Annotated in this window: 99 protein-coding genes, 3 tRNA genes and 1 pseudogene (1 of these 103 cut by a window edge); 57 read left to right on the forward strand and 46 right to left on the reverse strand. The window is 64.3% G+C overall.

Annotation, left to right across the window (positions count from 1 at the left end):
- Positions 1 to 152 precede the first annotated feature (152 nt).
- From G568_RS0102315 to gph, 5 genes are all read left to right on the forward strand, one after another.
- Positions 153 to 1,538 carry a ribulose-bisphosphate carboxylase gene (locus tag G568_RS0102315; RefSeq protein ID WP_026756535.1) on the forward strand — a complete coding sequence of 462 codons (1,386 nt, stop codon included), beginning with the start codon at positions 153 to 155 and terminating at the stop codon, positions 1,536 to 1,538.
- A 61-nt stretch (positions 1,539 to 1,599) separates the two neighbouring features.
- On the forward strand, positions 1,600 to 2,289 hold the full coding sequence (gene rpe, locus G568_RS0102320) for a ribulose-phosphate 3-epimerase (RefSeq protein WP_026756536.1): 690 nt from the start codon (positions 1,600 to 1,602) through the stop codon (positions 2,287 to 2,289).
- On the forward strand, positions 2,289 to 3,026 hold the full coding sequence (locus tag G568_RS18015; protein WP_051202600.1) for an HAD family hydrolase: 738 nt from the start codon (positions 2,289 to 2,291) through the stop codon (positions 3,024 to 3,026). Before rpe ends, G568_RS18015 begins: the two co-directional genes overlap by 1 nt.
- Entirely contained in the window at positions 3,017 to 3,571 is a 555-nt protein-coding gene (locus G568_RS0102330) for a thioredoxin family protein (protein WP_026756537.1), read from the forward strand. Before G568_RS18015 ends, G568_RS0102330 begins: the two co-directional genes overlap by 10 nt.
- A complete protein-coding gene (gene gph, locus G568_RS0102335) occupies positions 3,568 to 4,239 on the forward strand; it encodes a phosphoglycolate phosphatase (protein ID WP_037373540.1) in 672 nt (223 codons plus the stop codon). The genes G568_RS0102330 and gph overlap by 4 nt, the downstream gene beginning before the upstream one ends.
- A gap of 52 nt (positions 4,240 to 4,291) precedes the next feature.
- On the opposite strand, the gene G568_RS0102340 is transcribed toward gph, so the two are convergent.
- From G568_RS0102340 to G568_RS0102370, 7 genes are all read right to left on the reverse strand, one after another.
- Positions 4,292 to 5,080, reverse strand: a complete 789-nt coding sequence (locus G568_RS0102340) for an FAD binding domain-containing protein (RefSeq protein ID WP_026756539.1) — start codon at positions 5,078 to 5,080, stop codon at positions 4,292 to 4,294.
- Positions 5,081 to 5,092: 12 nt separating this feature from the next.
- Complete coding sequence (locus tag G568_RS0102345) at positions 5,093 to 7,456, reverse strand: xanthine dehydrogenase family protein molybdopterin-binding subunit (protein ID WP_026756540.1); 2,364 nt, start codon at positions 7,454 to 7,456, stop codon at positions 5,093 to 5,095.
- Positions 7,457 to 7,571: 115 nt separating this feature from the next.
- Positions 7,572 to 8,057 (reverse strand): (2Fe-2S)-binding protein, encoded by a 486-nt coding sequence (locus tag G568_RS0102350; protein ID WP_026756541.1) that lies wholly within the window; start codon positions 8,055 to 8,057, stop codon positions 7,572 to 7,574.
- A gap of 126 nt (positions 8,058 to 8,183) precedes the next feature.
- Positions 8,184 to 9,215: a molybdopterin-binding protein gene (locus tag G568_RS0102355; RefSeq protein WP_026756542.1), complete on the reverse strand. Its 1,032-nt coding sequence runs from the start codon at positions 9,213 to 9,215 to the stop codon at positions 8,184 to 8,186.
- Positions 9,212 to 10,168: an XdhC family protein gene (locus tag G568_RS0102360; RefSeq protein WP_026756543.1), complete on the reverse strand. Its 957-nt coding sequence runs from the start codon at positions 10,166 to 10,168 to the stop codon at positions 9,212 to 9,214. Before G568_RS0102360 ends, G568_RS0102355 begins: the two co-directional genes overlap by 4 nt.
- A gap of 359 nt (positions 10,169 to 10,527) precedes the next feature.
- Positions 10,528 to 11,781, reverse strand: coding sequence for a vWA domain-containing protein (locus tag G568_RS0102365; protein ID WP_026756544.1), 1,254 nt, complete (start codon positions 11,779 to 11,781; stop codon positions 10,528 to 10,530).
- A 71-nt stretch (positions 11,782 to 11,852) separates the two neighbouring features.
- On the reverse strand, positions 11,853 to 12,446 hold the full coding sequence (locus tag G568_RS0102370; protein WP_026756545.1) for a lytic transglycosylase domain-containing protein: 594 nt from the start codon (positions 12,444 to 12,446) through the stop codon (positions 11,853 to 11,855).
- Between the two features lie 180 nt (positions 12,447 to 12,626).
- Here G568_RS0102370 and ssb point away from each other — a divergent pair, with 180 nt between their 5' ends.
- The 3 genes from ssb to G568_RS0102385 all read left to right on the forward strand — a co-directional run bounded on the left by ssb (position 12,627) and on the right by G568_RS0102385 (position 15,935).
- Positions 12,627 to 13,106 (forward strand): single-stranded DNA-binding protein, encoded by a 480-nt coding sequence (gene ssb, locus G568_RS0102375; RefSeq protein WP_026756546.1) that lies wholly within the window; start codon positions 12,627 to 12,629, stop codon positions 13,104 to 13,106.
- 157 nt (positions 13,107 to 13,263) lie between these two features.
- Entirely contained in the window at positions 13,264 to 15,084 is a 1,821-nt protein-coding gene (typA, locus tag G568_RS0102380; RefSeq protein ID WP_026756547.1) for a translational GTPase TypA, read from the forward strand.
- A 284-nt stretch (positions 15,085 to 15,368) separates the two neighbouring features.
- Complete coding sequence (locus G568_RS0102385; protein ID WP_026756548.1) at positions 15,369 to 15,935, forward strand: hypothetical protein; 567 nt, start codon at positions 15,369 to 15,371, stop codon at positions 15,933 to 15,935.
- Positions 15,936 to 15,945: 10 nt separating this feature from the next.
- Here G568_RS0102385 and G568_RS0102390 read toward each other — a convergent pair whose 3' ends face one another.
- From G568_RS0102390 to recA, 3 genes are all read right to left on the reverse strand, one after another.
- Positions 15,946 to 16,233, reverse strand: a complete 288-nt coding sequence (locus tag G568_RS0102390; protein ID WP_026756549.1) for a DUF1330 domain-containing protein — start codon at positions 16,231 to 16,233, stop codon at positions 15,946 to 15,948.
- A 3-nt stretch (positions 16,234 to 16,236) separates the two neighbouring features.
- Positions 16,237 to 18,903: an alanine--tRNA ligase gene (alaS, locus tag G568_RS0102395; protein ID WP_026756550.1), complete on the reverse strand. Its 2,667-nt coding sequence runs from the start codon at positions 18,901 to 18,903 to the stop codon at positions 16,237 to 16,239.
- A 108-nt stretch (positions 18,904 to 19,011) separates the two neighbouring features.
- Positions 19,012 to 20,085, reverse strand: coding sequence for a recombinase RecA (gene recA, locus G568_RS0102400; protein ID WP_026756551.1), 1,074 nt, complete (start codon positions 20,083 to 20,085; stop codon positions 19,012 to 19,014).
- A gap of 192 nt (positions 20,086 to 20,277) precedes the next feature.
- On the opposite strand from recA, the gene G568_RS0102405 reads away from it, so the two are divergent.
- On the forward strand, positions 20,278 to 20,880 hold the full coding sequence (locus tag G568_RS0102405; protein WP_026756552.1) for a sulfotransferase family 2 domain-containing protein: 603 nt from the start codon (positions 20,278 to 20,280) through the stop codon (positions 20,878 to 20,880).
- Positions 20,881 to 20,902: 22 nt separating this feature from the next.
- Here G568_RS0102405 and G568_RS0102410 read toward each other — a convergent pair whose 3' ends face one another.
- The 3 genes from G568_RS0102410 to guaB all read right to left on the reverse strand — a co-directional run bounded on the left by G568_RS0102410 (position 20,903) and on the right by guaB (position 25,989).
- Positions 20,903 to 23,179 (reverse strand): ATP-binding response regulator, encoded by a 2,277-nt coding sequence (locus G568_RS0102410; protein WP_157084241.1) that lies wholly within the window; start codon positions 23,177 to 23,179, stop codon positions 20,903 to 20,905.
- A 140-nt stretch (positions 23,180 to 23,319) separates the two neighbouring features.
- Positions 23,320 to 24,492 (reverse strand): RsmB/NOP family class I SAM-dependent RNA methyltransferase, encoded by a 1,173-nt coding sequence (locus G568_RS0102415; protein ID WP_026756554.1) that lies wholly within the window; start codon positions 24,490 to 24,492, stop codon positions 23,320 to 23,322.
- Between the two features lie 48 nt (positions 24,493 to 24,540).
- Positions 24,541 to 25,989: an IMP dehydrogenase gene (gene guaB, locus G568_RS0102420; protein WP_026756555.1), complete on the reverse strand. Its 1,449-nt coding sequence runs from the start codon at positions 25,987 to 25,989 to the stop codon at positions 24,541 to 24,543.
- Between the two features lie 220 nt (positions 25,990 to 26,209).
- On the opposite strand from guaB, the gene G568_RS0102425 reads away from it, so the two are divergent.
- Together G568_RS0102425 and G568_RS0102430 are read left to right on the forward strand one after the other, a co-directional pair.
- Entirely contained in the window at positions 26,210 to 28,255 is a 2,046-nt protein-coding gene (locus tag G568_RS0102425; protein ID WP_026756556.1) for an ASKHA domain-containing protein, read from the forward strand.
- A 40-nt stretch (positions 28,256 to 28,295) separates the two neighbouring features.
- Positions 28,296 to 28,369, forward strand: a tRNA-Gly gene (locus G568_RS0102430).
- Positions 28,370 to 28,960: 591 nt separating this feature from the next.
- Here the strand turns inward: G568_RS0102430 and G568_RS0102435 are convergent.
- Positions 28,961 to 30,943 (reverse strand): oxidoreductase, encoded by a 1,983-nt coding sequence (locus G568_RS0102435; protein ID WP_026756557.1) that lies wholly within the window; start codon positions 30,941 to 30,943, stop codon positions 28,961 to 28,963.
- Between the two features lie 154 nt (positions 30,944 to 31,097).
- Here G568_RS0102435 and G568_RS0102440 point away from each other — a divergent pair, with 154 nt between their 5' ends.
- A complete protein-coding gene (locus G568_RS0102440) occupies positions 31,098 to 32,165 on the forward strand; it encodes an AbrB family transcriptional regulator (RefSeq protein ID WP_026756558.1) in 1,068 nt (355 codons plus the stop codon).
- Positions 32,166 to 32,224: 59 nt separating this feature from the next.
- The gene (locus tag G568_RS0102445) at positions 32,225 to 32,980 is read left to right on the forward strand and encodes an SDR family NAD(P)-dependent oxidoreductase (protein WP_026756559.1); all 756 of its coding nucleotides are present in this window, start codon (positions 32,225 to 32,227) and stop codon (positions 32,978 to 32,980) included.
- Between the two features lie 42 nt (positions 32,981 to 33,022).
- Here the strand turns inward: G568_RS0102445 and G568_RS0102450 are convergent, their stop codons facing one another.
- The 4 genes from G568_RS0102450 to G568_RS0102465 form a co-directional block, all read right to left on the reverse strand.
- Entirely contained in the window at positions 33,023 to 33,790 is a 768-nt protein-coding gene (locus G568_RS0102450) for a potassium channel family protein (RefSeq protein ID WP_037373541.1), read from the reverse strand.
- Positions 33,791 to 33,825: 35 nt separating this feature from the next.
- On the reverse strand, positions 33,826 to 35,658 hold the full coding sequence (locus G568_RS0102455; RefSeq protein WP_026756561.1) for an ABC-F family ATP-binding cassette domain-containing protein: 1,833 nt from the start codon (positions 35,656 to 35,658) through the stop codon (positions 33,826 to 33,828).
- Positions 35,659 to 35,728: 70 nt separating this feature from the next.
- Positions 35,729 to 36,463 (reverse strand): GNAT family N-acetyltransferase, encoded by a 735-nt coding sequence (locus tag G568_RS0102460; protein ID WP_026756562.1) that lies wholly within the window; start codon positions 36,461 to 36,463, stop codon positions 35,729 to 35,731.
- A gap of 92 nt (positions 36,464 to 36,555) precedes the next feature.
- Positions 36,556 to 37,014: an outer membrane protein assembly factor BamE gene (locus tag G568_RS0102465; RefSeq protein WP_026756563.1), complete on the reverse strand. Its 459-nt coding sequence runs from the start codon at positions 37,012 to 37,014 to the stop codon at positions 36,556 to 36,558.
- A gap of 88 nt (positions 37,015 to 37,102) precedes the next feature.
- Here G568_RS0102465 and G568_RS0102470 point away from each other — a divergent pair, with 88 nt between their 5' ends.
- The 8 genes from G568_RS0102470 (at position 37,103) to G568_RS0102505 (ending at position 42,682) form a co-directional block, all read left to right on the forward strand.
- Entirely contained in the window at positions 37,103 to 37,678 is a 576-nt protein-coding gene (locus tag G568_RS0102470; protein ID WP_026756564.1) for a YceD family protein, read from the forward strand.
- A 151-nt stretch (positions 37,679 to 37,829) separates the two neighbouring features.
- Positions 37,830 to 38,036 carry a 50S ribosomal protein L32 gene (rpmF, locus tag G568_RS0102475; RefSeq protein WP_026756565.1) on the forward strand — a complete coding sequence of 69 codons (207 nt, stop codon included), beginning with the start codon at positions 37,830 to 37,832 and terminating at the stop codon, positions 38,034 to 38,036.
- Positions 38,037 to 38,059: 23 nt separating this feature from the next.
- Positions 38,060 to 39,166, forward strand: coding sequence for a phosphate acyltransferase PlsX (gene plsX, locus G568_RS0102480; protein ID WP_026756566.1), 1,107 nt, complete (start codon positions 38,060 to 38,062; stop codon positions 39,164 to 39,166).
- Entirely contained in the window at positions 39,163 to 40,134 is a 972-nt protein-coding gene (locus G568_RS0102485; protein ID WP_026756567.1) for a beta-ketoacyl-ACP synthase III, read from the forward strand. Before plsX ends, G568_RS0102485 begins: the two co-directional genes overlap by 4 nt.
- Positions 40,135 to 40,241: 107 nt before the next feature.
- Positions 40,242 to 40,544: an integration host factor subunit alpha gene (gene ihfA, locus G568_RS0102490; RefSeq protein ID WP_026756568.1), complete on the forward strand. Its 303-nt coding sequence runs from the start codon at positions 40,242 to 40,244 to the stop codon at positions 40,542 to 40,544.
- 23 nt (positions 40,545 to 40,567) lie between these two features.
- Positions 40,568 to 41,395: a MerR family transcriptional regulator gene (locus tag G568_RS19875; protein ID WP_026756569.1), complete on the forward strand. Its 828-nt coding sequence runs from the start codon at positions 40,568 to 40,570 to the stop codon at positions 41,393 to 41,395.
- 60 nt (positions 41,396 to 41,455) lie between these two features.
- Positions 41,456 to 41,532: transfer RNA gene (locus G568_RS0102500), tRNA-Pro, on the forward strand.
- 73 nt (positions 41,533 to 41,605) lie between these two features.
- Positions 41,606 to 42,682: a 2'-deoxycytidine 5'-triphosphate deaminase gene (locus G568_RS0102505; protein ID WP_026756570.1), complete on the forward strand. Its 1,077-nt coding sequence runs from the start codon at positions 41,606 to 41,608 to the stop codon at positions 42,680 to 42,682.
- Between the two features lie 5 nt (positions 42,683 to 42,687).
- Here G568_RS0102505 and G568_RS18020 read toward each other — a convergent pair whose 3' ends face one another.
- Positions 42,688 to 42,936, reverse strand: a complete 249-nt coding sequence (locus G568_RS18020) for a hypothetical protein (RefSeq protein WP_157084243.1) — start codon at positions 42,934 to 42,936, stop codon at positions 42,688 to 42,690.
- Positions 42,937 to 43,008: 72 nt separating this feature from the next.
- Positions 43,009 to 43,983, reverse strand: coding sequence for a DUF808 domain-containing protein (locus G568_RS0102515; RefSeq protein WP_026756571.1), 975 nt, complete (start codon positions 43,981 to 43,983; stop codon positions 43,009 to 43,011).
- A 224-nt stretch (positions 43,984 to 44,207) separates the two neighbouring features.
- On the opposite strand from G568_RS0102515, the gene gap reads away from it, so the two are divergent.
- Positions 44,208 to 45,209 (forward strand): type I glyceraldehyde-3-phosphate dehydrogenase, encoded by a 1,002-nt coding sequence (gap, locus tag G568_RS0102520; RefSeq protein ID WP_026756572.1) that lies wholly within the window; start codon positions 44,208 to 44,210, stop codon positions 45,207 to 45,209.
- A 79-nt stretch (positions 45,210 to 45,288) separates the two neighbouring features.
- Positions 45,289 to 45,432: a hypothetical protein gene (locus G568_RS20465; protein ID WP_026756573.1), complete on the forward strand. Its 144-nt coding sequence runs from the start codon at positions 45,289 to 45,291 to the stop codon at positions 45,430 to 45,432.
- A gap of 20 nt (positions 45,433 to 45,452) precedes the next feature.
- On the opposite strand, the gene coaD is transcribed toward G568_RS20465, so the two are convergent.
- From coaD to G568_RS0102540, 3 genes are all read right to left on the reverse strand, one after another.
- Positions 45,453 to 45,953: a pantetheine-phosphate adenylyltransferase gene (coaD, locus tag G568_RS0102530; RefSeq protein WP_026756574.1), complete on the reverse strand. Its 501-nt coding sequence runs from the start codon at positions 45,951 to 45,953 to the stop codon at positions 45,453 to 45,455.
- Between the two features lie 80 nt (positions 45,954 to 46,033).
- Positions 46,034 to 46,468, reverse strand: coding sequence for a CBS domain-containing protein (locus G568_RS0102535; RefSeq protein ID WP_026756575.1), 435 nt, complete (start codon positions 46,466 to 46,468; stop codon positions 46,034 to 46,036).
- A gap of 59 nt (positions 46,469 to 46,527) precedes the next feature.
- Positions 46,528 to 47,418 carry a LysR family transcriptional regulator gene (locus G568_RS0102540; RefSeq protein WP_026756576.1) on the reverse strand — a complete coding sequence of 297 codons (891 nt, stop codon included), beginning with the start codon at positions 47,416 to 47,418 and terminating at the stop codon, positions 46,528 to 46,530.
- Positions 47,419 to 47,602: 184 nt separating this feature from the next.
- Between G568_RS0102540 and G568_RS0102545 the strand changes: the two genes are divergently transcribed.
- The 5 genes from G568_RS0102545 (at position 47,603) to G568_RS0102565 (ending at position 52,755) form a co-directional block, all read left to right on the forward strand.
- Entirely contained in the window at positions 47,603 to 49,102 is a 1,500-nt protein-coding gene (locus tag G568_RS0102545) for a CoA-acylating methylmalonate-semialdehyde dehydrogenase (protein WP_026756577.1), read from the forward strand.
- Positions 49,103 to 49,369: 267 nt separating this feature from the next.
- Positions 49,370 to 50,515, forward strand: a complete 1,146-nt coding sequence (locus G568_RS0102550) for an acyl-CoA dehydrogenase family protein (RefSeq protein WP_026756578.1) — start codon at positions 49,370 to 49,372, stop codon at positions 50,513 to 50,515.
- Between the two features lie 2 nt (positions 50,516 to 50,517).
- Complete coding sequence (locus G568_RS0102555; protein ID WP_026756579.1) at positions 50,518 to 51,579, forward strand: enoyl-CoA hydratase/isomerase family protein; 1,062 nt, start codon at positions 50,518 to 50,520, stop codon at positions 51,577 to 51,579.
- On the forward strand, positions 51,576 to 52,448 hold the full coding sequence (gene mmsB, locus G568_RS0102560; RefSeq protein WP_026756580.1) for a 3-hydroxyisobutyrate dehydrogenase: 873 nt from the start codon (positions 51,576 to 51,578) through the stop codon (positions 52,446 to 52,448). Before G568_RS0102555 ends, mmsB begins: the two co-directional genes overlap by 4 nt.
- A 109-nt stretch (positions 52,449 to 52,557) precedes the next feature.
- Positions 52,558 to 52,755, forward strand: coding sequence for a YgaP family membrane protein (locus tag G568_RS0102565; protein WP_026756581.1), 198 nt, complete (start codon positions 52,558 to 52,560; stop codon positions 52,753 to 52,755).
- A gap of 59 nt (positions 52,756 to 52,814) precedes the next feature.
- Here the strand turns inward: G568_RS0102565 and uvrA are convergent, their stop codons facing one another.
- On the reverse strand, positions 52,815 to 55,673 hold the full coding sequence (gene uvrA, locus G568_RS0102570; protein WP_026756582.1) for an excinuclease ABC subunit UvrA: 2,859 nt from the start codon (positions 55,671 to 55,673) through the stop codon (positions 52,815 to 52,817).
- Between the two features lie 229 nt (positions 55,674 to 55,902).
- Here uvrA and G568_RS0102575 point away from each other — a divergent pair, with 229 nt between their 5' ends.
- The gene (locus tag G568_RS0102575) at positions 55,903 to 56,259 is read left to right on the forward strand and encodes a rhodanese-like domain-containing protein (RefSeq protein ID WP_026756583.1); all 357 of its coding nucleotides are present in this window, start codon (positions 55,903 to 55,905) and stop codon (positions 56,257 to 56,259) included.
- Between the two features lie 97 nt (positions 56,260 to 56,356).
- On the opposite strand, the gene lpdA is transcribed toward G568_RS0102575, so the two are convergent.
- The 5 genes from lpdA to G568_RS18025 all read right to left on the reverse strand — a co-directional run bounded on the left by lpdA (position 56,357) and on the right by G568_RS18025 (position 64,349).
- The gene (lpdA, locus tag G568_RS0102580; RefSeq protein ID WP_026756584.1) at positions 56,357 to 57,751 is read right to left on the reverse strand and encodes a dihydrolipoyl dehydrogenase; all 1,395 of its coding nucleotides are present in this window, start codon (positions 57,749 to 57,751) and stop codon (positions 56,357 to 56,359) included.
- Positions 57,752 to 57,854: 103 nt separating this feature from the next.
- Positions 57,855 to 58,433 carry a DUF924 family protein gene (locus G568_RS0102585; protein ID WP_026756585.1) on the reverse strand — a complete coding sequence of 193 codons (579 nt, stop codon included), beginning with the start codon at positions 58,431 to 58,433 and terminating at the stop codon, positions 57,855 to 57,857.
- Positions 58,434 to 58,529: 96 nt separating this feature from the next.
- Entirely contained in the window at positions 58,530 to 59,789 is a 1,260-nt protein-coding gene (locus tag G568_RS0102590) for an MFS transporter (protein WP_026756586.1), read from the reverse strand.
- A gap of 112 nt (positions 59,790 to 59,901) precedes the next feature.
- Entirely contained in the window at positions 59,902 to 60,978 is a 1,077-nt protein-coding gene (gene queA, locus G568_RS0102595; RefSeq protein WP_026756587.1) for a tRNA preQ1(34) S-adenosylmethionine ribosyltransferase-isomerase QueA, read from the reverse strand.
- 8 nt (positions 60,979 to 60,986) lie between these two features.
- Positions 60,987 to 64,349, reverse strand: coding sequence for an AsmA-like C-terminal region-containing protein (locus tag G568_RS18025; protein WP_051202627.1), 3,363 nt, complete (start codon positions 64,347 to 64,349; stop codon positions 60,987 to 60,989).
- Between the two features lie 109 nt (positions 64,350 to 64,458).
- On the opposite strand from G568_RS18025, the gene G568_RS0102605 reads away from it, so the two are divergent.
- The 3 genes from G568_RS0102605 to G568_RS18030 all read left to right on the forward strand — a co-directional run bounded on the left by G568_RS0102605 (position 64,459) and on the right by G568_RS18030 (position 67,047).
- A complete protein-coding gene (locus G568_RS0102605; RefSeq protein WP_026756588.1) occupies positions 64,459 to 64,920 on the forward strand; it encodes a peroxiredoxin in 462 nt (153 codons plus the stop codon).
- A gap of 200 nt (positions 64,921 to 65,120) precedes the next feature.
- The gene (locus G568_RS0102610) at positions 65,121 to 66,446 is read left to right on the forward strand and encodes a M23 family metallopeptidase (RefSeq protein ID WP_026756589.1); all 1,326 of its coding nucleotides are present in this window, start codon (positions 65,121 to 65,123) and stop codon (positions 66,444 to 66,446) included.
- Positions 66,436 to 67,047, forward strand: coding sequence for a bactofilin family protein (locus G568_RS18030; RefSeq protein ID WP_084627311.1), 612 nt, complete (start codon positions 66,436 to 66,438; stop codon positions 67,045 to 67,047). Before G568_RS0102610 ends, G568_RS18030 begins: the two co-directional genes overlap by 11 nt.
- 275 nt (positions 67,048 to 67,322) lie before the next feature.
- On the opposite strand, the gene G568_RS0102620 is transcribed toward G568_RS18030, so the two are convergent.
- Together G568_RS0102620 and G568_RS0102625 are read right to left on the reverse strand one after the other, a co-directional pair.
- Positions 67,323 to 67,907: an HNH endonuclease gene (locus G568_RS0102620; protein WP_026756590.1), complete on the reverse strand. Its 585-nt coding sequence runs from the start codon at positions 67,905 to 67,907 to the stop codon at positions 67,323 to 67,325.
- Positions 67,908 to 68,079: 172 nt separating this feature from the next.
- Positions 68,080 to 69,324, reverse strand: a complete 1,245-nt coding sequence (locus tag G568_RS0102625; RefSeq protein ID WP_026756591.1) for an aminopeptidase — start codon at positions 69,322 to 69,324, stop codon at positions 68,080 to 68,082.
- 280 nt (positions 69,325 to 69,604) lie between these two features.
- Between G568_RS0102625 and G568_RS0102630 the strand changes: the two genes are divergently transcribed.
- Positions 69,605 to 70,987, forward strand: a complete 1,383-nt coding sequence (locus tag G568_RS0102630) for an aspartate aminotransferase family protein (RefSeq protein WP_026756592.1) — start codon at positions 69,605 to 69,607, stop codon at positions 70,985 to 70,987.
- Between the two features lie 142 nt (positions 70,988 to 71,129).
- Here G568_RS0102630 and G568_RS0102635 read toward each other — a convergent pair whose 3' ends face one another.
- From G568_RS0102635 to G568_RS0102650, 4 genes are read right to left on the reverse strand one after another with little or no spacing between them, the layout of a single operon-like run.
- Positions 71,130 to 72,437 carry an ArgE/DapE family deacylase gene (locus G568_RS0102635; protein ID WP_245582864.1) on the reverse strand — a complete coding sequence of 436 codons (1,308 nt, stop codon included), beginning with the start codon at positions 72,435 to 72,437 and terminating at the stop codon, positions 71,130 to 71,132.
- Positions 72,438 to 72,462: 25 nt separating this feature from the next.
- Positions 72,463 to 73,095 carry a 3-oxoacid CoA-transferase subunit B gene (locus tag G568_RS0102640; protein ID WP_084627312.1) on the reverse strand — a complete coding sequence of 211 codons (633 nt, stop codon included), beginning with the start codon at positions 73,093 to 73,095 and terminating at the stop codon, positions 72,463 to 72,465.
- Between the two features lie 7 nt (positions 73,096 to 73,102).
- Complete coding sequence (locus G568_RS0102645) at positions 73,103 to 73,795, reverse strand: CoA transferase subunit A (protein ID WP_026756595.1); 693 nt, start codon at positions 73,793 to 73,795, stop codon at positions 73,103 to 73,105.
- Positions 73,792 to 75,144 (reverse strand): aminotransferase family protein, encoded by a 1,353-nt coding sequence (locus G568_RS0102650; protein ID WP_026756596.1) that lies wholly within the window; start codon positions 75,142 to 75,144, stop codon positions 73,792 to 73,794. Before G568_RS0102650 ends, G568_RS0102645 begins: the two co-directional genes overlap by 4 nt.
- Before the next feature lie 229 nt (positions 75,145 to 75,373).
- On the opposite strand from G568_RS0102650, the gene G568_RS0102655 reads away from it, so the two are divergent.
- Positions 75,374 to 76,984: a GMC family oxidoreductase gene (locus G568_RS0102655; RefSeq protein WP_026756597.1), complete on the forward strand. Its 1,611-nt coding sequence runs from the start codon at positions 75,374 to 75,376 to the stop codon at positions 76,982 to 76,984.
- 59 nt (positions 76,985 to 77,043) lie between these two features.
- Positions 77,044 to 77,391 (forward strand): RidA family protein, encoded by a 348-nt coding sequence (locus G568_RS0102660; protein WP_026756598.1) that lies wholly within the window; start codon positions 77,044 to 77,046, stop codon positions 77,389 to 77,391.
- 74 nt (positions 77,392 to 77,465) lie between these two features.
- Here G568_RS0102660 and ppk2 read toward each other — a convergent pair whose 3' ends face one another.
- Together ppk2 and ndk are read right to left on the reverse strand one after the other, a co-directional pair.
- On the reverse strand, positions 77,466 to 78,413 hold the full coding sequence (gene ppk2 / locus G568_RS18035) for a polyphosphate kinase 2 (protein WP_169576932.1): 948 nt from the start codon (positions 78,411 to 78,413) through the stop codon (positions 77,466 to 77,468).
- A 134-nt stretch (positions 78,414 to 78,547) separates the two neighbouring features.
- Positions 78,548 to 78,970 carry a nucleoside-diphosphate kinase gene (gene ndk, locus G568_RS0102670; protein ID WP_026756599.1) on the reverse strand — a complete coding sequence of 141 codons (423 nt, stop codon included), beginning with the start codon at positions 78,968 to 78,970 and terminating at the stop codon, positions 78,548 to 78,550.
- A gap of 198 nt (positions 78,971 to 79,168) precedes the next feature.
- Between ndk and G568_RS0102675 the strand changes: the two genes are divergently transcribed.
- From G568_RS0102675 to G568_RS0102690, 4 genes are all read left to right on the forward strand, one after another.
- Positions 79,169 to 79,456: a hypothetical protein gene (locus tag G568_RS0102675; protein WP_026756600.1), complete on the forward strand. Its 288-nt coding sequence runs from the start codon at positions 79,169 to 79,171 to the stop codon at positions 79,454 to 79,456.
- A gap of 45 nt (positions 79,457 to 79,501) precedes the next feature.
- Positions 79,502 to 81,364 carry an ABC-F family ATP-binding cassette domain-containing protein gene (locus tag G568_RS0102680; RefSeq protein WP_026756601.1) on the forward strand — a complete coding sequence of 621 codons (1,863 nt, stop codon included), beginning with the start codon at positions 79,502 to 79,504 and terminating at the stop codon, positions 81,362 to 81,364.
- Between the two features lie 73 nt (positions 81,365 to 81,437).
- Complete coding sequence (locus G568_RS0102685) at positions 81,438 to 82,052, forward strand: MarC family protein (protein ID WP_026756602.1); 615 nt, start codon at positions 81,438 to 81,440, stop codon at positions 82,050 to 82,052.
- Positions 82,053 to 82,108: 56 nt separating this feature from the next.
- Positions 82,109 to 82,684: a retropepsin-like aspartic protease family protein gene (locus tag G568_RS0102690; RefSeq protein ID WP_026756603.1), complete on the forward strand. Its 576-nt coding sequence runs from the start codon at positions 82,109 to 82,111 to the stop codon at positions 82,682 to 82,684.
- A 206-nt stretch (positions 82,685 to 82,890) separates the two neighbouring features.
- Here the strand turns inward: G568_RS0102690 and G568_RS0102695 are convergent, their stop codons facing one another.
- The gene (locus G568_RS0102695) at positions 82,891 to 83,355 is read right to left on the reverse strand and encodes a DNA polymerase III subunit chi (RefSeq protein WP_026756604.1); all 465 of its coding nucleotides are present in this window, start codon (positions 83,353 to 83,355) and stop codon (positions 82,891 to 82,893) included.
- Positions 83,356 to 83,480: 125 nt separating this feature from the next.
- Here G568_RS0102695 and lptF point away from each other — a divergent pair, with 125 nt between their 5' ends.
- Genes lptF through rsmA form a run of 6 tightly spaced genes read left to right on the forward strand, consistent with a single transcriptional unit; the run spans position 83,481 to position 90,936 of the window.
- Positions 83,481 to 84,611, forward strand: coding sequence for an LPS export ABC transporter permease LptF (gene lptF / locus G568_RS0102700; RefSeq protein WP_026756605.1), 1,131 nt, complete (start codon positions 83,481 to 83,483; stop codon positions 84,609 to 84,611).
- Entirely contained in the window at positions 84,608 to 85,705 is a 1,098-nt protein-coding gene (gene lptG / locus G568_RS0102705; protein WP_026756606.1) for an LPS export ABC transporter permease LptG, read from the forward strand. Before lptF ends, lptG begins: the two co-directional genes overlap by 4 nt.
- Positions 85,705 to 87,870, forward strand: coding sequence for an LPS-assembly protein LptD (locus tag G568_RS0102710; protein ID WP_051202721.1), 2,166 nt, complete (start codon positions 85,705 to 85,707; stop codon positions 87,868 to 87,870). Before lptG ends, G568_RS0102710 begins: the two co-directional genes overlap by 1 nt.
- 5 nt (positions 87,871 to 87,875) lie before the next feature.
- Positions 87,876 to 89,108, forward strand: a complete 1,233-nt coding sequence (locus G568_RS0102715) for a peptidylprolyl isomerase (RefSeq protein WP_026756608.1) — start codon at positions 87,876 to 87,878, stop codon at positions 89,106 to 89,108.
- A complete protein-coding gene (gene pdxA / locus G568_RS0102720) occupies positions 89,105 to 90,097 on the forward strand; it encodes a 4-hydroxythreonine-4-phosphate dehydrogenase PdxA (protein WP_026756609.1) in 993 nt (330 codons plus the stop codon). The genes G568_RS0102715 and pdxA overlap by 4 nt, the downstream gene beginning before the upstream one ends.
- Positions 90,094 to 90,936, forward strand: a complete 843-nt coding sequence (gene rsmA, locus G568_RS0102725) for a 16S rRNA (adenine(1518)-N(6)/adenine(1519)-N(6))-dimethyltransferase RsmA (RefSeq protein ID WP_026756610.1) — start codon at positions 90,094 to 90,096, stop codon at positions 90,934 to 90,936. The genes pdxA and rsmA overlap by 4 nt, the downstream gene beginning before the upstream one ends.
- A 112-nt stretch (positions 90,937 to 91,048) precedes the next feature.
- On the opposite strand, the gene G568_RS0102730 is transcribed toward rsmA, so the two are convergent.
- On the reverse strand, positions 91,049 to 91,960 hold the full coding sequence (locus G568_RS0102730) for an AAA family ATPase (protein WP_026756611.1): 912 nt from the start codon (positions 91,958 to 91,960) through the stop codon (positions 91,049 to 91,051).
- 241 nt (positions 91,961 to 92,201) lie between these two features.
- On the opposite strand from G568_RS0102730, the gene G568_RS18040 reads away from it, so the two are divergent.
- Together G568_RS18040 and pyrC are read left to right on the forward strand one after the other, a co-directional pair.
- Complete coding sequence (locus tag G568_RS18040; protein ID WP_051202631.1) at positions 92,202 to 93,188, forward strand: hypothetical protein; 987 nt, start codon at positions 92,202 to 92,204, stop codon at positions 93,186 to 93,188.
- 51 nt (positions 93,189 to 93,239) lie between these two features.
- A complete protein-coding gene (gene pyrC, locus G568_RS0102745) occupies positions 93,240 to 94,280 on the forward strand; it encodes a dihydroorotase (protein ID WP_026756612.1) in 1,041 nt (346 codons plus the stop codon).
- Positions 94,281 to 94,351: 71 nt separating this feature from the next.
- Here the strand turns inward: pyrC and G568_RS0102750 are convergent.
- A tRNA-Leu gene (locus G568_RS0102750) sits at positions 94,352 to 94,438 on the reverse strand.
- A 234-nt stretch (positions 94,439 to 94,672) separates the two neighbouring features.
- Here G568_RS0102750 and G568_RS0102755 point away from each other — a divergent pair.
- A complete protein-coding gene (locus G568_RS0102755) occupies positions 94,673 to 95,317 on the forward strand; it encodes a DsbA family oxidoreductase (RefSeq protein ID WP_026756613.1) in 645 nt (214 codons plus the stop codon).
- 59 nt (positions 95,318 to 95,376) lie between these two features.
- Here G568_RS0102755 and G568_RS0102760 read toward each other — a convergent pair whose 3' ends face one another.
- Positions 95,377 to 96,984: a peptidoglycan-binding domain-containing protein gene (locus G568_RS0102760; RefSeq protein ID WP_026756614.1), complete on the reverse strand. Its 1,608-nt coding sequence runs from the start codon at positions 96,982 to 96,984 to the stop codon at positions 95,377 to 95,379.
- Positions 96,985 to 97,118: 134 nt separating this feature from the next.
- Between G568_RS0102760 and lipB the strand changes: the two are divergent.
- The 3 genes and pseudogenes from lipB to ctaD form a co-directional block, all read left to right on the forward strand.
- Positions 97,119 to 97,811: pseudogene (lipB, locus tag G568_RS0102765) on the forward strand (lipoyl(octanoyl) transferase LipB); the annotation flags it as partial.
- Between the two features lie 80 nt (positions 97,812 to 97,891).
- A complete protein-coding gene (locus G568_RS0102770) occupies positions 97,892 to 98,308 on the forward strand; it encodes a c-type cytochrome (protein WP_026756616.1) in 417 nt (138 codons plus the stop codon).
- A 177-nt stretch (positions 98,309 to 98,485) separates the two neighbouring features.
- Positions 98,486 to 100,156: a cytochrome c oxidase subunit I gene (gene ctaD, locus G568_RS0102775; protein WP_026756617.1), complete on the forward strand. Its 1,671-nt coding sequence runs from the start codon at positions 98,486 to 98,488 to the stop codon at positions 100,154 to 100,156.
- Positions 100,157 to 100,264: 108 nt separating this feature from the next.
- Here ctaD and aroB read toward each other — a convergent pair whose 3' ends face one another.
- Entirely contained in the window at positions 100,265 to 101,380 is a 1,116-nt protein-coding gene (gene aroB / locus G568_RS0102780; RefSeq protein WP_026756618.1) for a 3-dehydroquinate synthase, read from the reverse strand.
- Entirely contained in the window at positions 101,377 to 101,961 is a 585-nt protein-coding gene (locus tag G568_RS18045; protein WP_310701684.1) for a shikimate kinase, read from the reverse strand. Before G568_RS18045 ends, aroB begins: the two co-directional genes overlap by 4 nt.
- Before the next feature lie 98 nt (positions 101,962 to 102,059).
- On the opposite strand from G568_RS18045, the gene G568_RS18050 reads away from it, so the two are divergent.
- Genes G568_RS18050 through G568_RS0102800 form a run of 3 tightly spaced genes read left to right on the forward strand, consistent with a single transcriptional unit; the run spans position 102,060 to position 104,724 of the window.
- On the forward strand, positions 102,060 to 102,239 hold the full coding sequence (locus tag G568_RS18050) for a hypothetical protein (protein WP_037373552.1): 180 nt from the start codon (positions 102,060 to 102,062) through the stop codon (positions 102,237 to 102,239).
- Positions 102,236 to 103,786: a hypothetical protein gene (locus G568_RS0102795; RefSeq protein WP_051202632.1), complete on the forward strand. Its 1,551-nt coding sequence runs from the start codon at positions 102,236 to 102,238 to the stop codon at positions 103,784 to 103,786. Before G568_RS18050 ends, G568_RS0102795 begins: the two co-directional genes overlap by 4 nt.
- Positions 103,787 to 103,788: 2 nt before the next feature.
- Complete coding sequence (locus tag G568_RS0102800) at positions 103,789 to 104,724, forward strand: site-specific tyrosine recombinase XerD (protein WP_026756620.1); 936 nt, start codon at positions 103,789 to 103,791, stop codon at positions 104,722 to 104,724.
- On the opposite strand, the gene G568_RS0102805 is transcribed toward G568_RS0102800, so the two are convergent.
- On the reverse strand, positions 104,691 to 105,506 hold the full coding sequence (locus G568_RS0102805; RefSeq protein WP_026756621.1) for a metallophosphoesterase family protein: 816 nt from the start codon (positions 105,504 to 105,506) through the stop codon (positions 104,691 to 104,693). The genes G568_RS0102800 and G568_RS0102805 overlap by 34 nt on opposite strands.
- A 70-nt stretch (positions 105,507 to 105,576) precedes the next feature.
- On the opposite strand from G568_RS0102805, the gene G568_RS0102810 reads away from it, so the two are divergent.
- The 3 genes from G568_RS0102810 (at position 105,577) to G568_RS0102820 (ending at position 110,293) form a co-directional block, all read left to right on the forward strand.
- Entirely contained in the window at positions 105,577 to 106,896 is a 1,320-nt protein-coding gene (locus tag G568_RS0102810) for an HlyC/CorC family transporter (protein WP_026756622.1), read from the forward strand.
- Between the two features lie 315 nt (positions 106,897 to 107,211).
- Positions 107,212 to 109,629, forward strand: coding sequence for a GcvT family protein (locus tag G568_RS0102815; RefSeq protein ID WP_026756623.1), 2,418 nt, complete (start codon positions 107,212 to 107,214; stop codon positions 109,627 to 109,629).
- A gap of 58 nt (positions 109,630 to 109,687) precedes the next feature.
- The gene (locus G568_RS0102820) at positions 109,688 to 110,293 is read left to right on the forward strand and encodes a nucleotidyltransferase family protein (RefSeq protein WP_026756624.1); all 606 of its coding nucleotides are present in this window, start codon (positions 109,688 to 109,690) and stop codon (positions 110,291 to 110,293) included.
- A gap of 83 nt (positions 110,294 to 110,376) precedes the next feature.
- On the opposite strand, the gene G568_RS0102825 is transcribed toward G568_RS0102820, so the two are convergent.
- On the reverse strand, positions 110,377 to 113,373 hold the full coding sequence (locus G568_RS0102825) for a Hint domain-containing protein (RefSeq protein WP_084627314.1): 2,997 nt from the start codon (positions 113,371 to 113,373) through the stop codon (positions 110,377 to 110,379).
- 711 nt (positions 113,374 to 114,084) lie between these two features.
- Positions 114,085 to 114,838: the 3' portion of a sigma-70 family RNA polymerase sigma factor gene (locus G568_RS0102830; protein WP_169576933.1), read on the reverse strand. 122 nt of this gene lie beyond the right edge of the window; only the last 754 of its 876 coding nucleotides appear in the window; the start codon falls outside the window, past its right edge; its stop codon occupies positions 114,085 to 114,087.

Below are 114,838 nucleotides of genomic sequence, written 5' to 3' on the forward strand. Positions count from 1 at the left end.
ACCGGTTCGAACGCTTCGGCGCCGCCGGCCAGGCCAGCCGCATCAAACCCATCCCCCTCGACGACATGGCCGAGCGATACGCAAAGGGCACGTTGGCCCCGCGCATCCCCGCATCCAAAGCCGCCTGAAACCACCCCAAGGAGGAATTAGAAATGGACCAGTCAAACCGCTACGCCGACCTGACCCTGAGCGAGGCCGATCTTATGTCGGCAGGCAATCATGTACTTGTCGCCTATCACATGCGCCCGAAAACCGGATACGGATACCTGGCAACCGCCGCGCATTTCGCCGCCGAAAGCTCGACCGGGACGAATGTCGATGTCTCGACCACCGATGATTTCACGCGCGGGGTCGATGCGCTTGTCTACGAGATCGACGAGGCGAACGAGCTGATGAAGATCGCCTATCCGGTCGATCTGTTCGATCGCAACATCACCGACGGGCGGGCGATGATCTGCTCGTTTCTGACCCTTGCCATTGGCAACAACCAGGGCATGGGTGACGTGGAATATGCCAAGATGCACGATTTCTGGGTGCCGCCCGCGTTCTTGCGTCTGTTCGATGGGCCCTCGACCACGATCAGCGATCTGTGGCGCGTTCTGGGCCGGCCCCACGTCGATGGCGGCTTCATCGTCGGCACCATCATCAAGCCAAAGCTGGGCCTGCGTCCCAAACCCTTTGCCGATGCGTGCCATGACTTCTGGCTGGGCGGCGATTTCATCAAGAATGATGAGCCGCAGGGCAATCAGACATTTGCGCCGCTCAAGCAGACGATCCCGCTGGTTGCGGACGCGATGCGCCGGGCACAGGATGCCACCGGCGAGGCCAAGCTGTTCTCGGCCAATATCACCGCCGATGACCACCACGAGATGCTGGCACGCGCGGAGTTCATCCTTGAGACCTTTGCCGAGAACGCCGATCACGTTGCGTTCCTGGTTGATGGCTACGTTACCGGCCCGGCGGCGATCACCACCGCGCGGCGCAGTTTCCCGCGCCAGTACCTGCATTATCACCGGGCCGGGCACGGAGCCGTGACCTCGCCCCAATCCATGCGCGGCTACACCGCGTTCGTTCTGTCGAAAATGGCCCGGATGCAGGGCGCAAGCGGCATTCACACCGGCACCATGGGCTTTGGCAAGATGGAAGGCGAAGCCGCCGACAAGCTGATGGCCTACATGATCACCGATGACAGCGCCGATGGCCCCTATTTCCATCAGGAATGGGCCGGAATGGGGCCGACCACGCCGATCATCTCCGGCGGCATGAACGCGCTGCGCATGCCCGGCTTCTTCGGTAACCTGGGGCATTCCAACCTGATCCTGACCGCCGGCGGCGGCGCGTTCGGGCATATCGACGGGGCCGCGGCGGGGGCCACCTCGCTCAGGCAGGCCGAGGAATGCTGGAAGCAAAGCGCCGACCCGCTGGAGTTTGCCAAGGATCACAAGGAGTTCGCCCGCGCCTTTGAAAGCTTCCCGCAGGACGCCGACGCGCTCTACCCCGAATGGCGCAAGGCATTGCGGCTCAACTCCGCCGCCTGACCTCCCCCCGGCGCGGGGCGGCTTGCCGGGTCGCCCCGCGCCAAAAACAAGGACAATCCCCATGCCCAAACGACAAGACATCAAGATCGCACCGTCGATCCTTTCGGCCGACTTCGCGGATTTCGGGGCCGAGATCCGGGCGATCGAATCGCAGGGCGCCGACTGGGTGCATGTGGACGTGATGGACGGCCACTTCGTGCCCAACCTCACCTTCGGCCCGCCCGCGGTGGCGGCGTTCCGGCGGCATGTGACCACGGTGATGGACGTGCACCTGATGATCGCGCCGGTGGACCCGTATATCGAGGCGTTCGCGCAGGCCGGCGCCGATATCCTGACCGCGCATCTGGAGGCGGGTCCGCACATTCACCGCACGTTGCAGGCGATCCGCGCGGCGGGGTGCAAGGCGGGCCTTGCGCTCAATCCCGGCACCCCGGCCGAGGCGGTGGCGCCGCTTCTGGACATGGTCGATCTGGTCTGCGTGATGACGGTGAACCCCGGCTTTGGCGGGCAATCGTTTCTGGACCTGACGGACAAGGTGCGCACCCTGCGCGCCCTGATCGGCGATCGTCCCGTGCATATCGAGATCGACGGCGGCGTCACCCCCGACACCGCACCGCTGGTCGCGGCCGCCGGAGCGGACGTTCTGGTCGCCGGATCGGCGGTGTTCAAGGGCGGCTCCGTCTCGGACCCGGACCCCTATGGCACCAATATCCGCGCCATCCGAAAGGCGGCACAGGGCGCGATCGGGTGATGAACACGGTGGAATTGAATCCGCTAACGGCGCTGATCTTCGACGTTGACGGCACCCTTTCCGAGACGGAAGAGCTGCACCGCCACGCCTTCAACGCCGCCTTCAAGGCGTCGGGCCTTGATTGGCATTGGACGATACCGCTCTATCGTGCGCTGTTGATGACGACGGGCGGCAAGGAACGCATCCGCGCATATATCCAGAATCACGCGCCCGGCGATGCGCTGAGCCCCGACCAGATTGCACAGCTTCACGCCGACAAGACCCGGCGCTATGGCACCATGGTCGCGCAGGGACACATCGCCCTGCGCCCCGGGATCGCGGGGCTGATTGCGCAGGCGCGCGCGGAAGGGCTGCATATCGCAATCGCGACAACTACCAGTAGGAGCAACGTTGATGCCTTGATCCGCGCCACGTTCAAGCAGCCAGCCGCGCATGTTTTCGACGTGATCGCCGCCGGGGACGAGGTGGCCAACAAGAAACCTGCACCGGACGTCTATAACCTTGCGCTGCGCCGGCTGGGCCTCCTGCCCACGCAGGCCCTGGCGCTTGAGGATAGTCGCAACGGCCTGTTGTCGGCGCACCGGGCCGGGATCGCTTGCGTCGTATCGCCGGGGCCCTATACGCTAGGGCAGGACTTCGCGCTTGCACGCGCGGTGTTGGACTCGTTTGCCGATCTACGGCTGTCCGACTGGCAGCAGCCGGGCACAAAACACACAAGGAGGATGGAATGGCCGTGACGCCCCCTGTTTGCGATTTCGACTGGCCCGCGCCGGACTTCACCCTGCCCGGCACGGACGGGCGCAGCTATGGCTTGGCGGACATAGCGGGCAAAAACGGCACGCTGATCATGTTCATTTGCAACCACTGCCCTTACGTCCTGGCGGTCCTCGACAGGATCATCCGCGATGCGCGGGAGTTGCAGGACCATGACATCGGCGTGGCGGCGATCTGTGCCAATGATGCAAACACACATCACGACGATAGCTTTGACAATATGAAGGCGCTTGCCGAAGCGCGCGGGCTCCCCTTTCCCTACCTTCATGACGAGAACCAGGCAGTGGCGCGGGCCTATGGTGCGGCCTGCACGCCCGATTTTTTCGGGTTCAACGCGGATCTTGGCCTGCAATACCGGGGACGGCTGGATGCATCGGGGCGCAACCCGGCGCCGGCGGACGCGCCGCGCGAATTGTACGAGGCAATGGTACAAGTTGCACAAACCGGGCGTGGCCCGGCCGAGCAAACGCCCTCGATGGGCTGCTCAATCAAATGGAAAGCAGCATGAGCGCAATCGTCTTCGACCTTGACGGCACCCTGATCGACAGCGCGCCGGATATCCGCATCATCGCCAATACCGTGCTGGGCAAGCGGGATTTGCCACCCCTGACCATGACACAAACGCGCAGTTTCATTGGCCACGGCGCTGGCCACTTCGTCGCGCAGATGATGGCCGCGAACGGGTTTGATCGCGCATCGACCGGATTTGACGCCACGCACGCAATCCTGCTGGCAGAGTTCACATCGCTCTACGAGACGACGTTCGAGGCAACAACGCTCTATCCAGGCGTTGCAGACACGCTCGACATACTGGCGGGGCTTGGCTACCGTCTTGGCCTGTGCACCAACAAGCCCGCGCTGGCGACACAGGCCGTGCTAAAGCACTTCGGCCTGCAAGACATGTTCGCGGCGGTTGTGGGCGGTGACACGCTGCCGGAGAAAAAGCCCGATCCCGCGCCGCTCAAGCTGGCCTTCGACAAGCTGGGCGCAGGGGCGCACGCCTATGTCGGCGACAGCGAAGTGGATGCCGACACCGCGCAAGCGGCCGGCATCCCCTTTGCCCTCTTTACCGAAGGGTATCGAAAATCGCCCGTCGACGCGCTACCGCACATGGTGCGCTTTGACGATTTCAGCGCCCTGCCCGGCCTGATGCAACGTCTCAAGGGCGCCGCTTAGCCCCCCCGGGGGGGGGCCGCCGACCCGTCGCCGGCGCCCCCTGAGCGCGGCGTTACCCTGCCGCAGCCACCGCGCGCTTGGTCAGCACACCGACCAGATGCGCCCGATACGCGGCAGACCCGTGCAGGTCCGCGATCATCCCGTCCGCACTGACGCTCAGCCCTTCCACCGCGGAGGGCGAGAAATCCGACGACAGCGCTTTCTCGGCTTCGCCCCAACGGAACACCCCCTCTTCCGAGGCGCCGGTGACCGCAACGCGCACGCCATCTTTGAGCTTCGCCACGAACACCCCCACAAGGGCAAATCGCGAGGCGGGTTGCTCGAACTTCTGGTAGTTCGCGGCCTGCGGAATGGGGAACCGCACCTCGGTGATGATCTCACCATCTTCAAGGGCGTTGGTGAACATCCCCTCAAAGAAGTCGTCGGCGGCAATCTCGCGGTTGCTGGTCACAACCGTCGCGCCCGATCCCAGCACGGCGGCGGGGTAGCAGGCCGATGGGTCGTTATTCGCCAGGCTACCGCCGATCGTGCCGCGGTTGCGCACGGCCGGGTCACCGATATGGCGCGCCAATTCGGCCAGTGCGGGATAATCGCCAGCCTCGCGTTCCACCGTGGCATGCGGTGTCGCGCCCCCGACGACAAGCTCGCCCGCGGCGTTCTTACCTACGCCCTTCATTTCCGCAATGCCGCTCAGACTGACCAGCTTGGCCGGCATCGCCAGGCGTTGTTTCATCGTCGGGATCAACGTCTGCCCGCCGCCAAGTGCCTGCGCCTCTTCGGTGCCAAGGGCCTCGACCGCCTCCTTGATGCTGGAGGGCTTCACGAAGTCGAAATTATACATGGGAATGCCTCCTCAAGCGTTCATGGCCTGCCACACGCGCGACGGCGAGAGCGGCATATCGATATGGGTGAGGTCGTGTCCGCCGCTACGCAACGCGTTAACCACCGCGTTGACAACAGCCGGCGGGCTGCCGATGGCTCCTGCCTCGCCGCAGCCCTTCACCCCCAACGGGTTGTGCGTGCACGGTGTCTGGCACGAATGATCCACCTGGTAGAACGGCACATCATCGGCGCGCGGCATGGCATAGTCCATGTAAGAGCCGGTAATAAGCTGTCCGTTCTCGTCGTAAGCGCATCCTTCAAGAAGCGCCTGACCGATACCCTGACCAATCCCGCCATGCACCTGCCCGTCAACGATCATCGGGTTGATTATGTTGCCGAAATCGTCTGCAGCGGCGAACCGTTCGATCGTGACCTTGCCGGTCTCCGGGTCCACCTCGACCTCGCAGGCATACGCGCCCGAGGGATAGGTGAAGTTGCTGGGGTCATAGAACGCGGTCTCTTCCAGCCCGGGTTCGATATCCTCCAGCGGGTAGTTGTGCGGCACATAGGCGGCCAGGGTCACGTCGCCCCAAGCGACCGACTTGTCGGTGCCCGCAACGGTGAACTGACCATCCTTCAGCTCGATATCGGCCTCGCTTGCCTCCATCAGGTGCGCGGCGATCTTCTTGGCCTTGTTGATTACCTTCTCGGTGGCGCGCACCATCGCGCTGCCCCCGACCGCAAGGCTCCGCGAGCCATAGGTGCCCATCCCCATCGGCACCCGGGCGGTATCGCCGTGCACGATGTCGATCATCGACTCGTCAATGCCCAGCATATCGGCAACCACCTGGGGAAAGGCGGTCTCATGCCCCTGCCCGTGGCTGTGACTGCCGGTCATCACGCTGATCGATCCGGTCGCGTTGACACGAACCGTGGCGCTTTCATAAAGGCCCGCGCGTGCGCCAAGCTGTCCCACAAGGTTGCTGGGTGCGATGCCGCACGCTTCGATATAGGTATTCACACCCAAGCCCCGCAGACGTCCGCGCGCCGCGGACTCCTTGCGCCGCGCCTCGAACCCGGACAGATCGGCGATCTCTTCCAGCTTGTCCATCGTGGCGTGATAATCACCCGTGTCATAGGCCACGGCCACCGGCGTTTCATACGGGAACTCGGTGATGAAATTCTTGCGCCGCAACTCGATCGGGTCCACGCCCAATTCGATCGCGGCCTTGTCGATCACCCGCTCAAGCTGAAAGGTCGCCTCGGGACGGCCCGCGCCGCGATAGGCATCGACCGGCACCGTGTTGGTGAACACCGCTTTCACGTTCACGTAAATCAGCGGCGTCTTGTAGTTGCCCGCCATCAATGTCCCATGCAGCCATGTCGGAACCGACGGCGCAAAGGTACTCAGGTATGCGCCCATGTTGGCATAGGTGTCCGTCCGCAACGCGGTGAAATTGTTGTCCGCATCCAGGGCAAGCTCGATCTTGGTCACGTGGTCGCGGCCATGTGCATCCGACATGAACGCCTCGGACCGTGACGCCGTCCATTTGACCGGCCGCGCCAGTGCCCGCGCCGCAAAGGTACAGAACGCCTCTTCAGCATAATGAAAGATCTTGGTGCCAAAGCCGCCGCCGACATCCGGCGCCACGACGCGCAGCTTATGCTCGGGTATACCCAGCACGAACGCCCCCATCAGCAGCCGGATTACGTGCGGGTTCTGGCTGGTGGTATAGAGCGTGCTTTCATCGGTGGCGCGGGCATAGTCGCCCACGGCCACGCGCGGCTCCATCGGGTTGGCGATCAGGCGGTTGTTGACCAGCTCCAGCGTGGTCACATGCGCAGCCTTCTCAAACGCCTCGTCGACCGCTGGCTTGTTTTCCTCGACAAACCCCCAGTCGTAGCAAAGGTTGCTCTCCAGGTCGTCATGTACCTTGGGCGCGTCGGGCTGGACCGCCTTTTTCATGTCGATCACGGCCGGTAACTCGTCTATATCATACTCGATTGCTTCCGCCGCGTCGCGGGCCTTCGCGGCCGTCTCGGCCACTACCGCCGCGATGGGATCACCAACATGACGCACCTTGCCTTGGGCCAGCACCGGATGCGCTGGTTCCTGCATGGGCTGGCCATGCTTGTCGGTCACCTGCCACCCGCAAGGCAGACCGCCGACGCCGTCGAAATCCGCGCCGGTAAAGATGCGCACGACCCCGGGCATCGCCTCGGCCGCCGATGTGTCCACCTTGTTGATTTTCCCATGCGCCACGTCCGAGCGCAGGAAATGCACATAAGCCTGACCGCGTAGATTGATGTCGTCGGTGTAATTCCCGACCCCGGTCAAAAACCGTTCGTCCTCGCGCCGCTTGCTGCTGGCGCCGATTCCATGATCCTTTGGCATTTCAATTCCTCCCTGAATAAACGGCGGGCCTTATTGTGTCGCCCTGCCCTTCATCTTGCCAAAAATACTCAACCGCCTCGCCCGCCTTTTCGCGCACGGCTGGCGGTATTGCGTGCTACTCGGCCGCGAGCGCGCTCACCTCCTGGCCACTGGCGGCCATGATCGCCTTGACGATGTTGTGATAGCCGGTGCAGCGGCAAATGTTTCCCTCAAGGTACTCGCGCACCTCGGCCTCGGTCGGCTTGGGCGTATCGCGCAGCAAGGCCGCGGCCGACATCACCATGCCAGGCGTGCAGAACCCGCATTGCAGGCCGTGGTGTTCCTTGAACGCCTCCTGCACCCGGTCCAGCGTACCATCGGGCGCCGCCATACCTTCGATCGTGGTCACCTCGGCGCCGTCGGCTTCAGCCGCCAGCATCGTGCAGGCCTTGACCGCCTGTCCGTCCACATGGACAACGCAGGCCCCGCACTGGCTGGTATCACAGCCGACATGGGTGCCGGTCAGGTTCAAATCTTCGCGCAAAAATTGAACTAGCAGCGTGCGCCCCTCGACCTCGCCGGACGCGGGTTTGCCGTTCACGGTCATCGTGACCTCTGGCATGGTCTTCCTCCCTGGATTTATATTTGGAACAATAATCTAGAGTTAAGCATGCAGGTGTCCACTTGAGAAGGGGGCAATTGGTACATTGATAAACAATCGCCGACCACGCCGCGCCGCCGGGCGGGCCTAGGTGTCGGTGTTTCCTGATCCTTTTCGCGGCATCGGGCGCGTGGGCATTTCCTTGAGAAGACCGCCCACACCCATTTCCGCGATCTCTCTGGAATTGGGAGGCAGGCCGCAGGCGACGCGGGCCAGCATCCAGTCCGCGCCGTGCAGCACCGAGGACCGCGCACTGCCGGGCAGACCGATCACCGGGCGGGCGCCAAGCGCGCCCAGAAACAGCAGATTTCCGGGGTCCACGGGAATGCCGAACCGCTCAAGCTGCCCCCCGGCGGCGCGCAGGGCTGCGGGTGCGACATCGCGCGCATCCGAGGTCGCGGTGGCGGTCAGGATCAGGATCATATCACCCCGGGCCTGCGTGATCGCATCGGCCAGCGCCCGCGTCTCGTGGGGCACTCGAAGGGTTTCCCGCAAGGTCATGCCCAGCATGTCCAGCCGCCCGCGCACGGCCCGGCGCCCCTTGTCCGCCAGCTTGGCCGCCGGCCCCTCATCGACGGCCCCGGGCGCGTCGGTCAGGATCAGGGTCGCGTCGCGGTGGACCGGGGGCTGCACCCGCAAGGCGCCTGCCGCGGCGGTGCAGGCTTTCTCCAAACGGTCCATCGCAACCGCGTAGGAGATGATCTTGACCGTGGCGACCATCCCGTCGGGGCGGACCTGCCGCCACGGCGGGACGGTGGCAAGGGTGATCCCGGGATCGACCTGGTTCACGGCGACGATCGCGGCGGGGGTCATCACCACGATGCCGGCGGAATCAGCCATCAGGTTGACGCGGCCGGTGGCGGCGCCGCTCAGGCGCAAGTGGGCCTGCTCGGGGTCCGGCACGAGGGCACGTCCCAGGCGAAGGGCCGCCTCATCCTCGTGGACATCACCGGGGTCGAGGCGGGCGACGGTGACACCGTCATACCCGGCATGAGAAAGCGCGGCGAGGTGATCGGCCTCTAGGGTCAACCCCTTTCGCAGCCGACCGCCGGGGAGCGAGACGGAATGCGCAAGGATCGCGTCCTGAGCGTCCCACAGTGAAACGCGACCAAACTTCATTTCATTCTCAATATCTTAACTGCCTCGCCAAGGATTGATAAACCAATTTCCGCAGGGCCAGCCGCGCCAATATCGAGGCCGACAGGGCCGTGAATACGCGCGATGGCGTCATCATCGTGACCTGCCGCGCGCAACCGCTCGACCCGCGCCGCGTGGGTGCGGGTGGAGCCGAGCGCGCCGATATAGAACACCTCGGACGAAAGCGCCCGCTCCAGCGCGGGATCGTCCAGCTTGGGATCGTGGGTGAGCAGAACCAGCGCGGTGCGCGCGTCGAGGCCAAGCGCATCCAGCGCCTCGTCGGGCCAGTCGCGCACGATCCGTTCGCCGGGAAAGCGGGCCTCGGTGGCGAAGCTGTCGCGCGGGTCGATGATGATCGGATCAAAGCCCACGATCCGCGCCATCGGCACCAGCGCCTGCGCGATATGCACCGCGCCGATGACGATCATCCGCAAGGGCGGGTTATGAATGGCGATGAACTGCCGCTCGCCATCCTCGAACCCGGAGCGGTCGAGGCGGAAGCGGTCGGGGTATCCCCGATCGGTCAGGCTTCGGGCGCCGGTTTGCATGTCCACCACGTAGGCGACAGCGCGGCGCACGGCGCGAGCGGCAACCAGATCCTCAAGCAGATCAGCGGGCATAACGCTGCCAACGGGTTCCACCAGGACGCGAATCGTGCCGCCGCAGGCCAGACCCACGGCAAAGGCGTCGCCATCGCTAACGCCGAACTCCAGCAGCCGCTGCTCGCCCTCTTCGAGGGCCTCGAGCGCCTCGACCACGACCGCGCCTTCGACGCAGCCGCCGGAAACGGAGCCTTCGATCTCGCCCTCGCCGGAAATGGCCAGTTGGCTGCCGACGCGGCGCGGGGCGCTGCCCCATGTTTCCACCACGGTGGCCAGCGCGGCGCCCTTGCCCGCCTTGTGCCAATCCAACGCAATCTCGGGTGTGTTGTCCATTGATGGCTCTCCCCTGGCTGCGCCCTCGCGCGTATCATCCGCCGGATGGCCGTCAATTGCAAACGGCCACTCCAGAGGGTGGAGCGCCTTGTGTGGAGGGCAAGGGGGTTGGGGGCTTTGCCCCCGCCGCGCCGGTGGCGCGTCTCCCCCAGGATATTTGGGGCCAGAAGAAACCGGGTAAAGCAGGGGCGTGGGGGGTGTTCCGCTGGCGCGGCGGCTGTTGATCCGCGTCCCGTCACCCTATCGAGTCGCGCGAAGGCCAGTGCGACGAAGCCAAGCCCGCGCCGAGGAGCAGACCTCTGCCGAACATCAGGACCGAGCATGTTCCGATGGCCAGCAGTATGGGTACGTGTCGGTGATCAGATCATGGCCATCAGGCGGGCCTTTTCGCCGCTGTCGCGGCTATCGGAAATAGCGCGGGCCAGGTCTTCGAGGCTAGCGATGGAATGGCCGGCGCGGAACGCGTCGACATGGGGCAGCATGGCAGAGATGCCGCGCGCCTTGGGTGCGAAGCCATCCCAGCGGAGCAATGGGTTGAGCCAGATCAGGCGGCGCGCGCTGAGGTGCAGGCGCTCCATCTCGCGGGCGAGATCGGCGCTATCGTCGCGGTCGAGGCCGTCGGTAATAAGCAGCACCACCGCCCCCTGCCCCATCACCCGGCGCGACCAGTCGCGGTTGAACTCGTGCAGGCAGGAGCCGATGCGGGTGCCCCCCTCCCAATCCTGCGCCTCGGCGCCGGCGGCGGTGAGCGCCTGATCGACATCGCGCGCGGCTAGATGGCGGGTGATATTGGTCAGCCGGGTGCCGAAGGTGAAGGCGTGTACCTTGGCCCAGCCGGCGCCTTTTTCATTGGCGACGGCATGGAGAAAATGCAGGACCATGCGGCTATACTGCGACATCGAGCCGGAGATATCGCAAAGCACCACAAGGTTGGGCCAACGCAGACGGGGCCGTTTGAGCGCGATCTTCTGCACCTCGCCGCCACGCCGCATGGCCAAGCGCATCGTGCGGCGCTGATCAACCAGGGCGCCACGCGTACTGGCCATCGCGCGGCGGGAGGGCAGCGGCTTGACCGGCAGCGACAGACGGGCGAGCATGCGCTTGGCCTGCGCGATTTCATCGGTGCTCATTTGCTCAAAGTCCAGCGTCTTGAGGCGTTCCTCGGCCGAGATGGTCATCGAGGCGTCGACCTCAATCTTGGTTTCTTCCTCGGGGGTGTCCTCGGGGGCGGGCATGTCGCGGTCGGCATCCCCCAACAGCGCTTGCGCGGCGCGCTTCTCGGCGGCTTGCGCGCTGCGTTCTTCCTGTACACCGCGGATGGCGGGCAGCATCATCGACATCATGTGTTCCATGAACCGCGGATCGCGCCAGTAGAGGCGGAAGACCTGATCGTAGATCTGGCGGTGCTCGGGGCGGTTGACGAAACAGGCGTGCAGCGTCCAGTAGAAATCGCGCCGGTTGGTGAACCCGGCCACTTGCAGCGCGCGCACCGCGTCCATCACGCGGCCCGGCCCGATAGGCAGCCCGGCCTTGCGCAGTGCGCGGGCGAAATGCGCGACGTTTTCAATCAGGCGCGGGTTGTCCGGCAATTCAAGCGGCAGGTATTCCGGCATCGGGTGTCCTGTTCAGCGGTTCTGCGCCAGCCTGCACCCGCACGCGGATTTGTCCAGCCCTGACGCTGCAATCAGCCACTGGCGCCCCAGATCACACGCACGTAATTGCGCGTCTCGTTGTAGGGGGGTACGCCGTTGTGGCGCTGCACCGCCTCGGGGCCGGCGTTGTAGGCGGCAAGCGCCAGCCGCCACGAGGCGAACCGTTTGTATTGCTGCGCAAGGTAGCGGGCACCGCCATCGAGGTTCTGATAAGGGTCTTCGGGATCTACGCCAAGGCGCCGTGCGGTATCTGGCATAAGCTGCGCCAGGCCAAGCGCCCCCTTGTGCGAAACCGCACGCGGATTGAACCCCGATTCCTGCTGCACCAAGCGCAGGAACAGATCGGCGGGAACGCCGTGGCGCATCGCGGCGCTGCGCGCCATGTCAAGGTACGGGCCATCATAGCGACCCTTGTAGGGCTTTGCGCTTCCCCATTTTGTCGGCGTGACAACGCGTGGCGCGGCAAGGCGAACCTTGTCCGCCTTCTTGGTCGCGTTGCGCTTGTCCAGAACGCTGGTTTGCCCCTGGAAAAGGGCCATGCGGGAACTGGACGCCGTGTCAGCGCCGCCTGCGCCGACAGAGGCCAAGACAAACAGACCCGCGAAAACAGAAACCCCGATACGCATGTGTCCCCCAATCATGCATCCGAGCGCGTAGTATAGGCCAAAGCACAGGGATTTTCCAGCCCCGACAGACACCCGCGCGGAAGGCCGAAAAAATTCCGCCGTAGTGAAGAAAGATTAACCTTTCCTTCAGATCGCTGCGGTGGTGTAACCTGTGCACAAAGGATTCGACGGGAGAATGGCATGGCCGGTTCGGTAAACAAGGTAATACTCATCGGCAACCTGGGCCGCGACCCCGAGGTGCGCACGTTCCAGAACGGCGGCAAGGTGTGCAATCTGCGCATCGCCACCTCGGAAAACTGGAAGGATCGCAATACCGGGGAACGGCGCGAGAAAACCGAATGGCATAGCGTTGCCATCTTCTCGGAGCCGCTGGCCCGCGTGGCCGAACAGTATCTGCGCAAGGGTTCCAAGGTCTATCTCGAAGGTCAGCTTGAGACCCGCAAATGGCAGGATCAGAACGGGCAGGATCGGTATAGCACCGAGGTGGTGCTGCGCCCCTACCGCTCGGAATTGACGATGCTGGACGGTCGCGGCGAAGGCGGCGACAGTAGCGGCGGCGCATATGGTGGCGGCCAGAGCGGCGGCGACTATGGCGATCCCGGCCCGCAATCGGGCGGTGGCGCCCCTTCGCGCGATCTGGACGACGAAATTCCGTTCTGATCGGGGGCTGATCTCAGCCCCCGCGCCGGCCTGTGCATGGCCATGGCGCAGCTTTTCACCTTGCGCGGCCCGGTTGGGCCGTGCCTTTGCGCCTTTGCCTCTGGTATTCCGCTGCGATGCGGTATAGGTGGCCGCAAACACCCCCAAAGGACGCACCATGGATCTGCGAAATATCGCCATTATCGCGCATGTTGACCACGGCAAGACAACGCTCGTGGACGAGTTGCTCAAGCAATCGGGCACATACCGCGAGAATCAAGCCACCACCGAACGCGCAATGGACAGCAACGACTTGGAACGTGAGCGCGGCATCACGATCCTGGCCAAGGCCACGTCGGTCGAGTGGAAAGACACCCGCATCAACATCGTCGACACCCCCGGCCACGCCGATTTCGGCGGCGAGGTCGAGCGCATCCTTTCGATGGTCGATGGCGTGTGCCTGCTGGTCGATGCCGCCGAGGGCCCGATGCCGCAGACCAAGTTCGTCACCTCCAAGGCATTGGCCCTGGGCCTGCGCCCGATCGTAGTGCTCAACAAGGTGGACAAGCCCGCCGCAGAGCCCGACCGCGTGTTGAACGAGGTGTTCGACCTGTTCGCCAACCTGGACGCCGACGAGGACCAGCTTGATTTTCCGCATATCTATGCCTCGGCCATCAACGGCTGGGCCGATGCGGATCTGGACGGCCCGCGCAAGGACATGTCGGCGCTATTCAACCTGATCGTCAACCACGTCGCGCAACCCCGCCAGATCAACCACCAGAACGAACCGTTTCGCATGCTGGCAACCACGCTGGGGGCCGATCCGTTCCTGGGCCGGATCCTGACGGGGCGCGTCGAATCGGGCCGGATCAAGGCCGGCGCCACGGTTCAGGCACTCAGCCGCATAGGCCAGAAGATCGAGCAGTTCCGCGTGTCCAAGATCATGGCGTTCCGCGGGTTGGGGCAGCAGGAAATTCCCGAGGCCGTCGCCGGCGACATCGTTAGCCTGGCAGGCATGTCCAAGGCCACGGTTTCCGACACGATCTGCGCACTGGCGGTGGAAGAGCCGATTGAGGCGCAACCGATCGACCCGCCCACCATCACCGTGACCTTCGGCATCAACGACAGCCCGTTGGCCGGCCGCGACGGCAAGAAGGTGCAAAGCCGCGTCATCCGCGAGCGCCTGATGAAAGAGGCGGAATCAAACGTCGCGATCAAGGTGACGGACACCCCCGGCGGCGAGGCGTTCGAGGTGGCCGGGCGCGGCGAATTGCAGATGGGCGTCCTGGTCGAGAACATGCGGCGCGAGGGCTTTGAGCTGTCGATTTCGCGGCCGCAGGTTCTGTTTCGCGAAGACGAGAATGGCAACCGCCTGGAGCCGATCGAAGAAGTCACCATCGACGTGGACGACGAATATTCCGGCGCCGTGATCGAGAAACTGACCGGCCCGCGCAAGGGCGAGCTGGTCGAGATGAAGCCGGCCGGCGCCGGAAAGACGCGGATCGTGGCGCATGTGCCCGCGCGCGGCCTGATCGGGTATCACGGCGAATTCCTGACCGACACGCGCGGCACGGGCGTTCTCAACCGCGTTTTCCATGGCTGGGCGCCGCACAAGGGCTCGATCCCCGGACGGCGGGCCGGCGTTCTGATCTCGATGGAAAACGGTGTGTCGGTGGCCTATGCCCTGTGGAACCTGGAAGAGCGTGGCCGCCTGTTCATCGGCGCGCAAGAGCAGGTTTACCAAGGCATGATCATCGGCGAGCACAGCCGCGAGAACGACCTTGAAGTGAACCCGCTGAAGGGCAAGAAACTGACCAACGTGCGCGCCAGCGGAAGCGACGATGCCGTGCGCCTGACCACGCCCGTCACCTTGTCGCTGGAAGAGGCGATTGCCTATATCAACGACGACGAGCTGGTCGAAGTGACGCCCAATGCCGTTAGACTGCGCAAGCGGTTCCTCGATCCGCACGAGCGCAAGCGCATGTCCAAAACGAGCTGAGCGCGCCACTACCCGGCCCCGCGCGGGCCGGGCTCCCTTCCTGCATCCATATAACTTGTATCTCTGAAACCGACGCCTCGGTTTCAGTGGTAGTGAATGGTCGCCAAATTTTCACCATTTCTGCGCCACAAGTCTGCCGCAATTTTAAACATCCATCTTAGATGTACTATACTAGGGTAGTAATACTAAAGAATAGTATGGTGCACCCTCTGGATGCCTTTGACGCAAGCGATTTCTCTTAAGGCTGACCAGAGCGGAGCGTGGGGTATTAGGAAGGAGTAACCATGATTTTTGTACAAACAGTCAAGACCATCGCACTCGCGGCGGGGCTATCGCTCATGACGACGGCGGCGCCCGCAATTGCCCAAACCGACGGGGACATGGCCGTGGCGATGCCGACGATAGAACGCGTCCGTGGCCAGGGCTACGTTGTATCGCGCATGATCAAGAACCCGCGCGAGGGTCATCTCAAATTGGTCGCGTACAACGAAACGTATGAGCGGCAGCTCACGCTGAACAATTCAGGCAACCTGATGCTTGATCAGAAGCGTCCGTTGGATATCCAGCCGCTTCTTGATCGCAATGGCCGGGTTGTTGTTGATCAGAACGGGCTTCCGGTTCCGGCTTCGGAAGGCGTCCAGGTCAGCAGCAGCAGCGGAAGCAACAGTTCGTCTGGCTCCGGCGGTGGCAGTACTGGCGGTGGCGACACCGGCAGTGGTGGCTCCGGCGGTGGTGGTTCCGGAGGCGATAACGGCAGCGGCGATGGCGACGCCGACGGTGGTGGCATCGGCGTCGGCGCAGGCGTTAGCGTTGGTGGCATCGGCGTCGGCGTTGGTGTCGGCATCGACTGACGACAGGCCGCTATTCCGACGTTTCAACGATCAGTAATTCGCGTTCCGACGCGTCCCGCGCATGGCTTAGCGCCTCTTGGTACGCGTCGGAGCGATAACATTCCTCGGCCGCCTCAACGGAGGGGAATTTCGCGACCACGTTGCGCGGGCGATCCTTGCCTTCCAGCTGTACATAGCGACCGCCGCGGGCGATGAAGTGCCCCCCGTGCGCGGCAATCGCCGGACCGGCCAGCTTGGCATATTTCCCGTAGGCGTCTTCGTCCGTTACCGTGACATGCGCTATCCAAAGTGCGGGCATTGCTTATCCTCCTAGTACGGCCTCGGCGGCCTTGATTGCGGCGTCGGCATTGGCGGCATCGCGCCCCCCGCCCTGCGCCATATCTGGGCGACCGCCGCCGCCCTTGCCTCCCAGTTCGGGCACGGCGGCGCGTACGAGATCCACCGCCGATATCTTGCCGGTCAAATCATCGGTCACGCCTGCCGCCACTGCAGCCTTTCCGCCTGCATCGGCGATTAACAACACAGCGCCCGAGCCAAGCCTTTGTTTGTGCTCGTCAATAAGCGCCGGCAAGTCCTTGCCCGAGATGCCCGACAGCACCTGCGCGACGAATGAAACGCCGTTGACCTGGCGCTGATCAGACACATCGTTCCCCTGCTGACTGCCGCCAGCCATAGCCAATTCGCGACGCATCTGTGCCACTTCGTTGCTCAGCGATTTGCGCTCGCTTTGCAACTGGCGGACCCGCGCCGCCAGGTCATCGGGCACCGCATGCAGTAACCCGGCCAGCTCATCGATGATCGCATAGTGCTTTTGCACATCGACCAGCGCGTCCTGCCCGGTGATGGCCTCGATCCGGCGCACCCCGGCCGAAGAGGCCCCCTCGGACACGATCTTGAACGCACCGATATCGCCGGTCTGGTTTACATGGGTACCACCGCACAGCTCGATCGAATAGGTCTCGCCGTCCAAACCCTTGCCCGTGCCTTCGAGCCGCCCCATCGAGACAACGCGCACCTCGTCGCCGTATTTCTCGCCAAACAGGGCCTGCGCGCCGATGTCGCGCGCGTCATCGGGGCCCATGATCCGGGTCGTGACCGGCGTATTTTGGCGAATGAACGCACTGACTTCCTGCTCCACGCGGGCGCGTTCCTCGGCGTCCAACGGCTTGCTATGGCTGAAATCAAACCGCAAGCGATCGGGCGCATTGAGCGAGCCGCGCTGCGCGACATGTGGCCCGAGTGCCCGGCGCAATGCCTCGTGCAGCAGGTGGGTCGCGGAATGGTTGGCGCGGATCGCGGTGCGCCGATCATGGTCCACCTCCAACTCGGCAAAGCCGCCGACGGCAATCTCGCCTTGCTGCACCTCGGCGAAGTGAATGAAAACACCGGCGGTTTTGCGCGTGTCGGTGATCCGCGCGATGCCGTCCTTGGCGCGCACCTCGCCGCTATCGCCGACCTGCCCGCCGCTTTCGGCATAAAACGGCGTCTGGTTCAGGACGATCTGCACCGTTTCCCCGGACTTCGCCGACTGCACCTCGGCGCCGTCGCGCACGATGGCCAGGATCTGCCCCTCGGCCGTTTCGGTATCGTAGCCCAGGAAATCGGTTGCGCCGTGCTGCTCGGATATGTCGTACCAGATCGCCGCATCGGCCGCCTCGCCCGAGCCGGCCCAGGCGGCGCGCGCCTGCGCCTTTTGTTCGGCCATGGCGGCATCGAACCCTTCAACATCCACGCTGCGCCCCTGCTCGCGCAGCGCGTCCTGCGTCAAATCCAGCGGAAAGCCGTACGTATCATAAAGCTTGAACGCCGCCTTGCCAGGCAGAGCAGCCTCTTGCGGCAGACCCGACAGCTCTTCATCCAGAAGCTTGAGGCCGCGATCCAGCGTTTGCTTGAACCGCGTTTCCTCCAGTTTGAGCGTCTCTTCGATCAAGGGTTGCGCGCGGCCCAGCTCGGGATAGGCGGCGCCCATCTTTTGCACGAGCGCCGGAACGAGCCTGTGCATCAGCGGGTCGCGTTCCCCCAACAGGTGCGCGTGGCGCATCGCGCGCCGCATAATTCGGCGCAGGACATAGCCGCGGCCATCATTGCTGGGCATCACGCCGTCCGCGATCAGGAACGAGGTCGACCGCAGGTGATCGGCGATGACGCGGTGATGCGTCTTGCCGGGGCCGTCGGGATCGGTGTTGGACGCGTCGGCGCTTGCCTCAATCAGGGCGCGCATCATGTCGGTGGCGTAGTTGTCGTTGGTGCCCTGCAACAGGGCCGCGACCCGCTCGATTCCCATGCCGGTATCGATCGATTGATTGGGAAGGTCGCGCCGGGTGCCGTCTTCGAATTGCTCGTACTGCATGAACACCAGGTTCCAGATTTCGACGAACCGGTCGCCGTCCTCTTCGGGGCTGCCCGGAGGTCCGCCCCAATACTGTTCGCCATGATCGAAAAATATCTCCGAGCAAGGGCCGCAGGGGCCGGTCGGCCCCATCATCCAGAAATTGTCATCCGTGGGGATGCGCAGGATTCGATCGTCCGGCAGGCCCGCAACCTTTTTCCACATATCCGCCGCCTCGTCATCGGTATGATAGACGGTGACCAGCAGGCGATCCTTGGGGATTTCCAGTTCCTTGGTGATCAGCTCCCACGCGAAGGGGATCGCTTCGGCCTTGAAGTAGTCGCCGAAGCTGAAATTGCCCAGCATCTCGAAAAACGTGTGATGCCGCGCGGTGTACCCGACATTGTCCAGGTCGTTATGCTTGCCGCCCGCCCGCACGCATTTTTGTGCCGTGGTGGCGCGGGTGTAATCGCGATGCTCGACGCCGGTGAACAGGTTCTTGAACTGAACCATGCCCGAATTGGCGAACATCAGCGTGGGATCGTTGCGCGGGACAAGCGGGCTGGACGGCACGACCTCGTGCCCCTGGCGGTTGAAATACGACAAAAAGGTCGATCGGATATCGTTGAGCGTTGGCATCGCGGGCTCTTTCCGGGCTGATCGGGATTTCCCGTTCGTTTATATCCGCTTGCCCCCGCTGTCCACCGCAACTCGACGCCCCGGCCGGTAGGCCGGGGCGCGAGGGGATCATGCCTCGACGATATCGTCGTCTCCGTCATCGCGCGGCGCGTCGAATTCCAGCCCGTGCGCGGCGCGGATCTGGTCCTCAATCTCGAACGAGATCTTGGTGTTATCCTTGAGGAACTGCTTGGCGTTCTCGCGCCCCTGCCCGATACGCTCGTCTCCATAGCTGAACCAAGAGCCGGACTTGTCCACCACGCCGGCCTTGACCCCGAGATCCAGAAGCTCACCTGTCTTCGAGATCCCCTCGCCATACATGATGTCGAACTCGACCTGCTTGAACGGCGGCGCGACCTTGTTCTTGACGACCTTGACGCGCGTTGCGTTGCCCACGACCTCGTCGCGATCCTTGACCGCGCCGATGCGCCGGATGTCCAGCCGCACGGAGCTGTAGAACTTGAGCGCGTTGCCGCCCGTCGTCGTTTCCGGGCTGCCGAACATGACGCCGATTTTCATCCTGATCTGGTTGATGAAGATAACCATGCAGTTGCTGCGCGCCATCGAGCCGGTAAGCTTGCGCATCGCCTGGCTCATCAATCGCGCCTGTACGCCGACGCTGCTATCGCCCATATCGCCCTCCAGCTCGCTCTTGGGCGTGAGGGCGGCGACCGAATCCACCACGACCATACTGACCGCCCCGGACCGCACCAAGGTATCGGTGATTTCCAATGCTTGCTCGCCGGTGTCGGGCTGCGAAATCAGCAATTCATCAAGGTCCACCCCAAGCTTGCGGGCATATTGCGGGTCCAGCGCGTGTTCGGCATCGACGAAGGCGCATACGCCGCCCTTCTTCTGCTCCTCGGCGACGCAATGTAGCGTCAGCGTCGTCTTGCCCGAGCTTTCCGGCCCGTAAACCTCGACAATCCGTCCCTTCGGCAAACCGCCGATCCCGAGCGCGATATCGAGGCCGAGCGAGCCGGTCGAGGTCGATTCGATGTCGCGCATGGCGTTGTCGCCACCCATCTTCATGATCGAGCCCTTGCCGAACTGGCGCTCAATCTGCGCCAAGGCGCTATCGAGCGCCTTTTGCTTGTCTGCGTTTTTCTTGCTGTCCATTGAAAGAAGATCTGCCGTTGCCATTGGATTTGGTTCCTTATTTCACAGAGACCGCGATGCAGCAATCGCTGGATTGTTCTACCTATGTTCCATCCCAACTTATGAGCACAAAATGAGAACATTGCAAATAAAATCTATACCATCGACTGTTGCCCAAGTTGGTTAAAGAGTGGTTTATTCTGGAAACTTCTCATAAAATCAGGGACAAGAGGCGTCATGCTGGTATTTTGGAAACAACGACTCGTGTTCCTGTCAGTGCCCAAGACGGGCACCACGGCCTTTGAGGCTGTGCTCGCGCCGATGGCCTCGATGGCGATTCTCGAGCCGCCGGAACTGAAACATGCGCCGGTCTATCGCTACAACCGCTTCTTTCGGCCCATGTTCGAGAAGGCCTGCAAGACCGACGACATGGAAACCCTGGCGGTGATGCGCGAGCCGATCAGTTGGCTGGGAAGCTGGTACCGGTTTCGGCGGCGCCCGTTCATGCGTGGGCGCCCCAATGCCACCTTCGACATCACTTTCGATGAGTTCGTCGAGGGGTACATGGACAATCCACGCCCCGGTTTTGCCAATGTCGGCAGCCAGGCCAAGTTCCTTGAGCCGCGCCCGAACGGGACCAGGGTGACGCACCTGTTCCGCTATGAGGATCAGCCATCGCTGATCGCGTTTTTGCAGGAGCGGCTTGACGCGACATTGGACTTGCCACGCCTGAACGTGTCACCCGATATCGAATTGACGCTGTCGCATGACGTGGAAAAGAAACTTCGGCGCAAATGCGCGGCCGAGTTTGACCTGTGGGAATCCATCGGCCCGCGATAGGCGCTAATAGGCCCGCGCCCCCTCATTGCAATTGGTGAGAAACCGTTTCCGTCAGTTGGGACAATGAGAACGGTTTGGGCAGAAACACGGAGTTCAGGATATGGGCCCGCACGTTTCCAAATGCTTCCTCCGCGTATCCGGACACGAATATCACCCGTACGTTGGGCCGACTCTTGAGCGCCTCGACCACCCAGCTGGGACCATCCATGCCCGGCATCACGACATCGGTGACGAATACGTCAACCGCAAGATCGCTGTCTTGCAATGTCTCGAGCGCGCCCTCGGCGGATTCCGCTTCGAGGACAGTATAGCCACGTAGCCGCAACGCGCGCGCCGCGAAGGCCCGCACCGGCGCCTCGTCCTCGACCAGCAGGATAACCCCCTCTTCGGGTTCCTTGAGCATTTTCGCGCTCTGCGGTTCGGGTGCCTCGATCCGGTCGGCCGGGGATAGCTCGTGCAACGGAAAGATAAGTGAAAAGCTGCTGCCGCTGCCCGGCACGCTATCGGCAAAAATGTATCCGCCACTTTGCTTGATAATCCCATAGGCCGTCGACAGGCCAAGCCCTGTCCCCTCGCCGGTCCGCTTGGTGGTGAAGAACGGCTCGAACACCTTCGGTAGCTTTTCGGGATCAATTCCCACACCATCATCGGACGCCATGATGCGGACGTATTTCCCGGGCGGCACAATCGCGCGATCCCGTTCGAGCGGCGATTTCAGGGTGATGCAATCGGTCTCGATGCGTATTTCACCCCCCTCGGGCATCGCGTCGCGCGCGTTAACGACGAGGTTCATCATCACCTGCTCAAGCTGGCGCTTGTCTGCGCGGATCATCGGGTTCTCCGGATCATGCGTCAGGTTCAGGCGCACCCGCTCGCCGACCAATCGGTTGAGCAGATGGGTCAGGTCGGACAGCGTATTCCGCAAATCGAGCACTTCTGGGCATAGCGTCTGCTTGCGCGAAAACGCCAGTAGCTGCCCGACCAAGGACGCCGCGCGGTTGGCATTCTGGTTGATCTGGACCAGGTCGGCATAGGCCGGATCACCCTGGTCATGGCGCAGCAGCAACAGATCGCAATGACCTGAAATCGCCGTCAGCAAGTTGTTGAAATCATGCGCAACCCCGCCGGCCAATTCCCCTATTGCTTGCATCTTCTGGCTTTGGACAAATTGCGCCTCAAGCGTCTTGAGCTTCGTCGCGTCATTGATAACGGCAATCAGCGAGGGCGCGCCGTCCGTGTCGACACGCGTCAGTGTCACCTGAACGAACACCTCGCGGTCCGTACGGCTGAGCCGCAGAAATTCGGAATTGCGCGCGGGCCGTCCGTCGATCGCTTCGGCCAGCCAATCGGCTACGGAGCGCCCCAACCCCTCCATCAGGTTCGGAAGGCTCTGGCCTTCGCAATTTCCCTTTCCAAAAAGATCCCGGGCAAGTCGATTCGACAAGATAATAGACGCGTCGGCATCAAGACGCAGAAGCGGCACTGGCAGGTCCTCGAAAAACCGCCAACCGCCGGCAACTTCGGGCGATTTGGCCGGCACCAGCACGATCTCGCGGCGTCCTCCGGTGGCGGGTCCGTCCGAGACCAGGCAGGCGCGCTGCCCCTCCACCGTGTTAATCATGTTGATCTCGCCCATGCGGGGCGCGGCGCCGCCAAACAGCGCCTCGATCGATTTGACTCGGTGACCGATAAAGACGCGAGCCGCCTCGTTCATGAACAGGATCGTGCCCCCGCGGCCCGCCGTGATCATCGGCAACCGCTGCGCCAACCCAAAGCGCCCGGGCGCTGGCCTGTCGGCGATATCCTCGAACCGCCACAGGAACGCGCCATGGTTCAAACGGTGCACAGCGATGCGCAGATGCCCCTGGCGCATCACCGCATCCTCGCGCGCTGCGCCGTTGGTCTGCGCGCGCAATTGCAGCCGGTGCAACACCGCCGAGGGATTGGCGAAGACGTCCGGCAAGAGGCTGGCGACAGTAGCGTTTTCGGATACGCCGAATCGCGCCCGCGCGGAGGCGTTGGCGTGGCAAATGCCACCGTCTGCATCGGCGAGGACGCTGGGGGCGGCGTCATGCGCGACAAACTCCGTAACTGCGCGCACCGACTGGCGGTTGCGGCGGCGGGCCAGGCGGCCAACGACCCACGCCATTGCCATCACCGCCAACAGTGCCCCCGCGACCGAAAATAGCGCAGATGCAAACAATGCATCGCGCACCAGCACCGCAGCCACCGCCGCGGACGCCCCCAGGCCAAGCATCGCGCCTCCGTGGCGCAGCACCCGTTTGGATACGCGCGTCATCGGCCCATCTGAGATCGCCGCAAATGGCACTGCTTCCCCTCCCGCACTTGGTTGCAGATTCGGCATCGCCCATCATTGAGCGCACAAAGCCTTAACCGGTTCTTAATTCAGATCATTTTGCAGCTTTGGGTTGCGCGCCATCAGTCTCGACGGCGCAATAGCTGCGCGACAAAAAAGCCGTCGCCGGATGGCCCCGGGTCCCAATGCCGCCGGGCCTGCGTGGTCCAGGTTTCATGACGCGCCAGGAACGCATCGACCCGCGCGTCGTTCTCGGACCCGAGGATCGAGCAGGTCGCGTAGGCAAGCGTGCCGTCCTGCGCGACAAGCGTGGCGGCCTGATCAAGGATCTGATCCTGGAGAGCCTGCAATCGCGCCAATGCGTCCGGGTCCAGCCGCCACTTGGCATCAGGCGCGCGGCGCCACGCGCCGCTGCCAGAGCAGGGGGCGTCACACAGCACCAGATCGAAGGGCGCCAGGGCCCGCGCGTCGTGCAACGTGACCTGCCGAACCGTTGCCCCCGCCCGCAAGGCGCGCTGCGGCAGGTCGCGCATACGGCCCGGGTCGGCGTCATGCGCGAACAGCTCGATATCCGCGCGCGCGGCCATGGCCAGTGCCTTGCCGCCGCCACCGGCGCAAAAATCAAGCACTTTCATGCCACTTACAAGGCGAAGCTCATCCACAATGGATTGACTCGCGCCGTCCTGAAGCTCTACCAATCCGTTGGTATATGCGCGCGCGGCCCGAATACGTCGCCCCCCCGCATTCACCTTGAGCGCAGTCGGGGAAATGCTATCGGGAGCGGCGTCGACCCCGTCTTCGGCCAGCATGTCGATGGCATCGGCGCGCGCCCCCTTGCGCAGGTTCACGCGAAGCATCACCGGCGCCCGTTTACGCAGTTGCAAGGCCAGATCAGCCGCCCTTTCATCGCCCTCGGCCTCGCGCAGCAGGGTCCAGAGCCAATCAGGCAGGTCCATCGCCTCGGCGCCTTCCGGAGAGCGGCCCGCGCGCGCCTCCTCATCGCTGAGCGGTGCGGGCGCGTGCCCCTGCCCGGTGAAATACGCGCCCGGCTCTTCGCCGCGCTCGCGCAGCAGGCCGATCATAACGGCGCGGCCCGTCATTCCCCCACCCCGCGCGGCGGCGGATCGCAAGCGGCGCAGGGCATCAAACACATGATCGCGCACCGCGGCCCTGTCTCCAGAGCCCGCATACCGCGCGCTGCGCGCCCAGCCTGTGAGCGCCTGTTCGGCCGCGGCACCGGCAAGCACCTTGTCCAGCACCTCGGACGCGGCGGCAATTCGGGCGGCGGGCGTCATGCCTTGATCACATGAATTATGTCGCCCAATGCGCTGATATGAAACAAGTTATCCAATGCGGTAATTGGGGCTTTCGCGGGTTATCTGAACATCGTGCACATGGCTCTCGCGCAGGCCCGCGTTGCTGATCCGGACGAAATTGCAGTCGCGGCGCATCTGGTCCACGGTCGAGCAGCCGGTATAGCCCATGGCCGCGCGCAAGCCCCCTATCAACTGATGGATGACGGCGCCTGCCGCGCCCTTGTAGGGCACCTGCCCCTCGATCCCTTCGGGCACCAGCTTATCGCTGGCGGCGTCCTTTTGGAAATACCGATCGGCCGAGCCGCGCGCCATCGCGCCAAGGCTACCCATTCCGCGGTAGCTCTTGAAGCTGCGGCCTTGATAAAGAATGACTTCTCCGGGGCTTTCGTCCGTCCCCGCGATCATCGAGCCAACCATCGCGCAAGACGCACCAGCCGCGATCGCCTTGGCGAAATCGCCCGAATACTTGATCCCGCCATCGGCGATTATGGGCACATCCCCGGCGGCGGCGACGCAATCCATCACCGCCGTCAACTGCGGCACGCCAACGCCGGCAACCATGCGCGTGGTGCAGATCGAGCCGGGCCCGATCCCCACCTTGATCGCGTCGGCGCCAACACCGATCAGCGCGCGCGTGGCTTCAGCGGTGGCGACGTTGCCGGCGACCACCTGCACGGTGCTCGACAGCGCCTTGGCGCGCGCGACCGCCTCGGAAACGCCGGACGAGTGGCCATGCGCGGTGTCAATCACCACCATATCCACGCCCGCGTCGATCAAGGCCTCTGTCCGCTCGAACCCGGCATCGCCGACGGTTGACGCGGCCGCCACGCGCAGCCGACCCAGATCATCCTTACAGGCCGAAGGGTTGAGAACCGCCTGCTCGGTATCCTTGAGCGTCAGCAACCCGGTCAACCGTCCGTCCTTGTCGGTAACCAGAAGCTTCTCGATCCGGCGTGCCTTCATCAGGGCCTTGGCCTCTTCGCGGTCGGCCGGCTCGACAAGGATGGCCAGGTTGTCGCTGGTCATCATCACCCGTACAGGCGTCGCGTCATCCTCGGCAAAGCGCATGTCGCGGTTGGTCACGATGCCGACAACGTGCCCCTTGTCGTCCACCACCGGAAAGCCGGTCACGCGATAGCGCGCCTGCAACTCCTTGGCGTCGGCCAGGGTCTGATCGGGCGACAGGGTGATCGGGTTGTAGACGATCCCGGATTCGAAACGCTTTACGCGCCGCACCTGGCGGGCCTGCTCTTCGATATCGAGGTTGCGATGTATCACGCCCATGCCGCCGAACTGCGCCATGGTGATGGCCATGCGCGATTCCGTCACCGTGTCCATGGCCGAGCTGAGCAAGGGAATGTTCAGGGCAATTTCGCGCGTCACCCGGGTGCGGGTATCGGCGGTGGATGGTATCACGTCCGACGCGGCGGGTACCAAAAGAACATCATCGAAGGTCAGAGCCTCACGAATCTCCATTTCTCATCTCCATGGACAGATCGTTTGGCACGTCCCTATTACACGTCTCGGACAAGGATGAAAGGGCCATTTCCCCGCATGACCAGCCACGCGCCGGACATCACGACAAGATCGGCCGGACAAAAATGACGCTGGCGCGCGATTATCTGACGTTCCTCACCCTTTCGCGTCCTATATGGGGAATAAGGTAGCCCCGAGCGCAACGAACAGGACGAGTCACATGAGCACTGACCCCCTCGTGGTCTTTACCCCTTCGGGCAAACGGGGCCGCTTTCCCAAGGGCACCCCCGTCCTGACTGCGGCCCGGCAACTTGGCGTGGACTTGGATTCGGTCTGCGGCGGGCGCGGGATTTGCTCCAAATGCCAGGTGACGCCGTCCTTTGGCGAGTTTTCCAAGCACGGCGTCACATCGTCGCCCGGCGCGCTATCCGAATGGAACGCGGTCGAAGAACGTTATGACAGCAAACTAGGGCTGAAACCGGGGCGCAGGCTGGGCTGTCAGGCTACGGTTCAGGGGGACGTGGTGATCGACGTGCCCGCCGAAAGCCAGGTGCACAAACAGGTCGTGCGCAAGGCCGCCACCGCCCGCGACATCGTGATGGACCCGGCGACGCGGCTGTACCTCGTCGAGGTGGAAGAGCCCGACATGCACGAGCCGACCGGCGACCTTGAACGCCTGGCGCGGGCGCTTGCGGCGCAATGGGACATCCCACGCATCGCCGCCGATCCCGGGCTTCTGGGTCGGTTGCAGCCCACCCTGCGCAAGGGCGGTTGGCAGGTGACAGTGGCGGTGCACCACGATCACACCGGCGCCAAGCCGCGCGTGCTTGAGGTATGGCCCGGCCTGCACGAGGGGGGCATATACGGCCTTGCCATCGATCTGGGATCAACCACCATCGCCGCGCACCTGGTCGACCTGGTGGACGGTCAGGTGCTGACCTCGGCGGGCGTGATGAACCCGCAAATCCGCTTTGGCGAAGACCTTATGAGCCGCGTGTCCTACGCCATGATGAACCCCGGCGGCGACAAGGAGATGACCCGCGCCGTGCGCGAGGCGATCGACACCCTGATCGCCGAGTTGGCGGGCGAGGCCGGCATCGCGCCGCAGTTGATCCTCGAGGCGGTGATCGTGTGCAACCCGGTGATGCACCACCTGCTCTTGGGTATCGACCCGGTGGAGCTGGGCCAGGCGCCGTTCGCGCTGGCCACTTCGGACAGTATCTCGATTGGCTGCGCGGCGCTGGACCTGACGGCGCCCAACCCGCGCGCGCGATGCTACATGCTGCCGTGCATCGCCGGGCATGTCGGCGCCGACGCCGCCGCCGTGGCCCTGTCGGAAGAGCCGCACAAATCCGACGACCTGGTGCTGGTGGTCGATGTAGGGACCAACGCCGAAATACAGCTTGGCGACAAATCGCGGGTTCTGGCCTGTTCCTCGCCTACCGGCCCCGCGTTCGAGGGCGCACAGATCAGCGCCGGACAGCGCGCTGCCCCCGGCGCGATCGAACGGGTCGAGATCGACACCAAGACCCGCGAGCCGCGCTTTCGCGTGATCGGGGTCGAGCCTTGGTCGGACGAGGAGGGCTTTGCCGAGGCCGCCGCGGTCACCGGCATCACCGGCATCTGCGGCTCGGGCATCATCGAAGCAGTGGCCGAGATGCGCATGAGCGGTGTGCTGGACCCCTCCGGCCTGATCGGGTCGGCAGAACAGGTGGGGACGCCGCGCTGCATCACCGAGGGGCGCACGCATGCCTACGTGATCCACGATGGCCGCGATCAGGGCGGCCCGCTGGTGGCCGTCACACAAGGCGATATCCGCGCCATTCAACTTGCCAAGTCGGCGCTTTATGCGGGGGCGCGACTGTTGATGGATGAAATGGGCGTGGACAAGGTCGATCGCGTGGTGCTGGCCGGTGCCTTTGGCGCGCATATCAGCCCCAAGCATGCCATGGTTCTGGGCATGATCCCCGACGTGCCGCTGGACAAGGTCACCAGCGCCGGCAACGCCGCCGGAACCGGCGCGCGCATCGCGCTCAGCAACGTCGCCGCCCGCGCCGAGATCGAGGAAGTCGTGCACCGCATCACCAAGGTGGAAACCGCGATCGAACCGCGCTTCCAAGAGCATTTCATCGCCGCCAACGCGATCCCCCACGCGACCGACCCGTTCCCTGAACTATCGGCAATCGTGCCCCTCCCCGATGTCAGCTACAACACCAAGGGACAGGACACCGACGGTGGCGGACGGAGGCGGCGCCGAAGGGCTTGACCTCTGCGCGCCGCTGGCATACCAGTCAGCGGCGCCTCAGGCGGGTGTAGCTCAATGGTAGAGCAGCAGCTTCCCAAGCTGACGACGAGGGTTCGATTCCCTTCACCCGCTCCAGCGCCCAGCCCTTTGTATTTTGTGGTGCAGGTGAGCGATACCAAGGCTCGGGGCGCTATGACTGCTCCGAACCCTTTGTGCCGGATCAGGCCGGCACGGTATTGGCGGCGTATGGCCTTGAGCGCACATTGCACAACCGGCTGAGAAGCCGCGCATCGTCGGGCCGCGGTGCGGCGATCCTTCGCTGGTGCGGGGCACTTTATTCCAGCCAAATCCGAACAACATCAGAGCGTTGCGCGGACGTCAGCCCAATCGCCGTGCCGTCACGCCAGAGGCGTGCCGATTATAGGCGGCGCCCCTTTGGGGCGACGGGCGGCCCGGCGATGCGCGGCGCCCTTCGGGCGCTATTTCGCGCGAGGCGTTATATGAGATGCCCCCTCCAGGCCAGCTTTCCCATGTCCCGAACCGACCCGAACGCCCGCTTTGTCCGCTTAACCGACATTTAGCTCAGACACCTCGCGACGGATCTTTCGAGAGCTCATGTTCGACAGGGCGTCGTTGTCCACAAGGCGCTCGGCGGGTAGGTGCGCCACGGAATGCAAGGCGCTGGCTCCAACACCCCTCCCTTGATTGATCGCTTCGGTCTGCCGCTCAGAGCGTCAGCGCGCATTTGCGGCCCTCGTGGATTGCCGCCGCTGCGTTGCGTGGGGCCAGGGCATCGCCAATCAGGATCGGCACACGTCCAATGGTACGAAGCACGGCGGCAAGTTCGGTGTCTGCCCGCACGCCAGCGGCCAAGACCAGCGTATCGGCTGCGATCTCCTCGGCCTTTCCGGTCAATAGCGACACGACCTCGGCCCCCTGCCCCGCGTGCCAGCGGGTGATCGCGCTTTCGACGACAAACCGCACGCCCAGATCGGCCAGCGTGCGTCGTGCCGGGCCATCCGTGGCAGAGCGCTGCAAATCCTGCGCCACCATCGCGTCGGGCGTCACGATGGTGACCACGTGCCCGTCTTGCGCCAATTTCCACGCGGTCCCGATGGCGCGCCATGCGCCGCCTTCGTCCAGCACGATAACCCGCGATCCGGGGCGGGCAGCGCGCGCCATCACGTCCTCGGCGGTGCAGACGCCGCCACCTCCCACGCCGGGCAGCGCGGGCACATGCGGCATCGCTTTTTGAAAGCCGCTCTCGTCCGGCAAAGCCCCGGTGGCAAGGATCACGTGATCGGCGGCAAACTCCGCGATTTCGTCCGCATCGAGGTAGCAATTCAGCCGCGTTTTGACGCCTAGCCCGTCAAGCTGCCGCTCGTACCACGCGATCAGCTCGGTGATCTGGCCGCGCCGGGGTTGCCACCCCGCCAGCATGAACCGCCCGCCAAGCGCCGGACCGGCCTCGGCCAAACTCACCTGGTGCCCGCGCTCGGCGGCGACGCGCACCGCCTCCAGCCCCGCGGGGCCGCCCCCCACCACCAGCACGCGCGCGGGGCTGCGCGCCGCTGTAAAGCGATCGCCGCCCCACTCGGCCTCGTGCCCCGCAGACGGGTTCACGACGCACGAAATCCAGTAATCCCGGCCCCGCCGGCCCCAGCATTGCTGATTGCACGACAGGCAGCCGCGAATATCCTCGTCCCGACCACCTTGTGCCTTGGCCACAAGATGCGGATCGGCAATCTGTCCGCGCACGATCGACACCATGTCGGCCTGCCCCGCGCCCAGAACGGTATTGGCGTTCTCGGGCGTGCGAAGCTGTGCCTCGCTGATCACCAGCGCGGTCTTCAATTCCGCCTTCAGTCGCGTGCACAGGTCCACCGACAGCATCTCGCCATACTGGAAGCTCGGGATGATCTTGTAAAAATCGAGGTAGCTGCCCATGCCCACGGTGACGTAATCCATCAACCCTTCGGCATCGTGCAGCGCGATGATCTGCACCATTTCGTCGTGATCAAGCATCACCGCGCTGTCCGGCTCGTCGTTCACGGCCAGACCGACGATGAAATCCTCGCCACAGGCCGCCCTGATCCTGCGCAGGATCTCGCGCGAGAATCGCGTACGGTTTTCCAGGCTGCCGCCCCATCGATCGTCGCGCTGATTGGAGAACGGCACCCAGAACTGATCGAGCAGGCAGTGATAGGCCGCCCAAACCTCGACCCCGTCGAAGCCGGCCTGCTGGCACCGCCGTGCCGCCGCAACGAAACCCGCGATCGTCTCTTCGATCTCGTCCTCGGTCATTTCGTGGCTGCCATCGTTGTCGTGATAGCTGGGCCCGCCCGAGGGCGACCAATGCGCGTGCCAGCTGTTGTCCCAGTCGCCATGCGCGCCGACGTGATAAAGCTGTTGGATCATCACCGCGCCTTCGGCTTGGCAGGCTTCGACCATCTGGCGAAACGGCGTGATCACCTCATCGGAGCACGGGCGAAAATTGCCGCGCGTCAGCACCGCGGCGGGGTGCACCGGTATCGGCTCGACCACGATCATCGCCGCGCCGCCCATGGCCCGTTCGCGGTAATAGGCCGTGTGGCGCGCGCCGGGCAGGCCATCCTCGGCCATGTTGGTGGTGTGCGCGCCGAACACGATACGATTGCGCAATTCCTTGTGGCGCAGGCGCAGCGGCTTGAAGATGTGAGGATATCCCATAGCAGACCTCATCGCGTTGCCTCCGCCCGGTGCAGAGCCAGAGCATGACACTTGTGTCGCTGGTACCGACACGTATGTCAATTCCGATCTTGCACGCACCCGCTTCCAACCCGGCGCGCATCGCGCTAAGCATGGCGCAACCACGCAGGCCGCCATGTTCGCATCGACCCACCTTGCCACGCTCATCCTGATTTGCCTCGGCGCCATCGGCGGCACGGTGGCGACGCTGACGCCGCTGCCCCTGCCGTTCATGCTGGGCAGTTTGATCGTGTCTGCAGCGGTGGCGATCATGGCCGCGCACCGCTTGCCCGCGGGGTATCTTTTCCCGCAGCCGCTACGCCTTGTGTTCATTGCGGCGATCGGCGTGATGATCGGCGCGCAGGTGACGCCGGATCTGGCCGCGCTCATCCCCTCGATGGCGATCAGCCTGGCGGCGCTGACGCTGTTTGTCGGTCTGGCCCATGCCGGGAACTTCGCGATTTTTCACCACCTCGGCGGTTATGATCGCAGCACCGCCTTCTATAGCGGCACACCCGGCGGGTTGATGGAATCCATCGCCATGGGCGAAGATGCCGGTGCCGATGTCGCGGTGATCGGCCTGCAACAGTTCTTGCGTATCATCCTTGTCATCACCTTCGTGCCTGTGGGCCTGTCGCTGTGGTACGGCGCGCCGGTGGGCAGCGCCGGCGGCGCCAGCCTTGCGCCCGCGCAAACCGGCCTTTCGGAGCTGCCGCTGGTTGCCGTCGCAGGGGGTGCCGGGCTGTGGCTTGGCCTGAAGTTCCGGCTGCCGGCGGGGCAGTTGACCGGGCCGCTGTTTGTCGCGGCGGTCATGTCGCTGTCTGGAATCGGCGCGCCGGCCCTGCCCGATTGGCTGATCCACGCGGCACAGGTAGTCATCGGCACATCGCTGGGTCTGCGGTTCACCGGGCTGGCCCGGTCGGACATGATGCGGGCGCTATGGCTGGGGCTTATTTCGGTCACGGCGATGCTGGCCCTGGGCACGGTGCTTGCATTGGCCGTGCACCAGATCACCGAGACCGCCTTTGACGTTGCATTGATCAGCCTTGCCCCCGGCGGCGTGACGGAGATGGCGCTTGTCGCGCTCAGCCTCAACGCCAACCCCGCGATCGTCAGCGCGAACCACATCTATCGCATCATCCTGACAGTGATCGAAATCTCGATCCTGGCCCGCATTCGGCGCTACCGCGACAACTCGCTTTGACAGGGCGCGCGTCGCCACGTTATCTGAACGCATGTTCAGTTTGAAAGGACGACCAGCACATGCGTATTGAAGACACTGCCGCGATCGTCACCGGCGGCGCCTCGGGCCTGGGCGAGGCGACGGCCCGCGCCCTTACCGCCGCGGGGGGCAAGGTGACGATCCTTGACCGCGACGCTGCGCGCGGCACCGAAGTCGCACAAGAGATCGGCGCCACCTTCCACAGTTGCGACGTCACCGACGAGGCATCGGTCCAGACCGCCATTGATGCCGCGCGCGCAACGATGGGGCGGCTGACCGCTGCGGTGAACTGCGCCGGGATCGCCACCGCCGAGAAAACGCTGGGCCGCGAGGGGCCTCACCGGTTGGAGAGCTTCCGCCGCACCATCGACGTCAACCTCGTGGGTACGTTCAACGTGGCGCGGCTGGCGGCCAGCGCGATGTCGGAAAACACCGCCTCGCCCGACGGACTGCGCGGGGTGATCGTCAACACCGCCTCGATCGCCGCGTTCGACGGGCAAAAGGGCCAGGCCGCCTATGCCGCCTCAAAGGCGGGGATCGCGGGGCTGTCCCTGCCGATGGCGCGCGATTTGTCCCGCGATGGCATCCGTGTCATGGCAATCGCACCGGGTATCTTCCGCACGCCGATGCTGATCGGGCTTGGCGAAGAGGTGATGCAGGGGCTTGCGGCCGATGTCACCTGCCCCAAGCGGTTGGGCGATCCGGCCGAGTTTGCCGATCTGGCGCGATTCATCATCGCCTCGGATTACCTGAACGGTGAAACCATCCGCCTTGACGGAGCATTGCGCATGCGCTGAGCCCGCCGCAAGGCCGCCGCCCGCCGATCCGCGCGGGCGGCGCTATTGTTCGGCACCTTCGGTTTCGATCTTCAACTCGCGGCCGCAATGCTTGCAATGGATCGCGTCCGGGTCGTGCCGCGACAGGCCGCACCCGGCGCATTTGTGCCTGATCTTGGCCGGCACGAAAATCGCCCGCGCCAGCCGCACGAACAGCGCCACGCCGAAAATCATGATAAGCACCGACAGAATTTTGCCGGTGGTCGTGCTAAGCACGATATCGCCAAACCCCGTCGTGGTTAGCGCCGCAACGGTAAAATACAGAGCGTCAATATAGCTGCTCAACTCCGAGCTGTCGCCGCCGCGCAGGAAAAACACCACGGCCGTCATCAGGAAGACAAACACGAACAGGTTTACGGCGGCGATGATCGCATCCTCGTGCAGCCGGAAAAAGCGGTTGTCGCGGCGCAAGTCACGCAGCACGTGATAGGAATGCAGAAGGCGCAGCGCCCGCACCACGCGGAACAGGCCCAGTGTCTGCCCCATCAGCGGCGCCGCCAGTAGCGAGGCAAGAACGACAATATCCGCGATCACGTAGATCTGCCGCAAGAACCGAAGCCTGTTTTCCGTGATCCACAGCCGTGCGCACAGATCAGCAAAGATCAGCACCCCCAGGACGCCATCGACAAGCAATAGCACCGGCGTAATCGGTAGCGGCGCCGTGCCGATGAAAAACAGGATTGTCACCGCGTCGAACACCAGCAACGCATAGCGAAACTGGGTCGCCCGCTTGGACCGCCCCGTATAAAGTAGCCTGATCCGGTCTTTCACTGCGCCATGCCTCCGCCTCGGGTGCCTCACCGGCACTATAGCGCTGCTTCGGCCTTTTCTTCCAGAGCGAGCCACTCCTCCTCGGCGGCGGCAAGGGTCTTTTGCCGCTCGGCCAAGGCCTTTGTCGCCTTTTCGAACTTCACCGGCTCGCGTGTGTACAGGTCGGGCGCCGACAGGAACTCTTCCAGTTTGGCGATCTCGGCCTCAAGGCGCTCAATCTCGCCGGGCAGTTCCTGGCGCCTGTGTTCCTCGGTGAACGACAGGGTCGAGGCGGCCGTGCCTTGGTCCTTCTTGGGGGCCTTGGACGCCCCGGTACTTGGCTTTTGCTTTTTCTGCGCGGCCTCTTGTTCGGCCTCCGCCTCGGCCTTTTGCGCGCGGTAGTCGCTCCAGCCGCCGGCATAGACGGTGGCGCGGCCGTTGCCCTCCATCGCGACGGTCGCTGTTGCCACGCGATCAAGGAAATCGCGGTCGTGGCTAACCAGCAGGACCGTGCCGTCGTAATCGTCTAGCAATTCCTGCAACAGGTCCAGCGTTTCAACGTCCAGATCGTTGGTCGGCTCGTCCAGCACCAGGATGTTACTTTCGCGCGCCATCAGTTTCGCCAACAAAAGGCGCGCCTTCTCGCCGCCCGACAGGGCCCGCACCGGCGCGCGAGCCTGACGCTCGTCGAACAGGAAATCCTTCAGATAGCCCACCACGTGGCGCGGCTCGCCCCGCACCATCACCTGATCAGCCTTGCCGGACACGCGCATTTCGGCATCGCCAGTCAGGCTGTCCCAAAGGGTCATGTCCGGGTCAAGCTGGGCGCGCGCCTGGTCGAACACCGCCGGCATCAGGTTGGTGCCGCGGCTGACGCTGCCGCTGTCTGGCTCAATCTCGCCCATCAGCATCTTAAGCAACGTCGTCTTGCCCGCTCCGTTGGGTCCGACAAAGGCCACGCGATCGCCGCGCTGTATCCGGATCGAGAAGTCGCGCAGAATGACATCGTCGCCATACGCCTTGGAAATCCCTGTGGCCTCGATCACCTTGCGGCCCGATTTCGGCCCTGATTCCAGGGCCATTGCCGCCGTACCCTGCCGCTTGATCTGGCCGGCGCGCTGATCCCTGAGGTCGCGCAGCGCACGCACCCGGCCCTGGTTGCGCTTGCGCCGGGCGCTGATGCCTTCCACGGCCCACCGGGCCTCGGACTTGATCTTGCGGTCAAGCTTGTGGCGCTGCTGATCCTCTTCTTCCCAGACCTTGTCGCGCCACGCCTCGAACCCTTCGAACCCGATCTCCTGTCGGCGCACGGCGCCCCGGTCGATCCACAGGGTCGCCCGCGTCAACGCCCGCAGGAACGCGCGGTCGTGGCTGATCAGGACATAGCCCGCGCGCGTAGCCTTCAGCTCCTGCTCAAGCCACGCGATCGCCTCGATATCGAGGTGGTTGGTCGGCTCGTCCAGCAGCATCAGCTCGGGCGCCTCGGCCATCAGGCGCGCCAGCGCGGCGCGCCGCCGCTCACCGCCCGACGCAGTGGCAACCCGGCGGTCCGGGTCGAACTTCAGGCCCTCGGCGGCCATTTCAACGCGGTACATCTCGCCCGGCTCAAGGGTTTCCGAGGCAAATTCGCCGAGCGTTTCAAACCCTTCCATGCGCGGCTCTTGTTCCATGTAGCCCACGGTGACACCCGGTGCAGTCGTACAGGTGCCGGTGTCCGGCTCGACAAGGCCCGCCATCACCTTCATCAGGGTTGATTTTCCGGACCCGTTGCGCCCCACCAGTGCGACCCGGTCACGCTGATGCACCACAAGGGACATGTTGGCGAACAAGGGCGCGCCGCCAAAGGTCAACGAAACATCGGAAAGTTGCAAAAGTGGTGTGCGTGCCATGGCGCGCAGCTATCCCGCTACGCGGGGGGCCGTCAAGGCGCCTTGCACACGCCCGCACGCCCAAGGCCCATCACGAAGCGACTGCGCGCAGCAGGCGCTGCCGTCCCGGCGGGATCGCCCCGATCTCAAGCCCGGTGAACACGTGCAGCGTATTCAGTGCGTCATCGACAACCGCATGGTCACTGACCCAGCCGCCCATCACCAGGTAAGTCTTGAGCAAAGGCGGCATCCGGCGCATCGCGCGGCGCATGTCGGTATCCTTGCCCGCGCCGTCGCCGAAGCGCACCACGCGCGGCGCCTTGATCCGCGGCCACCACCGCCGCGGCGCCAGGTGCCGCGCATTCAACAGGGCAAACGCATCGTCGTAGGCGCCGGCATCCGTGCCCCGGAAGGACGAGCAGCCAAACAGCATCTCGATGCCGCATTGATCGACATACTGCGTCAAGATCCCCCATCCGAGGCGCAGGATGTCCGCGTCGCTCCAGTCGGGATCGATGCAGAAGCGGCCCATTTCCGCCATCGGGCCACCGAACCCTTCAAGCGCGGACAGATCGTAGAACTGCGCCGAATAGCTTTGCCCAATCCGCGCGCCGCTCTCTATGGGCAGGACACGAAAGCAGCACACCAATTGCCCGCTATCCCGGTCCTCGATCAGGAAATGCCGGCAAAGTTGGTCGAACCCGTCGCTGTCCAACCCCGTCGCGGACCCTCGAAAACACCGCTGCCTGAGGCGCTGCGCGCGCTCAATATCGGCATGCGTCTCGGCAATCCTGCCCCGGTAGCGCCCTTTTTCAAGAATCGGCATCCACTTCGCTCCGCATACCCGCACTATCTGTCCCGACGCAGGCGCGTAGCACGCCGGTCATGTCACCGCGGTGACACCGGCCGCAGCGTGGATCAGTTTCCAAGCATGCTGTCGGCACTGAAGCGCCCGAGCTTGCTCATCAACTGCCGCAGGATGTTCGTATCCACCACCGACGAATCCGTCACCCGGCGCGAGATCGGCACGACATTGCCATCCTCCAGCGTGAACCGCTCGATATTGCGAACGACGCCGCCCCTGTCAAAGCTGATGGCCACCACCTCGCGCTTGACCACTTGGGGCCGCTGATAGGCGAAATGGCGCATCCGGCTCTGGACGTAATAGAACGCACTGTCATCCAGAACGCCGCCGGTGGTCGGCGCGCCAACGGTTTCCTCGACACTGGCGCGGGTGTCCACGCCGACGGTGATCTTCTGCAGATCCTCCTCCAGCGGAATGTAGCCGTGATTGCGGTAGGTGGCCGAGCAGCCCGCCAGCGCCAAAAGGCACAAGCCGATGACGATATTACGAAGTCCCGTGCGTTTCGCAGACATGGTTGCCCTCTTGAAATGGCCGATCGCGCCTTTTATCGACGCTTATAGAAGGATCATCTTCGGTTCAAGAAAGGAAACGGGTCAACGCATGTCCGAATCTTCGGTGCACACCCAGGCCGCCTTGCGCGTGGCCAAGCTGTCAACGCAGTCCCCGACCGAATTCAACCTGCGCCCCGGCGCCGAGGAATTGGCCGCGATCGCCGAGGAGCTGGACCTGAGCGGGCTACGCAAGCTGTCGTTTTCGGGCACTGTGCGCGCCGACGGCCCGCGCGACTGGCGTCTCGACGGGCAGCTTGGCGCAACTGTCACGCAGCCCTGCGCGGTCACGCTTGCCCCCGTGACCACCCGCATAGACGAGGCCGTGACCCGGCGCTATCTGGCCGATCCCACCCCCATCGAGCCCGACAGCGAAGAGGCCGAGATGCCCGAGGACGACACCGCCGAGCCCCTGCGCAGCGTGATCGACCCCGGCGCCGTCATGATCGAGGCGCTCAGCCTCGCGCTGCCGATGCACCCTCGCGCCCCCGGTGTCGAGCTGGGAGAGGCGGTGCATACCGAGCCGGGCGCAACCCCCATGCGCGACGAGGACACGCGCCCCTTCGCCGGCCTGGCGGACCTGATGGCCGAGAAGCCCACGGACAACGATGATGACAATGACCGCTGAGCATTGAAAAAACCGCTTGCGACTCTGGGCAATGTCGGTATTTTCCGCCCCTCATCCGAATTTTGGGTTGGACATGTCGGCATTGACCGAATATGAGCCGTGAACCCACGCGAAACCGGGCGATGTGCCCACAGGAAATCGAGGTTGTGACATGGCTGTCCAGCAGAACAAAGTCTCCAAATCGCGGCGCAACAACCGTCGCGCACACGATGCGCTGGTTGCGGCAAATCCCAACGAATGCGTCAACTGCGGCGAACTGAAGCGCCCGCACCACGTTTGCGCATCCTGCGGTCACTATGCCGACCGCGAAGTCGTCGCCATGGCCGACGAAGTCGATCTGGACGAAGACGCAGCCTGATCCAGCAACAAGCGGGCGTTCAGATGACTGCGGAGCAGGATCACTCCAACGCCAAGGCCGGGCGCATCACCATTTCAGTTGACGCCATGGGCGGCGACCTTGGGCCGGCGACTGTTGTCGCCGGTATTGCCCGTTCCGCCAAGAAAAACCGCAACATCGCTTTTATCCTGCACGGCCCCCGGGCCGAACTGGAGCGGCTGGTGGCCAAGCGCAAGCCGCTGATCGGCCGCTGCCAGATCCGCGATGCCGAAGGTGTCGTGCGGATGGAAGACAAGCCAAGCCAGGTCATGCGCCACGGCAAGGGCACGTCGATGTGGTCGGCGCTTGAATCGGTACGCGAAGGCGAGGCCGAGGTTTCCGTCTCCTGCGGCAACACCGGGGCGCTGATGGCGCTGTCGATGGTGCGCCTGCGCAAGCTGCCCGGCGTCGACCGCCCCGCCATCGCGATTCACTGGCCCTCGCGCAATCCGCAGCAATTCAACGTCATGCTTGATGTCGGCGCCGATATCCGTGCCGATGCGCGCGATCTGCTACAATATGCGCTGATGGGCGCCTCCTATGCCCGCAACGGCCTCGATCTGAGCTATCCTCGCATCGGCCTGCTCAATGTTGGCACCGAAGAGCACAAGGGCCGGCCCGAGCTGCACGACGCCAACGACCTGATCGCGGAGTTCGCCCCGCGCGCCAATTTCGACTATGTCGGCTTTGTCGAAGGCAAGGACATCCCCGGCGATGCCTGCGACGTGATCGTGACCGACGGCTTTACCGGCAATGTTGCCATCAAGACGGGCGAAGGCACCGCCAGCCTGATCTCGGACTTGCTGCGCGAGGCGTTCCGGTACACCCCCCTGTCGCGGCTGGCGTCGATCCTGGCGTACACGTCGATGCAGCGGCTCAAGAAACGCATCGACCCGCGCCGCGCCAATGGCGGCGTTTTCCTGGGCCTTAACGGAACCGTGGTCAAATCCCACGGTGCGGCAGATGCCACCGGGGTTTCCTCGGCGGTCAAGCTGGCCTTTCACCTCGCGCATTCGGGCTTTTCCGAAAAGCTTGCTGCAAGGGTTGCATCAGCCCCCGCACTGGCCGAAGATGATGTAAATGATCAACCCTCAGATGGTGATAAGAAATGACCCGACGCGCCGTTGTCAAAGGCGTCGGGCACTACCTGCCCAGCCGCGTGGTGCCCAACAGCGAATTCGAGAAATCGCTCGACACAAGTGACGAGTGGATTCGCTCCCGCTCGGGGATCGAACGCCGTCATTTCGCCGCCGAGGGCGAGACGACATCAACGCTTGCCACCCACGCGGCGCGCGCCGCGCTTGAGGATGCCGACCTTGCGGTTGACGATCTCGATGCGATCATCCTCGCCACCTCGACCGCGGACCTGACATTCCCGTCAGCCGCCACGATGGTGCAGGCCAACCTAGGTATGACCAGCGGCTTTGCCTTCGACGTGCAGGCCGTCTGCGCCGGGTTCGTCTACGCCATGGCCAATGCCAGCGCCCTGATCGCCTCGGGGCAGGCAAACCGCGTGATGGTGATTGGGTCCGAGACGTTCAGCCGGATCATGGATTGGACGGACCGTTCGACCTGCGTGCTGTTCGGCGACGGTGCCGGCGCGCTGATCCTTGAGGGGCAAGAGGCCGCGGGCACCTCGCAGGATCGCGGCATTCTGTCGACCGACCTGCACTCGGATGGCCGATATCGCGATATCCTCTATGTCGATGGCGGTGTCTCCACGCAAAGCACCGGCCACCTGCGCATGCAGGGCCGCGAAGTGTTCCGCCACGCCATAGACAAGCTGGCCGCAACTGCGCACGCCGCTTTGGACAAGGCCGACCTTGACGGGGGCGACGTGGATTGGATCGTGCCGCACCAGGCAAATATCCGCATCATCCAGGGCACCGCCAAGAAAATGAACCTTCCGATGGATCATGTCATCGTCACGGTTCAGGATCACGGCAATACCTCCGCCGCGTCGATCCCGCTTGCGCTGTCGGTCGGGCGCGATCGCGGCCAGATAAAAGAGGGCGATCTGCTGGTGACCGAGGCCATCGGCGGCGGCCTTGCGTGGGGCTCTGTCGTCCTGCGCTGGTAGCCGCGCAACACCCTGCCAAACTGTGGATAAACGGCGCTTCCCAAGTCATTGATATTGACTCGGAAATTCTCTTCACCCTATTGTCGCTCAAAACGGGGGACTCCGGCATGAGCGAAAAGACACTGACCCGAATGGATCTGAGCGAAGCCATCTTTCGCGAAGTGGGGTTGTCACGCAACGACTCGGCCCAGATCGTCGAAAGCGTCCTGACCCGCATGTCCGATGCACTGGTTGCGGGGGAGCAGGTCAAGATCTCCTCTTTCGGCACGTTCTCGGTCCGGGACAAGGCCGCACGCATCGGCCGCAACCCGAAAACCGGCGAAGAGGTGCCGATCAATCCGCGCCGTGTTTTGACGTTCCGGCCATCGCACCTGATGAAGGATCGCGTGGCGGACGGTAACAAACGCTGAGGCGGGGATAAAAGGGGGCGCTTATGGGCAAATCACCCGACGCCTTTCGCACGATCAGCGAAGTGGCGGAATGGCTGGATCGTCCCGCCCATGTGCTGCGCTTTTGGGAAAGCAAATTCTCACAGATCAAGCCCGTCAAGCGCGCGGGCGGGCGCCGTTATTACCGGCCGCAGGACATGCTGTTGCTCGGCGGTATCAAGAAACTTCTGCATGACGAGGGCATGACCATCAAGGGCGTGCAGAAAGTCCTGCGGGAAAATGGCGTCAAACACGTCTCGGACCTTTCCGATCCGCTTGATGATACCTTTGCCGACGATGCGCCCGCCTATCAGGCGCATAGCGAGGCAAGCGCCCAAGGCAGCATCGACGTGCCCGAGGACGCCCCGCAAAGCGCGCGCGTGCTGACTTTCCCGCGCGAAGGGCAGCCGCAACAGCCCGCCGCCAAGGCAGAGCCTGAAACCCAAGCGGTGGAGGCCGACCTTGAGGCGCCCGACACCCCCGCGCCGCAGGCCCCCGACGCCACACAAGACGCGCCGCACCCCGAGCCCGCGCCGGAGGAAGAGCAAGCCGCACCCCCTGCCGAGGCCATGCCCGCGCATACCGCCGCGCCGGATGATACCGCGCCCGAGCCGGAGTCAGAGGCCCCCGCGGACACGCAGCCTGAGCCGGCACCCAAGCCAAGCGCCCCTGTCCCGACTGTCCCGGCCAATGATGCCCCCGCCGCGTCGCTCTGCGCCACCATCGCCGCGCTGAGGGGGCCCATCGACGCAGACAACAGCGCCCGGGTGCGCGCCCTGCTTGAGCAGTTGACCGCCCTTTACGCCCCCACCGAAGACGCTCGCAAAGAGTAGCGGAAAATTGGTAATTTCCCCTTGCCCTGCCAGCCAGAAACGGTATGAAAGCGACATCGTCGGGCTATGGCGCAGCCTGGTAGCGCGTCCGTCTGGGGGACGGAAGGTCGCAGGTTCGAGTCCTGCTAGCCCGACCATTTCAAAACAACGCTACCAAACACCCCTCCGAGGGGCGCGGCGTGCGGCGTTCATCCATCCACGAGGGCCACAATGACCGGCGTCATCCCGTCCCAGACATTGCGCAAAATGATCGATGACGGCCAGATAGGCGCCGATCCCGCCATTCCCGCCGATCAGGTCCAACCCGCCAGCCTCGATCTCAGATTGGGCACCACCGCGTACCGCGTGCGGGCCTCGTTCCTGGCCGGTGAAGGCGCCAGCGTCGCCGAGCGGCTGTCGCGGTTCGAGATGCACCGCGTGGACCTCAGCGCCGGCGCGGTTCTGGAAAAGGGCTGCGTTTATGTGGTCCCTCTGATGGAACATCTGGACCTGCCCGCAGGCATCCACGCGGTCGCCAACGCCAAAAGCTCGACTGGGCGCCTCGATATCCTAACCCGCCTGATCACCGATGGCGGCGTGGAGTTCGACAGGATACAGCCGGGCTACTCTGGCCCGCTATATGCCGAGATTTGCCCGCTGTCTTTCTCGGTGCTGGTGCGATCGGGCATGCGCCTCAATCAAATCCGCTTTCGCGAGGGGCACGCCACCCTGCCCGACCGCGACCTGCGCGCGTTGCACACCGCCACGCCGCTGGTCGATGGCCCCGCCGTGATCGACGCGGGGCTGGGATTTTCCGTCGATCTGGCGCCGCGCGCGGGCACGCTGGTGGGCTACCGCGCCAAGCCGCATACCGGCGTTATCGACCTGGACCTGATCGATCACTACCGCCCCGCCGATTTCTGGGAGGAACTGCATAGCAGCGATGGCCGGATCATCCTTGATCCCGGCGCCTTCTACATCCTTGTCAGCCGCGAGGCGGTGCATATCCCGCCCGCCTATGCCGCCGAAATGGCGCCCTACCTGGCCATGGTCGGGGAATTTCGGGTGCATTACGCGGGGTTCTTCGACCCCGGTTTCGGCCATGACGGCGCCGGCGGACGCGGCTCACGCGGGGTGCTTGAGGTGCGCTGCCACGAGACGCCCTTTGTCCTGGAACACGGGCAGGTCGTCGGTCGCCTTGTGTACGAGCATATGGTCACCGTCCCCGATCAGCTCTATGGCGCGGGGATTGCCTCGAATTACCAAGGGCAAGGCCTCAAGCTCAGCAAGCATTTCGCGGCACCCTGACCGGGTCAGAACTTGCCCATGCGTCGCCCGATGCGCAGGCTCTGGCGCGTGCGCTTGTTCGTGCCGGGATCGTTGTAGTCACTGTTTTTCCCGCTCTCGGCCTTGCTGCTCTTGGCTTGTGCGTCGCCGCTGCCGTCCTGCCCCGACTTGCCCTTGCGGTTCGCGAACTTGTTGATGCCCGCGCTCATGCCCTTTTGCATGACTGTACGCATCACCATGCGCACCACCATGTTGACGATCTGGTTGACGTTCATCTCGCACTCCTGTTTGCGGCACACACAAGGTAGCATCAAATTATGCTGATTTCAGGGCGTGTTAGCCAAAAATTACTGCTCCTCGCCCCGCAAGCGCGCCAACCGGCCCCACAGGGGCGCAATGCCATGCGTCACAACCGGGACCAGCAGCAGCCCAAGCGCCAGCCCTGCCAACCCATTCAGGGCCGCGCCAACAAACCATTCCACCGCGCCCTGCGCCGCACGCGGCACCGCATGGGCGGCCCCCACAGCCAGATCATGTACCAGATGCGCTGGCCAGACCTGGCCAAGCTGCTCAAGCCCGTGGGTAATGATTGCGCCGCCGACCCATAGCATCGCCGCGGTACCCACGATCGTCAGCGCCTTCAGGACGCCCGGCATCGCCCTGACGATGCCGCGCCCTGCCCCGCGTGTCAGGTTCAGGCGCCCACCCTTGGCCATATGCAGCCCCAGATCGTCCGCCTTCACGATCAGGGCCACGCCGCCATATACCACGGCCGTGATCGCAACCCCCACCACCGCGAGCGTGGCCGCCTCGACCCACAAGGTCGATTTCGGAATTTCCGCCAGCGCGATGGTCATGATCTCGGCCGACAGGATGAAATCGGTCTTGATCGCACCCGCCGCCTTGCTTTCCTCAAGGTGGGCGGGGTCCTGAACATTGAAATCGGCCTCGACGGCGTGGTCGGCGTGCGGAAACAGCGCGTGCACGATCTTCTCGGCCCCTTCGAAACACAAATATGCCCCGCCCAGCATCAACAAAGGCGCAATCGCCCAAGGCGCAAACGCCGACAGGGCCAGCCCCACGGGCAGCAGGTACAGCAGCTTGTTTTTCAGCGATCCCTTGGCAATCCGCCACACGATCGGCAATTCGCGGGACGCCTCGAACCCATGAAGGTATTTTGGCGTCACCGCCGCATCGTCGATCACCGCGCCCGCCGCCTTGGACCCGGCCTTGGTGGCCTGCCCAACCACGTCATCGACCGACGCCGCCGCCACCTTGGCAATCGCCGCGACATCGTCCAGAAGGGCCAGCAATCCGCTCATGTCCGCTCTCCGTCATTCATTGCCCGCCCTGCGGCGGTTTTGTCCACCCTATCGCGCCCCCGGCTGGCGACAAGGGCTGTTGGCGCGGCGCGACAGCCCGGCACACGTTAGCGCAACCATCCCTGTTTTGCGCTAACATGTTCGGAAATCTGCATTTTCCACCTTTCGGCACGGGGCGCTGCGGGATATATCGCGGCCACAGCACCTGATCAGGAGTCTATCGCATGACCATCACCGTCGGTATCAACGGGTTTGGCCGCATCGGCCGCTGCACCCTGTCCCACATCGCACAGAGCACCCGCGAGGACATCAAGGTGGTCAAGCTTAACGCCACCGGCCCGCTGGAAACCGCGGCGCACCTGATCCGCTATGATTCGGTGCACGGGCGCTTCCCCGGCACGATCACCACCGGCGAGGGGTGGATGGATCTGGGCCGCGGCGCGATCGAGGTTTCCTCGACCTATGACATGGATGCGCTGGACTGGTCCGGCGTTGACGTGGTGATGGAATGCACCGGCAAGTTCAACGATGGCAAAAAGGCCGCCAAACACCTCGAGCGCGGCGCGCGCAAGGTCCTGCTGTCAGCCCCCGGCAAGAACGTGGATCGCACCGTTGTCTTTGGCGTCAACCACGACAAGCTGCGCGCCAGCGACAAGATGATTTCGAATGGCTCGTGCACCACCAACTGCCTCGCGCCGCTGGCCAAGGTGCTGGACGAGGCGATCGGCATCGAGTCCGGCATCATGACCACAATCCACAGCTACACGGGCGATCAGCCGACGCTGGACCGGCGCCATGACGATCTATACCGCGCCCGCGCCGCCGCGATGGCGATGATCCCCACCTCAACCGGCGCCGCCAAGGCCCTGGGCGAGGTGCTGCCCGGTCTCAAGGGCAAGCTTGACGGATCGGCCATACGCGTGCCCACGCCCAACGTGTCGGCGGTGGACCTGACCTTCGTGGCCAAGCGCGACGTGACTGAGACCGAGGTGAACGAGGCCGTCGCCCGCGCCGCCACCGGCGCAATGCGCGGGGTTCTGGCCTATGACCCCGAGCCCAAGGTGTCGATCGATTTCAACCATACCGAGGAAAGCTCGATCTTCGCGCCGGACCAGACCAAGGTCACCGGCAAGCGCCTTGTGCGGGTGCTGGCGTGGTACGACAACGAATGGGGCTTTTCGTGCCGCATGGCCGATGTCGCCGTCGCCATGGGCCAGACCAACTAAGGCGCCCACCGATCCATCGCTTGCACCTGCGGGGGCCCTGCGGCATACCAATGTCCAGTGCCGCCCGCAGGAGCCTTTGATGACCGATAGGATCGCCCTCTACATTGGCGTTTTGATCGCCCTGTGTCTCGCACTGGATTGGTATCTTTGGGATTGGGCCAACACCCTTTTCCTGGCCCGCAAATTCGCGGCGCTGATCGAATGGACCGCGTTCTGGCGCTGAGCGGCTGAGCGCCCGCGCGCTTAACCGGGCTTGCCCATGCGATCGAGCAGGTGACGGCGCACCGCGGGAGTGACGAATTTCGACACATCCCCATCCAGCCGCGCGATTTCCTTGACCAGCTTCGACGCGATCGCCTGGTACTCGGCATCCGCCATCAGGAACACCGTCTCGACCGAACTGTCCAGCGCCCGGTTCATCCCGACCATCTGATATTCGTATTCGAAATCGGTCACCGCCCGCAGGCCCCGCACGATCAGTTGCGCGCCCACGTCATGCGCGCAGTTGATCAGCAGGTTCTCGAACGGATGCACCAGGATCTCCATCCCTGTCTCTTTCGACAGGGTGGCGGTTTCCTCCTCGATCATCGCGACCCGCTCTTCCAACTCAAACAAAGGTCCCTTGTCGCGGTTGATGGCCACCCCGATGACCAGACGGTCAACCAGGGACGCCGAGCGCCTGATGATATCGATATGCCCCAGCGTGATGGGATCGAAGGTGCCGGGATAAAGGCCGATGCGCATTGGGTGGCTCCACTGCCGGAATAGTTGCCGCGCACGCAATATTATTGCGCCGGGAAATGCAAGCGGGAAAAATGCCGCCCCTACCAGCCCTTGACCATCCCCTCGAGTGCATCCTTCTCCATCGCCAGCTCCTGAAGCCGCGCCTTGACCACGTCGCCGATGGTCACGATCCCGACAAGGGTCTGATTCTCGACCACGGGCATGTGGCGAAACCGGCCATCGGTCATCCGCTGCAGTACCGCGTCCGAGGTATCCTCGCGCCGGCAGCAGGTCGGGTTGCGGGTCATCATGTCCTGCGCCTTTTCCTGCAGGCACACCGCCCCGCGCAGCGCAAGCGACCGCACGATATCGCGCTCCGAGAGGATACCGACGATGTCGTCCCCGTTTCTGGACACGATCACGCCGCCGATCCGGCGCTCGGCCATGACCTGCGCCACGTCCGAGATCGCATCGTCCGGTTTCACGGTTATCACCGCGCTATCGCCTTTGGATGACAGGATGTTCTGGACGTGCATGATGGACCTCCGCCATTGTCGCTATGTGAAATCAAGCGTCCTCCACCCGCGACACTCTGTCAAGTCAGCGCTTCGAGGCGCTGCACCTCGTTGCGAAGGCCCGCCGTCAACGCATCGGCAAACCGGTTGAGCCGCTCAAGCCGCTGATCGTCGGCGTGGCGGATCAGGTAGAAGGCCCGCGTCAGGCTGATATGATCGGGTAGCACCTTGCGCAGCGGCCGCGACATCGGCAGCGAAAAGTCGTGCACCACGCCCAGCCCCGCGCCATGGCGCAACCAGTTCACCTGCACCGAGACCGAGTTGCTGGCCAACGGGACGCGCTCGACCCCGAGATCGGACAGATAATCCAGCTCCTTGTCGAAAATCATGTCGGGGATATAGCCCACCATCCGGTGCCCGCGCAGGTCTTCGGGCGTGGTGATCGGCGGCTTGTCCTTCAGGTACCCCCGCGCCGCCGCGAGGTGCAGCTTATACTCGGTGATCTTCTGCACCGTCAGGCGCCCGGCCTCGGGCGGGCTGACGCCGATGGCCATGTCCGCCTCACGCTTGGACAGGTTGAACACCCGCGGCAGCGCGATGATCTGGATATCCAGGTCGGGATTGTCGCGCACGATTTCGGCACAGACCTGCGGCAGCAGGAAATTGGCGCAACCATCCGGCGCCCCGATGCGGATCTGCCCCGACAGCCCCCCCTCCTGCCCGGCCAGCTCTTCCTGGGCGGCGCCCATGGCCTGCTCGGCGCGCTCGGCATGGGCCATCAGGCGCATGCCCGCGTCCGTCGGCGCATAGCCCTGTGGGCTCTTGGCGAACAGCGGCGCACCCAGATTCTGCTCGAGCCGCGCGATGCGCCGGCCCACCGTCGCCGGATCGACCCGCAGCACCTTGCCCGCGCCTGACAGGCTCTCGGCCCGGGCCACGGCCAGAAAAACCCGCATGTCATCCCAGTGCAATGTCATGGCCTCCCTCATCACGTCGGTATTTCGTCGGTATTTCGTCCGTAAACCGACTGTATGAAACCAAAATCCTTAAAGGACTTCGGACCTCTATTTTTGCAAAACCCTTTTGGAACCTTGCCTCTTTTCATCGGAAATTTGCAAGCCTATCCTTCGCGCAATCATTGCGGAGGAGATACCCATGCAAGAACTGACCCACTACATCAACGGCGCCCACGTTAAAGGCACATCGGGGCGCTTTTCCGATGTCTACAACCCCGCCACCGGCGAGGTGCAGGCCAAGACCCCGCTGGCCAGCGCGGCCGAGATGGACGCCGCCGTGCAGGCCGCCATGGCCGCACAGCCCGCCTGGGCGGCAACCAACCCACAGCGCCGCGCGCGCGTCCTGATGGCCTTTGTCGGGCTGCTCAACCGCGACATGGACAAGCTGGCCGAGGCTCTGAGCCGCGAGCACGGCAAAACCTTCCCCGACGCCAAGGGCGACGTGCAGCGCGGCCTGGAAGTGGTCGAATACTGCATCGGCGCGCCCGAGCTTCTGAAGGGCGAGTTCACCGATGGCGCCGGCCCCGGCATCGACATCTACTCGATGCGCCAGCCGCTTGGCGTCACCGCCGGCATCACGCCGTTCAACTTCCCGGCGATGATCCCGATGTGGATGTTCGCGCCCGCCATCGCCTGCGGCAATGCCTTCATCCTCAAGCCGTCCGAGCGCGACCCTTCGGTGCCGCTGATGCTGGCCGAGCTGATGGAAGAGGCCGGTTTGCCCAAGGGCATCTTGCAGGTCGTCAACGGCGACAAGGAAGCGGTCGATGCGATCATCGATCATGACGTGATCCAGTCGATCGGTTTTGTCGGCTCAACCCCGATCGCCGAATACATCTACGGGCGCGGCTGCTCCAACGGCAAGCGCGTGCAGTGCTTCGGCGGTGCCAAGAACCACATGATCGTGATGCCCGACGCCGACATGGATCAGGCCGCCGACGCCCTTGTTGGTGCCGGATACGGCGCCGCGGGCGAGCGGTGCATGGCGATCTCGGTCGCCGTGCCGGTGGGGGACGAAACCGCCGATCGCCTGATTGAAAAGCTGGTTCCGCGGATTGAGAAGCTCAAGGTCGGCCCCTACACCGCCGGCGATGATGTGGATTACGGCCCCGTCGTGACCGCCGCCGCCAAGGAGAAGATCCACGGGCTGGTGCAATCGGGCATCGATCAAGGCGCCGAGCTCGTCGTCGATGGCCGCGACTTCTCGCTTCAGGGGTACGAGGATGGCTTCTTTGTCGGCCCGCACCTTTTCGACAAGGTCACGCCCGACATGGACATCTACCAGCAGGAGATCTTCGGCCCGGTCCTTAGCACCGTGCGCGCCGGCTCCTACGAGGAGGCGCTCAAGCTGGCGATGGATCACGAGATGGGCAACGGCACCGCGATCTTTACCCGCGACGGCGACGCCGCCCGCGATTTCGCGAACCGTGTCAACGTGGGCATGATCGGCGTCAACGTGCCGATCCCGGTGCCGCTGGCCTATCACACCTTCGGCGGCTGGAAGAAATCCGCCTTTGGCGATCTCAACCAGCACGGCCCCGACGCGTTCAAGTTCTACACGCGCACCAAGACGATCACCTCGCGCTGGCCGAGCGGCATCAAGGAAGGCGGCGAATTCCACTTCAAGCAAATGGAATGACCCCGCACCGCCCCTAACCAACCGGTTGCGCGCCTGTCCTAGTGGCGGGCGCGCAGTCCCCCCCCAACATGCTTGCGCCTAAGCGCCCTGCGCTTGACAATTGAACGCCGCGTTCCAAGGATGGCGGATGGCACCCCGGCGCCGCGCCCGGGCCGCCCAGGCAGGCACGGCACACCGATGCTTGCAGGCTTGAAAAACTCCTGAAAGAATCAAGAATTAAACATACGTTCATTTAGCGGCCAAGCGCCGCCCACGCGGAGGAAAGCCATGGATTTCGCCCTGACCGAAGAACAAACCGCCATTTTCGACATGGCCCATGCCTTTGGGCAGGACCGCATCGCACCCAATGCCCGCGATTGGGAAGCCCAAGGTACCATCCCCAAGGAGTTGTGGCCGGAAATCGCGCAGCTTGGCTTTGGCGGGCTCTACGTGTCCGAGGAAACCGGCGGCGCCGGGCTGGGCCGCCTTGACGCCACGCTGGTGTTCGAGGCGCTGTCGATGGCCTGCCCCTCGGTCGCGGCGTTCCTGTCAATCCACAACATGTGCGCCAAGATGATCGACACCTTCGGCAGTGATGACATCAAGTCCCGCTACATGCCCGGCGTTCTGTCGATGGATACCGTGCTCAGCTATTGCCTGACCGAGCCGGGATCGGGCAGCGATGCCGCCGCCCTGAAGACCCGTGCCGCCCGTTCCAACGCGGGCTATACCCTCAACGGCACCAAGGCGTTCATCTCGGGTGGTGGCTATTCCGACGCTTATGTCGTCATGTGCCGCACCGGCGATGCGGCCGGGCCCAAGGGCATCTCGACGGTGATCGTGGATGCGGGCACTGACGGGCTGAGTTATGGCGCGCTCGAGGACAAGATGGGCTGGAGGAGCCAACCCACCCGGCAGGTGCAGTTCGACGATTGCACCATCCCCGCCGACAACCTGATCGGCGACGAGGGCAAGGGCTTTGGCTATGCCATGGCCGGGCTGGACGGCGGCCGCCTCAACATCGCGGCCTGTAGCCTTGGAGCCGCGCAAACCGCCTTGAACATGACGCTGGATTACATGGGCGAGCGCAAGGCCTTCGGCCAGTCGATAGATCAGTTCCAGGCCCTGCAATTCCGCCTCGCAGAGATGGAGATCGAGATGCAAGCCGCCCGCACATTCCTGCGGCAAGCGGCATGGAAGCTGGACCAGAACGCGCCGGACGCCACCAAGTTCTGCGCCATGGCCAAGAAATTCGTGACCGAGGCGGGTTCGAAAACCGTCAACCAGTGCCTGCAATTGCATGGCGGCTACGGCTACCTGGCCGATTACGGAATCGAGAAACTGGTGCGCGATTTGCGCGTGCACGAAATCCTTGAGGGCACGAACGAGATCATGCGCCTGATCGTGGCGCGGCAATTGCTGGCGGAGCGCTAACCATGACCGAAGAAAGCGCCGAGATAGATATCCGCACCCAGGGGCGCGCCGGGCGTATCACGCTCAACCGGCCCAAGGCGCTCAATGCGCTGACCTACGATATGTGCCTCAGGATCGAGGCCGCGCTGGACGCGTGGCGCGATGACGCGGCGGTTGATCTGCTGATCATCGACGCGGCGGGCGACAAGGCGTTCTGTGCCGGCGGCGACATCGCCGAGCTGTATCGCACCGGAAAGGCCGGCGACTACGTCCATGGCCGCCGCTTCTGGGCCGATGAATACCGCATGAACGCCAAGCTGTTCGAGTTTCCCAAACCCGTGGTCAGCCTCATGCAGGGCTTTGTCATGGGCGGCGGCGTTGGCGTCGGGTGCCACGGCAGCCACCGCATCGTGGACACCAACGCGCAGATCGCAATGCCCGAATGCGGCATCGGGTTGGTGCCCGATGTCGGCGGCTCACTTCTCTTGGCCAGGGCGCCGGGGCGCGTGGGTGAATACCTGGGGCTGACCGCGGCGCGCATGTCCGCGGGCGACGCCATATTCGCGGGCTTCGCCGATGCCTGCCTGCCCCGGGATGCGTGGCCTGACCTGATTGCCGATCTGTGCGCAGCCGGCGACATCGACGCCGCCGAGCGCCCCTGCGCCGAGGCGCCGCCCGCCTCCGATCTCAGCACCCAGATGGACAATATCACCGCCCATTTCGGTGGGGAGCGACTGGATGATATCCTGCGCAGCCTGCAAGCGCAGGAGAATGAATTCACCGCCGCCGCCCTCAAGCAGATGGGCCGCAACTCGCCCCTGTCGATGGGCTGCACCGTGGAAATGATCCACCGCCTGCGCGGCCCCTCGGCCGAGATCCGCCGCGCGCTGGATCTTGAATACCGCTTTACCTTCCGGTCCATGGACCAGGGCGATTTCCTCGAAGGGGTGCGCGCCGCCATCATCGACAAGGACCGCAATCCACACTGGAAGCATACCCTGCATGCCCTGCCCGACGTGGCGGTGTCGCAGATGCTTCTGCCATTGGGCGATGACGCCCTAACCCTTGAGGAGAAGACGACATGAAAATCGGATTTATCGGGCTGGGCAACATGGGCGGTCCGATGGCCGCCAACCTCGCCGCGGCCGGGCATGACGTGACGGGCTTTGACATGGCCGACGTCTCTATCGAGGGCGTCAGCAACGCCGCCACCGTCGAAGAGGCGGCCAATGGCGCCGACGTGGTGATCACCATGCTGCCCAACGGCGCCATCATGCACGCCGTCGCCGACCAGATCCTGCCGGTGATGCAGGCGGGGGCGGCCCTTGTCGACAGCTCGACCAGCGACGTGGACAACACCCGCGCCGTCGCCGCCATCGCCGAAAAGGCCGGCATCCATTTCCTCGACGCGCCCGTCTCGGGCGGCATCGGGGGGGCCTCGGGCGGCACCCTGACTTTCATGGTCGGCGGCACGCAAGAGGGTTTTGACAAGGTCGCGCCACTGTTCGACGTGATGGGTCAGAAGGCCGTTCTGTGCGGCGAGGCGGGCGCCGGTCAATCGGCCAAGGTGTGCAACAACATGATCCTTGCCGGCACCATGATCGTCACCTGCGAGGCCTTCGCGCTGGCTGACAAGCTGGGCCTCGATCGGCAGAAGATGTTCGATGTGGTGTCCACCTCCTCGGGGCAGTCGTGGTCGATGAACACCTATTGCCCGGCCCCCGGCGTTGGCCCGAAATCGCCCGCCGACAATGACTATACCCCCGGTTTCGCGGCCGAGCTGATGCTCAAGGATCTCCGCCTGAGCCAGCAAGCCGCCGAAACCGCCGACGCCGACACCCCGGTGGGAAAACTCGCCACCGCGCTATACGAGCAGTTCGTCGAGCAAGAAGACGGCGAGGGCAAGGACTTCTCCGCCATGCTGCCCCGGTTCGAAAAGCGCAGCCGCAGCTAGACCTGTGCGCCCTCCGCGCCACTTGCGCGCGGGGGCCTCGATTTTCAGGACAGATCAGCGCCCCTGTAGTATTGTTAACACGCGACTCATTTTACAGGAGGTCTATTTCATGACCAAGAATGTCGGCACGATCGACCGCATCCTTCGCATCGTGATCGGTGCGGCACTGATCGCGGGGTTCTTTCTCAACCCCGACGCCAAGTATGGCTGGCTCTACCTGATCGGGATCATCCCGCTGGCCACCGGGCTGCTGTCAAGCTGCCCGCTCTATTCCATCCTCGGGATGAGCACCTGCGCGCGCAAGTAACCCCGCCCGCCGGCACCGCATGACCAAAAGGGGCGCGCCGCGCCCCTTTTTCATGCGCCCTACTCCGCTGCCAGGGTGCGCCCCCTCAGCATCGGCTTGAGGTAGCGGCCGGTATGGCTGCGCTCTACCTCGGCCACCTGTTCGGGCGTGCCCTCGGCCACGATCTCGCCGCCGCCATCGCCGCCCTCGGGGCCGATGTCGATGATCCAGTCGGCAGTCTTGATCACGTCAAGGTTATGCTCGATCACCACTACGGTGTTGCCCGCATCAACCAGGTGATGCAGCACCTCCAGCAGCTTTTTCACATCGTCGAAATGCAGCCCCGTCGTCGGCTCATCAAGGATATAGAGCGTCCGGCCCGTCGCCCGCTTGGCCAGCTCCCGGCTTAGCTTCACGCGCTGCGCCTCGCCGCCCGATAACGTCGTCGCCTGTTGACCGACCTTGATGTACCCAAGGCCCACCTGCGCCAGCGCATCCATCTTCTCGCGGATGCTCGGCACCGCCTTGAAGAAGTCCTGCGCCTCTTCAACCGTCATATCAAGAACGTCCGCTATGCTCTTGCCTTTAAAACTAATTTCCAAAGTTTCGCGATTGTAGCGGGCGCCCTTGCAGGTCTCGCAGGTGACATAGACATCGGGCAGGAAGTTCATCTCGATCTTCAGAACGCCGTCGCCCTTGCACGCCTCGCAGCGCCCCCCCTTCACGTTGAACGAAAACCGCCCCGGCTTGTAGCCGCGCGCCTTCGCCTCGGGCAGACCGGCAAACCAGTCGCGGATCGGGGTAAAGGCGCCGGTATAGGTGGCCGGGTTGGAACGCGGCGTGCGCCCGATCGGGCGCTGGTCGATGTCGATCACCTTGTCCAGATGCTCCAACCCCTTGATCGTCTCGCAGGGCGCCGGCGTCTGCCGCGCCCCGTTCAGGCGCATCGACGCCGTCTTGAACAGGGTCTCGACCGTCAGGGTCGATTTGCCGCCGCCCGACACGCCCGTCACGCATACCAGCTTGCCCAGCGGGAACTCCGCCGTCATGTGGGCCAGGTTGTTGCCGGTCGCGCCGACCACCGTCACCTTTTTGCGGTTGCCCTTGCGCCGCTTGCCCGGCACGGCGATCTCGCGCGCGCCCGACAGGTATTGCCCGGTCAGCGACGCCGCATCGCCCGCCACCTCTTCTGGGGTGCCGTGACTGACCACCTGCCCGCCATGCACACCCGCGCCGGGGCCGATGTCGAACACGTAATCGGCCTCGCGGATCGCTTCTTCGTCATGCTCGACCACGATCACGGTATTGCCCTGATCACGCAAGTTCTTCAGCGTGCCAAGAAGCCGGTCATTGTCGCGCTGATGCAGCCCGATGGATGGCTCGTCCAGAACATACAAGACCCCGGTCAGGCCGCTGCCGATCTGGCTGGCCAGGCGGATACGTTGGCTTTCGCCGCCCGACAACGTGCCGCTGGAGCGTGACAGCGTCAGGTATTCCAACCCGACATTGTTGAGAAAACTCAACCGCTCGCGGATTTCCTTGAGGATGGCGCGCGCGATCTCGTTCTTTTGCGCGCTCAACTGCCCGGGCACGCCGTCGCACCATGCATGCGCCTCCTTGATCGACATCTCGACGACCTTGCCGATATGCAGATCCCCGATCCGCACCGCCAGCGCCTCTTCGCGCAGGCGATAGCCGTTGCAGGTGCCGCAGGGGCGGTTATTTTGGTAACGCTCGAACTCTTCGCGCACCCAGGCGCTATCGGTTTCGCGGTAGCGACGCATCATGTTGGGGATCACCCCCTCGAATGCGCGGCTGACCTGGTAGACGCGCCCGCCCTCGTCATAGCGGAACTGGATCTCGTCCGCGCCCGAGCCATAGAGGAACACCTGCTGCACCTCCGGCGACAGATCCTTCCAGCGGGCGTTCTTGTCAAACCCGTAATGCTTGGCGATCGCCTCGATCGTCTGCAGGAAGTAGGGCGATTTACCCTTGCGCCACGGCGCCAGAGCGCCATCGCTGATCTTGAGGTTCTGATCGGGCACCACAAGGCGTTCGTCGAAAAACAGCTCCTTGCCAAGGCCGTCGCAATCGGGGCACGCTCCGAACGGCGCGTTGAACGAAAACAGCCGCGGCTCGATCTCGGGGATGGTGAACCCCGACACCGGGCAGGCGAAGCTTTCCGAGAACATGATCCGCTCCGGCTCGCCCTCACGCGGGGCGGTCTCGAGAACCGCCAGCCCCGATGTCAGGTCCAGCGCGGTGCGGAAACTGTCGGCTAGACGCGTCTCAAGCCCGTCCTTCACCACGATTCGGTCAACCACCACGTCGATATCGTGGCGGAATTTCTTGTCGAGCGTGGGCGGCTCGTCCAAATCGTGAAACGCGCCGTCGACCTTGACGCGCTGGAACCCCTGCTTGCGCAACTCCATGAAATCCTTTCGGTATTCGCCTTTGCGGTCGCGCACGATCGGGGCCAGAAGATAGGCGCGCGTGCCCTCTTCCATCGCCATCACCCGGTCGACCATGTCCTGCACCTGCTGCGCCTCGATCGGCAGGCCCGTGGCCGGGCTATAGGGCGTGCCGGCCCTCGCGAACAGAAGGCGCATGTAGTCATAGATTTCCGTCACCGTGCCCACGGTCGAGCGGGGATTTTTCGACGTGGTTTTTTGCTCGATCGAAATCGCCGGGCTCAGGCCGGTGATGTGATCGACGTCCGGCTTTTGCATCATGTCCAGGAACTGCCGCGCATAAGCTGACAGCGATTCGACATAGCGGCGCTGCCCCTCGGCATAGATCGTATCGAACGCCAGCGACGACTTGCCCGACCCCGAAAGCCCGGTGATCACCACCAACTGATCGCGCGGAATATCCACGTCGATGCTCTTGAGGTTATGCTCGCGCGCGCCGCGCACCTCGATTTTCTTGAGTTCCGCCATCACAGCCCCCGGCCTTGCTGGTTAACAGATAGTTGAGCCGCCCCGGATCGCCAACCCAAAAATGCGAACATTAGATGAACATTCTTTAATTCACATCCGCAGTTTGCGCAATATTGCATCGTAACGGCACAAACATTCCGTTTTATGCATTTATTTGCCGCGCGCATCTTGAACCCCGCACCGCCGATCCGATATCACGCGGACAAAACAACACATCCGAGGACATGACATGCTTGGCTTCATGCGCGCCCCTCAGCCCAAGGCACAGCTTGACGACCTGATCGATCAGGTCGCCAAGGACGAGGTCACGCTGATCGACATCCGCGATGCCGCGGAGCTGGCCCAGACAGGGCAGGCCAAAGGCGCGCTGCACATCCCCATGACGCGCCTGCCGATGGTCGCCGATCCGCGCCACCCGGACCATGACGCGCGCCTGTCGCAGGGCAAGCCGCTCGCGCTTTATTGCGCCAGCGGTGCGCGCTCGGGCATGGCCGCGCGACTTCTGCGGCAACTGGGATACGAGGATGTGCGCAACGCCGGCGGCCTTGCCGACTGGATCGCCGCAGGCGGCCCCTGCACGCGGTGATATTGTTCGCGCCAGGCCCCGAGGATAGCCGCGAACCGGATCACCTTGCGATCCGGCGCACAACTGAAAATGTTGCTACTTTCGCACTCGCGGTAAATCAGTAATGGATCGCCCGATCATACGCGTCCAGAACCGATTCGTGCATCATCTCCGATAGCGTCGGATGCGGGAAGACCGAGTTCATCAGCTCCGCCTCGGTCGTCTCAAGCGTCCGCCCCACGACATACCCCTGGATCAACTCCGTCACCTCGGCGCCAACCATGTGCGCGCCAATCAGCTCACCGGTATCCGCGTCGAACACCGTCTTGACCAGGCCCTCGGCCTCGCCCAATGCGATGGCCTTGCCGTTGCCGATGAACGGGAACCGCCCGACCCTGATCTTGCGCCCTGCTTCCTTGGCCTGCGCCTCGGTTTGGCCGACGCTGGCGATCTGCGGCTGGCAGTAGGTGCAGCCGGCGATGCTATCGGGGTCCACCGGGTGCGGGTCGCCCCCGGCGATCAGCTCGGCCACCATCACGCCCTCGTGGCTGGCCTTGTGCGCCAGCCATGGCGCGCCGGCGATATCGCCGATGGCATAGATCCCCTCGACGCCGGTGCGGCAGTGCTTGTCGGTCACGACATGGCTGCGATCCACCTTCACGCCCAACTCCTCAAGGCCCAGCCCCTCGGTATTGCCGACGATCCCGACGGCGGAAATCACCGTGTCGAACTCTTGCTTGCCGACCTTGCCGCCGCTCTCGATATGCGCGGTCACCTTGGTCTTGGTGCGATCAAGCTGCTTGACGGTGGATTTCTCCATGATCGTCATGCCCTGCTTCTTGAACTGCTTGCGCGCGAAATCGGCGATCTCGGCATCCTCCACCGGCAGGATGCTGTCCATCACCTCGACCACCGTCGTCTCGGCCCCTAGCGTGTTGAAGAAGCTGGCAAACTCGATCCCGATCGCGCCCGATCCGATCACCAGCAGCTTCTTGGGCATGCGCGAGGCCTGCAGCGCGTGACGATAGCTCCAGACGCGATCGCCGTCGGCCTCCAGCCCGGGCAAGTCGCGTGCCCGCGCGCCAGTCGCCACGATGATCGACGGCGCTTGCAATTCCTCGCGGCCCTTGTCGGTCTTGACCGCAACGCGCCCCTTGGCGGGGATCGTCGCCTCGCCCATGAAGACGCTGACCTTGTGCTTTTTCAGGAGGTGCCCGACCCCGCTATTGAGCTGCCCCGCCACCTTGCGCGAGCGTTTCACAACCGCGTCCAGGTCAAAGCCGATATCGCCCGCCTTCAGGCCAAACTCGCCGGCGCGGTGCATCAGGTGGTACACCTCGGCCGAGCGCAGCATCGCCTTGGTCGGGATGCAGCCCCAGTTGAGGCAAATGCCGCCAAGGTTCTCGCGCTCGACGATCGCGACCTTCAACCCCAGTTGCGCCGCGCGAATGGCCCCTACATAGCCGCCCGGACCAGATCCGATAACGATCACATCAAACGATTTGGCAGCCATGCGCATCCCTCCGATTCCGCTGTTAGTTTGACGTTAAACTATCAGCGGCACGGCTTCAATGCGGTGCCGAAACGCCGCGTACATCGCGCGTGGCATGGATCGCTTAGCCGGCCTGCAAGCTTTGCACGGTGGTGCCGTACCCGCCGTCGCTGACATAGTCGCGCTCCGGCGTGGTCGAGCGCCGCGACAGCGCCTCGTTACGATACGGGAACCGCCCGAACAGCCGGATCACCTCGCGATGCGCCTTGGCATGCAGCAGGTTGCCGGAGCCGGTCTCCGGCATCCGCTCCAGCATCAGCCGCACACAGCGCTCCTGATCGCAAAGGTTCTCCGAATGCATCAGCGGCAGGTAAAAGAACTGCCGCTCAGGCTCCGGTATCCGCAGGTCCCACTTCCTGTCGATCGCCAGCTTTGCCGCCGCCAGCGCGACACCGTCGCTGGCAAAGGCCTGCGCCGTGCCGCGGAACATGTTCCTGGGAAACTGATCCATCAGGATGATATACGCCAGCGCACTGCGCGCGTTTGTCATCCACTTCTTACAACTGCCCGATCCTTGCGCATCTCGCCAGATGTCGCCAAACCGATCCCTTATCGTGCTGTCCAGGTCGGGATTGGCGTCATACCAACCCTTTGGTCCGACCTCCTGTAGCCAGAACGACAGGATTTCTTCCGGTTGCACCATTGCGAGCCTCCTCAAACTCACCAGATTTGCCTGTAATCAAAGTGTTACATTCGTCTCGGGCGATTTGAACAGTAAACTTTTGCAACAACTGCAACATCACAAAGAATTTTCCGCCTCGTCCTGCGCCGTTTCCGCCGCGTATTCCTGCGCAATCCCCACCGCCACGGGCGATGCGGACGGCGACACCGGCGCATAGCTGGCGGTGTCCTCGACATCGGGTGCGGCGCGCTGCGTCATACGGTAGGCGGCGTAGCCCGCGAGCGCCACCAGCAAGAGCGCGATCTGCAGGAAAAAGCCCGGCGCGCCGATTATGCCCATCAACCACCCGGCGATCAGCGGCCCGGCAATCGCGCCAACCCCGTTGATGAACACCATCCCGCCGGACGCGGCGGCCATGTCATCAAGCTCAAGAAAATCGTTGGTATAGGCGATCAGCAGCGAATAGAGCGGGTTGCTCATCCCCCCGATCAGGAACGCCGCGATCAGCAGAATCGTGAACGATCCGCCGGCGATCATGCCCAAAACCGCGCCGCCGCCGCCAATGGCCGCGACCACCATGATCAAAAGCCGCCGGTCCATCCCGTCCGACAGCCAGCCAAGCGGAAACTGCAGCAGCGTCGCCCCGATATAGAAGGAGGATACGAACATCGCGATCTGGCCCAGCTCCAGCCCCGCCTTCGCGCCGTAGACCGCCGCCATACCGAATTGCGACGCAAACACGCCCCCCAGCAGGAACATCCCTACGCATCCAAGGGGCGAGACGCGCATGATCTGGCGCAGTGTCATCGGCTTGGCCGTGTCAAACGCCGGCGTCGGCGTGATCGACAACAGGATCGGCGCGAACGAGATCGACACCAGCACCGAAGGGATCACGAACAAAATGAACCCCGAAGGATCAGCCACCAGCAGCAAGCCCTGCGCCGCCACGATCCCCGCCATCTGCACCATCATGTAAAGCGAGAGCGCCTGGCCGCGCGTCTCGTTGGTGGCGGCGTTGTTGAGCCAGCTTTCGGCGGTCACGTAAACGCCCGAGAAACAGAACCCGATCACCACGCGCCCGATGGTCCACGCCCACGGATCGGCAAATGTCGGATAGAGGATCAGCACCGCCGAGATGAAGCTGGCCAACGCGGCGAACACCCGCACATGCCCGACGCGGCGAATCATCTCGGGCGCCATCCTCGAGCCGCCAAGGAAACCCACGAAATACGCCGACATCACCAGCGACATCTGGTAGGTCGAAAACCCCTCGATCTCGCCGCGGACACCCAAAAGCGTGCCCTGCAAGCCGTTGCCGATCATCAACAGCATCATGCCCAACAACAGGGCCCATGCGTTCGAGGCAAACTTAATCATCGTGAGACTCCGAAAAATGTGCGGCGGGATGGCCGGCTTGCGGCGCGCGATGTCAGGCGCATACGCCCCTCTCCCGCCCGGTGTCTGTCCGGATTGCGACGCAGGCCGGGCACTATCGACTGCTGTCAGACTCCGGCGCCGGGATCAACAGCGACGCGTCGCCATAGGAAAAGAACCGGTATCCATGCGCCACCGCATGGTCGTAGATGCGCGCGATCGTATCGCGCCCCATCAGCGCCGCCACCAGCATCAGCAGCGTCGATTTCGGCAGGTGGAAATTCGTGATCAACGCATCCGTAACCCGGAACCTGAAGCCGGGATAGATAAAGATATCCGTCTCACCCCGCCACGGCGCGATCCGGCCTGTCTCGCGCGCCGCCGTCTCAATCAGGCGCAGCGCGGTGGTGCCCACCGGGATCACCCGGCCGCCCCCCTCGCGGGTCTGCGCGATCTCTTGCGCGGCCTGCGCGCTAACCTCGCCCCATTCGGCATGCATCTTGTGGGTGGTCACATCCTCGACCTTCACCGGCAGGAACGTGCCCGCGCCAACGTGCAAGGTGACATGGCTGAACGTCACGCCCCGCGCCTCCAGCGCGGCCAACAGCGCATCGTCGAAATGCAGCGACGCGGTCGGCGCCGCCACCGCGCCGGGGCTGCGCGCCCATACCGTCTGATAGTCGGTCTTGTCCTGCGCATCCGCCGCCCGTCGCGCCGCGATATAGGGTGGTAGCGGCATCGCGCCCGCCCGCTCCAGCGCGGCGTCGAAATCATCGCCGCTCAGGTTGAATTCCAGCACCGCGCGCCCCTCGCCGCGCGAGACCACGGTTGCGCTGAACCCGTCGCCGAACGTGATCGTCTCGCTGTCGCGCACCTTCTTGAGCGGCTTCAGCAGCGCCTGCCAGCAGCCCCCCTGCGCCGCCGGCTCAAGCAGCGTCACCTCGATCCGCGCGGCCGTCTCGCCCGCCTCACCGCTGCGATGGCGCAGCCCCGACAGGCGCGCCGGGATCACTCGCGTATCGTTCAGCACCAAACGATCGCCGGGGCGCAGCCAATCGGGGAGCTGATAGACATGCGCATCGCTGATCGCATCCCCCGCGGCCACCAGCATCCGCGCCGCGCTGCGCGGGCGCGCGGGTCGCGTCGCGATCAGCCGCTCGGGCAAATCGAAATCGAAATCGCTCAGTTTCATGGCGGGGGTTATGGCCTTGTCTGCTGCTTTGGCGGTTGCCGTTTCGGCGCCTGCGCCCCCTCGCCCGAGTCGGGGTCCGGCGGCGGGCGGCGGAATATCTCGCGGAACATGCCCGGTGTAAAGATCGATAGCGGATTGACCTGCACGCGCGGATCCTCGGCGGTGCCGCGCATCCGGTAATTGAACCCGATGAGCCCCTCGCCCTTGCGCGTCAGGATCGAACCGATCGCGTTGAACATGTAAAACGGCGAGATCACCCCCTGCATGTCCATGCGTCCACTCTTGAGACTGTAAATCCCGTCCATAGACAGACCCAGAGACGCGCCGACCGCGCTGCTCGATTCCACCACCACCCGCGACGGGGTCAGGCGGAACTGCGCATCGACCTCGCCAAACAGCAGGCCATTGCCGCTCAACTGCTCCAAGATGCCCACCACGCTCACGGCGTTCAGCAGCGCCGCCATCGCCGGAGCGTTGCGCAGCCACACGTCGCGCACCTTGAGCTGCCCGTCATAAGTGCCCGGTGCCCCCACCGGCAGCAAAGTCAGGTCCATTGCCCCCCGCCGCGCCTGTTTCAACAGCCCCGCCGCCGCGAACACCGCGCCGGCATCAGCCGATTGGATGCGAAACGCGCTGCGCCCGCCTTGCGGCACCACCCGGCCCGTCACCTGCGCCTCGCCGTTGACCGCCCCGGTAAAGGTCCCGTCCAGCCCGCCGGCGGTGGAAAACTGCCCCTCGAAGTCGCGCAGGGCAATCCCTTCGGACACCTGCAAACGGTCCAGCGACAGGATCAGCGGTCCGCCATTCCCCGCCTGGCCGCCTTCACCGTCACCGCCGCCAATGCCCGCCGCCGAGGTGCGCCGCAGATCGATCCACCCGCCCGTTACGCGCACCTCGGGCGCAGTTTGCGGGCCGCGCCCGACCAACTCCACCGGCGCGTTCAGCCAATCCTCGACGCGCACGTTGATGAACTCCGCGCGCTCCAGCGTCCCGCCCTCGGCCAGGCTCACCTGCCCCGACAGCTCCAGCCCATCCGCCTCCAGCGATAGCCGGTCGATGCGCGGCGGCTCTCCTAGTGCGCCTGCCACCTCCAGCCGCCCCTGCCCCGCCTCGGGCAAGGCCCAGCCGATCCACGGCAGGTTCAAACCCAGCCCCGCCAGATCCGATTGCAGGGTAAACGCCGGTTGGCTGCCGCGATTGAACACGATCTCGAAAGGCGCCGCGTTTCGCCCCGAAACGGACCCAGGCGGTAGGCCAACGCGGAACTCCTCGACGAACTCCTGCGACAGGGTCACGGTGCCGTCTACGCGGCTTTTGCCCGCATCCTCCTTGCGCAACCCGCTGTGCCATACGGCATCGAATGGCACGCGACCGACCCGGCCCTTGCCACTGATGGTCACCGCGTCATTGTCGGCCTCCACCTCCAGCAGCGGCGCCGCCAATACCCGCTCCGGCACGATCTTTTCGCTGCGCACGTCGCGCAAGTGCCCGCGCGCGGAAAACACTACCTCCTCGGGCTGCAACCCCTTCTTCAGCCTCAGCGCGAGCGAGGCGCGCACCTCCGCACGCCCGTCGGCCAGCGTCACCGGCTGTCCCGCTTTCTCGATAAAGTTGAGCGGATCGCTGTCCAGCATCGAAAGCGCCGCCGTGATCGTGCTTTGCGATCGCAAATGCACCGTCGCCGGCGCCTCGTGGATGCGCACATCGGGCACCACCAGGCTGGTGCCCGCCACGTCCAGCGCGCCGCCCTGCGGGGGCGTGACATGCCCGCGCGCGGCGGTTACGACAAAGCGGTTATTCATCAACGTCGCATGCCCCGCGCCGCCGTGCAGAACCGGCAATTGGCGCGCGTATGTCACCTCGGCCTCGTCGAACTCGAACTCTAGGAACACGGTCTGGCGGACATCCATCCCGGTGCGATACGCCAGCCGGATATCGTGCACCGACGCACTGTGCAGGTTCTCGACGATCCAGTTGCGCGTGCGCGGCTTGATGCGTTGCGGCCAAAGCGCGACCACACGATCGGGGCTGATCGCGTCCATCTCTCCGTTCAGCGCCAGCGCCCAGCCCCCGGCCCCCGCATCCAGCGTTCCGTCCAGATGCAGCACCTGTTCCTGGTCGGTGATGCTGACCTGCCCGATATCCAGCGAAAATGGATCAAGCCGCAGGCGGAAATCCATCTCGGCCCGCTCAAGCTTCACCGGCTCGGGATAGAGCGCGTCGGGGTTGGCGGCGATGTCGCGCAGAGTGAACTGCCCCAGCATCTCGCGCGGCCAGCCGTCTTGCATCCCCCGCAACGTCGCGCGCCCCTCGGCCCGCAGACTGACCCATTTGCTGCTGACCGAAACCTCGTCAAAGCGCAATTGCTCCGTCGTCGGCGAATATGTCAGGTAGGCGCGCGCCGCATCGAACGGGATCGGGCGCGTGGCCTCGGTCGGTTGCACAACGCCCGCCCCGATCTGCAACGTCGCGTTCAGCGGCCCAAGCGCCCCCGCCCCGTTCAGCGACGCCCGGATCGCCCCCGAAATCGGCGCCCGCAGCACGTTCAGCCACGCCAGCGCCGGCGCCTGGTCGGCAATGTCGGCCGCCGCCATGTCGCGAAAGCTCATCCCGAATTGCGCCGCGGACGAGCCAAGCGCGCTGGAATAGCTCAGCTCGAGCGTGGTGGCGTAATCATACCCGCCAAGAAGGGCGAAGTCGCCGCTCACGCTCAGCTCTCCTTGCTCCCGCGTCAGGCGCAGCCGCCCGCCATCCACCGTCCAGGCCCGCCCCGCGCGCGCATCCTCATAGCGCACGGTCAGCGCCTCGGCGGTGACGCTGCGCAGCGACGATAGCTGCGGCCGTGCCATCAGGGCATCCACCGCCTCGACGATCTGCGCCGCGCTTACCGCCTGCCCCAGCGGGCGCAGGTCCGCCCCCAGCGACAGATCGAACACCCCGTCCGGCGTGCGCCGCACCTTGACCCGCGCCCCCGACAGGCGCACCCGCCCGGGCCGTATCCGCCCCTCCAGCAACGCCGCGCCCGAGACGCTCAGCTCAATATCGCTCAGCGTCAGAACCGGTCGCCCCGATACCTCGCTCAGGTCCACGTCCTGCAATCGCAAGCTGGGCTGCCACCCCTGCGACACCACAAGCGTCACCGCGCCAAAGCGCACCTGCATCCCCGGCAGCGCCGCGCTGGCGCGGTCCTCGATCCGTTCGTGCATCCATTGCGGCGCCTCCAGCGGCCTGCCGATCGCCGACACCACCAGCAACATCACCGCCACCGCCAGCGCCGCCAGCCCGATCAGCGCGGCAAACCCCACGCGCCGCCGCCTGCGCCGCCGCGGGGCCTTTTCGCTGTGGGAAGAGGTGGGATCGGGTGATTTCATTGTCTGTCTTGGTCTGCCTCGACGCACGGCCCTTGCGGGTCGCGCTTTATTCTCGCCGCTCACGCCCTAATATGAAACTCGCTTTTTGTCCGCAGAAAAGGAATAGCACATGCTCGACGCGCCCGACACCGCCCCCGATTTCACCCTGCCCTGCGATGACGGCACCCGCGTCACGCTGTCGGCGCTGCGCCCGGCGCCCGTTGTCCTGTTCTTCTATCCGCGCGACGACACCTCGGGCTGCACACGCGAGGCGACCGATTTCACCGCCCTCGCGGATGATTTCGCGGCATTGGGCGTCAAGGTGTTCGGCATCTCCAAGGACAGTCTCGCCAGCCATGAAAAATTCGCCGCCAAGCACGGCCTCGCCGTCCCCCTTCTGTCCGACGCGGACGGCACAGTGTGCGAGGATTACGGCACCTGGCGGGAGAAAAAGATGTACGGAAAAGCCTTCTGGGGGATCGAACGCTCGACGTTCCTGATCGACGGATCGGGGCAAATCGCCCGCGCCTGGCGCAAGGTCAAGGTGCCCGATCACGCCGCCGCGGTCCTTGCCGCCGCGCGCGCCATGTGAGCTTGCTTCGCCTGAGCAATGTCGCTCAAGCGCTTCATTTCGGCGGTTTTTTGCCAAATTCCGGCCCTGCACGGCCCTGCGAGCGCCCTCGCGGGCGGAAAGCGGTTGCCCTGCGCGCGCTCACTGGTTAATCAAATCCAAAGCCCTGGACAGCATAACACGGGGCGCGCACAAAGGGACGGATCAAGGGGCACGAACCATTGAGAACACGACTGGCAATTCGTTTCGACACGATGCTCGAGGCCTGGTTTCCCGAGCGTCGGCTCTTCCTGAAGTCCGATACCGATACCCGCTTCATCCGGCTCAGGCCGCACACCCAGATGATCGGCTTTGCCGGCAGTACGCTGCTGGTGGCCTGGGCGATTATCGCCACCGCGATCATCTTGATGGATTCGATCGGCGCGGGAAATTTCCGCGACCAGGCCCGCCGCGATCAGCAAACATACGAGGCGCGGCTCAACGCCCTTGCGCAAGAACGCGATGCCCGCGCCAGCGAGGCGCAGGCCGCGCAAGAGCGGTTCAACAGCACGCTTGAGCAGGTCTCGCAAATGCAGACAGAGTTGCTGGCCTCGGAAACCCGTCGGCGCGAGTTGGAGACAGGGATCGACGTGATCCAGACCACCCTGCGCCGTACCCTCAAGGAACGCGACGCCATAAAGCGAAAGGTCGCCGCGCTCACGGATGGCGACCAATCCGCGTCGCAAGCCAACGTGACCGAGGCCGAATCCGAGGCCATGGACATGGTGATCGCCGCCCTCGCCGATACCGCGACGGAACGTGACATCATCGCCACCGACGCGCAGGACGCGGTGAAAACCGCCAAGGAGCTGGAATTTCAGATCCGCCTGATGCAGGACCAGAACGATCAGATCTTCCGCCAGCTTGAAGAGGCGATGGCCGTCTCGGTCAAGCCGCTCGACAAGATGTTCCGCTCGGCCGGGATGAATACTGAGACCATCCTCGACCAGGTGCGCTCGGGCTATTCCGGGCAAGGCGGGCCGCTGATGCCGATATCGTTTTCCACCAAGAGCCAGGAACTGACCCCGGACGAAGTGCGCGCCAACCGTATCTTGCAGCAGATGGACAAGCTCAACCTCTACCGCATCGCCGCCGAAAAGGCGCCGTTCAACAACCCGGTGCGCGCCTCGTTCCGCTTTACCAGCCCTTTCGGCAATCGCCGCCACCCCGTCACCGGCGGCAACCGCATGCATGACGGCGTCGATTTCGCCGCCCCCATGGGTACCGACATTTTCGCCACCGCCGATGGCGTTGTCACCTATGCCGGCTGGCAATCGGGCTATGGCCGCATCGTCAAGATCCGGCACGAATTTGGCGTCGAAACCCGCTACGCCCATATGTCGCGCATCCGCGTCAAGAAGGGACAAAAAGTCTCGCGCGGGGACCATATCGGTGATATGGGCAACTCAGGACGGTCCACCGGCTCGCACGTTCACTACGAAGTGCGCGTAAACGGGAAACCCGTCAATCCAATGACCTACATCAAGGCTGCGAGAAATGTTTTCTAGAAGCAAGATCAACGACCCCGGCCCCAAGGCTGACGACGCAAGCAAACCCGCCGCGTCCGAAGCCACCCAAAGTGCCGCGCAGAGCAAGCCTGCCGAACCCAAGAGCAGCAGCCCCGCCAAGCCCAAGCCGCCGGCGTCGACCCTGTCCTCGGATCTGCATATCAGCGGCAACATCAAGACCAGTGGCGATGTCCAGGTCGAAGGCACCGTCGAAGGCGATATTCGCGCACACCTGCTGACGGTCGGCGAATCCGCCACCATCAAGGGCGAGATCGTCGCCGATGACGTGGTCATCAACGGTCGCATCGTGGGCCGTGTGCGCGGCCTCAAGGTGCGCCTGACCTCCACCGCGCGGGTCGAAGGGGATATCATCCACAAGACCATCGCGATCGAATCCGGCGCCCATTTCGAAGGCTCGGTTCAGCGGCAGGATGACCCGCTCACGCCCCAGAACAAGGGCGCGGCCACACCGCAACCGCAGCGCCAGCAGCAAACGCAGCAACAGCAGCAACGCAGCCAGCAACAGCAGCCCGCAGCGGCCAAACCCGCCAGCAGTGAGGCCGCCGCCGCCTCGCAGGGCAAGGGCAACACCGGCTCCTGAGCCGCACCGCAATCCTGAACGCCGAAGGGCGCCGCACCACCGCGGCGCCCTTTGTCATTGGCGGGGGTGTGGAGCCAAGCACAAACCAAGCGAGCGCCTGCCCTTGGGGTGACGCCGCAACGACCGAGCTGAACACTTTATCCCGCCAAATACCTCCACCCTACCGATGGCAGTGCCCGGCCTCCAAAGCGCCAGCCCGCCGGAACAAAAAGGCGCTCGCCCGGCGCCCTGCGGGCGCTGTTCGGGCGGGGGCGCCACCCCCCACCACCAGCCCTTCACGCCTCCAACTCGGCATCCCAATACAGGAAATCGATCCAGCTTTCGTGCAGGTGGTTGGGCGGGAACTTGCGCCCCATGTTGCGCATTTCCTCGGCGCCCGGCGCGCGCGGCGTCTTGCGCAGGTGCAGCCCCGAGCGCCGCAGGCTCCGCGATCCCTTGCGCAGGTTGCACGGCGCGCAGGCGGCCACCACGTTTTCCCACGTGGTCGTGCCCCCGGCGGCGCGCGGCACCACGTGATCAAAGGTCAGATCGGAGCGCGTGCCGCAGTACTGACAGCGAAATTCATCCCGCAGAAAAAGATTGAAGCGCGTGAATGCCACGCGCTTCCTCGGTTTGACGTAATCTCTCAGAACCACCACCGACGGCATTCGTATCCGCATGCTCGGGCTTCGCACCACGTGGTCATACTCGGCCACGATATCGACCCGGTCCAGCCACACCGCCTTGACCGCCTCCTGCCAGGGCCACAGCGATAGCGGGTAATATGAGAGCGGCCGGTAATCCGCATTCAGCACCAGCGCCGGGTTCTGCTTGAGCCCCGCCGGCTCCCTGACAAAATCGCGCCTGAAGTCTCCGTCCATCTGGCAATTCTCCCTGCCCAGCCTGCCCTGCGATGGCGACGGGGCGGGGGACCGCCCCGGCACATCTAACACTATATATCGCGTTCGCCGTGGGGCAAGCCCCATGTATCTGCGATCACACCAAGGCAGTAGCGCGCCATTGCAACAGCGCGATGACAGGCGCGGGCGCCGCTCAGACCCACTCGCCCTTGCGGAACACCGGGACGCGGCTGCCGTCCCCTGTCACGCCGTCGATGTCGATCTCGGCCGAGCCGATCATCCAGTCGATATGGATCATGCTCTCGTTGCCGCCCCGCGCCGCGATCTCTTCGCGGCTGAGGGTATCGCCCCCCTCGAAGCACTTGGAATAGCACTGCCCAAGCGCGATGTGGCAGGCGGCGTTCTCATCGAACAGCGTGTTGTAAAACAATAGCCCCGATTGCGAGATTGGCGAGGAATGCGGCACCAACGCCACCTCGCCCAGGCGCCGCGCGCCCTCGTCGCTGTCCAGAACCTTGTGCAGAACCGCCTCGCCGCGGCTGGCGCTGGCCTCGACGATCCGGCCGGATTCGAATCGCACGGCGATATCCTCGATCAACGTCCCCTGGTACGAAAGCGGCTTGGTCGCGCTCACATGCCCCTCCACCCGCGCGGCGTGCGGCGTGGTGAACACCTCTTCGCTGGGGATGTTGGGGTTGCACACGATCCCGTTCTTGGCCAGCGACGCGCCGCCCATCCATTCGTGCCCATCGGCCAGGCCCACGCGCAGATCGGTGCCCGGCCCGGTGAAATGCAACGCCGCGAACCGCTGCGCATTCAGCCAATCCGTCCGCGCCCTGAGCCGCGCGTTATGCGCCTGCCAGTTGGCCACGGCATCGGCATCCTCCACGCGCGAAGCCGCGAATATCGCATCGGCCAGCTTCGCCACCGCCGCCCCCTCGGGCAGGTCCGGGAACACCAGCTGCGCCCACTCCGTGCCCGGCCACGCCACCAGGTTCCAGTTGATGTCGAACCCGGTGATCCGCTCGCGCGCGGGCTTGTAAGCCTCCGATTGCGCCTTGGACGCGCGCGACACACGCTCGGGATCCTCGTTGGACAGCAGCATCGGGTTGTCGCCCACCACTCCCAACCGCGCGGTATTGGCGTCGAACGCCTGCGCCATCCCCTCGTAAAGCCACCCCGCCGCGCGGTCGAAGCTTTCGTCGCGGGCATGCGCGAACCGCGCCAGCGTCACTTGGTCATCCGACAACAGCGGCGTCACCACGCCCGCGCCCGCCTCATACGCATGCACCGCGATGCGCCGCACCAAAGGCGCCGCCGCGATCGGCGCGGTCAGCAGCAGGTCCTGCCCCTCTTGCAGGTTCAACCCCACCTTCACGGCCACCTCGGCCAAACGGTCCAGCTTGACAGGATCAATCGGTGCGGTTTCGGTGCTCATCGTGGCGGCCTCCAAGGGGGGTGATCGGGTCTGGCAGACCATAAGCCGCGCACCAGCAGGGTCAATGGCCCGGCGACACATCCTCCCGACGCACCGCCGCGCATGCAGCCACCCGCGCACAAACGATAAGTCCAGATGCCCCCGCCCCGGCCTCCGTGCCGCAAATCCGCGTGACAAGCCCGCACCAGACCCACACACTGCGGCCAAAACCACCCGGTCCCCGCGCGCGCGCCACGCCACGCGAAGGGGCCAAAGCCACCAAACCCAACAGGAGCCTACCATGGAACCGCTTTCCAATTCCTCTGCCCAGGTCGATATCTCGACCGCGCTGCACCCCTATACCGACGCCCGCGCGCACGAGGCCCAAGGCCCCGTCATCATCGACCGGGGCGACGGCATCCACGTCTACGACCAGGGCGGCAAACGCTATATCGAGGGGCTGGCCGGGCTGTGGTCGGTCGCCGTCGGATTCAACCAGCCGCGACTGCGCGATGCGGCCACCGCCCAGATGGACCGCCTGCCCTATTACCATAGCTTCGCGCACAAGGCGCACGAGCCCTCGATCCGGCTAGGCGAGAAGCTGGTCGAAATGACGCCGGACAACCTCACGCGCGTGTTTTTCACCAATTCGGGGTCCGAGGCCAATGATACAGTGGTCAAGATGCTGTGGTACATGAACAACGCCCTCGGCAAGCCAGAGAAGAAAAAGTTCCTCGCCCGCACCAAGGGTTATCACGGCATCACCGTCGCCTCGGGCAGCCTCACGGGCCTGCCCAACAACCACCGCGATTTTGACCTGCCGGCGATCCCGGTCACGCACCTGACCTGCCCGCATTTCTACCGCTTCGGCAAGAACGGCGAGAGCGAAGAGGCGTTCACCGCGCGTCTCCTGGCCGAGCTGGAAGAAGTGATCGCGGCCGAGGGCGCCGACACCATCGCCGGCTTCATCGGCGAGCCGTTGATGGCCGCCGGCGGTGTGATGCCGCCGCCCGCCGGCTACTGGCCCGGGGTCGAGGCGATTTGCCGCAAACACGATATCAAGCTGATCGCGGATGAGGTGATCAACGGCTTCGGCCGCCTCGGCAGCGCCTTCGGCGCCACCCATTACGGCTTTACCCCCGATATCATGGTGACCTCGAAACAGCTCACCTCGTCCTACATGCCGCTGGCCGCCATTATTTTCTCGGAAGAGATCTATGACGGCATCGCAGACAACTCGCACCGCATCGGCACATTCGGGCATGGCTACACCGCCAGCGGCCACCCCGTCGCCACCGCCGTGGGGCTGGAAAACCTCAAGATCATCGAAGAGATGGACCTGATCGGCAACGCCGCCCGCCTGGGCCAGGTGCTGCAGTCCGAACTGGCCCAACTCGCGGATCACCCGCTGGTGGGCGAGGTGCGCGGCGAGGGCCTGATCGCGGGGCTGGAGCTGGTCGCCGACAAGGCCGGCAAGACGCCGTTCGATCCGGTCGGCAAGCTGGGGCTGGCCGCCTTCAACATCGGCCACGACGAAGGGCTGATCATGCGTAATATCGGCGACACGCTGGCGCTGTGCCCGCCGCTGATCCTGACCGAGGACGACGCCCGCGAAATTGCCGCCATCATGGCCCGCGTGCTCGACAGGACACAGGACTGGGCAAAGGACCAGGGCTTGCGCTGACGCGCCCGCCCGGCCCGCCGGGGGCGCTGCCCCCGGACCCCCGGGATATTTTGGGCCAGAAGAAACAGGGGCAAGGCACGTACCGGCCCTTCATCTTGCCCAAAATACTCCCGCCGGAGGCCTCCGCACTATCAGCCCGCGCTCAGGCGTCTTCGAGCCCGCACCACTCGGCGATGAACAGTGCTGTGGTCTGCGTCAGGCGCCGCAGGCTTTCCAGATCGACGCGCTCATTGAAGCCGTGGATCGCCTCGGCGCGCGGGCCGTAGACCAGCGCCGGCGTGTCAGCATAAAGCCCGAAAAAGCGCGCGTCCGTGGTCGCCGTAATCGCCGCGGTGTCCAACGCCCGGCCCGTCACCCGCTCATGCGCGCCGCCCAAGGCACCGATGGCGTCGCGCGCGGCGGTCGAGCGGTCTTGCGACAGAGCATAGCCCTCGGCCATGAAGCCGTGATAGACGATCTCGGGCTGGTTGTTGCGCAGGAAATCGCTGTCTTGCGCGGCGGCGCGCAGCACCTCCTCGATCTCGCGGCGTGCCTCGGCCAGGTTCTGACCAGGGAACACGCCCATGCGCACGTCAAAGACGCACCACGCCGGCACCGAGCTGGTCCAGTCGCCGCCTTGAATGCGCCCGATATTGAGGTTCAGCGGGTGATCCACATGCCCGTAATCGCCGTGCCGCCGCTCCGCCCCGTTCCAGCGCTCCTCCATCGCGTGCAGCGCCGTGATCAGGGGCATCGCCGCCTCGATCGCGTTGGCGCCGCTGCCGGCATAGGCGACATGCGCGGGCACCCCCTTCAGGTGCACCTGGAACCAGATCACGCCCACCTGCGCGGTGACCAGTGTCTCGTTGAACGGCTCGGGGATCAGCACCGCATCAGCGCGGTAGCCGCGTTGCAGGCAGGCCAGCGCGCCGTTGCCGGTGCATTCCTCCTCGACCACCGATTGCACATGCACATCCGCCCCCGGCGCCAGGCCGATCTCGCGCAGGGCGTCCAGCGCAAAGATGTTCGCCGCCAGCCCCGCCTTCATGTCGCCGGCGCCGCGCCCGTACATCCAGCCGCCATCGACGCGCGGCGAAAACGGCGGACTGTCCCACATGTCGTGCGGGCCCTCGGGGACCACATCGATATGCCCGTTGAGGATCAGCGACCGGCCCGTGCGGCGGCGGCTGGCATGGGTGCCCACCACGTTGACCGCGTCCTCGTAATCGCCGATCACCGGCGAGAACCCCGGCATGTCGCGGATATCGTCCAGGTCGATCTGCCAGCGATCCACCGACAGGCCCCGGTCGCCCATCTCGCGCGCCATGAAATCTTGCGCCGACTGCTCATTTCCGCGGGTCGAGGGATGCGCCGTCAGCTCCGACAGGAACGCCACCTCGCGGTCGAACAGCGCATCCACCGCGGCGCGGATACGGGGTTCAACCTCGGGCTCCATTTCTGGCGTCGTCATCGCGTGCCTCCCTCTCGCTTGTCGTCTAGAACACCGGCAGCGGCGCATCCGGCACCTCCAACGGCGCGCCGGTTGCCTCGACCACCTCGCGCACGCTGACGCCCTCGGCCAGCTCCCGCAAGACCACCCCCCGCGGCGTGACATCGCACACCGCCATGTCGGTATAGATCCGGCTGACGCTGCCCGACGCCGTCAATGGCAGCGTGCAGCGATCGACGATCTTGGGGTTGCCGGCCTTGTCCACATGCGCGGTGATCGCGCCAACCCGACGCGCCCGCTGTGCCAGCTCGATCGCGCCGCCCGCACCGGGCGAGAACCGCCCCGGGATGATCCAGTTCGCCAGATCCCCGTTCGCCGCCACCTCGAACGCCCCCAGAAGCGTCAAGTCCAGCCGCCCGGACCGCACTATCGCGAACGACACCGCACTGTCGAAATACGCGCCCCCCGGCAGGGTCGAGACATAGCTGCCGCCTGCGTCGATCAGGTTGCGATCTTCCTGCCCCGCAGGCATGACCGGCCCGACGCCGGAAATGCCGTTTTCCGAGTGCAGGCACACCGGCATCCCGGCGGGCAGATGCCCCACCACCTGCGTCGGCAGCCCGATGCCAAGGTTCACGCACATCCCCGGCACGATATCGGCCGCTGCCCGTGCCAACATGCGGGTTTTAGCGTTTGACGACACCATACACCTCCGGCAGTTCCGACATCTCGATCACGTGATCCACGAACGGGCCGGGCGTGTGCACCTCGTCGGGGCCAAGCGCGCCAAGGGGTTCTACCCGCTCGGCCTCGGCGATCACGCAGCGCGCGGCCATCGCGGCCAGCGGGTTGAAGTTGCGCGCGCTGGCCCGGTAGCACAGGTTGCCGAACGGATCGGCCCGCTCGGCATGGATCAATGCCACATCGGCATATAGCGCCGGCTCGAACATGCCCTCGCCGGCGGCGGTGGTGATCCGCTGCTTGCCCCGCGCAAGCAGTGTGTCCATCCCGATATCGGTGACGAACCCCATCACCCCTGCCCCCGCCGCGCGGATACGTTCGGCCAGAATTCCCTGCGCGTTGAACTCCACGTCAAGGCTGCCGTCGTTCATCATCGACACCGCCCGCGGATTGAGTCCGATATGCGAGGTGATCAACCGCTTGACCAGCCCCGCTTGCAACAGCCAATCCACCCCCATGCCGGTCTCGTTGGCGTCGTTCTTGATGATCGTCAGATCGCGCGCGCCATGCGCCACCAGCGCCTCGATCAAGCAAAACGGCGTGCCCGGCACCCCAAAGCCGCCCAGTATCACGCTGGCCCCGTCGCGGATGGTGGCGATGGCGTCCTCCATGGCGCATGTCTTGTCCGGCAGGCTCATGGCGCCGACACCGGCAGCGACAGCTCGGCCGCCAACGCCCCAAGGCTGTCGTCCAGAAGGCCGATGATTTCGTCGATCTGCTCGGGTGTCACAATGAGGGGCGGACAGACAAGGAAATGATCCCCCTCGCGCCCGCCGCGCGTGCGCCGCGAATAGATGATCAACCCCCGATCATACGCCAGCTCGACCAGCCGGTTAAACGCGTTCATCCCCGGCGGCAGCGGCGCCATGCTGCCCCGATCCGCGACCAGCTCAAACGCCAGCAAAAGCCCCTTGCCGCGCACGTCCCCGATGAACGGGTAGCGCGCCATCAGCGCCTCCAACCCGCGCTTGAGAAGCGCGCCCATCTCGGCGGCGTTCCCGATCAGGCCGGCGCGCTCGATCTCGTCCAGAACCGCCAGCCCTGCGGCACAGGCCAGCGGGTTGCCCGCATAGGTAAACCCGTTGGCAAAGCCCCCCGCGCCGGTCACCTCGTCCACGATCCCGCCGCGCGCCACCACCGCGCCAAGCGGCGCGTACCCGGCGGCAAAGCCTTTTGACAGGGTCACGATATCGGGTAGGATTCCCCAATGCTCGGCGGCGACGAAGGTGCCGGTGCGCCCGGCGCCGCTCATGACCTCGTCGTAGATCAGAAGGATACCGAACTCATCGCAGATCTCGCGGATACGCGCGTAGTAGCTGTCAGGCGCCACCAGCGCCCCCGTCGAGGCGCCGCCGACCGGCTCCATGATGAAGGCCAGAACGCTGTCGGGGCCCTGCGCCAGTATCTCCTCGCGCAGCATCTCGGCATATTTGAGGCCCCGCTCCTCGTCACTCAGATTGTCGCGGTCCAGGTAACAGGTCGGCGCGGGGATCTTGGGCATGTCGCGCATCATCGGCATGAACGGATCGCTCAGCGGCGCATACCCCGTCAGCGCCAGTGCGCCCAGGGTGCAGCCGTGATAGGATGGAAACCGCGATATCACTTTCCAGCGCCCCGCCTCGCCGCGCGACAGGGCGTGCTGCCGCGCCAGCTTGATCGCGCTTTCCACTGCCTCGGACCCGCCCGAGACGAAAAACACCCGGTCCAGATCGCCGGGCATCCGAGCCGCCGTGCGCCGCGCCAGATCCTCGGCCGGTTGGTTGCGGAAATGCAGGCGGTAGCCAAAGGTCGAGCGCTCCATCTGCTCGCGCATCGCGGCCAGTACGTTGGGATTGGAATGACCGATATTGCTGACCATCGCACCGCTGGAGCCGTCGAGATATCGCCGCCCCTCGGTGTCATAAAGGTAAATACCCTCCGCGCGGTCCAGCATCGGACGCGCGATATCGGTCAGGGAAAACAGGTTCGATGGGGGTTGGGTCGTCATTGGGGGCATTCACCTGCGGTCAAGATCTCGTCGCCGGGCGCACGCGCCGCGCGCACCCCTTTCCCCGAGGATAAAGCGCAGCGGGGACCATCATGCAAATAAATACCAAAGATAGTGACTATAGCATGGCTCTATGGTCCTTTGCCGCAGGGAAGTCGCGGGTGAAATGGCATTTTCACTTGAAAATCAAGGCCCCGGGCTGCACGCTTGGCTGTGGGAGCAGCAGATCATGACCTTCGATTACGTCATCATAGGCGCCGGCTCTGCTGGCTGCGTCCTCGCCGCCCGCCTGAGCGAGGACCCCACCACCACCGTGTGCCTTCTCGAAGCCGGCGGCGAGGGGCGGTCGATCCTCTTTCGCGCCCCGGCCGCCACCGTCGCGGTCCTGCCCGGGCGGCCCAAGATGGGCAACTGGGCCTTTGAAACGGTCCCCCAATCCGGCCTCGGCGGCCGTCGCGGATACCAGCCCCGAGGCAAGGCCCTCGGTGGCTCCAGCGCGATCAATGCGATGCTGTATATCCGCGGCCACTGCGCCGACTACGACGGCTGGGCCGATATGGGCTGCCCCGGCTGGGACTGGAACAGCGTGCTGCCCTACTTCAAGCGTGCCCAGAACAACGCCGAGGGGGGCGGCGCGTATCACGGCACCGATGGCCCCCTGCACGTCACGCCACAGTTCAGCCCCCGGCCCCTCACCCACGCCTTCGTCGAGGCCGCCAGCCAGATGCAGCACCCCCTGAGCGACGATTTCAACCGCGGCGAAACCGAGGGCGTCGGCCTCTACCCGGTGACGCAGTTCCACGACCCCGCTCGCCGGGGCGAACGATGCTCGGCCGCCGCCGCCTACCTGCACCCGGTGATGGACCGACCCAACCTGACCGTCATCACCCGCGCCCGCGCCGCCCGGATACAGGTCGAGGATGGCCGCGCGACCGGCGTCACCTACCTGCGACGCGGCCGCACCTGCTTTGCCTCCGCCCGCGCCGAGGTGCTCCTTTGCGGCGGCGCCTTCAACTCGCCCCAGATCCTGCAACTCTCGGGCATCGGCGCCCCCGATGACATCACCCCCTACGGCATCGAGATGACCCACGAGTTGCCCGGCGTGGGCCGCAACCTACAGGATCACCTCGATTTCATCCTCGCGTGGAAAACCCGCGATACCGACAATTTCGGCATCAGCCCCGCAGCGGGCCGCAACCTGTGGCGCCATATTCGGCGCTGGCGTCGCGACGGCACCGGTATGATCACCACCCCCTTCGCCGAGGGCGCCGGGTTCCTGAAAACCGATCCCGGACTTGCGCGGCCCGACATCCAGCTTCACTTCGTGATCTCCGTCGTCGATGACCACGCCCGCACCCTGCATCGCGGGCACGGCTTTTCCTGCCACGTCTGCGCCCTGCACCCCCATTCGCGCGGCACGGTGACGCTTAATTCCGCCGATCCCACCGCGCCGCCGCGGATCGATCCCGCCTACCTGACCGATACACGTGACATGGAAACGATGATCCGCGGTGCCAGGATGATGCGCCAGATCATGCAGGCCCCGGCGATGAAACCCTACCGCGAGACCGAGCTGTTCGGCACCCATGACGACATGAGCGATGCCGACTGGGCCAAACATATCCGCGCCCGTGCCGACACCATATATCACCCGGTCGGCACCTGCCGCATGGGCACCGATGACATGGCCGTTGTGGACCCCGAATTGCGGGTGCGCGGCATAGGCGGGCTGCGGGTGGTGGATGCCTCGGTGATGCCCACGCTGACCGGCGGTAACACCAACGCGCCGACCATCATGATCGCCGAGAAAGCCGCCGACATGATCCGCGCCGCCCCTTGACGCGCCGTGACCGCGCGCCGATACCGGGCCGGACAAACCCCGCAACAGGAGCGCCCAAAATGATCGAACGTCACCACGTCGGCCAACGCATGAGCCAGATCGTCAAGCATAACGGCACCATCTACCTCGCCGGCCAGGTCGGTCACGGCGACACCGTCGCCGAGCAGACTCGCGATTGCCTCGCGAAGGTGGACAAGCTGCTGGAAGAAGCGGGCAGCGACCGCGAGCATATCCTGCAGGCGATCATCTGGATGGCCGACATGGACCGCGACTTTGCCGAGATGAACACCATCTGGGATGCCTGGGCCCCCGAGGGCCACGCCCCCGCCCGAGCCGCCGGCGAAGCGAAGCTTGCAACCCCCGACTACCTGGTCGAAGTGATCGTGACCGCGGCCGAGAAAGCCTGATTTCCGGCAAGCTCCCGGCAGATTTCCCTGTCATCCTTGGTGATTGAGCCGCGCGGCGCCCACCGTCGCGGCCGCTACTTGCGCCGTGATCGCGTATCGGACGCGACCGCGGCGCCGGTCAACTGACCCGCGGCATGGATCACGTGCCCCGCATGCCCCACGATCAACGGATCGGAGGGCGTGGCGACCTCAAGGTCCTTGCCAGGGTAATCCAGCGTCGACAGGAAATGCCGCATGCAATTGAGGCGCGCACGTTTCTTGTCCTTCGACTTGATGATCGTCCACGGCGCGTCGGCGGTATCGGTATAGAAGAAATTGGCCTCTTTCGCGTCGGTATACGCGTCCCATTTCTCAAGGCTGGCCAGGTCTATGGGGCTCAGCTTCCAACGCTTGAGCGGGTCGCTTTCGCGCGCCCGGAACCGGCGCACCTGTTCCTCTCGCGTGACCGAGAACCAGTACTTGTAAAGCCGGATACCCGAGCGCACCAGCATCCGCTCCAGCTCGGGCGCCTGGCGCATGAACTCAAGGTACTCCGTCGCCGAGCAGAACCCCATGACCCGCTCAACCCCCGCGCGGTTGTACCACGAGCGGTCGTAGAACACCATTTCGCCGCTGGTTGGCAGGTGCTCGATATAGCGCTGGAAATACCATTGGCCCTTTTCCCGTTCGGATGGCTTGTTCAGCGCCACAACGCGCGCAAAGCGGGGGTTGAGATGCTCGGTAAAGCGCTTGATCGTGCCACCCTTGCCGGCCGCGTCGCGCCCCTCGAACAGAAGAACGAACTTCTGCCCGCTGTCCTGCGCCCACGCCTGCACTTTCAGCAACTCCGCCTGAAGCTTGGCCTTCTCGGCCTCGTAGGGCTTGCGCGCCATCGGGTGCGCGTAGGGATAGCGCCCGGTCTCGAACGCGATGCGAACTTCGTCCGCCGGTGTCTTGGGGAATGTATCCACGTCCCCACCGCCTTGCGGAGCGTGCCGCGTCGATGTGTGCCTGTGGGGTTGACCCTCGTAAGTATCGCTCATGAATTGCTCCTCTCTCATTCGATGCGATTCTACACCCAATACCGCCGCGCCGCCTTGTGGCAGGTCAACTCTCGCCAACGCAAAAGGCCGCCCCCAATGGGGACGGCCCGCATCGCATGCAATGGTCCGCGCGATTAGCCGACCAGTTCAAGCCCCGAGAAGAAGTAGGCGATTTCTTCTTTCGCCGTGTCCTCGCCATCCGAGCCGTGAACCGAGTTTTCGCCGATCGACAGGGCGTAGTCCTTGCGGATCGTGCCTTCGTCCGCTTCGGCGGGGTTGGTCGCGCCCATCACTTCGCGGTTCTTGGCAATGGCGTCTTCCCCTTCGAGAACCTGCACGACGATCGGCTCGGACGCCATGAACTCGCACAGTTCGTCATAGAACGGGCGTTCCTTGTGGACGGCATAGAACACGCCGGCCTGCGCCTTGGTCAACTGGATGCGCTTTTGCGCGATGATGCGCAGGCCCGCGGCCTCCAGCTTGGCGTTGATGGCGCCGGTCAGGTTGCGCTTGGTCGCGTCGGGTTTGATGATGCTGAAGGTCCGTTGGATGGCCATTTTTCGGTTTCCTTTGAAGGGTTGAATAGACTGGCGCGGCCTTAGCACGCGGGCGTGACGGGGAAAAGGGGGCACCGCGCCAAAGGCGAGACAAGGTGCGACAAACGACCCCTTGTCATTTCCGATTATTTTGGTCAGCTTTCGCCGAGCAACCTTACCGGCAGCCAGGAAACAAACACAGACACACGGGAAACAGTCATGAAACCAGTCAAAGCCATCGCGCTTGCCGCCCTTCTCGCCGCGCCGCAATTCGTCTCCGCCGAGGCAACGACGCCCATGCCCCTGACCTACGAGGTGTTCGAAGAAGCGATCCCGCATATCGACCTGGAAACCTGCCCGTCCGAGATGGCCGGGGATGACCGCTTCTGCCGCGCCGTGGTGCACCACGATGCGATCAACGTCTTCGCGTTCCTCTATGACGCCGACAGCCCCGCCGTCGCCTACCGCAGCTATCCGGCCGATGGGCTGAATGCGATCCTGGACTAGTAATCCGCATTGACACGGGTGGGGCGCTGGTTCAGTGCTCCGCCCATGTTACGCATTACCGATCTCAGCTTCTCGATGGAGGGCGCGCCGCTGTTCGACGGCGCCAGCGCAATCATTCCCACCGGCCACAAGGTGGGCGTGGTTGGCCGCAACGGCACCGGCAAGACCACCCTGTTCAAGTTGATCCGCGGCGAGCTGCACGCCGAAGGCGGCTCCATCACCCTGCCGCCCCGCGCCCGCATCGGCGGCGTCGCGCAGGAGGTGCCCGGCAACGAGGTGTCGCTGATCGATACCGTTCTGGCCGCCGATACCGAACGCGCCGCCCTGATGGCCGAGGCGGACACCGCCACCGACGCCGCCCGCATCGCCGAGATCCAGACCCGCCTTGCCGATATCGATGCCTGGTCCGCCGAGGGCCGCGCCAGCGCGATCTTGCGCGGCCTGGGCTTTGACGCAGACGAACAGCGCATGCCATGCAGCGCCTTTTCGGGCGGCTGGCGGATGCGTGTCGCGCTGGCGGCTGTGCTGTTCGCGCAGCCCGATCTGCTGCTGCTGGACGAGCCGACCAACTACCTCGATCTGGAGGGCGCGCTGTGGCTGGAAAACTACCTGCAGCGTTACCCCCATACTGTGCTGATCGTCAGCCACGATCGCGGCCTTCTGAACCGGGCCGTCGGCGGCATCCTCCACCTGGAGAACCGCAAACTCACCTACTACACCGGCCCCTATGACCAGTTCGCCCGCCAACGCGCCGAGCAGCGCGCGATTCAGGCCGCCGCCGCGAAAAAGCAAGAGGCCCGCCGCGCGCACCTGCAAGGCTTCGTCGATCGCTTCCGCGCGCAGGCCAACAAGGCCAAACAGGCGCAAAGCCGGGTCAAGATGCTGGAAAAGATGGAAACCATCCGCGCGCCCGAGGATGCCGCGCGTACCGTTTTCACCTTCCCCGAGCCCGAGCAGCTTTCGCCGCCCATCCTGATGACCGAAGGGGTCAATGTCGGCTACGACGGCACCACCGTGCTGCGCAATCTCGACCTGCGCATCGATCAGGACGACCGCATCGCGCTGTTGGGCAAGAACGGACAGGGCAAAACCACGCTGGCCAAGCTGCTGTCGGGGCGCCTGCCGCCGATGACCGGCAAGCTCCAGCATTCGGGCAAGCTGAGGATCGGGTTCTTCGCACAGCACCAGGTTGACGAGCTGCGCATCGAGGAAACGCCGCTGCAGCACCTGTTCCGCGAGTGCCCCGGCGAGGCGCAATCGAAACTGCGGGCGCGGCTGGCGGGCTTTGGCCTTGGCGCCGAGCAGGCGCAGACCCCGGTCGGCAACCTATCGGGCGGGCAAAAGGCGCGGCTGTCGCTGCTGCTGGCTACCCTGCCCGCGCCGCATCTGCTGATCCTGGACGAGCCGACCAACCACCTTGATATCGAAAGCCGCGAAGCGCTGGTCGAGGCGCTGACTGCCTATACCGGCGCGGTGATCCTGATCAGCCACGACATGCACTTGCTGTCGATGGTGGCCGACCGGCTGTGGCTGGTCAAGGACGGCACCGTGCGTCCCTATGACGACGATCTCGAGGCGTATCGCCGGATGCTGCTACAGGCCGACACCCCGGCCAAACCCGCCGCCGCGCGCAAGCCAGAGCAGCCCAAACGCGCCGGGCGCGACCAGATCCTCGCGCTGCGCGCGGAGCTGCGCAAATGCGAGGACCGGCTGGAGAAACTGGGCGAGATGAGCGAGAAGCTGGTGGCCAAGCTGGCCGATCCGGCGCTCTACGAGGAGGGGCGCTCGGACGAGGCGGCGGTATGGCAAAAGAAATACGCCGAACTGCGCGAGGCTCAAAGCCGCGCCGAGGATCTGTGGCTGCGCGCGCAGGACCGCCTGGAGCGCGCCGAGGGTCAGAACGCCTGATCCCGCGCGGCGGTGGCTTTGACATGGGCCGCGCATTCGGTACTAATGCGGCTCACGGATCGGAGCACGTGACATGGACAGCGCATTCCTGATTTCTGCTTTTGTCACGCTCTTCGTGATCATCGATCCCATTGGCCTGACCCCCATATTCGTCGCGCTGACCCAGGGCATGACCAGCCCACAGCGCCGCGCTATCGCGCTGCGCGCCTGCCTTGTCGGGGCGATCCTGCTGTGCCTGTTCGCCGCCTTCGGCGAGGCGGTTCTGGGCTTTGTCGGCATCTCGATGCCCGCGTTTCGCATCGCCGGGGGGATCTTGCTGTTCCTGACGGCGCTCGACATGCTGTTCGAACGGCGCACCAAGCGGCGCGAGGACCAGGCCGAGGATGATACCCCCGACCCTTCGGTGTTTCCGCTGGCGATCCCGCTGATCGCTGGGCCGGGCGCGATTGCCTCGATGATCCTGCTGGCGGGGCAGCAGCCGGGGCTGGCGGGGCTGGCTATCGTGATCGGCGTGATGCTGGCGGTGGTGGCGATGCTGTTCGTGATGTTCCTCGCCGCCGGCCTTGTCGAACGTGCCCTCGGGCGGACCGGCACCAACGTGATCACGCGGCTTTTGGGCATGCTTCTGGCGGCACTGTCGGTGCAATTCGTGCTGGACGGGCTGCGCGCCTTCGGCTTTGCCGGTTGAAATCGCGCCCGCCCGCGCCGATCTAATCACCAACAGCAATCAGGACCCCCGCCACGATGTCCGATCTTCCCAACCTGATCTACCTTGGTGCGCTGCTGGCGTTCATTGGCTTGTGGTTTGTCACGCAAAACCGCCTGTCGCTGGGCAAGACCCTGCAATACGCGCTTAGCTGGGCGTTGATCTTTGCCGCCGCCATCGCGGTTGTAGGGCTGTGGGGGGATCTGCGCCAAGTCGTGCGCCCCACCCAATCGGTCGATACTCGCGCCGGCAAGGTGGAACTGCCCCGCGCCCCCGACGGGCATTATTACGTCACCGCCGACGTCAACGGCGTGCCGATCCGCTTTGTCGTGGACACCGGCGCGACCGATCTGGTGCTAAGCCGCGAAGACGCGGAAAAGGTCGGCATCAACGCCGCCGACATGGCCTTCTACGGGCGCGCCCAAACCGCCAACGGCACCGTACGTACCGCGCCCGTTCAGCTCGACAGCCTGTCCATCGGCCCGATCCGGGACACCAACCTGCGCGCCTGGGTGACCGAGGGTGAGATGTCGGGCTCGCTCATGGGAATGAGCTACCTGCAGCGCTATTCCAAGATCGAGATCGCCGACGGCGCATTGGTGCTAACGCGCTAGCGGTACGGATTCAAACCGCGCGGAATCTAGGCCGCAGGCCTTCGCGCATCGCCGGACCGCCCGACGCCCCAAAGGGGCGCCGCCCAACAGCGGCACGCCTCCGGCGTGACGGCACGGCGATGCGCTCCCTCAGCCGGTCACCCGACGACTACAACCGGTAAGTCATGCCCCGGCCCCCAGCCCCGCGCAAGGCACAATGCCACACACTACCGCTCCGCCTTCTTCTCCCACTTGCCCCCGTCCTCGGCCCAGTATTGCGCCGCGCAGCCCGCGCTTGTCAGTTCCTTCCACTGCGCCCGCGCGCGGTCCAGCGCCTGCGCATCGTTGCCGTCGAACAGAACGCAAACCCGCTGCATGCGCTCCACCTCCTCGGGCGTGACCGGCGCGCCGTCCACCGCCATCAGGCAGGCGGCATCATTGGCCGCCGCCCCCGGTGCATCGGCACACAGCAGCACCGGCTGATCGGCATCATGCGCGCCGCCGACCACGCCGTGCGGCAAGAACCCCTCCTCGGGCACCAGCCACAGCTTCTGATCCAGCCACTCGATTCGTCCCGGATCGCTGCCGCGCACCAGAACCCGCCAGCCGGCCCCGCGCGCCTTGGACAGCAACATCGGCAAGGTCACCTCAAGAGGTGCGCGCGTCAGATGATAGAAATACGCCGCTCCCATGCGTCCCCCTTCGTGTGCCCTGCCCGGCGCCGCCTGGCCCCGCCAAACCCAGATAGCAGTTTTCCCCCGTGCCGACATCCTGTAACATGCCGCCAATGGATTAACGCCGTTGGGGGCCTGTGCGCGTGACCAGATTCGACAGATATGTCCTGTCACAACTTATGGTGCTGTTCGGGTTCTTCGCACTAATACTTGTGTCGATTTACTGGATCAACCGGGCGGTTCTTCTGTTCGATAAGATGATTGGCGACGGGCAATCCACTGCGGTTGTTGTGGAACTGACCCTTCTGACCCTGCCCCGCGTGATTGCCCTGATGCTGCCGATGGCGGCCTTCGCCGCCGCCGTTTACGTGACCAACCGGATGAGCAGCGAGAGCGAGCTGGTCGTGATGCAGGCCTCGGGCTTCTCGCCGTTCCGAATCGCTCGGCCGGTCCTTGTTTTCGGGCTGATCGTGGCGCTTATGTCCGGCCTGCTGGGGCATTTCCTGGTGCCCGCCAGCACCGAGCGAATGCGCGAACGCCAGGCCGAGATATCCAGCAACATCACTGCCAAGCTGCTGAGCGAGGGCACCTTTCTGCACCCCACCAACGGCGTGACCTTCTACATCCGAAAAATCACCCAGGATGGCGCCCTGCAGGATGTGTTCCTGTCCGATCGCCGCGATCCCGAGATCACCATGACCTACACCGCCGCGCAGGCCTACCTGACCCGCGACGGCAGCAGCACCGACCTGGTGATGATCGAAGGACTGTCGCAGGGCTACGTGCCCGAGGACGGAAGGCTCTTCACCACCCATTTCACCGATTTCGGCTACGATATCAGCGCGGTGGTCAATACAGACGTCAGCCGCGGCAACAACGTGGAATTCCTGACCACACCGCAATTGATGCGAAACCCGAAGAAGGTGATGCGCACCACCGGCGTCAGCCCCGGCGCCTACGCCATCGAGTTGCATGACCGCTTCAACCAGTCGCTGATCGGTGTCGCAGCCGCGCTGATCGGGTTCTCCACGCTTCTGGTCGGGGGCTTCTCGCGCTTTGGCGTGTGGCGGCAGATCATTGGCGCGATTGGCCTGCTCGTGGTCATCAAGATGATCGAAAGCGCCGTCGCAGAGCCGGTGTTGCGCAACGCCGCGCTCTGGCCGCTTGTCTACCTGCCCTCGGTCTCGGGCTTCGCCATTGCCACGGGCCTTCTGCTTTGGGTCCGCAGGCCGCGCAGACGCCGCCGCGCCGTGATCCAGGAGGCGCCGGCATGATACTCCACCGCTACTTCGCGACCAAGTTCCTGTTGATTTATATGTCGATCCTCGCGGTGTTTTTCGTGCTGCTCACGATGGTGGACCTGATCGAACAGGTGCAGCGTTATTCCACCCGCGACCTGGCGTTTTTCGACCTGTTCAAGCTGACGCTGCTCAACGTGCCCGAAGGGCTTTATAACATCATGCCGTTGGTCATGATCCTGTCGACGGTGACGCTGTTCCTGGGGCTTGCGCGCAGCAGTGAGCTGGTGGTCACCCGCGCAGCCGGCCGCTCGGCCCTGAGCAGCTTGATGGCGCCGCTGGTGGTGGCCTGCGCCATCGGGGTGCTGGCGGTGGCCATGCTCAACCCGATCGTCGCCGCCACGACCAAGCGCTATCACACCCTGTCGACAACCTATCGAACCGGAAGCACGGACGTACTGTCGATCTCGGCCGAGGGCCTGTGGCTGCGCCAGGGCGGCCCCGAGGGACAGACGGTGATCCGCGCCACCCGGGCCAATCCGAACGGAACCGTATTGTTTGATGTCACCTTCATCAGCTACGCCGCCGATGACGGCCCCAACCGTCGCATCCACGCCAAGTCGGCGCAATTGCGCGACGGGGAATGGCAGTTGCAGGGCGCGCGTGTCTGGCCCCTGGGCTCCGGCGTCAACCCGCAAGAAGGCGTCCTTGACCGCCAAGACATGGTGCTACCATCCACCCTCACGCAAGAGAGGATACAGGACAGCTTCGGCAACCCCAACTCGGTGCATTTCTGGGATCTGCCCACCTATATCCAGCAGCTTCGCGCCGCCGGGTTTTCGGCCCGCCGTCATGCCGTCTGGTATCATATGGAAATGGCCAGGCCGCTGTTCCTGATGGCGATGGTCCTGATTTCCGCGGCCTTCACCATGCGCCACGTGCGCTTTGCGCGCAGCAGTATTTCGGTCCTCGCGGCAATATTGCTGGGCTTCGGGCTTTATTACATCCGAAATTTCGCGCAGGTTCTGGGAGAGAACGGCCAGATTCCCGTTGTTCTTGCTGCCTGGGCGCCGCCTGTCGCGTCGATCTTTCTGGCAACGGGGCTGGTGCTGCACATGGAGGACGGATGATGCGCGCGCGCTGGCGCAGCTTTGGCTTGGTACTGGGGGCGCTTTTCCTGCTCGCGGCCCCCCTGTCGGCGCAAGACACGCCGCGCGACCCTGCTGCCGCCCCGACCGGCGCCGCGCCCGCCATGCTGGTCGCCGACCGCCTGTCGGTCAGTGGCCGCACCCGCCTGATCGCCGAGGGCCATGTCGAGGTGATCCAGGGCACGACCCGCCTGCGCGCGCAGCGCATCGTATACGACCGGCAGGGCGACACGCTGGAGCTGACCGGTCCGATCATCATAGATGATGGCGAAGACACCCGTATCCTGGCCGATTCGGGAGAGCTGAGCACCGATCTTGAGCGCGGCCTTCTGCGCGGCGCGCGCCTGGTGCTGGATCAGCGCGTGCAACTGGCCGCCAACCAGATCGACCGCGTCGGCGGCCGCTATACCCAGCTCTACAAGGTCGCCGCCACATCCTGCCGGATCTGCGCCTCGGATACGCCGCCGCTCTGGCAAATCAGGGCCAAGCGCGTCGTCCACGACAAGGAGGGCAAGCAGCTTTATTTCGATCAGGCGCAAGTTCGCGTTCTGGACGTGCCAATTTTGTGGGTGCCGCGCCTGCGCCTGCCGGACCCGACACAAACCCGCGCCACCGGCTTTCTCATCCCGTCGCTGTACCAGAACTCGCAATTGGGCCTTGGGGCGCGCGTGCCCTATTTCATCCGAATCGGCGATCACCGCGACCTCACGCTGACCCCCTACATCGCCGAGCATACCAACACGCTGGAATGGCGTTATCGCCAAGCCTACCGAAATGGCCGGATCGAATTCAAAGGCGCGGTCTCGGACGACACGTTGGGGACATCGGGCCTGCGCGGTTACCTCTTTGGCAAGGGCCGGTTCAAGCTGCGCAACGATTTCCGCCTGAGCTTCGATATCAAGGCAACAAGCGATCGCGCCTACCTTCTGGAATACGACTATTCCGGACAGGACCGCCTGCGCAGCGGCATCGACCTGACACGCGTGCGCCGCAACGAATATATCAGCGGCGAGTTAAGCCACTATAAAACTCTGCGCGCGGGCGAGGTAAGCGCCACCCTGCCCACGATGGTAGGCAGCGCCACCTATGAAAAGCGCCTGTTCCCGAGTCGCGTCGGCGGGCAGCTTACGCTGTCGATGGACCTGCTCGCGCATGGGCGCTCGTCCTCCCTGCCGACGGTCGGCCGCGACGTTGCCCGCACCGAGGTGGCCGCCGATTGGCGCCGGACCTGGACACTCCCGGGCGGCCTGCGCGCGGGGCTGCAAACCGGCATCGCCTTCGACGGCTTCGACATCCGGCAAGACCCGGCAACCCAAGGCACGCACGGTCAGGTCACGCCGCATGCCGCCGTGACCCTGCGCTGGCCATTGAAGAAAACCACGCCCGGCGGCGTGACACACCTGCTGCAACCGCTGGCGATGATCGGCTGGACCGGGGGCAACCGCCTCAACGTGCCCAACGACGAAAGCACCCGCGTCGAGTTTGACGAGGGCAACCTCCTGTCGCTGTCGCATTTCCCCGCCGCCGATAGGCGCGAGCGCGGCAGAACCGCCGCCATCGGGATCAACTGGAACCGGCAAGGCGCCGGCGGCTGGAACGCCGACCTGACGCTGGGTCAGGTCTTTTTCGAGAAGGCGCAGCCGGATTTCACCCGAAGCTCGGGATTGCAGGGCACGGAATCCGATTTCCTCGTGGCCGCGCAGATCGATTCGCCCGCCGGGCTGGGCCTCAACGCGCGGGGCCTGTTTGACGCCGACACCCTTACGCTCGACAAGGCCGAGGCCCGCGCGGCGTGGAACAACAACGGCCTCTCGGTCGGGTCCTCGTATATCTGGCTGACGCAGGATTTGGACGAAAACCGCTTGGCGGACCAATCCGAATGGGCGATCGATGGCTCGTACCGCATGTCGCGCCACTGGACGGGGCGCGCCGACTGGCGTTATGATCTGGCCAACGATCAGGCCTCCCGCGCCGGCGTGGCCTTTGAATACCGCAACGAATGCGTCAACATCGAGGTGTCGGTCTCGCGCCGGTTCACATCTTCGACGATCGTCGCACCGTCTACGAATTTCGGCTTTACCGTCGGGTTGAGTGGGTTTAGCGCAAGCTCCATCGATGATAGTTATGCGCGAACATGCAGGAAATGAGCATCATGAATTACGCAAAGCGACTGTTGACCCTCGCCGTGCTTGTGGTCAGCGGGATCGCCGCCGCCCCGGCGGGTACCGCCGCACAGGGGCTGTTCGATCCGGTCATCACGGTCAATGATTCCGTCATCACGCGCTATGAGCTGAAGCAGCGCACACGCCTTCTGTCGGTGCTCAACGCGCCGGGCGATCCGGCCAAGCTCGCGCGCGAGCAACTGATCGAGGAACGGCTCAAGATGGGCGCCGCCGAGCAAAGCGGACTTGAGCTGTCCGAAGAGGGTGTGCAGGCCGGCCTGAAAGAATTCGCCGGCCGCGGGAACATGGAGCCGGACGAATTTATCGCGGCGATGAAGCGCGAAGGCGTGGCCGAACAGACCGTGCGCGATTTCGTCACCGTCGGCGTGACATGGCGGCAGCTCATCGCGGCGCGCTTCGGCCCCCGTGTCCAGATCACCGAGGCGGACGTCGACAAGGCCCTCAACGCCGTCACCGGCGGCAGCTCCGTGCGCGTTCTGCTCTCCGAGATCATCATGCCCGCCCCGCCGCAACAGGCCAACGAAGTGCAAGCCCGCGCCGCGCAGCTCAGCCAGATCAACAGCGTCGCGGAGTTCTCAGACGCCGCACGCAAATATTCCGCCGCCGAAACCGGCCGCAATGGCGGGCGGCTCGACTGGATGTCGATCACCAAGCTGCCCCCCGCCCTGCGCCCGCTGATCCTTTCGCTGGCCCCTGGCCAGGTCACCGATCCGGTCCCCCTCGACGGCGCCGTCGCCCTGTTCCAGATGCGCGACATTCAGGAGACCGGCGTCAAATCCCCCAACTACGCCGCGATCGATTATGCCACCTACCTGATCCCCGGCGGCCGCACCGAGGACACGCTGCAACAGGCCGCCTCGATCACCGCGCGCGTCGATACCTGCGATGACCTCTACGGCGTGGCCAAGGGCCAGCCGCCCGAGCGCCTGACCCGCGACGCCCGTAAACCCGGCGAGATCCCCAACGATATTGCCGTTGAGCTATCCAAGCTCGACCCCGGCGAGGTGTCCACCACCCTGACGCGCACCTCCAGCGATGGCCAGGCGTTGATGCTGCTGATGCTGTGCGGCCGCACGCCCGTGTCGCAAGAGGACGCCTCGCGCGAGGACATCAAGCAGCGCCTGCGCAGCGACCGGCTGGAATCCTTTGCCAACAGCTACCTCGAACAGCTCCGCGCCGACGCGCGCATCGTCGAGAAATGACACCGCCCATTGCGCTGAGCTGCGGCGAACCCGCCGGCGTCGGTCCGGAAATCGCGGCCCGCGCCTGGGCCGAGCTGCGCGGCGATCTGCCGTTTTTCTACATCGGCGACGCGCGCCACCTGCCCGCCGGTACGCCCCACGCCCTGATCGGCGATCCATCCGAGGCCCCCACTGCGGCTCGCCGCGCCCTGCCGGTGCTGCAACACGATTTCCCGCACCCCGCCCGCCCCGGGGATATCGACCCCGCCAACGCCCAGGCCGTGATCGACGTGATCACCCGCGCCGTGGAGTTGGTGCAATCGGGCACCGCGAGCGCCCTGTGCACTGCCCCGATCAATAAACAGGCCCTCAAGCAGGGCGCCGGCTTTGCCTACCCCGGCCATACCGAGTTTCTGGCCGCGCTGGCCGATGTCGATAGCGTTGTAATGATGCTCGCCTGCGAGGTGCTGCGGGTCGTCCCCGCCACCATCCACATCCCGCTTCGCGAGGTGCCCGCCGCCCTCAACGCCCAGGACCTGCGCGACACCATCCGCATCACCCACAGCGCCCTCAAGCGCGATTTCGGCATCACCAACCCGCGCATCGCCGTGGCCGGCCTCAATCCCCACGCCGGCGAAGGCGGCACCATGGGCCGCGAAGAGGTCGACCTGATCGCCCCGGTGCTCGACACGCTGCGCGACGAGGGGCTGACCATCACCGGCCCCCTGCCCGCCGACACCATGTTCCACCCCGAGGCCCGCGCGCGCTATGACGCCGCCGTCGCCATGTACCACGATCAGGCCCTGATCCCGATCAAGGCGCTGGATTTCGCGCGCGGCGTCAATGTCACCCTGGGCCTGCCCTTCGTGCGCACCTCGCCCGATCATGGCACCGCGCTGGACATCGCCGGGCAGGGCCGCGCCGACGCGCGCTCGCTGATCGAGGCGCTGAAACTGGCCGGTCGCATGGCCGTCGCCCGACAGCGTGCCCAGGCCCTGCCGCGCCCATGAGCGGCATCGACACCCTTCCCCCCCTGCGCGAGGTGATCGCCGCGCATGACCTGGCGCCGCGCAAATCGCTAGGTCAGAACTTCCTGCTGGATCTGAACCTGACCGCCAAGATCGCCCGCCAGGCCGGTGATCTGAGCAAATGCGACGTGCTCGAAATCGGCCCCGGCCCCGGCGGGTTGACGCGGGCGTTGCTGGCCGAAGGCGCGCGCCGGGTGCTGGCCATCGAAAAGGACGCCCGCTGTCTGCCCGCGCTGGAGGACATCGCCGCCGCCGCGCCCGGGCGGCTCAAGGTGATCGGCGGCGATGCCCTCGCCGTGGACCCGCGCCAGCACCTCACGCCGCCCATCCGGATTGTCGCCAACCTGCCCTACAACGTGGGAACCGAATTGCTGGTGCGTTGGCTCACGCCCCCCGAATGGCCGCCGTTTTGGTCCAGTCTGACCTTGATGTTCCAACGCGAAGTCGCCGAGCGCATCGTCGCCCACCCCGGCTCCAAGGCCTACGGGCGGCTGGCGCTTCTGGCCTCCTGGCGCTGCGACGCGCGCATCGTCATGACACTGCCGCCCGGCGCGTTCACGCCGCCGCCCAAGGTGTCCTCGGCGGTGGTGCACCTGACCGCCCTGCCTGCGCCGCGCTACCCGGCCGACGCCGCCACGCTCGAACGGGTGATCGCCATGGCCTTCAACCAGAGGCGCAAGATGCTGCGCTCGGCGCTCAAAGGCCTGCGCCCCGATATCGAGGACGTACTACGCGCCGTCGGCATCCCACCCACCGACCGCGCCGAAACCGTCACGCTTGAAAAGTTCTGCGCCCTCGCGCGCGCCATCCACACTGGCTGACGCCCAACACCGGCACACCACACCCCCCTCCGCATCTTCTGGCCAAAAATATCCCGGGGGGAGGCGCCGCAGGCGACGGGGGGCAGGCCCCCCTCTAACCCGCACACAGATCTTAGCCCGCGACCTCCAACCCCTCGCGCGCCTCGTCCAGCAGCCGCTTCGCCTCGGCCCCCTGCAGCCGCGCAATGTCGTCCTGGTACTTCAGGACCGCCCCCAGCGTGTCGGCGATCACCTCCGGGCTCAGGCTGATCACGTCCAGTGCCAGCAGGCACTTGGCCCAATCGATCGTCTCCGCTACCCCGGGCTTCTTGAACAAATCCTCGGTGCGCAGCCGCTGCACGAATGCCACCACCTCGCGGCTCAGGGTCTCGGCCGCCTCGGGCGCACGCGCGTGCAGGATCTCGATCTCGCGGTCGAAGGCGGGGTAATCGACCCAGTGATAAAGGCACCGGCGCTTGAGCGCGTCATGCACCTCTCGCGTGCGGTTCGAGGTCAAGATCACAATCGGCGGCTCGGGCGCGTGCACCGTGCCCAGCTCGGGGATCGTGACCTGAAAATCGCTCAACGCCTCCAGCAGGAACGCCTCGAACGGCTCGTCGGTACGGTCCACCTCGTCGATCAGCAGAACCGGCGGCCCCTCTGGCTGCGGGCGCATCGCTTGCAACAACGGCCGCTCGATCAGGTATTCCTCGGTAAATAGCTCCGATTTCAGCGCGTCGCGATCACCCCCGCCCGTCGCCTCGGCGGTGCGAATGGCGATCATCTGCTCGGCAAAGTTCCACTCGTAGACCGCGCTGGCCGAATCCAGCCCCTCGTAGCACTGCAGCCGGATCAATCGCCGCCCAAGCGCCGCCGCGATCGCCTTGGCAATCTCGGTCTTGCCGGTGCCCGCCTCCCCTTCCAGGAACAGCGGCCGGCCCAGCTTCAGCGCCAGGAACGTCACCGTCGCCAGCGCCCTCCCGCAGACATAATTCTGCCCCTCCAGCGCCGTCTGCACCGCGTCAATCGAATCCATGCCGCTCATACTTACCTCTATTTTTTCGTTTTAAAACAAGATAATCGCTTCACGCTTCACAGTGAAACACCATGCTTGCAACCGGCGCCCCCGAACGTCAAGATGCCCCTGCCGGCCGGCCACCCCGGCCTTGGATGAACAATAGCTCAGAAACCCCATGAATTCTTCCAATTTTCGCCCCATTGGCGACCTAGGAATTTTCCAACACCCCGCGGCCTGATCGCGGCGGCAAGATTGGGGAAGATATCTCATGCAGGACACGCCACACCTTACCGAGACATCGCTGGCCGATTTGGGCCGCGACGACTGGCTGCGCGCGGTGGCCGGCATCGTGACGCACCAGGGCGCGTTCGAGACGCTCGGCCCCCACCACAGCGCCGCCCTCGTCACCGCGGGCAGCACCCTGCTCGTCACCTTCGAAAGCTTGCAGGGTATTCAGGCCCTCTCGGACACCGCCCATCCCCTCGGCTGGGAGCTGGCCGAGACCAATGGCTGGTCCCAGCTCGCCCTGATCAGCGACGGCGATACCTGGTTCCGCCACCGCGCCGTCTATGGCTATTTCGACCGGCTCGTCGATGACGGCTTCTTCGAGGAATTCGATCAGGTCGTCTTTTACGGCGCCGGCCCCTGCGGCTATGCCGCCGCCGCCTTCTCCGTCGCCGCCCCCGGCGCGCGGGTGCTGTCGATCCAGCCGCAAGCGACGCTCGATCCCCGCCTGACGGAGTGGGATGACCGCTTCGTTCACATGCGCCGCACCTCGTTCACCGATCGCTACGGCTATGCCCCCGATATGCTGGACGCGGCCGACCGCGCCTTTGTTCTCTATGACCCGAACGAGCAGCTGGATGCGATGCACGCGACCCTGTTCGACGCCCCTAACGTGACCCGCCTGCGCATGCCCAACATGGGCGCGGCCCTGCAGGGTGATCTGATCTCGCTCGACCTGCTCAACACCCTGATCGAAGCGGTCGCCGCCGACACCCTGACCCGGCAGCACTTTGCCGGGCTGATGCGCCTGCGGCGCAGCTACGGGCCCTATATCCTGCGGTTGATGAGCAAGCTCGCCGCGCAGGATCGCCCCCGGTACGAGATCGCCGTGTGTCGAAACGCCCTGAGCCGGATCAGGGCCCCGCGCGTCCGACGCCGCCTTCGCATGCTGGAGGAAAAGCTTGCTGCGTCCCAAGACGGCGATGCAGCAACCCAGGACATGCGAGCCGGCTCTCCCGCGCAGCTCTGACCGGCAAAACGGCGCTGGCCCCACGCCCGGCAATTGTGTATCCGCTAGGGCATGAGCACAACGATCCGCCTGCCCCGACCCGATGACTGGCATCTTCACCTGCGCGATGGCGCGATGATGCGCGCCGTGTTGCCCGAAACCGCCCGTGATTTCGCCCGCGCGATCATCATGCCCAACCTCGTGCCGCCCGTCGTGACCGGCGCGCAGGCCGCGGCCTACCGCGACCGGATCCTGGAGGCGCTGCCCGCCGGCATGGTGTTCGAGCCGCTGATGACGCTCTACCTGACCGAAGACACCGACCCGGACGATCTGGCCGCCGCCCATGCCAGCGGGCTGATCACCGCGGTCAAGCTCTACCCGGCGGGCGCCACCACCAACTCGGCCTCCGGTGTGCGCGACTTCGCCAAGGTGCGCCCGGTGCTTGATCGCATGGCCGAGATCGGCTGCCCCCTTTGCGTGCACGGCGAGGTGACAGACCCAGACGTCGATATCTTCGACCGCGAGGCGGTGTTCATCGACCGCGTGCTTGACCCAATACGCCGCGCCACGCCGGGCCTGCGCGTCGTGATGGAGCATATCACCACCGCCGACGGCGTCGCCTACGTGCAGTCCGCCGAGTCCGGGCTGGGCGCGACGATCACCACCCATCACCTGATCATCAACCGCAATCATATCCTCGTGGACGGGATCAAACCGCACTATTATTGCCTGCCGGTCGCCAAGCGCGAGGATCATCGCCTTGCCCTGCGCAAGGCCGCGACGGGCGGCGATGCCCGGTTTTTCCTGGGCACCGACAGCGCCCCGCATACCGATTCCAACAAGCTCAGCGCCTGCGGCTGCGCGGGCTGTTTCACCGCGCCCAACTCCCTGCCGATCCTTGCCCAGGTGTTCGAAGAGGACGGCGCGCTCGACCGCCTCGAGGGGTTCGTCGCGCGCCACGGGGCGGCGTTCTACGGGCTGCCGGTCAACAGCGGAAGCATCACGCTGTCCAAGTCCGATCCCACTCCCACCCCGACCCACATCAACACCGACGATGGCCCCGTTACCGTGTTCGATCCGGGTTTTGACCTGTCCTGGCGCGTCGTGCGCTGACGTAGCAGCGCGCCAGATGCGCAACCAGTTTCGGCAGCGCGTCAACACGTGATAGGCTTGTCAGGGATGAATGGTGCGGTCGAGAAGACTCGAACTTCCACGGGTGTTACCCCACAGCGACCTCAACGCTGCGCGTCTACCAATTCCGCCACGACCGCACTGTCTAGGCTTGGTGAGGGGGCGTATAGCGAAGCGTGCCAAGGATGTGAAGAGAGAAATCGGCACGCCGAGGCGGAATTTACAAGAGGCGCTCATGCGCCCGGGTCAACCACCACTCGTCGCCATCATTCAAGATCAATGCCCGGGGCACTGACAATGTCGTCGAACGGGCCTATGTAAGGGCCTAGGAGGGCATTTTACGCAGACGCAGCGCCCCGATAGCAGGAGGGTAAATGGCTACGCCAATCCAGATCGACATCGTCTCGGACGTCATGTGCCCATGGTGCATCATCGGTTGGAAGCAGCTTGAGCATGCGCTCACGGCCAGCGGGCACGAAGCTGTGCTGCGGTGGCACCCGTTCGAATTGAACCCCGATATGCCCGAGACGGGGCAGGACCTGCGCGAACACCTGATCGGCAAATACGGCATCACCGCGCAACAAAGCGCCGAAAACCGGGAGCGCATGCAAGCGCTTGGCGCCGACCTGGGATTTACCTTCAACTTTTCCGAGGACATGCGGATGGTGAACTCGTTTCGCGCCCACCAGGTAATCGACTGGGCCGGCACACTGGGCCACCAGCACCCGATGAAGATGGCGCTGTTCACGGCGCATTTCACGCAAGGCCGGGATGTCAACGATCCTGTGGTTCTGGCCGAAGTCGCGGGGGAAATCGGGCTTGACCCCGCAGCGGCGCGCGCGGTTCTGGACACTGCCCGCCACGCCGAAAGTGTCCGCGAAAAGCAACGATTCTGGACCGCGCAAGGCGTTTCAGGCGTTCCTGCCATGGTGTTTCAGCAGCAGTTCCTCGTGACCGGCGCCCAAGGTGCCAAGACCTATCGAGAACTGCTTGACCGGTTCGCAAACGCGGACGCCTGATAGCCAAGGGGCGCATCCTTTCGAACGCGCCCCTAATCGGATGCCCCCCGTGTTTGTCGTTAGTCCACCGAGAAGCTGGGCAGCGATGCCGCCTCTGGTTTGGGCATGCCATCGTTCTGAGCGGTATCACCAAGGGCAAGCGTTGCCGCCTTCAGAAGGCCCACGCGTTCGGGTTGCCCGGGCGCGATTACGGGCTCTGCGCCGCCCTCAAGCGCATCGACGGCCAACGAATACCACTCGCGCGCGCGCTCCAGGTTCGTCTCCACGCCAAAGCCCTGCGACAGGTGGTGGCCTACCAACTCGGCGTAGGGTTTCTGGCCGACCCCGACCAAAAGCATCGCCGAGCCGAGCGCAACATCCATCTTGTCGCGGCGGTATCCCGAGAACAGGCAGACCTTTGCAGTGCCCTGGAGCTGTTCGACCGACATGTCCGCATCAAGGACGAATTTCTGAACCTGGCCCCGCACCTCCGCGCTGCTTTGACCGAGCTTGGCAACATAGGGCGCCATCGCCGGGCCGAAGGAATCGCACTGCTGATCCACTTGCGCCTGCGTCAGGCCCTGCACGTTGCGTACCATGTCCTCGCCCGTCGAGATCGCGTAGCTGCGGCTCAGGCAGAATTGCTCGCTCATCGCCATCTCGGGGTCGGTCATGTTCGCCTGCGTCACGAAGCCACCGTTCGAATTGGTCAACAGGCTGACCTTGCTGCAACGGCTGGCAAGCGACGCCTCGGTTTTCGCGCTGCCTGATGCCATCGGCAAGGCCGAAATACCGCCTGACGACTCTCCACCCCCGCCGGTCGAAGCCATCTGCGTTTGTGGCTCGGACGCCGCATCAGGGGCCGCGTCATCCGGCGTGTCACTGGCCATCTTCGGCACGCTTTCGTTCATGCGGCACACGCCTTGGTGGCAGTTGAACATCGCCGGCTTGGCCTCGTAGGTCAGGAAATCATTGCGCTTGTAGCCATCAGGCGTCGAGGCAAAGACCATCACCGAGCAGTTCGAAGCGCCGCACCAGAAGGAACTGCCGGTGACCGAGGTATCAAGCACATAATCCGTCTTGCCGTCACCGTTCAGATCGGCAAGTTGCACAAAACCCGACCGCTGCAGCAACTGCTCGGGGCTTGGGTCGCTGGAGGCGGCGATTTCGTCAACTGCATCGGACACTTCGGGCGGCATGCCGCCATAGCTGGCGCTGCGGGCTCCGCCTGCCTCGCCCTGCCAAGTCTTAAGCAGGCCGCGCACGCCCTTGGAGCTGTTCATCGCCTTGACCACCTGCGGCCCGCCAGCCTGCGCGCGGTTGTGCGAGGACACCAGGAGGTCGCGCTGGTAGCTGGTCAGTTCACCCGTCACCGGAAAGCCCATATACGCTTGGTACTGCCGCACCGCCGCGCGGGTGCGCGAGCCGATGACGCCATCGGGTGTGCCCGCCGGGAAGCTGAAATAGTTCAGTGCTGTCTGGGTTTCGCGATTGGCCTGCCGCTGCGCTGAATACGCGTTCGAGCGATAGACGCGCTTGCGCTTGTTCTTTGTCGCTTCATTTACGATAACACCGCCAATAATCCCGCCGATCAAGCCGGACCCAAGGCTATCCGCCGCAGCGGGCGCCGCCGGGGCGCCAAGCGCCACGCCCGCGATCACCGCGGCTTTCAATGGATTGGAAAACATTGCAATTCCTCCCTATACCAAATGCACCAAATTCGATTCTCCCATATATTAGCACGATTCGCCGCTGCATGGGGTAAACCGGCAACAGCAGTTTTCAGGGCCAGGAGACCCGTTTCGCAACCCCGGATGGAGGCCAAAACATGGTCGAGTGGATCATATCAGAGGGGCTGACTGATTACACAGCCGCCGAAACGGTCATGGAAGACCGCGCCGCCGCGATCGCGGCAGGCACCGCGGACGAGGCCATTTGGCTGGTCGAGCACCCCCCCCTTTATACCGCCGGGACCAGCGCCCGGCCCGCTGACCTGACGGACCCGGACCGCTTTCCCGTGTTCACGACCAAGCGCGGCGGCCAATATACCTATCATGGCCCCGGGCAGCGCGTGGTCTATGTTATGCTGGACGTCGGACGCCGGGGGCATGACGTGCGCCGATTTGTGCAGCAACTGGAAAGCTGGGTGATCGGCACGCTGGATAGCTTCAACATCAAGGGCGAAATCCGCGACGGCCGGGTCGGCGTGTGGGTGGCCCGCCCGGACAAGCCGTTGACCGCCTCGGGCGCCGTGCCCGAGGACAAGATCGCGGCGATCGGCATTCGTTTGCGCAAATGGATCAGCTTTCACGGCCTTTCGATCAACGTGGACCCGGACCTGTCGCATTTTTCGGGCATCGTGCCTTGCGGAATAACCGAGCACGGGGTGACAAGCCTTGTTGACTTGGGCCTGCCGGTGTCGATGTCGGATGTCGATGTTGCCCTGCAACGCGGTTTCGAGTCCGTATTCGGACCGCTGAATCACGCCGACGAGGACCGGTTCGCCCTGCGATGAATTGCCCGTTGCACCAAACTTGTGTCAGGCTATGTGTGTAACCTGGAACGCGACTACAACTGCAAACCGTGAGGTGAACAATGAAAACCCTTTTGACTACGGCAGCCCTGCTTGCGTTGGCGGCCCCCGCATTCGCCGAAGGCGACACCGGAGGCGATCCAGCCAAGGGCGAAAAGGAATTCCGCAAGTGCAAAGCGTGCCATATGATCGTGGATGATGAGGGCGAAACCATCGTGCGCGGTGGCCGGACTGGCCCGAATCTGTATGGCGTCATTGGCCGCACGGCCGGCTCCGTCGAGGACTTCCGCTATGGCCCCGGCCTCGAAGCGGCAGCCGAGGACGAATTCACGTGGACCGAAGAGGAAGTGGCCGTATACGTGGCGGACCCTTCTGCTTGGCTTGAAGATCAGGGCTATCCCAAGCGTTCCAAGATGACCTTCAAGCTGCGCAAGGGCGGAGAGGACGTGGCCGCCTACCTGGCCTCCGTCGCCGAATAATTCCCTTTGGGATGATGGCCAGCCAGGGGCTGACCTGCCGGGGGTGCGACAATATTATTTGATCTGGATCAAATTCAGTCATTGCCGCGCCCCCCAAGCCATTCTAAAACATGAATGGAATTCAAGCGCCCGGTCCTGGTGCCCGGCGCTGTCAAACACATAACAGGAGGCACCAAGATGGCAGACGCAGCCATTCACGGCCATGACCACGAGGACCAGCGCGGTTTCTTCACTCGCTGGTTCATGTCGACCAATCACAAGGATATCGGGATACTGTATCTCATCACCGCCGCGGTGGTGGGTCTGATCTCGGTTTCCTTTACTGTCTACATGCGGCTCGAGTTGATGGAGCCGGGCGTACAGTACATGTGCCTTGAGGGCGCGCGCTTTATCGCGTCGGATGCAACCTGCACGCCCAACGGGCACCTTTGGAACGTTCTGGTCACCTATCACGGCGTCCTGATGATGTTTTTCGTGGTGATCCCGGCGCTGTTCGGCGGCTTTGGCAACTATTTCATGCCGCTACAAATCGGCGCGCCCGACATGGCGTTTCCGCGCATGAACAACCTCAGCTACTGGCTCTACGTCGCCGGCACGGCGCTTGGCGTGGCGTCGGTGCTGTCGCCGGGCGGCAACGGGCAGCTTGGTTCGGGCGTCGGCTGGGTGCTCTACCCGCCGCTGTCGGTGAACGAGGGCGGCATGTCGATGGACCTGGCCATTTTTGCCGTGCACGTCTCGGGAGCCAGCTCGATCCTTGGTGCAATCAACATGATCACCACTTTCCTGAACATGCGCGCGCCGGGCATGAGCCTGTTCAAGGTGCCACTGTTCTCGTGGTCGATCTTTGTCACCGCATGGTTGATCCTGTTGTCGCTGCCGGTACTCGCGGGCGCCATCACGATGCTGCTGACCGACCGCAACTTCGGCACGACGTTCTTTGACCCCGCCGGCGGCGGCGATCCAGTGCTGTATCAGCACATCCTGTGGTTCTTTGGCCACCCGGAGGTGTACATCATCATCCTGCCCGGCTTTGGCATCATCAGCCACGTCATCTCGACCTTCTCGCGCAAGCCGATTTTTGGCTACCTGCCGATGGTTTGGGCGCTGATCGCCATTGGCGTGCTGGGCTTTGTAGTTTGGGCGCACCACATGTACACGGTGGGTATGTCGCTGACGCAGCAAAGCTATTTCATGCTGGCCACGATGGTGATCGCGGTGCCAACGGGTGTGAAGGTGTTCAGTTGGATCGCAACGATGTGGGGCGGCTCGATCGAGTTCAAGACGCCGATGGTCTGGGCGTTCGGGTTCCTGTTCCTGTTCACCGTGGGCGGCGTGACCGGCGTGGTGCTCAGCCAGGCCGCAGTCGACCGTGCCTATCATGACACATACTACGTGGTTGCGCACTTCCACTACGTGATGAGCCTTGGCGCGGTGTTCGCCATCTTTGCCGGCATCTACTACTACTTCGGAAAGATGACCGGGCGGCAGTACCCGGAATGGGCGGGCAAGTTGCACTTCGCGATGATGTTCATCGGCGCCAACCTGACGTTCTTCCCCCAGCACTTCCTGGGTCGTCAGGGCATGCCGCGTCAGTACATCGACTACCCTGAGGCATTTGCGACCTGGAACTATGTCTCGTCGATGGGGGCGTTCCTGTCCTTCGCCTCGTTCCTGTTCTTCTTCGGTATCATGGCCTATTCGCTTACTCGCGGGGCACGCGTGACCGAGAACAACTACTGGAACGAGTACGCCGACACACTGGAATGGACCCTGCCCAGCCCGCCGCCCGAGCACACGTTCGAGCAGCTTCCCAAGCAAGAAGACTGGGACAAGCAGCCGGCGCACTAGGCAAGGCACAACACCAAAGTCGAAACGGGCCCCGGAATTCCGGGGCCCGTATTCGTTTGTTGGACGGGATTGTCGGACGCAGGGCGCCTAGCCACCTGCGCCGTTTCTCTAGCCGGTGGAGCCGCGTAAGGCGTCGCTCAACGTTTCGCGCAAGATGCCCGCAGGCACATCCGCCGACACGAAGGCCTCGCCAATCCCGCGCACAAGGACGAAATGAAGCTTGCCGCCCTTGACCTTCTTGTCCTGTGCCATGAGCGCAATCAGATCGTCGGCATCGGGCAAGTCCCCGGGAATATCGGAAAGTTCGGTCTTCATGCCCATGGCCCGCAAATGGGCACGCAGGCGGCTTGGCTCTTCCTGGGGGCACAGCCCCAGGCGCGCCGACAGATCCAGCGCCAGTTCGCAACCTATCGCAACCCCCTCGCCATGCAGCAGCCGATCAGAATACCCGGTCGCGGCCTCCAACGCATGGCAAAAGGTGTGACCAAGGTTCAATAGCGCGCGGTCGCCCTTTTCGGTCTCATCACGAACAACGATTTCGGCCTTCATCTCGACCGACCGCTTCACGATCATCATGCGCGCTTCCATGTCCCCGTTTGCGGCGGCTGCGTTTTTCTCAAGCCACTCAAAGAAACCGCGATCGCCAAGCAGCCCGTACTTCACCACCTCGCCATAACCGGCAAGGTAGTCGCGCTGCGTCAACGTACTCAGAACGCCAATATCAGCCAGTACCATGCTGGGTTGATGAAATGCCCCGATCAGGTTCTTGCCAAGCGCCGAGTTGATCCCCGTCTTGCCACCGACAGAGCTATCGACCTGCGCCAGCAGGCTCGTGGGGATCTGCACAAAGCGCACCCCGCGCCTAAGCACCGCCGCGGCGAACCCGACCAGATCGCCGATCACGCCGCCGCCAAGGGCTATGACAATGTCATGCCGCTCGACATTTTGCTCCAACAACCACTCGGTGCAGCGCGTGAAATGGGGCCAGCTCTTGGTGGCCTCGCCTGCGGGCAGAGTAAGAGCGACCATTTCGATGCCGCCATCCGCCAACCCTTGCCGCAGCGTCTCAAGGTGCAGCGAACCCACGTTTTCGTCGGTGACCACGGCGACACGCGGGCGCCCCTGCAGGAGCGGCGAAATCAGGTCCCCCGCCCGGGTCAGCAGGTCGGCGCCGATATGGATATCATAGGCACGCGCGCCCAGATCGACATGAACGGTTTTCATTCGCTCGGCTCCTGTTGCAGCACATCAGGCCGCTGGCTAAGTGCATTCAGCACGCTGCGCGCTGTTTCCTCGATCGACAGGCCGGGCAGCACATCCACCCGCAGATCCGCCTTGGCGTAGTGCGGCACGCGCGCCTCGTACAGATCGGACAGCGTTTGGTACGGGTTTTGTGTGCGCAGCAATGGTCGGCTATCCTTGTGACGCACGCGCCGCCACAGTAGCGGAAGGCGCGCATCCAACCAGACCGACACGCCATCGCGGTGAATCAGATCCCGGTTGCGTTCGGCCAGGAAGGCGCCGCCACCCGTCGACAGGATACCCGCGTAGCCATGCAAGAGGCGCTCGATAACCTGAGTTTCCTTGTCGCGAAAAAAGGCTTCGCCGTCTCGGGCGAATATCTCGGAAACCTGCAGATTTGCCGCGGCCTCGATCTCGGCATCCGAATCCAGAAAAGGAACGCCCAGCATCGAGGCAAGCGCTTTGCCCACTGCGGTTTTTCCCGCACCCATCATGCCAACCAGCACGACTGTTTTTTTCAGTTCCCAAGCCATTATCCGCCTGTTTCGGCCATCCGCCGCTATTTTTCAATATTTTCGCCTGAATGACGTGAACTTGAGCCAAAGGCCAGATATATGTTTGATAAATGACGGCACACAAATCGTCGCAACAGGCAGGATCCATGCTACGGCTCATCAAGTACTTGTTCTATCTGGCGCTACTAGGGGGAATTGCCTTGGTGGGGTACGCATATATCGGACCATTCCTTGGGGCTGACTTTTCAGCGCCCAAAGAGGACATCACGCAAACGGTCGTGCTACCGCTCGACACGGACTCCCCCGGCAGCAGCGGCGGCGAATGACGCGCGGCGGCGGGATAGCTGCGGCCTGGCTTCTGTTTGCCGCGCAAGGCGCGTTGGCGCAGGAGCCGCTCTCGGCGATCGATTGGCTGAGCGAGCATTCGGCGCCGCCGATCACGCAGCGCGATCTGGACCGATCTTTTGAGCGCGGCGCGCACCCCGGAGTACAAAGCGTGCAGCCCCCAGATATCGAGGTCCTGCCGCTTGAGGTGACGGTCGAGGCCGATGCCGTAGGTCTGGTGTCTTCGCGCGTCAGCGGCCTGCCGTCTGATTTGTGGGCCGGTTCGGATAGTGGCACGTTGATCTCCCTGCTGCGCGAGCGGCGCGTTGCCCGGCTGCCGGCAATGCAGCGGCTGCTCTACACGCTTTTGTTGGCCGAGGCGGAGCCCCCTAAACAAAACGGCAATGCCAACGAGTTCCTCCAGGGACGCGTTGAAAAGCTGATGGATCTGGGCGCACTGGACCCGGCGCTCGCGCTTCTGGATCGTGCTGGGCCAGAGCGGCCGGGCCTGTTTGATCTGTGGTTCGATGCGGCCCTTCTGACCGGCCAGGAGGATACCGTATGCCAAGCATTGCGTGCGCGCCCGACACTGACGCAATCCCAAGCCACGCGCATCTTTTGTATGGCACGGGGCGGGCAATGGGCCGATGCAGCGCTGCTGCTGGATACATCCGCGGCGCTTGGCCTTCTGTCGGAGGATGAGGAAGACCTGCTGGCTTGGTTCCTTGAGCCGGAGTTGTTTCACGGGGTCGAGCCACCGCCGCCACCACAAAACCCGACCGCCCTTGTCTTTCGGCTACGCGAAGCGGTCGGAGAGCCATTGCCGACGACATCGTTACCACGCGCCTTTGCCGTCTCGGATCTGCGCGGCACCGCCGGGTGGAAGGCGCAATTGACCGCGGCGGAGCGATTGGCGCGTACCGGCGCCCTGCCGGAAAACCGGCTGCTTGGCATATACACGGCGCGGCAACCCGCTGCATCGGGCGGGATCTGGGACAGGGTCGAGGCGCTTCAGGCCTTTGACGAGGCGATGCGCCGGCGCGACGCCGAGGCGATCGCCGAAACCCTGCCTGTCGTCTGGATCGCGATGCAATCGGCAGAACTGGAGGTGCCCTTTGCCGCACTTTTCGCAAGCCGCCTTTCACGCATCCCGCTGACGGGATCCGCCGCTGCGCTGGCCTATGAGATCGCGCTGCTGGGGCCGGAATACGAGGCGGCCGCAAGAACAACAGGGATCAAACAGGCAGAGCTGGCGTTCGTGAACGGGCTCGCGCGCGGCTCACCTGCCTTGCCCCAGGCGACCGGACAACTGGAGCGCGCTATTGCCAAGGGGTTTTCTGCTGCGGCCACACCCAAAGGCGTTCAAGAGGCTACCCGGGACTCGCGCCTCGGAGAGGTAATTTTGACCGCGATGCGCCAGTACGAGCAAGGCGTACAAGGCAACCTGACACGCATTTCGCAATCGCTTGCCACGTTCCGCGCCGTCGGCCTTGAGGATATCGCACGAAGCGCCGCGCTACAGCTATTGCTGTTGCGGCCACGGCTATAGACATGGATGACCGGCGCTGGATCTCCACCTTCATCGAGGCGCAGGCCGCCGAACAGGGGGCCTCGCACAACACGCAGCTTGCTTATGCACGTGACCTGCGCGATGTGGCCGAATACCTGGGCACCAGGGGGGGCTTCGCTACGGCAACGCAAGAGGCGATCGAGGGATACCTGATTGCCTGCGAGGCCCAAGGCTTGGCCGCCGCAACGAGGGCGCGGCGATTATCCGCGATCAAGCAGCTCTACCGCTTTGCCTTTGACGAGGGGTGGCGCACCGACAACCCCGCGCAACGCATCGCCGGGCCGGGACGGAGCAAGCACCTGCCCGGCACGCTTAGCACGGCCGAGGTGGACCGTCTTTTGGAGGCCGCAAAACAGCACGGGCGCGGCATTCCCGACCGGCTGCGCAACACCTGCCTGATGGAGTTGCTCTATGCCACGGGAATGCGCGTCAGCGAGTTGGTCTCGCTGCCGCAAGAGGCCGCCCGGGGCGATCCAAGGATGCTGCTGATCAAGGGCAAGGGCGGCAAGGAGCGCATGGTGCCGCTCTCGCCCCCGGCGCGCGAGGCGCTGCGCGACTGGCTGGCCCACCTAGACGATCAAGCCAACCGGGACCGCGCAGAGGGCAAGCCGGTCTCGCGCTTCCTGTTTCCCTCGCGTAGCAAGGCGGGGCACATGACGCGGGTGCGTTTCTACACTCTTATCAAGGAGATGGCACACCGCGCCGGCGTCGCGCCGGACGCCGTCACCCCCCACACGCTCAGGCATGCCTTCGCGACCCATTTGCTGGAGAACGGGGCGGATCTGCGTGCGATCCAGACGTTGCTGGGCCACGCGGACATCGCCACGACCGAGATATACACCCATGTTCTGGAAGAGCGGCTCAGGCAACTGGTGCTGGACAATCACCCGCTGGCCAAGGCGCCGCCACGCAGTTGAGGCGGCAGAACATCCTCGGATGGCCATCGCCCGGTCAGAAGGGCGCGATCATACCCCTGCACAAGACCGGCCTTTTGCATCTGCCGCGCCGCGCCTTGGGCGTCATAGCTCAGGCGCTCGATACGCGGACCCTGCCCCGTCAGGACGGCAAAACGTGTCTGCGGCGCGCCATCATTCGGCGGCAGACCGATCGCACCGGCATTGATCCAATCGGGCGACCCCGGGCGTATGAAAGCAAGCCCGCAATGCCCCGCAATCACCACATCGACAAACCCACAATGTCGTTCAATTTCATGGGATTCCTCGGTAAACACCGCGTCGGCGCTAATCGGCCAGACGAAGCGGCTAATATCCGTTGCGCCTCCATGGATCACGGCGTAATCGCGGCCCGCGTGGTGAAACCGGATCATGTCGGGCAGCTCCGCCATCCATTGCCGGTCGGATGCGCCGATATGGGCATCAGCATGCGCAAACCACCCTGCCGAGAGCCGGTCGCAGGTGCTCCCCTCCTCGAATCCGCAACCGCAGGTCATGGCGCCACTGGCCAGTTGCCGCTCGCAATTGCCCGCAACAACGTGAATGCCGCTGTGCCGGATCAGATCAACGCATTCGGCGGGTTGTGCGCAGTAGGCCACGACATCGCCGGTGCATACCATCCGCCCTGGCGGAATGCCCAGATCATGCGCCTTTTGCATGAGCGCGTGCAGCGCGTGCAGGTTCGAATGCACGCCGCCAAATAGCAGCACCGCACCATCCAGAACGCCAGTGTTGTCAATCCGCATCGCGACAGTCCCTTGATTGACAGGGGTTTCATCCCCATAACCGCATGCAGGCGACAAGGACACAACCCCAATGGACGACACCTCAAGCATGTTTGATGCGGCCTTCTGGATTACCACGTTGGCCATCCTGTTCCTGCTGTTTCTATCCGGCTTGTTCTCGGGATCGGAAACGGCATTGACCGCGGCGTCGCGCGGCAAGTTGCGGGCACAGGCCGACAAGGGATCAAAGGGAGCGCAGAAGGCCCTGATCATAACCGAGGACAACGAACGGTTGATCGGGTCTGTCCTGCTGGGCAACAACCTGGTCAATATCCTTGCCGCATCCATCGCAACGGCCTTGTTTACAAAGCTGTTCGGAGAATCCGGCGTCGCGCTGGCGACACTGGTGATGACGCTGCTGGTACTGATCTTTGCCGAGGTGCTGCCAAAGACTTATGCGATCACCAACGCGGAATCGGCCGCGGCGCGGGTTTCGCCGTTCATCGCTGTGGTGATCCGGGTCTTCGCGCCGGTCGTCGCCGCGGTGCGGTGGCTGGTGCGCGGGTTGCTGCGCGTGGTCGGGGTCCGGACCGATCCTGACAGCCATATCCTTGCGGTCCGGGAGGAAATCGCCGGCGCGCTTTACCTTGGCCATTCCGAAGGCGTGGTCGAGAAGGAAGATCGCGACCGGATCCTGGGGGCGTTGGACCTGGGGGAGCGGGCCGTCGAAGAGATCATGCTGCACCGCAGTCAGATCGAGATGCTGGATGCCGCAAGCGACCCCGAAACCCTGTTGGAGCAATGCCTGCAAAGCAGCCATACCCGGTTGCCGGTCTATCGGGACGATCCGGACAACATCCTGGGCGTGGTACATGCAAAAGACCTGTTGAGGGCGATGCACAAACTGGCATACGGGCCGGATGGATCTCCTACAACTTTGAAAAGGTTTGATATTCTTGACGTCGCGATGCCGCCCTACTTTGTCCCGGACACCACCACGCTGGACGATCAGATGCGCCAGTTCCTGCGCCGCAGAACCCATTTCGCGTTGGTGGTGGATGAATATGGCAGCCTGGAAGGGTTGATCACGCTAGAGGATATCCTGGAGGAAATCGTCGGCGAGATTACCGACGAATTTGACCCGGCCACCGATCATCCGATCCAGAAAAGCAAGGATAATCAATTCCTTGTTGATGGCGACATGACGATCCGAGACCTCAACCGCGCGACCGACTGGTCACTGCCGGACGAGGAGGCGAACACCGTTGCGGGGCTGGTTATTCACGAGGCGCAGATGATCCCGACGATGGGGCAGGTCTTTAGCTTTCACGGCTTCCGCTTCGAGGTGGTCGAGCGCGACGGAAACCGGATCAGCAAGCTCAAGGTCCGGCCGCTCGACCGACCCTCCTGAGGGGGACAAACGTACGAACCGGACATTTCACGACGTGAAACGTACGTTTCGTACGCTTGCACGCGCGCGCAGTTTCTGCCCAGCCGGGTCGAAGGCGGGTGCATCGCGGATCACCGCCGGGTCCGCCCCTATTTGATACCGCCGCGATCAGAGTACGAGCCGTGTGCGCGGCGTTGAATAAGCCACCTACACCACCCCGCGTCATACCAGGGCAAGCCCTCGAACTTATCCACTTGCGACATAAGGTGTCGCCTTTGGGCTTGCCTGCCCCCGGCAGGGGCGAAAGGGTTGTGGCACGCAAACGGGAGGAAGCTCATGAAATCCACAGCGCGTGTTGTCGTCATCGGCGGCGGGGTCGTCGGGTGTTCGGTCCTGTATCACCTGACCAAGCTGGGCTGGACGGATGTGATGCTGCTGGAGCGGTCGGAGCTGACCAGCGGCAGCACATGGCACGCGGCGGGTGGGTTTCACACCCTGAACGGCGATACCAACATGGCGGCGCTGCAGGGCTATACGATCAAGCTTTACAAGGAGTTGGAAGAGATCACCGGCCTGAGTTGCGGGCTGCACCATGTCGGCGGCGTAACACTGGCCGACACGCAAGAGCGGTTCGACATGCTGTTGGCGGAGCGGGCCAAGCACCGGTTCATGGGGTTGGAGACCGAAGTGATCGGCCCAGAGGAAATCGCCAAGATAGCACCGATCACCAATCTAGAGGGTATCATCGGCGCGCTTTACGATCCGCTGGACGGGCATTTGGACCCGTCGGGCACCACCCATGCCTATGCCCGCGCGGCGCGGATGGGCGGCGCCAGTATCGAGACGCATTGCATGGTGCGCGCCACCACGCAGCGCACGGATGGCACCTGGGACGTGGTGACGGACAAGGGCACGGTGCATTGCGAACATGTCGTCAACGCCGCCGGCCTTTGGGCACGCGAGGTGGCGGCGATGGCGGGCGTCTACCTGCCGCTGCACCCGATGGAGCACCAGTATATCGTCACCGACGCGGTGCCAGAGATATACGAGCGCGACAGCGAGCACCCGCACCTGATGGACCCGGGTGGCGAATCCTACCTGCGGCAAGAGGGGCGCGGTTTGTGCATCGGCTTCTACGAGCAGAACGCGCGGGCCTGGGCGGTGGATGGCACCTCGTGGGATTTCGGGCATGAGTTGCTGCCCGACAACCTGGACAAGATCGAGGACAGCATCGCGTTCGCCTATCGCCGCTTTCCGGTGCTGGAGCGGGCCGGCGTCAAATCGGTGATCCACGGGCCGTTCACCTTTGCCCCCGATGGTAACCCGCTGATCGGGCCGGTGCCGGGATTGCGCGGCTACTGGTCGGCGGCGGCGGTGATGGCCGGGTTCAGCCAAGGCGGCGGCGTGGGCCTGATGCTGGCGCAATGGATGGTCGAGGGCGAATGCGAGCGCGATGTCACCGCGATGGACGTGGCGCGCTACGGGGACTGGATCACGCCGGGCTATACCCGGCCCAAGGTGGTGGAGAATTACCAGCGCCGGTTCTCGGTCAGCTACCCGAACGAGGAATTGCCCGCCGCGCGGCCGTTCCGCACAACGCCCATGTTTGACATTTTCGATGGCATGGGCGCGGTCTTGGGCCATCAGTACGGCCTTGAGGTGGTCAACTATTTCGCCCGCGACGGCGAAGCGCGGTATGAAACCCCGTCATTCCGCCGGTCCAACGCGCATGACGCTGCCGCGCGCGAGGTGGCTGCGGTGCGCGAGGGTGTGGGCATTAATGAGACGCACAACTTTGGCAAGTACCTTGTCACCGGGCCCGGTGCGCGCGCGTGGCTGGACAGGATCATGGCGGGGCGCATCCCCAAGCCCGGGCGCATGAGCCTGAGCCCGATGCTCTCGCCCAAGGGGCGGCTGATGGGGGATTTCACGATCTCCTGCCTTGGTGCGGAAAGCTATCAGTTGACTGCCAGCTATGGCGCGCAGGCATTCCATATGCGCTGGTTCACGCAGCATGGCGCCGACGGCGTGCATATCGAGAATGTCAGCGACCGCCTGACAGGGTTCCAAATTGCCGGACCGAAGGCGCGCGAGGTATTGCAAGATTGCACGCGTAGCGATGTATCCGACATGGCGTTCATGGATGTGCGCAAGATGACCCTGGGCATGGTGGATTGCCTTGTGCAGCGCGTCAGTTTCACCGGCGATCTGGGCTTTGAGCTCTACTGCGAGCCGATGGCGCAGCGCGCGCTGTGGCAGGTCCTGTGGGCCGCGGGGCAGCCGCATGGCATGCGCCCGTTCGGAATGCGCGCGATGATGTCGCTGCGGCTGGACAAGTTCTTTGGCGCGTGGCTGCGCGAATACGGGCCCGATTACACGCCTGGCGAAACCGGCATGGACAAGTTCATCGCGTGGAAGAAAGAGGCCGATTTCATCGGCCGCGACGCCGCCGAGGCCGAGCGCGCGGAAGGCCCGGCGCGGCGGCTGGTGGCGTTCGAGGTCGAGGCGCGGGATGCCGATGTCCACGGGTACGAGCCGATCTGGCTGGATGGCGAGGTGCAGGGGTTCTGCACCTCGGGGGGGTATTCGCACCATGCGGGCAAATCCATCGCGCTTGGCCTGATCCCGGCGGCGCGCGCGGACGAGCCGGAATTGCAAGCCGAGATCGAGATACTGGGAAAGATGTGCCCGGCCAGGCGTCTGAACGCGCCGCTATTCGATGCGGACGGGCAGCGCATGCGCGGCGGGGCTTGATCGGCCGGCGCGTGTGCCGTTTCATGGCGGGCGAGGCACGCAAAAGGCCGAGGACGCGATGACACCGATCCTGATTCTGGCCGCTGGCGCCTCGCGCCGGATGGGCGGGGCTGACAAGCTGTTGCAATCCGTGGCGGGGCAGCCATTGCTGGAGGTAATAGTCGGGCGCGCCTGCGCTGCGGGGCGCGACGTGTTCGTCGCCCTGCCCGGCCCCGACCATCCGCGCGCCGAGGTGATTGAAGGCACCTGCGCACGCCCCGTCTGGGTGGCGGATGCGGATGAAGGCATGGCCGCATCGATCCGCGCGGGCGTTGCCGCCCTGCCACTAGGCGCGCCGGGAGTGATGATCCTGCCCGCCGATATGCCAGAGTTGACCGAGGCCGATTTGCGCGCCGCGCTCGACGCGTTCGAGCAGGCCGCGCCGCCGCGCCCGATCCTGCGGGCAACCGATGAGGGTGGCACGCCGGGGCACCCGGTGATCTTTCCCAGCGACCTGTTTGCCAAGCTGCGCTGCCTTGCGGGCGACGAGGGCGCGCGCGGCGTGGTGCAGGCGCATAACGACCGCGTGGCGCTACTGCGTTTGCCGGGCGGACATGCCACCACCGATCTGGACACGCCCGAGGCGTGGGCGAGCTGGCGCGCAGGTGGCGGCGGTGAGGGCTGATTCGAACCCTTCCAAGAAAAAGGCCGCAGGCGGGAACCTGCGGCCTTGATCCTTGCGAGGGCCTTGCGCGGCCCCTGCCCCGGTTACTTGACCAGTAGCTTGGCCTCGTGCTTTTTCAGCGACCGGCGCGCGGCACGGTAGTCGCGGATACCTGCGTCGTTCGCGAGGTCCGGGAACAGTTCGAGTATCTCGTCGCGTTGCGCATCGCCAACACCCTTGAGCGACAGATCCCCGGGCTGGAAGCTTTCGGTCCAGGCCCCGTTGGACAGCACCACTTCGTGGTGGTCGAACATGAAGTGGATGTAGCTGGTGCTGAGAACATCGACCTCGTGGATGCCGTCGCTGCCGACCAGGTGCTTGGCTGCGGCCAGCACCTCGCGCTCCTCGAAGAACAGCGCCGAGCGGTCGCTGTTGATCAGCAGCCGGTGATTGGGGCTGACCATCATGTCGCGCTCGGGCAGGCCATTGCCAAGCGCGCCGCTCTTGATCAGCACCGGCTTGAGGTGCGGCAGGCGCGCCATTTCCACACCGCTGAGCGGTTTGGTCCCGATCCAGCGGATTTCCTGCAACCCGTTGTCGCGGGTGATGACGCGATCGCCCACTTTCAGGTCTTCGACCAGCCGCTCGCCCTGCGGCGTCGCGATGGCGGTGCCGGGGGTGAAGCAGGGAATGACGTTCTCGATTTCCTCGAAGGTGGCGGAACCTGTCAGGATGCCGTCGCCGTCAAAGAAGTTGACTGTGCCATTCTCGGGGTTCGGGTCGTAGACCACGCTAAGCGAGCCACCCGCCGGGGCCGAGCCCGTCAGGTCAAGCGTATCGTAGTCATGCCCGCCCGAGCCGCCATCGATATGGTCGCCCGCCGTGGCCCCGAGGAAGGTATCGCGGTCATCGCCGCCCGAAAGCGCGTCTGCCCCGTCACCGCCGGTGATCGTGTCATCGCCATGGCCGCCGGTGACGGTGTCGTCGCCGGTGCCGCCATCGACAGTATCGTCATCGATCCCTGCGTCGATCACGTCGTTGCCGGCGCCGCCGGTGATCGTGTCATCGTCATCCTGACCATAGATGGTATCGTTGCCATCGCCGCCATCGATAAGGTCGCGGCCATTGTCGGGCACCAGGTCGACGTCATCCGGGATGTTCAGGCTATCGGGGTAGATCGGATCAAGCCCGCCATAGATCAGGTCATCGCCGGTTCCGCCCTCGATCGTGTCGGAGCCTTCGCCGCCGATGATCGTATCATGGCCCGCATCGCCGGAAATCTGGTCGGCGTCGATGCCGCCATCGATATGGTCGTCGCCGGCGCCGCCGCTAATGGTGTCGGCATCGTCGCCGGTGGTGATCGTATCGTTGCCATCGCCGCCTTCGACAGAGTCGCGGTCATTGTCGGGGTCGGGGTCGGCCGGGAACAGGCCGGGATAACCCAGATCGGGCAGCGGGTCGCTCGACGCAGGCGCGCCGGTGTCGATCACGTCGTTGCCATCGCCGCCATAGACCACGTCGCTGCCATCGCCGCCGATCAGGGTGTCATCGCCGGTCGTGCCGCCGCCAAGCTCCCCACCGTCCGCGTCAAAGAAGATGTCCGAAATGTTCACCTGGCTGGCGCCGTCGCCTACGTTCACGTGATCGATCTCGATCCGCGAAACGGGGCCTGCGATATCGACCAGCACAGCGTTGTCGCCATCGGTCGGCGGGCCGTTGTCGGAACCGGTGGCGGTTTCATCACCCGCCACGCTGTCCTCATCGCTCAGGATCAGGTCGGCGCCCGCTGTCAGGTTGACCGAGATCTGGTTGCCGTCCGCATCGTAGGCGCGCACCGCGACCTGTCCGAGGTTGCCGTCGATGTCGGAAACGGTGAACTGCGCGTTGGTGACTGCCTCGGAGAAATCGAAGCTATATGTCGCATCACCGTTGCCGTTGTTGTCGTAGGAGCGCAGCGAAGAGCGGTCATTGACGGTCTCGTCGCCGCCATCGATCCCGTCTACGTTGATATACGCGGTGTCATAGTCGCTATCGACGCGCGAGGTATCCGCAGCTTGCAGCGTGGCGGTAACCGTGACGGTGCCGGTGTCCTGAACGAGGGTCTTGCCGTCCAGGTCGTCGCCGTCGCCAATGCTGAAATCCGGGCAATCGGGATCATCCAAGCCGCTCCAGTTGAACGACTCGCGAGAGGTTTCCGTCGTGTCGCCGCCGGCGCCAGCCAGGTCACCGTCGCCGTGAATCACGTCGTCCCCGGCGCCGCCCTCGACGTAGTCGCTGCCGCCCCCGGCATACACCTCGTCGTCGCCCGCGCCGGCCTTGACCGTATCGTCGCCGTCGCCGGCCAGAACGATGTCATCATCGGGCCCTTCGCCCGGCAAAACCGCGTCGCCCGCGTCGATCATGTCGCCATCGGGATCGCCGGTATAAGTGGCATCGATCAGGTCACCTGAGTTGGTGCCCTCGACATAGCCGTCTGGCTCGTCGGGCGCCTCCATCGTTTCAAAATGCACGTCGGTGAGCGAGATCTGCTGATCCGTCTCTTCGCCGTTGGCATACTGAATCTCGATCTTGGCCACCGGCCCGGCGATATCGACCTGAACCGACCCAAACGGATCATCGGAATCGAGAGATCCGAAATCCATGACTTCGCCGGTAAGGGTGTTTCCGTCAATGCTCTGGCCACCCGAGGTCGTGAAAGAAACGTCAACGGCGTTTCCGTCCGCATCATAAGCCAGAACGGTCACGATATCGGTGTGGTTATCTTCGTAAGTGCCGCGATCTATGTCGTTTATGCGGAACGAGACGTTGCTAACCTCGTCGGCATAGGCGCTATCGGTCGAAGAGAAGCTGAGCGTCGTGGTCGACGTGGCATCCACGCCGCCCTCGCCACCGGCGCCGTAGAGGGCCAATGATGAGTTCGTATCGTACGGATCGCCCCATGCGGTGTATTGGCTCGTGTCATCCGTCGTTGCGGTTGCGCCCTCGTCCTGGGCCTCAAAATCCAGCGTCACGGAAACACCGCCCGTGTCCACCGTTTCGCCGCCATTCAGGCTACTTCCGTAGGACCCGAACAGCGACCAGTCCAATATCAAGTTCGCCATCTATATTCACCCCTCTCAAAGTCCCCGCTGCACCATGAGGTACGCCGGGACCCTGGTGCGCGCGCAGTGGCGCAGCACCCAAAATGCGTTCAGCACTTGTTGGCAAGGAAGATCAGGGTAGCAGACCGATGGCGCGAAACCGCGCCTAAACCTTTATAGTTTCACCACCACGCACAGCAGCACCGACTACCCCCGCCACCTTTCGGCAACAAGCGATTTCAGTGGCCGCCCCCTTGGCCAAACAGACAAAGCCCCCCAGTGGGCTAAGAGGATTTATAGTCGAATGACTTAACGTATTAAAGAAATGATTTTGCCACGCGGGCGCCTTATTCATGACAAATTCCTTAATTGGTCATTTGTTTACCATGTGTTGTCCCGTTCCGGGAAACAGTCCCGGCCAACAGACGAGCCTTCGCGATCCACGTCAGCCTTGGTTATACAGGGCGCCACGGCAATCACGCAGAAGGTCGATGTCGAACGCGTCGCAATATTTGCCACGTATCCGCAACAATCAGAAAGATCGCATTTTACGTTGATTCTGCGGCGCGCCGGGCGCGTTTGTTGCGTGATGGGAATTAGTTTCCACAGGCTGGGGGAATAATCTCCAATATCGGATCAACGCACCATGCGAATCAACGCAATAGCCTTCGACCTGAACAAGCAATCAAGAGCGGACGACGAGATGTCGCACCACACCCATGCCACTCTCGGTCAGAAGGGGCGCTCTTGCATGGTATAGGCTTCTGACAGTCCGGCACGAAGGCGGTCCAGCGCCCGTTCGCGCAACTGCCTGATCCGCTCTTTCGACAGGTCAAAGCGCACAGCGAGAGATTCCAGCGTCTTGGGCGGGTCCGCAAGATGCGTGGCGATCACGATTTCACGCTCACGCGCGGGCAAGCGATCAAGCTGCTTGGCCAGCAGGTCGTAAAATTGCCGCCGGTCAAGCTTGCGGGCCACCTGCCCTTCGACATCGCTGTCGTCATCAGGCAGCAGTGCAATCGCCTCATCGCCATCCTCGCCCACTGCGGGACGGTTGAGGGAAATATCGTTGCCTGCGAATTGCTGGCGCAGCCGGTCCAGCGCCGACAGGTTGACGCCAAGCGTCTCGGCGATCCGGCGCTCGGCCTCGGGGCCGCCTTCGCCGGGGGCTGAGGCCTCTTGGTCAAGCCGGCCCAGATTGGCGAACACCTTGCGCGCGCGGGAAGAATTGCCGCGCCGCACGATCGACCAGTTGGCCATGCGGTAGTCCTGCAACTCGGCCCTGATCCACCACGCCGCGTAGGTGGAAAAGCGATAGCCGAGGTCGGGTTCGAACCGATCGGCGGCCTTGAGCAGGCCTATGTAGGCGTGCTGCACCAACTCGGGGTCGACGCCCCCCTCGCCGCCCGAATGCCGCCGCGCCATCGACACGGCCAGCGGCGAGAAGGCTGTGACCAGGGTATTGCGCGCCTCAACCGAGCCATCC

The sequence above is a fragment of the Sediminimonas qiaohouensis DSM 21189 genome (assembly GCF_000423645.1).
GTDB lineage: Bacteria > Pseudomonadota > Alphaproteobacteria > Rhodobacterales > Rhodobacteraceae > Sediminimonas > Sediminimonas qiaohouensis.

Bases quoted from the DNA above. Each gene is read 5' to 3' on its own strand.
- G568_RS0102405 (WP_026756552.1), top strand. From the start codon at position 20,278: ATGCTGGTATTTTGGAAACAACGACTCGTGTTCCTGTCAGTGCCCAAG.
- ssb (WP_026756546.1), top strand. From the start codon at position 12,627: ATGGCCGGTTCGGTAAACAAGGTAATACTCATCGGCAACCTGGGCCGC.
- queA (WP_026756587.1), bottom strand. From the start codon at position 60,978: ATGAAACTGAGCGATTTCGATTTCGATTTGCCCGAGCGGCTGATCGCG.
- G568_RS18040 (WP_051202631.1), top strand. From the start codon at position 92,202: ATGCAGGACACGCCACACCTTACCGAGACATCGCTGGCCGATTTGGGC.
- lpdA (WP_026756584.1), bottom strand. From the start codon at position 57,751: ATGGCTGCCAAATCGTTTGATGTGATCGTTATCGGATCTGGTCCGGGC.
- G568_RS19875 (WP_026756569.1), top strand. From the start codon at position 40,568: ATGGGCAAATCACCCGACGCCTTTCGCACGATCAGCGAAGTGGCGGAA.
- ctaD (WP_026756617.1), top strand. From the start codon at position 98,486: ATGGCAGACGCAGCCATTCACGGCCATGACCACGAGGACCAGCGCGGT.
- G568_RS0102315 (WP_026756535.1), top strand. From the start codon at position 153: ATGGACCAGTCAAACCGCTACGCCGACCTGACCCTGAGCGAGGCCGAT.
- aroB (WP_026756618.1), bottom strand. From the start codon at position 101,380: ATGAAAACCGTTCATGTCGATCTGGGCGCGCGTGCCTATGATATCCAT.
- pyrC (WP_026756612.1), top strand. From the start codon at position 93,240: ATGAGCACAACGATCCGCCTGCCCCGACCCGATGACTGGCATCTTCAC.
- alaS (WP_026756550.1), bottom strand. From the start codon at position 18,903: ATGCCAACGCTCAACGATATCCGATCGACCTTTTTGTCGTATTTCAAC.
- G568_RS0102630 (WP_026756592.1), top strand. From the start codon at position 69,605: ATGGAACCGCTTTCCAATTCCTCTGCCCAGGTCGATATCTCGACCGCG.
- G568_RS0102440 (WP_026756558.1), top strand. From the start codon at position 31,098: ATGTTCGCATCGACCCACCTTGCCACGCTCATCCTGATTTGCCTCGGC.
- G568_RS0102470 (WP_026756564.1), top strand. From the start codon at position 37,103: ATGTCCGAATCTTCGGTGCACACCCAGGCCGCCTTGCGCGTGGCCAAG.
- G568_RS0102810 (WP_026756622.1), top strand. From the start codon at position 105,577: ATGGACGACACCTCAAGCATGTTTGATGCGGCCTTCTGGATTACCACG.
- G568_RS0102550 (WP_026756578.1), top strand. From the start codon at position 49,370: ATGGATTTCGCCCTGACCGAAGAACAAACCGCCATTTTCGACATGGCC.
- G568_RS0102350 (WP_026756541.1), bottom strand. From the start codon at position 8,057: ATGCCAGAGGTCACGATGACCGTGAACGGCAAACCCGCGTCCGGCGAG.
- G568_RS18025 (WP_051202627.1), bottom strand. From the start codon at position 64,349: ATGAAATCACCCGATCCCACCTCTTCCCACAGCGAAAAGGCCCCGCGG.
- G568_RS0102815 (WP_026756623.1), top strand. From the start codon at position 107,212: ATGAAATCCACAGCGCGTGTTGTCGTCATCGGCGGCGGGGTCGTCGGG.
- rsmA (WP_026756610.1), top strand. From the start codon at position 90,094: ATGAGCGGCATCGACACCCTTCCCCCCCTGCGCGAGGTGATCGCCGCG.
- G568_RS0102755 (WP_026756613.1), top strand. From the start codon at position 94,673: ATGGCTACGCCAATCCAGATCGACATCGTCTCGGACGTCATGTGCCCA.
- G568_RS0102645 (WP_026756595.1), bottom strand. From the start codon at position 73,795: ATGAGCCTGCCGGACAAGACATGCGCCATGGAGGACGCCATCGCCACC.
- G568_RS0102575 (WP_026756583.1), top strand. From the start codon at position 55,903: ATGCTTGGCTTCATGCGCGCCCCTCAGCCCAAGGCACAGCTTGACGAC.
- G568_RS0102370 (WP_026756545.1), bottom strand. From the start codon at position 12,446: ATGCGTATCGGGGTTTCTGTTTTCGCGGGTCTGTTTGTCTTGGCCTCT.
- plsX (WP_026756566.1), top strand. From the start codon at position 38,060: ATGACTGCGGAGCAGGATCACTCCAACGCCAAGGCCGGGCGCATCACC.
- guaB (WP_026756555.1), bottom strand. From the start codon at position 25,989: ATGGAGATTCGTGAGGCTCTGACCTTCGATGATGTTCTTTTGGTACCC.
- mmsB (WP_026756580.1), top strand. From the start codon at position 51,576: ATGAAAATCGGATTTATCGGGCTGGGCAACATGGGCGGTCCGATGGCC.
- G568_RS18020 (WP_157084243.1), bottom strand. From the start codon at position 42,936: ATGAACGTCAACCAGATCGTCAACATGGTGGTGCGCATGGTGATGCGT.
- G568_RS0102425 (WP_026756556.1), top strand. From the start codon at position 26,210: ATGAGCACTGACCCCCTCGTGGTCTTTACCCCTTCGGGCAAACGGGGC.
- G568_RS0102690 (WP_026756603.1), top strand. From the start codon at position 82,109: ATGTCCGATCTTCCCAACCTGATCTACCTTGGTGCGCTGCTGGCGTTC.
- G568_RS0102345 (WP_026756540.1), bottom strand. From the start codon at position 7,456: ATGCCAAAGGATCATGGAATCGGCGCCAGCAGCAAGCGGCGCGAGGAC.
- G568_RS0102465 (WP_026756563.1), bottom strand. From the start codon at position 37,014: ATGTCTGCGAAACGCACGGGACTTCGTAATATCGTCATCGGCTTGTGC.
- G568_RS18030 (WP_084627311.1), top strand. From the start codon at position 66,436: ATGTTTTCTAGAAGCAAGATCAACGACCCCGGCCCCAAGGCTGACGAC.
- lptG (WP_026756606.1), top strand. From the start codon at position 84,608: ATGATACTCCACCGCTACTTCGCGACCAAGTTCCTGTTGATTTATATG.
- gap (WP_026756572.1), top strand. From the start codon at position 44,208: ATGACCATCACCGTCGGTATCAACGGGTTTGGCCGCATCGGCCGCTGC.
- rpmF (WP_026756565.1), top strand. From the start codon at position 37,830: ATGGCTGTCCAGCAGAACAAAGTCTCCAAATCGCGGCGCAACAACCGT.
- G568_RS0102655 (WP_026756597.1), top strand. From the start codon at position 75,374: ATGACCTTCGATTACGTCATCATAGGCGCCGGCTCTGCTGGCTGCGTC.
- G568_RS0102825 (WP_084627314.1), bottom strand. From the start codon at position 113,373: ATGGCGAACTTGATATTGGACTGGTCGCTGTTCGGGTCCTACGGAAGT.
- G568_RS0102770 (WP_026756616.1), top strand. From the start codon at position 97,892: ATGAAAACCCTTTTGACTACGGCAGCCCTGCTTGCGTTGGCGGCCCCC.
- typA (WP_026756547.1), top strand. From the start codon at position 13,264: ATGGATCTGCGAAATATCGCCATTATCGCGCATGTTGACCACGGCAAG.
- G568_RS0102535 (WP_026756575.1), bottom strand. From the start codon at position 46,468: ATGCACGTCCAGAACATCCTGTCATCCAAAGGCGATAGCGCGGTGATA.
- G568_RS0102715 (WP_026756608.1), top strand. From the start codon at position 87,876: ATGAATTACGCAAAGCGACTGTTGACCCTCGCCGTGCTTGTGGTCAGC.
- G568_RS0102685 (WP_026756602.1), top strand. From the start codon at position 81,438: ATGGACAGCGCATTCCTGATTTCTGCTTTTGTCACGCTCTTCGTGATC.
- gph (WP_037373540.1), top strand. From the start codon at position 3,568: ATGAGCGCAATCGTCTTCGACCTTGACGGCACCCTGATCGACAGCGCG.
- G568_RS0102805 (WP_026756621.1), bottom strand. From the start codon at position 105,506: ATGCGGATTGACAACACTGGCGTTCTGGATGGTGCGGTGCTGCTATTT.
- G568_RS0102330 (WP_026756537.1), top strand. From the start codon at position 3,017: ATGGCCGTGACGCCCCCTGTTTGCGATTTCGACTGGCCCGCGCCGGAC.
- G568_RS0102455 (WP_026756561.1), bottom strand. From the start codon at position 35,658: ATGGCACGCACACCACTTTTGCAACTTTCCGATGTTTCGTTGACCTTT.
- ihfA (WP_026756568.1), top strand. From the start codon at position 40,242: ATGAGCGAAAAGACACTGACCCGAATGGATCTGAGCGAAGCCATCTTT.
- G568_RS0102675 (WP_026756600.1), top strand. From the start codon at position 79,169: ATGAAACCAGTCAAAGCCATCGCGCTTGCCGCCCTTCTCGCCGCGCCG.
- G568_RS18050 (WP_037373552.1), top strand. From the start codon at position 102,060: ATGCTACGGCTCATCAAGTACTTGTTCTATCTGGCGCTACTAGGGGGA.
- G568_RS0102660 (WP_026756598.1), top strand. From the start codon at position 77,044: ATGATCGAACGTCACCACGTCGGCCAACGCATGAGCCAGATCGTCAAG.
- G568_RS0102365 (WP_026756544.1), bottom strand. From the start codon at position 11,781: ATGCCGGAATACCTGCCGCTTGAATTGCCGGACAACCCGCGCCTGATT.
- G568_RS0102635 (WP_245582864.1), bottom strand. From the start codon at position 72,437: ATGACGACGCCAGAAATGGAGCCCGAGGTTGAACCCCGTATCCGCGCC.
- coaD (WP_026756574.1), bottom strand. From the start codon at position 45,953: ATGCGCATCGGCCTTTATCCCGGCACCTTCGATCCCATCACGCTGGGG.
- recA (WP_026756551.1), bottom strand. From the start codon at position 20,085: ATGGCAACGGCAGATCTTCTTTCAATGGACAGCAAGAAAAACGCAGAC.
- G568_RS0102565 (WP_026756581.1), top strand. From the start codon at position 52,558: ATGACCAAGAATGTCGGCACGATCGACCGCATCCTTCGCATCGTGATC.
- rpe (WP_026756536.1), top strand. From the start codon at position 1,600: ATGCCCAAACGACAAGACATCAAGATCGCACCGTCGATCCTTTCGGCC.
- G568_RS0102555 (WP_026756579.1), top strand. From the start codon at position 50,518: ATGACCGAAGAAAGCGCCGAGATAGATATCCGCACCCAGGGGCGCGCC.
- G568_RS0102410 (WP_157084241.1), bottom strand. From the start codon at position 23,179: ATGACGCGCGTATCCAAACGGGTGCTGCGCCACGGAGGCGCGATGCTT.
- G568_RS0102680 (WP_026756601.1), top strand. From the start codon at position 79,502: ATGTTACGCATTACCGATCTCAGCTTCTCGATGGAGGGCGCGCCGCTG.
- G568_RS0102340 (WP_026756539.1), bottom strand. From the start codon at position 5,080: ATGTATAATTTCGACTTCGTGAAGCCCTCCAGCATCAAGGAGGCGGTC.
- pdxA (WP_026756609.1), top strand. From the start codon at position 89,105: ATGACACCGCCCATTGCGCTGAGCTGCGGCGAACCCGCCGGCGTCGGT.
- G568_RS0102435 (WP_026756557.1), bottom strand. From the start codon at position 30,943: ATGGGATATCCTCACATCTTCAAGCCGCTGCGCCTGCGCCACAAGGAA.
- G568_RS20465 (WP_026756573.1), top strand. From the start codon at position 45,289: ATGACCGATAGGATCGCCCTCTACATTGGCGTTTTGATCGCCCTGTGT.
- G568_RS0102545 (WP_026756577.1), top strand. From the start codon at position 47,603: ATGCAAGAACTGACCCACTACATCAACGGCGCCCACGTTAAAGGCACA.
- ppk2 (WP_169576932.1), bottom strand. From the start codon at position 78,413: ATGAGCGATACTTACGAGGGTCAACCCCACAGGCACACATCGACGCGG.
- G568_RS0102360 (WP_026756543.1), bottom strand. From the start codon at position 10,168: ATGGACAACACACCCGAGATTGCGTTGGATTGGCACAAGGCGGGCAAG.
- G568_RS0102760 (WP_026756614.1), bottom strand. From the start codon at position 96,984: ATGTTTTCCAATCCATTGAAAGCCGCGGTGATCGCGGGCGTGGCGCTT.
- G568_RS0102390 (WP_026756549.1), bottom strand. From the start codon at position 16,233: ATGCCCGCACTTTGGATAGCGCATGTCACGGTAACGGACGAAGACGCC.
- G568_RS0102795 (WP_051202632.1), top strand. From the start codon at position 102,236: ATGACGCGCGGCGGCGGGATAGCTGCGGCCTGGCTTCTGTTTGCCGCG.
- G568_RS0102710 (WP_051202721.1), top strand. From the start codon at position 85,705: ATGCGCGCGCGCTGGCGCAGCTTTGGCTTGGTACTGGGGGCGCTTTTC.
- G568_RS0102625 (WP_026756591.1), bottom strand. From the start codon at position 69,324: ATGAGCACCGAAACCGCACCGATTGATCCTGTCAAGCTGGACCGTTTG.
- uvrA (WP_026756582.1), bottom strand. From the start codon at position 55,673: ATGGCGGAACTCAAGAAAATCGAGGTGCGCGGCGCGCGCGAGCATAAC.
- G568_RS0102355 (WP_026756542.1), bottom strand. From the start codon at position 9,215: ATGAAGTTTGGTCGCGTTTCACTGTGGGACGCTCAGGACGCGATCCTT.
- G568_RS18015 (WP_051202600.1), top strand. From the start codon at position 2,289: ATGAACACGGTGGAATTGAATCCGCTAACGGCGCTGATCTTCGACGTT.
- G568_RS0102695 (WP_026756604.1), bottom strand. From the start codon at position 83,355: ATGGGAGCGGCGTATTTCTATCATCTGACGCGCGCACCTCTTGAGGTG.
- G568_RS0102460 (WP_026756562.1), bottom strand. From the start codon at position 36,463: ATGCCGATTCTTGAAAAAGGGCGCTACCGGGGCAGGATTGCCGAGACG.
- G568_RS0102415 (WP_026756554.1), bottom strand. From the start codon at position 24,492: ATGACGCCCGCCGCCCGAATTGCCGCCGCGTCCGAGGTGCTGGACAAG.
- G568_RS0102445 (WP_026756559.1), top strand. From the start codon at position 32,225: ATGCGTATTGAAGACACTGCCGCGATCGTCACCGGCGGCGCCTCGGGC.
- G568_RS0102605 (WP_026756588.1), top strand. From the start codon at position 64,459: ATGCTCGACGCGCCCGACACCGCCCCCGATTTCACCCTGCCCTGCGAT.
- G568_RS0102620 (WP_026756590.1), bottom strand. From the start codon at position 67,907: ATGGACGGAGACTTCAGGCGCGATTTTGTCAGGGAGCCGGCGGGGCTC.
- G568_RS0102505 (WP_026756570.1), top strand. From the start codon at position 41,606: ATGACCGGCGTCATCCCGTCCCAGACATTGCGCAAAATGATCGATGAC.
- G568_RS0102640 (WP_084627312.1), bottom strand. From the start codon at position 73,095: ATGTTGGCACGGGCAGCGGCCGATATCGTGCCGGGGATGTGCGTGAAC.
- G568_RS0102590 (WP_026756586.1), bottom strand. From the start codon at position 59,789: ATGATTAAGTTTGCCTCGAACGCATGGGCCCTGTTGTTGGGCATGATG.
- G568_RS0102515 (WP_026756571.1), bottom strand. From the start codon at position 43,983: ATGAGCGGATTGCTGGCCCTTCTGGACGATGTCGCGGCGATTGCCAAG.
- G568_RS0102730 (WP_026756611.1), bottom strand. From the start codon at position 91,960: ATGAGCGGCATGGATTCGATTGACGCGGTGCAGACGGCGCTGGAGGGG.
- G568_RS0102650 (WP_026756596.1), bottom strand. From the start codon at position 75,144: ATGACGACCCAACCCCCATCGAACCTGTTTTCCCTGACCGATATCGCG.
- G568_RS0102800 (WP_026756620.1), top strand. From the start codon at position 103,789: ATGGATGACCGGCGCTGGATCTCCACCTTCATCGAGGCGCAGGCCGCC.
- ndk (WP_026756599.1), bottom strand. From the start codon at position 78,970: ATGGCCATCCAACGGACCTTCAGCATCATCAAACCCGACGCGACCAAG.
- G568_RS0102820 (WP_026756624.1), top strand. From the start codon at position 109,688: ATGACACCGATCCTGATTCTGGCCGCTGGCGCCTCGCGCCGGATGGGC.
- G568_RS0102585 (WP_026756585.1), bottom strand. From the start codon at position 58,433: ATGGTGCAACCGGAAGAAATCCTGTCGTTCTGGCTACAGGAGGTCGGA.
- G568_RS0102385 (WP_026756548.1), top strand. From the start codon at position 15,369: ATGATTTTTGTACAAACAGTCAAGACCATCGCACTCGCGGCGGGGCTA.
- G568_RS0102485 (WP_026756567.1), top strand. From the start codon at position 39,163: ATGACCCGACGCGCCGTTGTCAAAGGCGTCGGGCACTACCTGCCCAGC.